The following is a 112,982-nucleotide window of genomic DNA, read 5'->3' as shown; positions in this document are numbered from 1 at the left end:
GCACCTGCGCGAGCTGTTCGCGGAGGACCCGGGGCGCGCGGAGCGGATGACGCTGACCGCCGGCGACCTGTTCCTCGACTACGCCAAGCAGCGCGCCACCGGCGAGACCCTCGACCTGCTCGTGGCGCTGGCCGAGCGGGCCGGGCTGCGCGAGCGGATCGACGCCATGTTCTCCGGCGAGCACATCAACGTCAGCGAGGACCGCGCCGTCCTCCACGTGGCGCTGCGCATGCCCGCCGGCGCCGAGCTGACCGTCGACGGGCAGGACGTGGTCGGCGACGTCCACGCCGTGCTCGACAAGATGAGCGGCTTCGCCGAGCGGGTCCGCTCCCAGGAGTGGCGCGGCGCGACCGGGCAGCCCATCACCACCGTCGTCAACATCGGCATCGGCGGCTCCGACCTCGGCCCCGCCATGGCCTACGAGGCGCTGCGCGACTACGCCGACGCCGGCATCGAGGCCCGCTTCGTCTCCAACATCGACCCGGCCGACATCACCGGCAACCTCGCCGGCCTCGACCCGGCCACCACCCTGTTCGTGGTCAGCTCCAAGACGTTCACCACGCTGGAGACGCTCACCAACGCCAAGGTCGCCCGCCAGTGGCTGGTCGGCGCGCTCGGCGAGGAGGCCGTGGCCAAGCACTTCGTGGCGGTCTCCACCAACGCCGCGAAGGTCGCCGAGTTCGGCATCGACACCGACAACATGTTCGGCTTCTGGGACTGGGTCGGCGGCCGCTACTCCTACGACGGCGCCATCGGCCTGTCCCTGATGGTCGCCATCGGGCCGGAGCGCTTCCGCGAGATGCTGGCCGGCTTCCACACGATCGACGAGCACTTCCGCACCGCGCCGTTCCACGCCAACATGCCGGTCCTGCTCGGCCTGCTCGGGGTGTGGTACACCGACTTCTTCGGCGCCGAGACCCGCGCCGTCCTGCCGTACAGCCAGCGCCTGCACCGCTTCCCCGCCTACCTCCAGCAGCTCACCATGGAGTCCAACGGCAAGTCCGTGCGCGCCGACGGCGAGCCGGTCTCCACCGACACCGGCGAGATCTTCTGGGGCGAGCCGGGCACCAACGGCCAGCACGCCTTCTACCAGCTCCTCCACCAGGGCACGCGGCTCGTCCCGGCCGACTTCATCGGGTTCGCCGAGCCGTTCGAGGACCGCGAGGGCATGCACGACCTGCTCTCGGCCAACCTGTTCGCGCAGACCTCCGCGCTGGCGTTCGGCAAGACCGCCGAGGAGATCGCCGGCGAGGGCACCGCGGCCGGGATCGTGCCGCACAAGGTGATGCCCGGCAACCGGCCCACCTCCACCATCCTCGCGCCGAAGCTCACCCCGTCCACGCTGGGGCAGCTCGTCGCCCTGTACGAGCACATCGTGTTCGTCGAGGGCACCGTCTGGGGGGTCGACTCCTTCGACCAGTGGGGCGTCGAGCTGGGCAAGAAGATGGCGCTCGACCTCGCGCCCGCCCTCACCGGGGAGGAGCCGCCCACCGGCCTGCCCGACCCGTCCACCGCGCAGCTCGTCCGCCGCTACCGCGAGCTGAGGGGCCGCCGCGCCTGACGGATTGACGGGGCGGGCCGGGTGACCGGAGGATCCTTTTCATGCCTGTCATCCCGGTTCCCGGGCGCGACCACACCTGGGCCGCCCTCACCCCCGCCACCGCCTACGTCTTCGGCGTCGAGAGCGGCGACGACACCCGCGTCGTCCAGCACTACTGGGGGCCGAGGCTGCCCGGCGCCGCGTTGGGAGAGGTCGCCGACGAGGTCCCGGCGTGGATCGCCACCGGCTTCCTCGACCCCGCCGACGCCGCCGAGCTGCTGCCCGTCGACGGGGGGCGCCGCTGGGGCGTGCCGTCGCTGCAGGCGGTCTACCCGGGTGGCGTCCGCTCCGTCGAGCTGGCCTTCGACCGGGCCGTCCAGCACGGCCCGGACGAGCTGGAGCTGGTGCTGCGCGACCAGGTCTACGGGCTGTGCGTCGGCCTGCGCGTGCGCGTCCACGACGACACCGACGTGATCGAGCGCTGGACCGAGGTGGCCAACGACTCCGGCGAGCCCGTCCACCTCCAGCGGCTCGACTCCGGGGCGTGGGCGGTGCCCGAGCAGGCCGGGTTCGGCTATGCGGGTGTGGCCGGCGGCTGGGCCCGCGAGACCCAGCTCCACCGGGGCGAGCTGCCGCCCGGCGAGACCACGTTCACCAGCAGGACCGGCACGACCTCGCACAAGGCCAACCCGTGGATCATGATCGGTGACGCGTCCGAGACGGGCGGCGAGGTGTGGAGCGTCGCGCTGGCGTGGAGCGGCTCGTGGCGGCTCACCGCGCAGCGCCGCCCCGAGGGCGACCTCGCCGTCACCGCCGGGTTCGGCCACGAGGGCCTCACCTGGCCGCTCGCGCCGGGCGGCTCCCTGCGCACGCCGTCCGTGCTCGGCCTGCACACCACCGGCGGGTACGGCGCCGCCAGCCGCGCCTGGCACGCCTACGCGCGCGGGCACGTCCTGCCCACTCCTGCCGAGGAGCGGCCCGTCCTGTACAACTCGTGGGAGGCCACCGGCTTCGACGTCAGCGAGGACGGCCAGCTCGCCCTCGCCCGCCGGGCCGCCGAGCTGGGCGTCGAGTTGTTCGTCGTGGACGACGGCTGGTTCGGCACGCGCACCGACGACACGCGCGGCCTCGGCGACTGGTGGCCGAACCCGGACCGCTTCCCGCAGGGCCTGGGCAAGCTGTTCGACGGGGTGCGCGAGCTGGGCATGCAGGCCGGGCTCTGGGTGGAGCCCGAGATGGTCAACCCCGACAGCGACCTCTACCGCGAGCACCCCGGCTGGACGCTGCACTACCCGGGCCGCCGCCGCGACACCATGCGCCACCAGCTCGTCCTCAACTTCGCCCGCGACGACGTGCGCGCCTGGGCGCTCGGCTGGCTGGACGGGCTCGTCGCCGAGTACGGCCTGGCCTACCTCAAGTGGGACATGAACCGCAGCTTCAGCCAGGCCGGCTGGGCCGAGGGCGGCGACCTGCTGTGGATCGAGCACACCCGCGGCGTCTACGCCGTCATGGACGAGCTGCGCGCCCGCCACCCCGGCCTGCGGATCGAGTCGTGCTCGGGCGGCGGCGGCCGGGCCGACTTCGGCATCCTGCGGCGCACCGACCAGGTGTGGACCTCCGACAACACCGACGCCCGCCACCGCCAGACCATCCAGGAGGGCTTCTCCTACCTGTACCCGGCGAGCGCCATGTCGTGCTGGGTCACCGACAGCCCCAACCCGATCACCGGGCGGGAGGTGCCGCTGCGCTACCGCTTCCACGTCGCCATGGCCGGCACGCTCGGCATCGGCGGCGACCTGGCCAGGTGGAGCGAGCAGGAGCTGGCCGAGGCGCGGGAGCTCGTCGCCGCCTACAAGGCCGTGCGCCCCGTCGTGCAGCACGGCGAGCTGCACCGGCTGACGGGGTCGCCGGGCACCACCGCGTCGGCCGTGCAGTACACGCTGGGGGAGCGGGTGGTGGTGTTCGCCTACAACCCGTACACGCTGGACGAGCGGCCGCCCCGGCGGCTGCGCCTGGCCGGGCTCGACCCCGAGGCGCTCTACGAGGACGAGGCGGGGGTGCGCCGGCACGGGGCCGCGCTCATGCACCACGGCCTGGTCGTGCCGTCCTGGTCACTGTCTGGGACCGACTATCGCAGCGAGATGCTGGTGCTGCGGCGCGTAGAGGGCAGATCATGACGAGATGGACATCATGCAGCTGATCGAGAAGTCCCGCGACGCGGCGAACGTGAAGCGGGTCTTCGGTGAGCCCCTGCGCCAGGGCGACGTCACCGTGGTCCCGGTCGTCCGCGTCTTCGGGGGAGGCGGTGGCGGCAGCGGCAGCCGCCGGGGAGGGGAAGGGAAGGACGGGGAGGAGGGCAGCGGCGGCGGCTACGGCTACGCCGCCACGCCCGCGGGCGCCTTCGTAATCAAGGACGGGGACGTGCGCTGGCAGCCCGCGGTGGACGTCAACCGCATCGTGCTCGGCGGCCAGATCGTCGTCGTCGTTCTCCTGCTCACCCTCCGCTCCATCCTCAGGAAGCGCCGCCGCCGCTAGACGCGCACCGCTCCCCGCGCCCGTCGCGGAGGGCGCCCGTCGCGGAGGGCGTGCGGGAGGAGCGGTGAATCTCAGGCGGGGAGCAGGCCGTGGACGTCCGCCAGGAGCTCCAGGGAGCGGAGCCACGCCTTCCGGTCGGGCGCCGCGGAGACGACGATCAGCTCGTCCGCCTGGGCGAGCCGGGCGAAGCCGGCGAGGTACTCCTCCACCTCCGCGGGGTTCCCGACGGCCGAGTACGTGGTCATCTGCGCGATCTGCCGGCCGGCGGGGGACAGGAGGATGCTGTCGGCCTCCTCCGGCGTCAGGGTGCGGCCGGGGGTGAGGAACCGGCTGACCCTCATGCGCTTGGCCGCCAGGAACTGCTCCTGCGCCTCCTCGGTGGTGTCGGCCGCGATGACGTTGACGCCGGCGATGACGTACGGCTGCGCCAGCTGCGCGGACGGCTTGAACTCGCGCCGGTAGACGGCGACGGCCTCCTCCAGCGCGGTGGGCGCGAAGTGGGAGGCGAAGGCGTACGGGAGGCCCAGCGCGGCGGCGAGCGTGGCCCCGAACAGCGAGGAGCCGAGGATGTACAGCGGCACGTCGGTGCCCTTCCCGGGCGTCGCGTCCACGCCCGGGATGCGGGACTGGCCCGTCAGGTAGCCCTGGAGCTCCAGGACGTCCTCCGGGAAGGCGTCGGCGGACATCGGGGTGCGGCGCAGGGCCCGCATGGTCTGCTGGTCGCTGCCGGGCGCCCGGCCGAGGCCGAGATCGATGCGCCCGGGATGCAGGGTCTCCAGGGTCCCGTACTGCTCGGCGATGGTCAGCGGGGCGTGGTTGGGCAGCATGACACCGCCCGCTCCGAGGCGGATCGTCCGGGTGTGCGCGGCCACGTGGGCGATGAGGACGCTGGTCGCCGAGGACGCGATGGAGGGCATGTTGTGGTGCTCCGCGTACCAGATCCGCCGATAGCCCCACTCCTCGGCGTGCCGGGCCAGGTCCACACTGGCGTTCAGGCTGTCGCGCGCCGTCTCCCCGTCGCCGATGTAGGCGAGATCGAGGATCGAGAGTGGAAGAGCCATGGGGGTCAAGCCTTTCGTCGCGGGCGACCAGTGGTATGCGGGCCGGCGGTCCGGTTCCTCGCACGCTGTGCAACCACGGCGGGCGCGTGCTTATTTCGCGGAGGTCGCGTACGGCCGCGGCCGGCGGCGGGCTGCGGAAGTCCCATGCCCTCACGGGTCCCTTTGTGGCAGCATGGCCGGCGGGCCGGCGATCATGCCGACTCGCTGTAACGGCCGCTGTCACGGCCGGTCTCGAAAGGGTTTGAACGGATGCGCAAGACGATGAAGGCTCTCGGTCTGGCTGCACTGCTGGGTGCCGGGACGATCGTCATCAACCCCGCCCCCGCCCTGGCCGCGGGCTACACCCCGGAGGCGGCCTGCGCCAAGCAGTCCGGGTACGGCGGCTGGACCCACGTCTCGGACAACAAGCGGACGCTGAAGAACGGCAACTCCGTCTGGGGCTACGTCTACCTGATGTGGAACCACAGCCACCTGACCAACTGCGTCACGGTGATCAAGACGGCCTACGCCGGCACCCCCACCTACACCCAGGCCATCCTCAAGCTCCAGGGCGGCGGCGCCTACCGCGACCCCGGCACCCTGACCGCGAAGAAGTACAAGTACTTCGCGGCCGCCATCGGGTACGGCAAGAAGCAGTGCGTCGACTTCGAGGGCTACACCACCGACACCCGCAGGGACTACGGGATCGCCTCGGCCAAGCGCGGACGCTTCGCCAACTGCGGCTGACCGGCGAGGGCGCCGCTAAGCGACCGTGACCCCCAGCAGGTGGCCCAGGCCGAAGGTCACGGCCGCGGCGCCGACGCCCAGGGCGAGCTGGCGCAGGCCGCCCAGCCACCACGGCCGGGCCGTCATGCGCGCCACCGCCGCGCCGAACCCGAACAGCGCCAGCACGCTCAGCACCACCGCCACCGTCAGCCCCGACGCCCCGAACAGGAACGGCGCCAGCGGCACCAGCGCCCCCACGGCGAACGCCCCGAACGACGACGCGGCGGCCAGCCGCGGCGAGGGCAGGTCGTCGGGGTCCACGCCCAGCTCCTCGCGCACGTGGACGCGCAGCGCCTGCTCCGGGTCGGCCGACAGCCCCGCCGCGACCTTGCGTGCCAGCTCGGGGTCCAGCCCGCGCGCCCGGTAGAGGGCGGCCAGCTCGGCCTGCTCGCCCTCCGGGTTGCGGGCCAGCTCGCGGCGCTCCACGGCGATCTCGGCGCGCATCAGCTCGGTCTGCGACTTCACGGACGTGTACTCGCCGGCGGCCATCGAGCACGCGCCCGCCACCAGCCCGGCGAACCCGGCCAGCACCGCCCCGCGGCCCGCGCCCGCGGCGCCGACCACACCGGCGATCAACGCGAAGTTGGAGACGAGTCCGTCCATGGCGCCGAACACGGCCGGCCGCAGCCACCCGCCGGTCACGTCACGGTGGGTGTGGTGCTGTTCGGGGGAGTACGGCTGCGCGAGCTCCACGGTCATGAAAAAGCCTCCAAATGCCTATATCTCCCTGAAATTTAGGCATAGTTTCGGAGGAGTCGCAACGAAGGCGAGGCTTGCCTGACCTGCGGCGTTACCGGGAGAGCGGGAGGCGACTCGAACGCCTGATCGGGCCTGGTCCGGGGTAAGGGCGCGTCCGTGGACGTGCTCACGGGAGTGACCGTGAAGGGGGGCGCAGCGATCCCTGTGCTCGTGCGCCCGCCTTCGCGGATTCGGCCTCCGGACCTCAGGGGCCGGTGCGCAGGAACGGCCGTGCCCGGTCCGCGGCAGCTCGTCCCGTGCCCGGTCCGGCGGCGTGCCGGGGCGCGGGCAGGGCGACGCCGTGGATGAGCGCCGAGCAGTCGGCGATCGCCCCCGTCAGCAGCTCCCGCAGCAGCGCGTCCGGGTCGGGGATGCACGCCTGCACGATCCCCACCACCGAAAGCTGCACCGCGTTGGGCGCGGCGTAGCGGCGGAAGCCCTTCTCCGTGATGCGCGCCGCCCGGCTGAAGTTCCTCGCCTGCTCGGCCGCGCGCGGCACCTGGGCCATCGCCCATTCGCTGCGCTCGCCCATCCGGCCCGACGGGACCCCGTCGAGGCGGCACAGCATCTCCTCGGCCGCCAGCACGGACACCGCCAGCGCCAGTTGCCGTTCGGCGGCGGCCACCGGCAGCGCCGTCGTCGCGCACCTGATCGCGATCCGGGCGTCGACCCGCAGGTCGTCGCTGGCCAGGCCGATGATGGACGGGACGAGCCCGATGAGCTCACCCCGCTTGTCGTCGCTCGTGTTGTCGTTGACCAGGCGGGCGAGCGCGGCCAGCAGCGGGTGCGTGCAGGCCGGGTGGTCGCTCCACCGCTCGCCGGCGAGATAGGACGCCAGCTCCATGAAGCAGGCACCGCGCTTCGGGTTGCGATGTCTCCCTCGGGACAGGACCGGCATGAGATCAAGGTGATTGTCCACGGGTGCTCCAACTCGACGGATCGCCGTCTTTCCAGTCTGCGCCGCAGATCGCGTGAGCGCCAGTGATGGCATGTTCCCGTCGTACGCACCCGGAACCCCGAGGCCGCCGTTCGCGACCACTGGCCGGTATGTCTTTTCGCGCCCGGCGCCGGTGGACGGCTTCTCGCCGCCGTCCGGCTCGGGCGGGCATGTTCTGCGGGTGGGCCGCCGGGTAGGTAGCTGGTCGGAGACATCGAGACAGGGGGCGCCGGGTCATCGGCGAGGCGTGAACGGTCCGCGGCGGCGTCCTCGCCACCAGGAGAACCCAAGGCCGACAGCACGATCACAGAGATCGAAAAGGAGAGCGCCCGGGGACGGGCCCGTGCTACGTTGCCGACACTTCTCGACTTGAGCACCGGGCGGCGGCCGGGGTTGCCACAGCCGCGCGGGGCTCCTCATCCGGATGGGGGCACCGACGGTGAGGTGGGCGCTGCTGCTCGCTGCCGCGACGACGCTGTGGTTGGCACAGCCCGCCGCGGCCGAGGTCGCCGAGGTCATGGACACGGCGCGGACGCCGCAGACGGCGGCGCTCTCCACGGGTCCGGCGGGGACGGCCGGGGAGGGGCGGGTCGTGTTCGTCGGCGTGCCCGGCCTGCACTGGGACGACCTCGACCCGGCCCGCACGCCCAACCTTTGGCGGCTGGCCGGTCAGAGCGCGCTCGGCTCGGTGTCGGTCAAGACCGTCGGCACCGTCGCCTGCCCGTACGACGGCTGGCTGACCGTGTCGTCCGGCGTCCGCTCCGCGGTCGGCCACGGCTGCGGGCTGCCGCCCGAGCCCCAGGTCAGCGGCGAGGGCGCGGTCGTGCCCGGGTTCCGGGAGCTGCGCGGCCTGCGCGACGGCGCGTACGCGGGCACGCTCGGCCAGGCCGTGCACGCCGCCGGCCAGTGCACGGCGGCGGTCGGCGGGGGAGCGGCGCTCGCCCTGGCCGACCTGGAGGGCAAGGTGGACGTGTACGCGCCCGAGCCCGCCGCGCTGGCCGACTGGTCCCGCTGCCGGGTGACGGCCGTGGACGTGGACGAGCTGATCACCCCGTACCTCTCCGGCGGCAGGCTGCCCGCCGAGCCCGAGGCGCTCACCCCGGCACGGCGCGAGGAGGCGGTGCGCGCCGCCGACGCGAAGGTCGGCGAGGCGCTCGCCAAGGTGCCCGCCGGCAGCGACGTGGTCCTGGCCGGCATCGGCGACCACGGCACCGTGCCGCACCTGCGCGTCGCGATGTGGAAGGGCGCCGGTGCCGAGCCGGGGGCGCTGCTCGGCACCACCTCGACCAGGCGCGAGGACATCGTCATCCTGCCCGACATCACGCCCACCGTGCTGGCCGCCGCCGGCATCGAGGCGCCGCCGACCGTCGTCGGCGTCCCATGGCGGCCCGGCAGCGTGCTGCCGCTCGGCGAGGCCGCCGCCCACCTGCGCGAGGCCGACCTGACCGGCACCACGGTGCGCTCCACGACCGGACTGTTCTTCACCGGGTTCGCCGTCGTTCAGGTGTCGTTCTACGTCGTCGCCTACCTGCTGCTGACGCGCCGCAGGCGGCCCTACGCGGTGGGCGTCGCGGCCCTCGCCGTCGCCTCGATCCCCGTCTCCACGTACCTGGTGAACCTGCTGCCGTGGGTGCGGGCCGGGGTGCCGGCCGCGGCGCTCGTCGGCGGGGTGCTGGGCTTGGCCGCCGTGATCGTGGCGGCGGCCCTGGCCGGCCCGTGGCGGCGTCATCCCCTCGGGCCGCCCGCCGTGGTCGCCGGCGTCACCGCCGCCGCCCTGGTCGGCGACCTGCTGAGCGGTACGACCCTGCAGTTCAACAGCCTCATGGGCTACACCGCCGTGGTGGGCGGCCGCTACTACGGGCTGGCCAACATCCCGTTCGCGCTGCTGGCCACCGCCGTGCTCATGGTGACCGCCGTCGCCGCCGACCACCTGGTGCGCGTCGGGCGCAGGAGGGTGGCGGTGACGCTGGTCTCCACGCTCGGCCTGATCGCGATGCTGCTGGCCGGCTGGCCCGGTGTGGGCAGCGACTTCGGCGGCGTGATCGCGTTCGTGCCCGGGATCGCGGTGACGGCGATGCTGGTGGCCGGCAAGCGGGTGTCGGTGGTCAAGCTGGCCGGGTTCTGCGTGCTGGGCGGCGTGGCGGTGTCGATCATCGCGATCCTGGACCACACGCGGCCCGTCGCGGCGCAGACGCACCTCGGCCGGTTCGTCGGCCAGGTGATCGACGGGACGTTCCTGCCCATGATCGGCCGCAAGCTCGGCGCGATGCTCAACACCATGCTGTCGCCCAACCTCATGCCGATCGTGATCGTCGGGCTGGCGTTCCTGGTGTTCGCGCTGCTGCGGCCGGCCAAGGTGAGCGCGGGCCTGGTGCCGCAGGCGTTCGCCCGGGCCCCGATGCTGCGGGCCGGCCTGGTGGGCGCGCTGGTCAGCGGCGTGGTGGGCATGCTCGTCAACGACTCCGGCACGGCGGTGCTGTCCATGGCCGTGTCCTTGGCCGTGCCGCTGGTCCTGTACGCGGGGCTGCGCTCGCCGGAGGCCGCCGAGCCGGCGGACGCGGCGGCGGCGGAGGACGCGGAGGACGTGGAGCGCCGCGGGGCGGCCCCCACCCCGGCCTGAGCGCCCGCCCCCTCGCTCCTGAAGTTTTCTTTTAGTTCATTGCCAAGTCTTGAAAGTTATAGCCACGAGCGATTGAGTTCGGTCGTGCAGACCCTCCGTTACGTGGCCGCCGCCGCGTCCGTGCTCCTCTTAGGTGTCGCGGTCCCGGCGCAGGCCGACCCCCAAGCTCCCGCCGAGGACGCGCTCAAGGCGTCGTCCTACACCCCCGCCTCCACGCTGCTCGCCGACGCCGCGGCCACCTCCACCACCGCCACCCAGCGGCTGGAGACCGACAAGCGGACCAGGCCCGTAGCCCCCGGCGTCTCGCTCACCTCGTTCGACCGCTACGACGCGCTCGGCTGGCTGCGCGGCGACGCCCTCACCGCCGACCTGGGCAGCGCCAAGGCCGACTACGTGTACTCCGGCGAGGTCACCAAGACCGAGCCGCTGTCCGGCCCGGCCGGGCGGGCCCGTGCCGTCGCCGCCGTCAACGGCGACTTCTTCGACATCAACGCCTCCGGCGCCGCCCAGGGCGTCGGCGTCCAGGACGGCACCCTGATCCAGTCGCCCGTGGCCGGCCACGAGAACGCGGTCGCCATCACCGGCGACGGCGTCGGCCGCGTCCTCAAGGCGTACTTCGAGGGCACCGCCACTCCCTCGGGCGGCGCGCCGATCGGTCTCACCCAGTTCAATCAGGTCATCCAGAAGGACGGCGTCGGCCTGTTCACGCCGCTGTGGGGCTCGTACACGCGGGCCCGCGCCGTCGAGGGCGCCTCCGCCGTCACCGAGGTCGTGCTGGTGGACGGGGTCGTCACCGAGGTACGTCAGGCGGCCGGCACCGGCGCCATCCCGGCGGGCACCACCGTCCTGCTCGGCCGGGACGCCGGCGCCGCCGCGCTGGCCGCGCTCAAGTCCGGCGACCACGTGGACGTCGCGTACCGGCCCAAGGCGTCCGACGGCAGCACGCTCAAGGCCGCGGTCGGCGGCAACTACGTGCTGGTCAAGGACGGCGTCGTGCAGACCTCGTCCGACCCGGCCGCCCACCCGCGCACCGCGGTCGGCTTCTCCGCCGACGGCCGCAAGATGTACCTGCTGACCGTGGACGGCCGCCAGGCCGACAGCCGCGGCGTCACCCTGAACGAGCTGGCCGCCATGATGGCCGAGCTGGGCGCCGCCAACGCCCTCAACATGGACGGCGGCGGCTCCTCCACGCTGCTGGCCCGCGAGCCCGGCCAGGCCGCCGTCCAGGTCGAGAACAGCCCGTCCGACGGCGGCGAGCGGCACGTGCCCAACGGCCTGGCCCTGTTCGCGCCCGAGGGCAGCGGCAAGCTGAAGGGCTTCTGGCTGGAGACCGCCGGCGACCCGTCGCGCGTGCCCGGCACCGGCCCCGTCGCGGGCGGCCGGCCCGACCGCGTCTTCCCCGGCCTCACCAGGCGGCTGAGCGCCGCCGGCTACGACGAGACGTACGGCCCGGCAGCCGGCACCCCGTCGTGGCGCTCCGAGCCGGCCGTCCATGGCGTCGTCCGCGACGGCAGATTTCACGCGCTCGTGCCCGGCCAGACCACCGTCACCGCCTCCCGCGGCGCCGCCAAGGGCACGCTGGAGCTGACCGTGCTCCAGCCGCTCCAGCGGCTCGGCCTCACCACCGACCGCGTCGGCCTGCCCGGCGCCTCGGGCAGCGCCTCGTTCGGCGTCGTCGGCTACGACCGCAACGGCAACTCCGCGCCCATCGAGCCCGCCGACCTGTCCCTGTCGTACGACAAGGACCTGTTCGAGGTGACCCCGTCCGACCAGGGCTACTTCACGGTCAAGGCCAGGAAGGAGACCGGCTCCGGGCTCATCACCGCCAAGGTGGGCCAGGTCAGCGCCGCCGTGCCCGTCACCGTCGGCTTCGAGGACAAGCCGGTCGCCGGGTTCGACGACGCCGCGTCCTGGACGTTCGCCGCTGCCCGCGCCACCGGCTCGCTGTCGGCCGCGACCGGGCAGAGCGGGGGCGGCCTCAAGCTGTCCTACGACTTCACCCAGTCCACCGCCACCCGCGCCGCGTACGCCAGCCCGCCGCAGCAGATCGTGGTGCCGGGGCAGCCGCAGGGGTTCGGGATGTGGATCAACTCCACCGGCAAGGGGGAGTGGCCCAGCCTGGAGTTCTACGACGCGCTCGGCCAGTCGCAGATCCTGCGCGGGCCGTACATGACGTGGACCGGCTGGAAGTACGTCGAGTTCGCCGTGCCGGCGGGCGTCAACTACCCGCTGCGCCTGCGGCGCTTCTACGTGGCCGAGACGCGCGCCGACACGAAGTACACCAACGAGATCCTCATCGACGGGCTCGTCGCCAAGGTGCCGCCGTCCGTGTCGGCCCCGGCCGCCGCCAAGGTCGCCGACCCGGTGGTCCGGCCGGACGTGGCGGCGATGCCGTGGCGGTTCGCGGTCATGTCGGACGCGCAGTTCGTCGCCCGCGACCCCGACAGCGACATCGTCCGCAACGCCCGCCGCACGCTGCGCGAGATCAAGGCGGCCGAGCCCGACTTCCTGATCATCAACGGCGACCTCGTGGACGAGGCGTCGCCGGAGGACTTCGCGCTGGCCAAGCGGATCCTGGACGAGGAGCTGCGCGGCACCGTGCCGTACCACTACGTGCCGGGCAACCACGAGGTCATGGGCGGCAAGATCGACAACTTCGAGGCCGTGTTCGGCGACACGTACGGGACGTTCGACCACAAGGGCACCCGGTTCGTCACGCTCGACACCTCGCGCCTCAACCTGCGCGGCGGCGGCTTCGAGCAGGTGGCGCTGCTGCGTTCGCAGCTCGACGCCGCGGCCCGCGACGCCTCGGTCGGGTCGGTGGCGGTGCTGTTCCACGTGCCGCCGCGCGACCCCACGCCCGGCAAGGGCAGCCAGCTCGGCGACCGCAAGGAGGCCGCGCTGGTCGAGCAGTGGCTCGCCGACTTCCAGCGGACCACCGGCAAGGGCGCCGCCTACATCGGCGCGCACGTCGGCACCTTCCACGCCTCGCGGGTGGACGCGGTGCCGTACTTCATCAACGGCAACTCCGGCAAGAACCCCGCCACCGCCGCCGATGACGGCGGGTTCACCGGCTGGTCGCTGTGGGGCGTGGACCCGGTGACGCCGAAGGAGGCCGAGCAGGTCAAGCGGAACTGGTTCGTGGACGCGCCGGCCTGGATCGGCACGCAGGTGCGGCCGCACACGGACGAGCTCACGCTCACGGCGCCCGCCACGCTCGCCCCCGGCGGCACCGGCCGGGTCACGGCGGAGGTCAAGCAGGGGACACGGGCCGTGCCGGCCTCCTACCCGGTGTCGGCCGCCTGGTCGGGCTCGCCCAACCTGCACCTCGGCCCCGCCCGGACGGCCAAGCCGTGGCACGTGGCGGTCCTCGACCCGGAGACGGGCACGCTGACGGCGCGGCGCGCGGGACAGGTGACGGTCGCGGTCACGGTCAGCGGCGTCACCCGCCAGGCCACGGTCGCGATCTCCGCCAAGGCAGCCGCCTGACGCCCCGAGGGCGCTCGCCTCATCCGGCGGGCGCCCTCGCGGGGCTCACCGGTCCCGGACGGGGTCACGGTCCGCCCTCGTCGGAGGAGTCGCCGGCGTCTCTGCGGTCGCGGCGCTCGTTCCGGGCGGTGATGACGTTCTCTATCGTGAGGACGGCGATCACCACGAGCAGGACGCCGATCGGAATCAGCATGGCGGTATCGAATTCCGTCAGCATCGCCGCACCTCCCCCCGAGCCGAGGCGTGCAGGACTTACCTACCCGCAGGGTCGCGGCGAACCAGGACATGAACCAGGACGCGGGCGACGCGCCGGTGGCGACCCGATCCGTGCGCAGTGATGGGCGTCCCGTGGCGATAGCGTGACGCGCGGCCGGGCAGGCAGGGAGCGGCCATGACGGTCATCGGTCCACGCGATGAAGGGATGGCGATCATGTCTGTTGCGCTTCTTCGTGGAGGCACGCGGCGCCCGGCGGCGGGACTCGTCGTCGCCGCGGTGACGCTGGCGGCGTACGGGGGGACGATCGGGGCGGCGGCGCCCCAGGCCCAGGCCCAGGCCCGGGCGAGCACGTCCGTCGTGGTGACGGAGACGGAGTTCCACCTGGCGCTCTCGACGGCCCACTTGCAGCCCGGCGCCCACACGTTCAGGATCCGCAACGCCGGCCACGTCCCGCACGGTCTGTCGATCAAGGGGCCTCATGTCGCCGCGACGTCCGCGATCATTCCGCCCGGCGGCCGGACGTCGCTGTCGGTCACGCTGCGCAAGGGGACGTACCACCTGTGGTGCCCGGTCGACGCGCATCGCGCGCACGGCATGGCGACAACGATCAAGGTCAGGTAGCGCCCGCGGCCCAGGAGGACCGCCCGGTGGCATGGGGCGGGTGAACGGCGGGTACGGCGGGAGCGGAGCGGTGCCGAACCAGCGGAGGAGCGCCGATGGCCGCCGACCTCGCCGAGATCATCGACGACCTGCCCCTGGTGGACCACCACGTCCACGGCGCCACCGCGCACGACCTGTCCCGCCGCGCGTTCGAGGAGCTGATCACCGAGTCGGACCGGCCGGTGCCGGGCTGGATGACCTCCTTCGACTCGCAGCTCGGACACGCCATCCTCCGGCACTGCGCCCCCGTGCTGGGCCTCGACCCGCACCCTTCGCCCGAGGAGTACCTGGCGCGCCGGGCCCGGCTGGGCGCCGGTGAGGTCAACCGGCGGCTCCTCGGCGCCGCGGGCGTCGGCCACTACCTGCTGGAGACGGGCTACCGGGGCGAGGAGATCCTGGGGCCGGCCGGCATGGCCGAGGTCACCGGCGTGCCCGTGGACGAGGTGGTGCGGCTGGAGCAGGTCGCCGAGCGGGTGGCCGCGTCCGGCTGCGGGGCGGGCGCGTTCGCGCGGCGGTTCGCCGAGGCCCTGGGGGAGCGGTCCCGTACGGCGCGCGGCCTGAAGACCGTCGTGGCCTACCGTCACGGCCTGGAGTTCGACCCGTCCCCGCCCTCTGCGGCCGAGGTCACCGAGGCGGCCGGCCGCTGGCTGGCTGAGGCGGAGGCGAGCGGCGCGGGGGAGACGAGGTGGAGGGTCACGGATCCCGTGCTGCTGCGGCACCTCATCTGGACGGGCCTGGAACGCGGTCTGCCGCTCCAGTTCCACACCGGCTTCGGCGATCCCGACGTGGACCTGCGCCGGGCGGACCCGCTGCTGCTGCGCGGGCTCATCGAGCGGGCCGAGCCGACCGGGGTCCCGCTGATGCTCCTCCACTGCTACCCGTACCACCGCAACGCCGGCCATCTCGCCCACGCCTACCCGAACGTCCACCTCGACGTGGGGCTGGGCGTCACCTACACCGGCGCCCGCGCCGCCGCGCTGGTGGCGGAGAGCCTGGAGGTGGCGCCGTTCGCCAAGCTGCTGTTCTCCTCCGACGCCTGGGGGCCGGCCGAGCTGCACCACCTGGGCGCGACGCTGTGGCGGCGCGCGACGGCGCGGGTGCTGGGCGGGTTCGTGGCGGAGGGGGAGTGGTCGGCCGGCCAGGCGGCGCGGGTGGCGTCCCTGGTGGGCGCCGAGAACGCCGCCCGCGTGTACGGCCTGTCCGGCGCCGCCGCCGCGTCGCGAGCGCGCTCCGCCCGGCGTGAGGGCGGCAGGCTCATGGGTTGAGCAGGCGTATCGGCTCACCGGCGAGGAAGGCGTGGATGTCCTCGACCGCCTCCCGGTAGTACGTCCGGTAGTTGCCTGTGGTGACGTAGCCGAGGTGCGGTGTGGCGAGCACGTCGGGCAGGGTGCGCAGCGGGTGGTCGCCCGGCAGCGGCTCGGTGTCGAAGACGTCCAGCCCGGCGCCGGCGATGGAGCCGGCGCGGAGGGCCTCGATGAGGGCTTCCTGGTCGACGATGGCCGCGCGCGAGGTGTTGACCAGGTAGGCCGTCGGGCGCATCAGGCCCAGCTCGTGGCGGCCCACCAGGCCGCGGGTGCGTTCGCCGAGCACCAGGTGGACCGAGACGATGTCGGACCCCGCCATCAGCGCGTCCTTGGAGGCCGCGAGCCGCACACCGAGAGGGTCGGTCCGTTCCGCGGTGAGGTTCTGGCTCCACGCGACCACGTTCATGCCGAACGCCTGCCCCACCCGGGCGACCTGGCGGCCGATCTTGCCCAGGCCGAGCAGCCCGAGGGTGCTCCCGTGCAGGTCCAGCCCGACGCTCCGCTGCCAGGGGCCGTTCTCGCGCAGCGACGTCGCCTCCGGGACCAGCCGGCGCGCCAGGCCGAGGATCAGGGCCCAGGTGAGCTCGGCGGGCGGGGTGGGGCTGCTGGCCGTGCCGCACACCGTGACGCCGTGGGCGGAGGCGGCCTCCAGGTCGACGGCCGCGTTGCGCATGCCCGAGGTGATCAGCAGACGCAGCGCGGGCAACCGGGCGAACAGCGAGGCGGGAAAGGGCGTCCGCTCCCGCATGATCATCACGATCTCGCAGTCCTCGGCGGCCCGGACCAGGTCGTCGTGGTCGGTGATGTGCTCGCGCAGGCTCCGCGCCTCCACGGCCGACCAGTCGGCCATGGTGAGGGCGACACCCTGGTAGTCATCGAGAATCAGGCAACGCATCATGTCCGTGGACGTTACCGGGGCTCTCGCGGGCGGCCCTGACGGGGCCGGTGCGCGGTGGGGGCGTGAGCGCCGCGGCGGGCGAAGGGGTCAGAGTGCTTCGGCGATCAGCTCGGCGAGGTGGGTGGCCCGGCGGCCGGTGCCCTGGGCGATCTGGGTGCGGCAGCTGAAGCCGTCCGCCAGCACCGCCGTGTCCGGCGCGGCGGCCCGTACGGCCGGCAGCAGCACCTGCTCGCCCGCCGCCACCGACACCTCGTAGTGGCCCCGCTCGAAGCCGAAGTTGCCGGCCAGCCCGCAGCACCCGGACCTCAGCACGGTGTTGTCCACGCCCATGCGCCGCAGCAGCTCCGCGTCGGCGTCGAAGCCGCTGGTCGCGTGCTGGTGGCAGTGGGTCTGGCTGATCGAACGGCCGCCGGCCCCGGGCGGCTCCCACCCGGAGCGGACCAGCAGCTCGGCCAGGCCCACGACGGCCCCGGTGAGCAGGCGGGCCCGCTCGTCCCCGTGGAGCAGCTCCGGCAGGTCCGTCCTCAGCGCCGCGGTGCAGCTCGGCTCCAGCCCGACCACCGGCACACCTTCCTCCAGCGCCGGCCCGAGCGCGTCCAGGGCCCGGCGGCCGAGGCGGCGGGCCGTGCCGAGCTGGCCGGTCGTGAACCAGGTCAGCCCGCAGCACTGCGTGCCCGGCGGCACGCGGACCTCGTACCCGGCGCTCTCCAGCACCCGCACGCCGGCGCGCAGCACCGACGGGCTGAAGTGGTTGTCGAAGGAGTCCACCCAGAGCATGACCGGCCCACGCGTCGCCTCGCCGGCGGGGGACGGCCGCCGCCGGAACCACGACAGGAACGTCTCGCCGGCGAAGCGGGGCAGCTCCCGCTCGCGCGCGACCCCGCCGAGCCGCTTGATCAGCGGGGACAGAGGCGAGGACAGCACGGCGTTGACCAGGCGCGGCATCCGCGAGGCGGGCCGGGCCAGCAGCGGCAGCCAGCCCATCGAGTAGTGCGAGACGGGCCGCGGCCGGTGGCGGTAGTGGTGGTGCAGGAACTCGGACTTGTAGGTGGCCACGTCCACGCCGACCGGGCAGTCCACGCTGCACCCCTTGCACGACAGGCACAGGTCGAGCGCGTCGAGCACCTCCGGCGAGCGCCACCCCGTGGTGATCACCTGGCCCTGCGTCATCTCGTACAGCAGGCGGGCGCGGCCGCGCGTGGAGTCCTTCTCGTCCAGGGTGACGCGGTAGCTGGGGCACATCACCTCGCCCCGCTGATCGGCGGTGCGGCACTTGCCGACGCCGACGCAGCGGCGGGCCGCCCTGGCCAGGTCGCCGCCGTCGGAGCCGAGCGGCAGCACGGTGGCCAGCGGGACCGAGGGCCGGCGCGGGTCCACCCGCAGGTCGCCGTCCACGGGCCGGGCCCGGACGATCATGCCGGGGTTGAGGCCGCCGCCCGGGTCCCACAGGTCCTTGAACCGCTCGAACAGCGCCATGACCTCCGGCCCGTACATGAGCGGCAGCAGCTCGGAGCGGGCCTGGCCGTCCCCGTGCTCGCCGGACAGCGAGCCGCCGTGCTCGGCCACCAGGCGCGCCGCGTCCGTGAGGAAGGACCGGAACCGGGCCACGCCGGCCTCGGTGCCGAAGTCGAAGTCGATGCGCACGTGCAGGCAGCCCTCGCCGAAGTGGCCGTACACCGCGCCGCGCAGCCCGTACCGGTCCATGAGGGCGGTGAAGCCGCGCAGGTACGAGCCGAGCCGCGCGGGCGGCACCGCGGCGTCCTCCCAGCCGGGCCACGCCTCCGACCCGTCGGGCAGCCGGGTCGCCAGGCCGGCCCCGTCCTCCCGGATCCGCCACAGCCGCCGCGCCCGCCCGGGGTCGGTGACGGTCAGCGCGCCGGTGGAACCGGCCGACCGCCCGGCCGCCTCGCACAGCGCCCGCGCCCGCTCCGGCAGCTCGGCCGGGTCGCCGCCCAGCTCCGCGAACAGCCACGCCTGGCCCGCGGGCAGCGCCTCGATCTCGGCCCGGGTCGCCGGCCGGGTCACGATGCCGGTCAGCGCCCGGTCCAGCCCCTCCAGGGCCAGCGGCCGGTGCTCCAGCAGCGCGGGGACCGCGTCCGCCGCCTCACCCGCGCCGGCGAACCCGAGGACGACCAGGGCCCGCGCCGGCGGCGGCGCGACCAGGCGCACGGTCGCCGACAGGATCACCGCGCACGTGCCCTCGCTGCCGGCCAGCGCTCTGGCCAGGTGGAACCCGTGCTCGGGCAGCAGGTGCTCCAGCGCGTAGCCCGACACCTGCCGGGGGAAGCGGCCGAGCCCGGTCCGCAGCGTGGCCAGGCTGCTGCGGGCCAGCTCCGCCAGCGCGCCGACCAGCCGGCCGCGCTCGCCGCCCTCCGCGACGGCCGCCCGGACCTCCTGCTCCGTCATCGCGCCGACCGTCATCACGGTCCCGGAGTAGGTGAGGACCTCCAGCGCCACCAGGTTGTCGGCGGTACGCCCCCAGGCCAGCGAGTGCGAGCCGCAGGCGTTGTTGCCGATCATGCCGCCGAGCGTGCAGCGGCTGTGCGTGGACGGGTCCGCGCCGAACACCAGTCCGTGCGCGGCGGCGGCCTTCTGGAGGTCGTCCAGGACGGTTCCCGGCTCGACGGTCGCCGTGCGCGCCTCGGGGTCCACCGCGAGGACGCGGTTGAGGTACCGGGAGAAGTCGAGGACCACGCCCGAGCCGACGGCCTGCCCGGAGGTGCTGGTGCCGGCGCCGCGCGACGTGATCGGCACGCCCAGGCGGCGGCACACCGCCACCGCCTCGACGACGTGCCGCCGCTCGCGGGGGAACACCACGGCCATCGGGACCCGCCGGTAGTTGGAGGCGTCGGCGGCGTACTGGGCGCGCCGCCCCGCGTCGGCCGCCACCTCGCCGCACCCCGCCGCGCGCAGCGCCGCCACGAGCCGCGCGAGCTCACCGGCGGCCCCGGTGCCGCCCTGCGCGGTCGTCCGGGTGCCGGCGGGCGTGCCCAACGTGTGCTCCCTGTTCGTCCGCATTCCTCCGTCTCAGCTTGCGGGGCTGCCCGGCCGAAACCAAGCCCCCGCGGACCGGCGGATCCCCGCTCAAGCCCAAGCAACGCTTACGCTGCGTTCCCCGCAGGCCGTCAATCCGGAGGGGCGCCGCATCCGTGACGCCGAACTCATCGCTGACGAAACAGGCTGGAACCTCTAGGCTCAGGCGGCGATGGATCTCGCACACTTCACTCCTGGCTCGGGCCGCCTGGCGCCCCGGGCGGCTCTGCGTTCCGACGCCCCCTCCCTCGACCTCAACGGCACGTGGCGCTTCCGCCTGTCGCCGACGGCCGCCGTGCCGGAGGACTTCGCCGACCCCGGCCACGACGACTCCGCGTGGGACGAGCTGCCCGTGCCGTCGCACTGGCCGCTGCACGGCCACGGCGCCCCTGCCTACACCAACGTCTCCTACCCGTTCCCGATCGACCCGCCCCACGTTCCGACCGAGAACCCCACCGGTGACTACCGGCGCGCCTTCGACCTGCCCGAGGGGTGGAGCGGCGGGCGGCTCCGGTTCGAGGGCGTCGAGTCGTACGCCCGGGTCTGGCTCAACGGCCACGAGCTGGGCTTCACCACCGGCAGCCGGCTGGCCGCCGAGTTCGACGCCGGCCCGTACCTGCGGCCGGGCCGCAACGTGCTGGCCGTCCGCGTCCACCAGTGGTCGGCCGCCAGCTACCTGGAGGACCAGGACATGTGGTGGCTTCCCGGCATCTTCCGGGACGTCACGCTCACCCGGTCCACCGCCGACGTGTTCGTCCGAGCCTCGTACGAGGACGGCCGGGGAACGCTGAGCTTCGACGGCCCCGGCCTGCTCAGCGTGCCCGAGCTGGGCGTCGACGGCCTGGAGCCCGGCACCCCGGTCACCCTGGACGTGGAGCCGTGGACCGCCGAGACGCCGCGCCTCTACGACGCCGCCGTGGCCTGCCCCGGGGAGACCGTGCGGCTGCGCGTGGGATTCCGGACGATCTCCATCGAGGACGGCGTCCTGCTCGCGAACGGCCGGCCGCTGCTGCTCAAGGGCGTGAACCGGCACGAGTTCCACCCCGAGCACGGGCGCGCCGTGCCGTACGAGACCATGCGGCAGGACGTCCTGCTGATGAAGCGGCACAACGTCAACGCCGTGCGCACCAGCCACTACCCGCCGCACCCCGACTTCCTCGACCTGTGCGACGAGCTGGGCCTGTGGGTCGTGGACGAGTGCGACCTGGAGACCCACGGCTTCGGCCAGGTCGGCTGGCGCGCCAACCCCACCGACGACCCGCGCTGGGCCGAGGCGTACCTCGACCGCATGCGCCGCACGGTCGAGCGCGACAAGAACCACCCGAGCGTCATCATGTGGTCGCTCGGCAACGAGGCGGGCGTCGGCCGCAACCTCGCCGTCATGGCCGACTGGACGCGCGAGCGCGACCCGTCCCGGCCGATCCACTACGAGGGTGACTGGTCGTGCGCGAACGCCGACGTGTACTCCCGGATGTACGCGGGCCACGCCGAGGTCGAGGCCATCGGGCGCGGCACCGAGGATCCGCTGCCCGACCCCGAGCTCGACGCGCGGCGGCGGCGCATGCCGTTCATGCAGTGCGAGTACGCCCACGCCATGGGGCTCGGGCCCGGCGGCCTGGCCGAGTACCAGGAGCTGTTCGAGCGGTACCCGCGGCTGGCCGGCGGGTTCGTCTGGGAGTGGATCGACCACGGGCTCGCCCACCCGGAGCTGGAGTACGCCTACGGCGGCGACTACGGCGAGCCGGTCCACGACGGCAACTTCGTCATCGACGGGCTGGTCTTCCCCGACCGCACGCCGTCGCCCGGGCTGCTGGACCTCAAGAAGGTCTTCGAGCCGGTCCGCTTCGCGTTCGGCGACGGGATCGTCCGGGTGAGCGGTGGGTACGGCTTCCGCGACCTGTCGCACCTGGACTTCCACGCCACGGTGGAGGCGGACGGTGAGCCGCTGACGCGGTTCACGCTCGACGTCCCCGCCGGGGGCGGCGAGGTCAAGCTGCCCGACCTGCCGGAGGGGGAAGGGGAGCGGTGGCTGACCGTGCGCGCCGTGCTGGCCGCCGACGAGCCGTGGGCCGAGGCCGGGCACGAGGTCGCGTGGGGGCAGACCCGCCTGGCCCCTGCCGGGAACGGCGCCGAGGTCCCGGCACCTCGGTCGGGCGCGAGCGTCTCCCCGGTCACGGCCGCCGGGGAGATCGCCGTCGGAGGAGGGCGGTTCGACGCCGGCAGCGGGCGGCTCGTCCGGCTGTTCGGGCTGGACGTCGACGGGCCCCGCCTGGAGCTGTGGCGGGCGCCCACCGACAACGACCGGTACGGCGGCCTCGCCGCGGCGTGGCGGGAGAGCGGCCTGCACCGGCTCACCCACCGCGTGGACGAGGTGGCTGTGCCGGAGCAGGATGGGCTCGTCGTACGCACCCGGGTGGCGCCCGCCGCCACCGACGCCGGCATGCGCGTCACCTACCGGTGGGCCGCCGCGGGCGACGGCCTCACGCTCACCGTCGAGGTCGAACCCGAAGCCGAGTGGCCCGGCCCGATCCCGAGGCTCGGCGTCGTCATGGCGCTCCCCGGCGACCTCGGGGACGTCACCTGGTTCGGTCGGGGTCCGGGCGAGGCGTACCCCGACACCGGGATGGCGGCCAGGGTCGGCCGCTGGTCCGCCACCGTCGAGGAGCTGCAGACCCCGTACGTCCGCCCCCAGGAGAACGGTCACCGGGCGGAGGTCCGCTGGGCCACGCTGACCGGCTCCGGCGGTCGCGGCGTGCGGGTGGCGGGAGATCCCGTGTTCGGGCTCACGGCCCGGCGGTGGAGCACGGCCGACCTCGAACGCGCCCGCCACCGGCCCGACCTCGTGCCGGGCGACCGGGTCCACGTCAACCTGGACCTCGCCCAGCACGGCATCGGCACGGCGAGCTGCGGCCCCGGCACGCTGCCCGCCTACGAGCTGCGCCCGGAGCCGGCCGCCTTGCGGCTGCGCTTCGACCCGGCCTGAGCCGCGCACGACCCCGGCCCCGGCGGGCTCCCGCCCGCCCGGGGTCCGGGCAGCCCGGAGCGCCGGATCAGGGGCGGCCGGATCAGGGGCGCTTGGTGCGGAACTTGTCGAGGAACCGCCGCGCCTTGTCCTGGTTGCGCGGATCGTTCGCCATCCGCTTGGCCTTCTCGATCGTCTGCTGTCCCTGAGGGCTGCGCAGGTACGCGCGCAGCTTGTCCATGAGCGTCGCCATGCGCCTCCCCTACCCACGACGAACGCCCGGAAGCGACCGCGTCCCCGCTTCCGGGCGTTCCCTGTGCCGGGCCGGTGCCTCAGTCGGGGACGGCGAGGACCGTGCCCGCGCCGACGGTCAGGCCGCCCTCACGGATCGCGAAGCCGAGCCCCGGCTCGACCGCGACGGCCTTGCCCAGCTCGACCCGCGCCTCCACGCTCTGGCCGGGCTCGGCCGGCCCGTCCAGCGCCAGCTCGCCGGGCACGTCCGTGGTCCGCAGGTAGAACTGCGGCCGGTACCCCGGCGCGACCGGCCGCCGCCGGCCCCCCTCCTCGGCCGTGAGGAGGTAGAGCCGGGCCGTGAACGACCGGTGCGCCCGCTGGCTGCCGGGCGCGGCCAGGACCATGCCGCGCCGCACCTGCTCGCGGCGGACCCCGCGCAGCAGGACGGCGGCGTTGTCCCCGGCCTCGCCCCGCTCCATCGTCCGGCCGAACGTCTCCACCCCGGTCACCACCGCGGTGAGGCCGTCGCCGAGACCGACCACCTCCACCGTGTCGCCCACGGTGACGGTGCCCCGCTCGATGGCGCCGGTGACGACCGTGCCCCGCCCGGTGACCGTGAGCACGTTCTCGACCGGCATGAGGAACGGCGCGTCCACGTAGCGGACCGGCACGGGCACGTGCTCGTCCACGGCCCGCAGCAGCGCCTCGATGGACGCCGTCCACTCGGGGGCGCCCTCAAGCGCCCGCAGCCCGGACACCCGCACCATCGGGACGTCCCGGTAGCCGTGGCCCTCCAGGAGCTCCTGCAGCTCCAGCTCGACGAGCTCGGTCAGCTCCGGGTCGGCCCCGTCGGCCTTGTTGACGGCGACGACGAGGTGCTCGACGCCGACGCGCCGGGCGAGCAGCACGTGCTCCCGCGTCTGCGGCATGATGCCGTCCTGCGCCGACACGACGAGGATGGCGCCGTCGAGCTGCGCCGCACCCGTGATCATGTTCTTCACGTAGTCGGCGTGGCCCGGCATGTCGACGTGGGCGTAGTGCCGGTTGGCGGTCTCGTACTCGACGTGCGAGATGTTGATCGTGATGCCCCTGGAGTGCTCCTCCGGGGTGCGGTCGATTCGCTCGAACGGCGTGTACGTGGCCTGCCCGCGCTCGGCCAGCACCTTCGTGATGGCGGCGGTCAGCGTGGTCTTGCCGTGGTCGACGTGTCCCATCGTGCCGATGTTGAGGTGCGGCTTGTTCCGCACGTAGGCCTGCTTGGCCATGATGCCTTCCTTGGAGCCTGGAGTCCCGGTGGTGACCCGTGGGGCCGTCGACCTCCCCCCGCCGGGTCACTCGGACGCACGGGAAGAGGTCAGCGCTCCAGGCCGTCGCGGACACGCCGCGAAGCGCCCGCGGTGGCGGGCGTCGCGAAGGTGGCGTGCCGGAACATGATGACCATGGTGCCGAGCCTCAGCGCCGCCCGGCAACGGATTATTCCGGGGCCTCCGGGCGGCCTACAGCGGGATCCACTCCGTGGACGTGGTGACCTCGTCGAGGATCGACGGGATCGGGTCCACGCCGAGCCCGGGGCCGGTGGGCACGTCCAGGTGGCCGTCGCTCAGCTCGAACGGCTCGGTGACGTCCGTGGCGTAGTACCGGCGCGAGGCCGACGTGTCGCCCGGCAGCGTGAAGCCGGGCAGCGCCGCCAGCGCCACGTTCGCGGCCCGGCCGATGCCGGTCTCCAGCATGCCGCCGCACCACACCGCGACGCCGTGCGCCCGGCACAGGTCGTGGACGCGCCGGGCCTCCAGGTAGCCGCCCAGCCGGCCCGGCTTGATGTTCACGATCGAGCAGGCGCCCAGCTCGATCGCGGCGGCGGCGTGCTCGGCCGACTCGATCGACTCGTCCAGGCAGATCGGCGTGCGCAGCCGCCGCGCCAGGCGGGCGTGCTGCACGAGGTCGTCGTTGGCCAGCGGCTGCTCGATCAGCAGCAGGTCGAACGCGTCGAGCTGGGCCAGGCGGGGGGCGTCCACCAGTGTGTACGCGGCGTTCGCGTCGACCTGGAGCAGCAGGTCGTCGCCGAAGCGCTCGCGCACCGCCCGGACCGGCTCCACGTCCCAGCCGGGCTCGATCTTCAGCTTGATCCGCGCGTACCCCTCGCCGAGGTAGCCCTCGACGGCGTCCAGCAGGCGCGGGACGGAGTCCATGATGCCGACCGACACGCCGCAGGGCACCCGGTCGCGGGCCGCGCCGAGGAAGCGGCCGAACGACTCGCCGGAGGCGCGCAGCTGCGCGTCCAGCACGGCCGTCTCCAGGGCGGCCTTGGCCATGCGGTGCCCCTTGACCGGCTCCAGGGCGCGGCCCACGGCGTGGACGTCCAGCGACGGCGGCAGGGCGGGCAGCAGGAAGCGGCGGATCACCTCGGCCGCGCCGTCCACGTACTCGGAGGAGTAGAGCGGCTCCGACATCGCCACGCACTCGCCCCACCCCTCGGCGTCCGGCGTGACGACCCTGACCAGCAGCACGTCACGGGCCGTCTCGGTGCCGAACGACGTGCGGAACGGCGCCACCAGCGGCATCGCGATCCGCCGCAGCTCAACTCCTGTGATCTTCACACTGACTCCCTGCGCGATGGTCGGAGCGCCCGCCGGACGGGGCGCTCTGTCCTACGGTAGGCGTTGCGCTTCGGGAGGCGTGGGCAGGCTAGCGGGCATGGGCGGGTTCGCCCGCGCAGGGGGCGATGCGGACCCGGCACGGCGCCTCCTGGCTGAGCCGGACCGACTCCAGCAGGACCGTCACCACGGGCGTCGGATAGCGGCCCGAGCGGAAGCGGGCGGCCAGGCAGGCCAGCACCGCGTCCGCCTTCACCTCGCCGTCCAGCGCCGCGCCGCCGTCGCGGCGGATCTCCATCACGCACGGCGCCCGCTGCGCGGCCAGGGCGAGGCCCGCGACCGTGGCGCCGGCCAGCGCCCCCACGTCCTCGGCCGTCCAGCCGTAGTGCCACATGCCGGCCGCCACCACGACCGCGGCCGGGTCGCCCGGCTCGGTGACCACCACGTCCACGCCCTCGCACAGCGCCCGCGCGATGGCCTCCGGCCCGCGGGCCACCCGGCTGCCGGTCCGCAGCCCCGGCAGGCGCGGGACGACGCCGCCCGCCTCGAAGATCAGCTTGACGCCGGTGCGAAGCCGGCCCGGCCGGCCGTCGCGCCACCCGCAGATGACCATGTCCGCCGAGCCGTGCACGCCCGAGACGCCGATCCGCAGCATGACCTGATCATTACCCTGTGCGATCGATGATTACACTCCGTGAGACGGTCGTGGATCTCCCTTGACCTGCGGATTTGATGTCCGATATGGCGTTGGGCACCCGCTTCGTCGCGGAGAGTGTGTGAAATGTCCTGTCTGGGGTAGCGCGATTGCGTTGGATCCTCGAAGGAGGAAACCCGTGAACATCAACATCGGCCAAGGCCTGACGGACGTCTTCCGGCAGATCGCCACGTTCGTACCGAGGCTGGTCGCCTTCATCGTCATACTCGTCATCGGCTGGCTGATCGCCAAGCTGCTGGCGAAGGTCGCCGACAAGATCCTGGAGCGGGTGGGCTTCGACCGCGCGGTGGAGCGCAGCGGCATGGGGCGAGTGATGGAGCGCAGCCGCTACGACGCCAGCACTCTGGTCGGGAAGATCATCTACTACGCGATCATCCTGGTCACCCTGCAGATCGCCTTCAGCGTGTTCGGGCCCAATCCGATCTCCGCGCTGCTGACCGGGGTGGTGGCCTGGCTGCCCAAGGCGATCGTGGCGATCATCATCGTGGTGGTCGCCGGCGCCATCGCCGCCGCCGTCCGAGATCTCGTGAACGGCATGCTGGGCGGACTCTCGTACGGGCGGTGGATCGCGACGGCCGCCTCCGTGTTCATCTGGGCGCTGGGCATCATCGCCGCCCTGAACCAGATCGGCGTTGCCACCACGGTCACCACACCGGTGCTGATCACCGTGCTCGCGACCGTGGGCGCCATCATCGCGATCGGGATCGGCGGCGGCATGGTGCGGCCGATGCAGCAGCGGTGGGATCGCTGGCTCGACCGCATGGAGAGCCAGGCGCCGCAGGCCCGGGCGCAGGCCGAGGCGTACCAGCGGGGGCGCCAGGACGCCCAGCAGATGGCTCCCGGGCGAGAGGCCGCGAGGACGCCGGAGACCGCCGGCGCACCGGCGCGCTCGGAGCAGGCGGGCGAGATGGGCGCGCGTCCTTCCGCCCAGCCCATGCCGCCCGGTCAGCCCATGGAGCCGGGCCGGCCGGCGGAGCCGGGCCAGACCGGTCAGACCGGGATGGGGCCGGGTCAGGCCGGACGGAGCGGCATGGAGCCCGGCGCCGCGGACCGTCCCGGCACGATGGGCCGGCCCGCCGAGCCGGGACGGCCGAGTGAGGACCGTCCGTGGACGGAGGGGGGCCCGAGGGGCGGCATGGGGCCCGACCCCGGCCGCGACGCCTGATCGCCGGCTCTGGAGGCCCGGACGCGTGCACCCGTGACGCGCCCGGGCCCCTGCCTGCCGGCTCCGGGCCACGGCGGGAGCGCCGCAGGGGGAGGGGCGGGCCGGACCGCGCCGGGGGAGGCGCGAACGCGCCGGGTGAGGCGGGCGAGGGTCGCCGGGAAGGTCAGGCGGGGGACTCGTCGGCCAGCAGGTCCAGCTCGCGGGCGAGCCAGCAGATGGCGGTCAGCCGCAGGGCGACCGCGTCCAGCTCCTCGCGGACGGTCCAGCCCCGGTTCCGCAGCTCGTCGGCGAAGCCCAGGAGGTAGTCGCCGAGCGTCTCCCGGTCGAGCTCGATCGTGTCCCGGAGCGCCGCCGCGTGCTGGTCCACCGCGGCCACGAGGCCGGGCTCGCCCGTCATCCGTTGCAGCTGGGCGTGCCCCAGGGTGTCCATCAGCCACCGCAGAGGGGAAGTCGCCCATCCCTTCTCAAACAACACGCAAACAACCTTAAGGAGGATTTATCCGGCATGGTTGCATAAAAAGGTACAGGGTGGGTTAACGGGCCGCCTCAGCGGTCCAGCACCCACAGGGTCACCGGGACCATGCCCGGATGCAGCGGCGACGCCCCGCCAGGCCCGCACACCACCACGTCCGCCACCCGTGCCCCGAACAGCTCCGGCACGTAGATCGCCGGCTCCACGCACAGCGTCATCCCGGCCTCCAGCGGCGTGTCGTCGCCCGCCCGCAGCCACGGCCCCTCCCGGTGGCCCCGGCCGACCCCCCTCCCGGCCTGCGGGGCGGCGAACCGGCCGTAGCCGCTGCCGTCGATCACCTCGCGCACCGCGGCCGCCACTTGCGAGGCCGGGACGCCGGGCCGTACCGACCGCTGCGCGGCGGCGTGCGCGGCGAGCACCACCGAGTGCATCGCCTCGAAGTCCTCCGGCGGCTCGGCGACGGCGAAGACCCGCGCCACCTCGGCGCAGTGCCCCTCCCACCGCCCGCACAGCGACACCAGCAGCGCGTCGCCCGGATTGATCACCCGCTCGCCGGGCCGGTGCGCCGGCCGGGCGGTGTGCTCGCCCGCCGCGACGCGCACCGAGAGGATCTCCTCGCACCCGGACTCCAGCAGCAGCGCCGCCAGCCGACGCGCCATCGCCCGCTCCGTCGCCCCGAACCAGGCCAGCTCCCGCACCCCCGCCAGCACCGCATCGGCCGCCAGGGCCGCCCGCGCCACCGCGCCGACCTCGTCCGGCTCCTTGCGCAGCCGCAGCGGCGCCAGCACGGCCGTCGCCGGCACCAGCTCCGCCTCCAGCGACAGCCCGAACAGCTCACGGACCCGCATCTCCGGGTCCACCCCCACCCGCCGCGCCCCGGCCGGGACGATCAGGCCCGGGTCGTCCGTCTCCTCACACGCCGCGGGCGTGACCACGAGGAAGCCCTGGCCCGTACCCCCCAGGAACCGGAAGTCCGGCGACGGGCGCAGCACCAGCGCGTCCACGCCCGCCTCCGCCATGGCGGCGCGCACGGCCCCCAGCCGACCGCCGCCGACCCCGGTCCCGTCCCCGGCCGGGCCCCCGGTCCGGCCGCCGGTCACGCGGGCTCGTGCAGCCAGCAGGCCACCGGCCCTGGCTCGGGCTCCTTCTCCCGGCACACGTCCATCGCGAACGGGCAGCGCGGGTGGAACCGGCAGCCCGACGGCGGCGCCGCCGGGTCCGGCACGTCGCCGGGCAGCTCCTCCGGCAGCACCCCCATCCCGTCCGGCTTGGGGATCGCCCGCAGCAGGGCCTGCGTGTACGGGTGGCGGGGGTTGTCCCACACCTCGGCCGTGTCGCCGACCTCGACGATCCGGCCCAGGTACATGACGGCGATCCGGTCGGCGATCAGCCGCACCACCGACAGGTCGTGGCTGATGAACAGCAGCCCCGCGCCCGAGTCCACCGCCAGGTCCCGCATCAGGGTGGCCACCTGCGCCTGGGCGGAGGCGTCCAGCGCGGAGATCGGCTCGTCGCCGATCAGCATCCGCGGCCGGGCCGCCAGCGCCCGCGCGATCGCGATGCGCTGCCGCTGGCCGCCCGAGAACTCGTGCGGATGCCGCCCGGCGAACTCCCGCGGCAGCCCCACCCGTTCCAGCAGGTCGGCCGGGTCGGTCCCGTGGTCGCGCGCCGTGCGCAGGCCGTCGGCGATCTGGTCGCCGACGCGCCGCCGCGGGTTCAGCGACGCGTACGGGTCCTGGAACACCATCTGGACGCCCGTCAGCGTACGGCGGCGCAGCCCGAGCGGCGTGACCGGCTGCCCCTCGAACGTGATGGACCCCTCGGTGACCGGGTTCAGCCCGCAGACCGCGCGGGCCAGCGTCGACTTGCCGCATCCCGACTCGCCGACCAGCCCGACGACCTCGCCGGGCCGCACGGTCAGGCTCGCCCCCGCCACGGCCCGGACCACCGGCCGGCCGGGGGAGCGATGCTCGACCACCAGGTCCGTGATCTCCAGCGTCATGCGATCTCCAGCGTCATGCGGTCTCCCCGGGGAGCGAGTCCAGCAGCGATCGGGTGTACGCGTGCGACGGCTCCCGCAGGACCTGGCCGCGCGGCCCGGTCTCGACGACGAGCCCGTCCTTCATCACGCTGACCTCGTCGGCGATCGCCGACATGACACCCAGGTCGTGGGTGACCAGCAGCACCGCCAGCCCCAGCTCGTCGCACAGGCCGCGCAGCAGCCGCAGCACGCCGGCCTGCACGGTCACGTCGAGCGCGGTCGTCGGCTCGTCGGCGATGAGCACCCGGGGCGAGCAGGCCAGCGCGATGGCGATCGCGATGCGCTGCCGCATGCCGCCCGAGAACTGGTGCGGGAAACGCCCGTACGCCTCCTCGGCGCCCGGGATGCGGACCTTGCCGAGCAGCTCCACCGCCCTGGCCCGCGCCTCCTTCCTGCCGAGCTGGAGGTGGTGGCGCATGTGCTCGGTGAGCTGCCTGCCCACCGACAGCATCGGGTGCAGGCTCGTGGCCGGGTCCTGGAAGACCATCGCCACCTCGCCGCCGCGCACCTTGTTGAGCTCGCGCGGCGGCAGCGTCAGCAGGTCACGGTCGCCGAGCGCGATGCGCCCGGTGGCCCGCGCGCCGTGCGGCAGCAGCCCCAGCACCGCCAGGCCGGTCATGGTCTTGCCGGACCCGCTCTCCCCGGCCAGGCCGTGCACCCGGCCCTCCTGGAGCGACAGGTCCACGCCGCGCAGGATCTCCCTGCCGCCGATGGTGACCTTCAGGTCCGTGATGTCCAGCGTCGTCCCGCCGGCTTTGTCGGGGGTCACAGCGCACGCTCCTTGATGGCACGGGCCGTACGCGGGTCGAGGGCGTCGCGCAGGGTGTCGCCGAGGAAGTTGAACGCGAGCACCACCGTCAGGATCGCCAGGCCCGGGAACGTCGCGACCCACCAGCTGTCGAACACCTCGACCCCGCCCGCCACCATGGCGCCCCACTCGGGCGACGGCGGCTTGGCGCCCAGGCCGAGGAACGACAGGCCCGACAGCAGCAGCAGCGCGGTGCCGATGTCCAGCGTCGCCAGCACCAGGACCGGGCCGGTGACGTTCGGCAGCACGTCCACGCGCAGCGAGCGCCAGGCGGAGAAGCCCAGCAGCCGCCCGCTCAGCACGAACTCCCGCTCCCGCACCCCGAGCACCAGGCCGCGGGTGACGCGGGCGTAGGCGGGCCAGGCGACGACCAGCACGGCCAGCACCGCGTTGACCAGGCTCGCGCCCAGCGCCGCGGCCACCACCATGGCCAGGATGACCGTCGGGAAGGCGAACACCAGGTCCGCCACCCGCATGATCGTCTCGTCGGCCCACCGGCCGAAGTAGCCGGCGCAGGCGCCGAGCAGGCCGCCGATCAGCACCGACAGCGTCACCAGGAGGAGCGTCAGCGGGATCGACACCCGCGCGCCGTACATGACGCGGCTGAGGATGTCGCGGCCGAGCTGGTCGGTGCCGAACCAGTGCCCGGGGCCGGGCGGGGCCAGGCGCGGCAGCTCCTGCGCGAGCGGGTCGTGCGGCGCCAGGACCGGCGCCGCGAGCGCGACAACCAGCCAGACCACCGCGACCAGGGCGCCCACGACGGCCAGCGGCTGCCGCCACGCCTCGGGCAGCCGCCCGAGCAGGCCCCTGCGGGCCAGGGGATCGCGTTTCACTGGAGCCTCACACGCGGGTCGATGACGCCGTACAGCACGTCCACGATCAGGTTGATGACGAGGTAGACCACGCCCACGACCAGGCCGACGCCCATGACGGCGGGCAGGTCGAGGGTGGTGGCGCTCTTGTAGGCGTACTGTCCGACGCCCGGCCAGGCGAAGATCGCCTCGACCAGCACGGTGCCGGACAGCAGGCTGCCGAACGCCAGGCCCGCCACCGTGATGATCGGCACCAGCGCCGAGCGCAGCACGTAGCGGAACAGGATCACCCGGCCGGGCAGCCCCTTGGCGCGGGCCGCCCGCACGTAGTCCTGCCCGAGCACCTCCAGCACCGCCGAGCGGGTGAACCGGGTCAGCAGGCCGATCGTGTAGAGCGCCAGCACGAGCGCCGGGGTGATCAGGTGGCCGACGGCCGAGGTGAACACGTCCCACCGGCCGGCGATCAGCGCGTCCACCGTCTGCAGCCCGGTGACCCCGGGGGCCTCGCCGATCGCCGGGTCCACCCGGCCGCTGCCCGGCGTGATCTGCAGCCGGTAGAAGAACACGTAGAACGCCACCAGCGCCAGCCAGAACGTCGGCACCGAGATGCCGACCAGGCTCAGCACCCGCAGGACATGGTCCGGCAGCCGGTCGCGGCGCAGCGCGGCGACCACGCCGAACGCCACGCCGAGCACCAGCGAGACGACGATCGCCGCCCCCGCCAGCTCCAGCGTCGCCGGGACGAACTGCGCCAGGTCCTCGGCGACCGGCCGGTGGCTCTGCTGGCTGACGCCGAAGTCGCCCTGGACCAGACCACCGAGGTGCATCACGTACTGCTCCCACAGCGGCTTGTCCAGGCCGTGCTCGGCGCGCCACTGCGCCACGATGGCCGGGTCGCCGAGCGCCCGCTGGCCGAGGTTGGCGGCCACCGGGTCGCCCGGCACCAGGTTCGTCAGCACGAACGTCACCAGCGTGATGCCCAGGGCCAGCAGCACGGCGGTCAGGATCCGCCGGACCAGGAAGCGGGCGAGCGGATGCCCGCCGCGCCCCCGCCGCACCCGGGGCGCGGCGTCCGCGGTCTCCTTGACGGACGTCATGGCTGACACGTCACGAGCCTCACTTACCGGTCAGGTCGGCGACGTCGACGGTCCACACCGGGTGGTACTCCAGGCCGGCGACGGACGCGGCCGTCACGATGTTCTGGCTCGGCTGGATCAGCGGGACGAACGGGCCCGTGGCGTTGAGCTGCGTCTGCATCTCGGCGTACGCCTGCTTGCGCGCGTCCTCGCCGACCGCCGCAGCGGCCTTGTCACCGGCCGTCGAGACCGTCCTGTCGGCCCCGGCCTTCCACCCGGCCCGCAGGCCGACCGTCTTGCCGGGCAGGAACGCCAGGTAGTCGCTCGGGTCGGGGTAGTCCGGGCCCCAGTACCACAGGCCCATCTCCTCCTTGCCGTTGCGGTAGTTGTCCAGGGCCGTGGTGACCGGCGCCGGCTGGAGGTCCACGGTGATGCCGACCTCCTTGAGGTTGGCCTGGATCCGCTCGGCCAGCGGCTGGAACGACAGTCCGTTCACGGTCAGCTCGCTCGGGTACTCCAGCTTGACCGTCGGGTTGCCCACCCCGCTGGCCGCCAGCGCCGCCTTGGCGCCCTCGACGTCCCGCTTGGCCGCCTGGTCGGCGCCGAGCGCGCCGAGCAGCTGCGACGGGATCACGCCCGGCGCCTGCGTGGCGCCCTCGCCGGCCAGCTCCAGCAGGCCCGCGTAGTCGACGCCCTTGCGCACCGCCTCGACGAACTTGGGGTTCGGCGTGGTCCGGCTCACCCCGGAGTCCTGGTTGACGAGCAGGAAGATGACGTTGGCCGAGGCGGTCTTCTTCACCTGGAGGTTCGCCGGCATGCCGGTCACCTGGTCGCCCGACAGGTTGAGCGCCACCTGGCTGTCGCCGCGCTGCACGTTGAGCTTCTGCGTGGCGGCCTCGACGTTGCGGATGACGACCTTGTCGTAGAACGGCTTGGGGCCGTAGTACTTGCCGTTCGCCTTGAGCACCACCTGGCTGCTCACGTTGAACGACTCGATCTCGTACGGGCCCGACCCCGCGGAGGAGCCGTTCAGGTACTGCTCCGCCTTGTCCTGGGCGTCGGCGGTGGCGCCGTGCGCCTTGGCGAGCTTGCTGTTGAGGATGCCGAGCGCCGGGTTCGGCAGGATGTACGGCAGCGCCGGGTTGGCCTGCTTGGAGGTGAGCGTGACGGTGGAGTCGTCGGTCTTGGCCACCTCGACGCCGTCGAGCAGGAACGAGGGGGTGCCCTTCAGGTCGCGCACCCGGGTCAGCGAGAAGACCACGTCGTCGGCCGTGACGGGCGAGCCGTCGGCGAACGTGGCGCCCTTCTTCAGCGTGAGCGTCAGGACCTTGCCGTCCGCGGACAGCTTGTAGGAGTCGGCCAGCGCCGGGACCGGCTTGGTCACGTCGGAGCCGTCGAAGGTGAGCAGCGTCTCGTACGCGGCCTTGCCGACGATCAGGCCGGTCGGCTCGTAGGTGCGCCCGGGGTCGGCGGTCTTGAGGTCGAACGACGTGTCGATGACCAGGGTCCTGCCGCCGCCGGCCTGCGCGGTGGGGCCGCCGCCGCTCTTACCGGAGCCGCCGCTGCCGCAGGCGGCGAGAGCGAGTGCACCGGCGAGCAGTACGGCCGCCGTCTGCGAGCGGGTCGCCATAGGGTCCTCCAGGTGGACGATCAGTTGGACGATCAGTCGAAAGGTGTCCAGGATTGTCTGGCAGAACGTCCAGGAGCCGTGTGGTCGCCAAGACGTATATAAATAGGCAAGGGGTAGCAATGAGTGATATTTCCAGGAATGGCGGCGGCGCTGGCGGCCCGTCTGGACGGATCGGCATCGGTCTCGAACTGGACTCCGTCCACATGAAGATCCTCGAGGTCCTGCGCGAGAACGGCAGGATCTCGGTGTCGGCGCTGGCCGAGCGGGTCGGCATCTCCCGCGCCAACGCCTACACGCGCTTCGAGGCGCTGCGCGCGGACGGCGCCATCAAGCGCTTCACCGCCGAGATCGACCACGTCCGCACCGGCCTGGGCATCACCGCCCTCATCTTCGTCACCGTGCGGCAGCAGATGTGGAAGCAGTTCCGGGCCGAGCTGGCCCGCATGCCCGAGGTCGAGTACTGCGCGATCACCACCGGGCAGCACGACGCGATGATCCAGGTGCGGGTGGCCGACGTGGCCGAGGTCCACACCATGGTGACGGACCGGCTGGCCAACATCCCGGCCGTCAAGGCGACCGAGACGGTGTTCATCCTGGACGAGGTGCTCAGGCGGCCGTACGTGCTGCCGAGCGACCGCGACGCGCGCACCGCGCGGCCCGCCCGCCGGGCCCCTCAGGAGGCTCCGGGGGACGTGCCGCTCGGCAAGATGCGCTTCGTCGGCGCGGCGGAGGGCCGGGCGGCCCTCCGCAAGGACACCTGACCGGCCCTCCCCGGACGTCGCGGGAGGGACCTGTCGGGAGGCGGACCGCTCAGGAGGCGGACGGCACCTCGGTGCACACGCTCACGTGCCGCGTGTCGTCCCCCTCGAACTGGAACTCCTCGACCAGGCGCAGGCGCCCGTCCTCCTCGCGCTCCACGCGGCTGACACTCTGCCCGGAGGCCCTGCCGCCGGCCTTGAGGGCGTGCACGTACGTGATGGTCACGACGTCGCCCTCGCGGCTGCCGACGAAGCGCCCCAGCGTGACGGTGTCGCCGTCGTAGTCGCCCCACACCACCCCGTCGGACTCCCGGTAGCGGAACGCGGTGGGCTGCTCGGGGTCCACCGCGCTGGCGGTCGAGCTCACCATGACGAACGAGCGGTCGTTAAGAAGGTTCTCCACCCGCCGCATGATCCTGGTCTTCTCCTGACAAGGAGAACGCGGCTGGACGAATGGCACAGTCAGAACGGCGTCGTGGTCGATCCGTCCAGCCGCCCGCCCCGGAGGGGTGCGGCGGGCGTCGATCCGGCCGCCGGACGGCCCGCCGCCTCCCGCGCCCTGCTTTCCGGTTATCACGACTTCACCTTTGAATGCGGACTGTGATAGTCAAGTGACATTCCGTATCCGGCAGGGCGACAGGAGATCGTTATGGTGGCGTACGCGCTCGCGATCGCGGCGGCGGTGGGCGTGGTGGCGCTCACCGCGCTCGCGTACAGGATGACCGGCCGCGGCGAGGACGACCGGCAGCCCGACGGGCCGTCGGCCGGCCACGCGGGCTCGATGCTGTCGGCGCTGTTCCTGCTGGTGTTCGCGATCGCCATCATCGTGCCCTGGACCACGGCCGACGCCGCCCGGCAGAACACCCAGGCCGAGAGCCAGGCCGCCGTCGACGCCTACTGGGCCGCCTCCGGCCTGCCCGGCACCGCGCCCGGCCTCGTCCGCGGCGCGCTGCGCGACTACGTCACGTTCGTGGTCGGCGACGAGTGGCCCGCCATGGAGCAGGGGCGCATGCACCCGGTCGGCACCGAGCGGCTCGACGCGCTGCGCGCCCGGGTCGCCGCCATCGTGACGGACGACGACGACGCCAAGGACGCCAGGGCCACCGTGCTCGACCACGTGGCCGACCTGGCCGCCGCCCGCTCCCAGCGCGCCGCCGACGCCGCCTCCACGCCGCCGCCCGGGCTGCTCTTCCTGACGATCCTCACGGGGATCGTGGTCATCGTCTTCCCGTTCCTGGCGGGTGCCCGGCCGCGCGGCGTCGCTCTCGCCCCGCTCGTGGCGATGGCGGCGCTGCTGGGCTTCGGGACATACCTGACGTGGGACATCGCGCACGTGTTCGCGGGGCCGCTGGCGGTGGGGCCGGACGCGTTCAAGGCGGCGCTGCAGGAGTTCGCGCGCATCGGCGGAGGCGTGTGACCGTGGGCGCCCGGCGCACGCCGCTCCTCCTGGCCGGCGTCCTGCTGGCCTTGTACGTGGGCGCCCCGGCCACGGCCGCCCCCCTGCCCGAGCCCGCCTCCGAGACGGCCGGCGCGCCTCTCGCCGCGGCCCCCGGACCGGGCACCGGCGTGCCGTCCACCGACCGGCCACCGGCCGGCACGGCGGCCGCCACCTCCGGATCGCCGGCCGGTGGCGACCACCTGACCGGCATGCCGGGGCACGCCCTGGCGCCGCTCTCCGCCCGCGCCCGCGAGGCGACCGGCGGCAACGACGGGGCCGGCGGCAACGAGCGGGTCGGCGGCACCGAGGGGAGGGGCCTGAGCGCGGCACGGTCATCGGGGGGCACCCGAGGATCTGCCGATCACGTGGCCGGAGCCCGCCGATCCGGGAGCGGAGGCCGGCCGGCCGCCGTGCGGGCGGACCTGCGCCTGGCGGCCGACCCTCTGGAGGACGAGCTGGACGACCCGGGCAGCGACCACGGAGGCGGCGTGCTGGACCTCCTGGGCGGCGACCACGGAGGCGGCGGGCTCGCCGTGTGCGCCGACCTGCCGGTGGCCGTCGTGCACATCGGCTCCTGCGGCCCGCCCCCGGGACCGGTCTGCGTGGACGTGCCGCCGGTGGTCAGCGTCGAGATCGGATCGTGCCGCCGGCCCCGGGCGGCGCCCGCTCCCACGGTCAGACCGACACCCACCCTCACGCCGCCACCGGCCCCGACCCGCACCCCCACGCCCCGGGCCACGCCGACCCGCCGGCCCACTCCCACCCGGACCCCGGTCCCGGTCCGTAGCTCACCGATACGCAGCTCGGCCCCGGTCCGCGCCCCGGCACGCCACACGGTACGAACCGAGGCACCGGTGCCTTCCCCCACCACGTCCCCGAAGCCGGAGCCGACGCCCACCCGGGCGGCGTTCCACCCATCCCGCAAGCAGGCCGCCCCGGCCCGCGAACGCCGCAGCCCGCTGGGCTCGGTGCTGATCATGGTGGTGGTGACCACCTTGATCGCCTCCACCACGGCAGTCGCCTTCGCCACGCGCTAGTGCCCCGGCTCGGCCGCCCTCCGCAGATAGGCGGCTCGACTGGGGTGGGAGGTTGCACGGGCACGCAGTTTCAAGGTCGTTTAGTTGTCCACGCTCCGTGCAGGCCAGGATCCGGTGGAGTTTCTGGCATGTCCTTGGGCCGTCACCGGACGAACGGCTTGACCTTCACGTATGGGTCAAACCCTACCGTCGTCGGCATGGACGAACCTTCGGAAAGCACAATGTTCTCCGGCACCTCCCGCACCGGACTGGAGGTCAGGCTTGTCGCACGCCCGGCAGGTCTGCCCGCTCCTGGCGACTTCGAGATCGCCGAGGTCGCCGTCCCTGATCCCGTGGTGGGTCAGGTAGTGGTCCGCAATCTGTTCATGTCGCTCGAGCCCGGCATGCTCATGTTGATCGCGGGGGTCTCTGGTCTGCCGATGCCCCGCTATGAGGTCGGCGAGGTGATGTACGGAGCCGCCATCGGTGAAGTGGTGGCCTCTGCCGACCCGTCGCTCGGCGCAGGCGACCTGGTGATGCATCGGTTCGGCTGGCGCGAGTACGCCGTGGCGCGGGCCGGGCTGTTTCGCCGCGTTGACCGCAACGCCTACTCGACTCCTTCTATCTACCTTGGCTCCGGGCTGGTCGCGTATGTCGGGCTCACGGATGCCGCGGAGCTACGGCCCGGCGACACCGTCTTCGTCTCCAGCGCGGCTGGAGCGACTGGAAACATGGCCGGTCAGATCGCCCGGCTCAAGGGGGCGTCCCGGGTGATCGGCAGCGCCGGATCACTCGAGAAGGTCGCCCGTCTGACCGGCAGACTCGGGTTCGACGCGGCCTTCGACTATCACGACGGCCCGATCGTGGACAGGCTGCGCGAGGCCGCCCCCGAAGGCATCGACGTCTACTTCGACAACGTGGGCGGCGAACAGTTGCAGGCCGCGATCGAGGTCATGAACCCGCATGGTCGCATCGCGCTGTGCGGAGCCCTCAACCAGCAGGGCAAGAGCCGTCCTGACGATGGGCGGGGCGACCTGCTCAGCGTGATCGGCAAGCGTCTCACCATGCGCGGTTTCACCATGAGCGATCATCCTGACCGTGCTCCGGAGTTCGACACGCAGTTCCGTACCTGGTTGAGCGAAGGCGCGATCGTCTACGACGAGACGGTGATCGACGGGCTCGCGAACGCGCCGCAGGCCCTCCTCGGTCTCGTGGAGGGCGCATACACCGGGAAGACGGTGGTCCGGCTCGGGACTTGACCTTGATGTGTACGTGAAGTCGTGCGGTTGGACTCGGAGGTGCCTGTGATGCTCATCGGTGAACTGGCCGCGGAGGCCGGGACCACGACTCGTGCCCTGCGCTACTACGAGGAGCAGGGCCTGCTGGAGTCCGGCCGTACGACCGCGGGGTATCGCGTGTACGAGCCCAGTGCAACCCTCCGCGTCCGCAACATTCGTGAGCTGCTGGCCTGCGGGTTCACCGTCGAAGATGTGAAGTCGTTCCTGGACTACCTCGACGCTGAGTTGCCCGAGGTGTTCTGCTACGCGCCGCCGTGCGCCGGCAGCAACGCCGTCGCCGCGCAGCGGGTGGCTGAGCTGGAGGAGCGCATCGCCACTCTCACTCGGCTGCGCGACAGCCTTGTCCACCGCATGCCCTGGCTGGCGGCGCCTGGCGACACCGCAGACGAGCGGGTCACCTAATTATGAGGTGCCGCGGACCTTCTGGCTGGGCGAGCGCACCATCCACGGCAAGACGGCCGGATCTGCTGCCTATACGAAGAACATCCGTGCCTGCCATCCCCGCTTGGCTTATCGAGCCGTTGTGGGTCCAGTTCTCCGCCCTGCTCCCCTCACGGCCCGAGTTCGACCCCGCGCACACACTCGGCGTGCACCGCCGCCGCATCAAGGATCGGATCGTGTTCGACAAGCTCATCCAGGTGCTCCGGTTCGGCTGCTCCTATCTGGCCATCGCCGACACCACCTGTTCGGCCACCACGATCCGCAACCGCCGCGACGAATGGATCAAGCTGGCGATCTTCGCGCGGTGACCGGCCGCTCGTAGCGAGCAGGGAAGGTCAGCCCGCTGTCCGCGGAGTAGCGCACCCGCGGGGCCTGCGCGCTAAGCCGTGCGAGAGCGGCCCAGATCTTGGTGGCCTCGGCGCGTAGTGCTCCCCAGGGCATGACCTGGGGGGTCGCTTCGCTCCCACGTGGGGCGGGTATGAAGTTATGCGGTGCGGCTATGCCGGAATCGCCCGAATACGACACGCCGTCCCCAGGCATGACTGGCAGAGCTGGGGGCCCGTTGATGCTCTGGCTTCTAGCTGCTGATCCGGCTCTCCCTGGCTGTCTCGCGGGCAGCGAGAGGTCAACCGCGCCCACGCCTGCATTCGCGCCATCGGCGAACGCGCCGTCGCGACCTTGAAGAGCTGGAAGGTGCTGACCAAGCTGCGCTGCTGCCCGCATCGAGCGACCGCACTCGTGCAGGCGATCCTCGTCCTGCAGCTCATCGAAGAGGGCCGCTACTCAGGATGAAAAGGGCTCAGTGATTAACCGTGCTGGCGCGCTCATCCCTCGCCAGGCAGCGTGGATGCTGTAACTCAATGCGCTTGACTGCTACTTTCAGTAACTGCGCGCGTTGATCCTTTGGCCCGGGCCGTTCCGATTCTCCTAGAGAAGGGGCATCCCTGTGACGTCCGTCACCGGCCGCATGGCCATGCTCGCCGCAGCTGCGGCCACCTCGACTCTCACCTTGCTGACAGTCACGCCCGCCGCGCATGCCGAGCCGCAGACCAACCGCGAGTTCATCAATCGGATGGACGGCAGCCGCCTGGCCGCCCTCGGCGACAGCGTCGCCGAGGGAGCCGAGGCGATCTCCCTACGTCACCCGGGCTGGAATTACCGCACCGCCAAGTGGACCTACGAGGTCAAGGCGGACGGCCACTACGTGATCAAGAACGAAGCGGCCAACAAGTGCCTGCAACCCGCCATCGCCGGCCCCGTGGCAGGCACCAAGGTCGTGATCCGTACCTGCAACGGCTCGCAGTTGCAGGACTGGTCACGTCGTCCGGAGGAGTCCGACATCGGTCAGCCCACCGGGTGGGGCGCCTTCCGCCCCCGGGTCAACACCGCTGTCGCGCTGACCCTGGACACCTATCAGGGGTCAGGAAGCTGGGATACTCTCTACCTCAACCGGGACCAGAACTCCTCCGACCGGCTGTGGCGCTTCCTCCGGGAAGGTCACACCTGGTAAAGCAGCTGCCGAGCTGAAACGAGCCGGGGAGCATGAGACTCACCAGAGGGCTTCCCGGCTCGCAAAGCTGCCTCGATGACCCCCCAAAGTTCCTCCGCCGGCCTAGCCCCAACGCTCTGACCAGGGACTCAGCGCCTCACTGCCCCCTTCTCTCGTACTTGGTCTGCCCCCGAGATGGAGAACATCCGGCATTGAAGCGCGCGAAAAGGTAGCGGGCGACCGACAACCGTTGACGCATACCCCGAAAGCAGAGGATGCGCGGGCTGTCGCGGCGGGCCGCGCCCACGCCGGCCCTGTCATTGCCCGCTACAGGCGGAGCGATCTGCTGCGCCGGGATCCGGGACGGGTGAGCTCTACATGGCCCTTGCCAGTTTGTTCAGATGCTGCGGACCGGGCCTGGTGGTCCGTCCCAGATCGCGCCATCCGGCATCCGACCTCTCTGGGCACCGGTGAGGCCTTCAGCGAAAATGCCGGCGTCCAGGAGAATTAGGGCCGCGCGCTGTCCACATCGGGCCAGCCGCAACCGTCCCACCGAACTCGACGCGTCTCAGTCTCTCGATGGTCAGGAACGAGGCGTGACTGTATCCCATGGATCGCCATGGAGTTCAGCGACAGCCAACGGATCTGCTCTCCAGGCAAGAACCTAGCAAAGCAGTCAATTGGTTGCCGCATCCTGTTCCGGATCTCGCTGACCTCCTGTTCGACGACATGAACGGGCGTGCGGCGTCAATCAGCAGGGGCGGCCGGTTGTGGACATGCGGGCGCATTGACGCGGTCCGCGCGAGGGGAAACGCTGAGGTTCTCGGAGACACGGCAAAGGGGGCTTTTATCGCGGGCTCAGCATCCCCTACTCAAGGCGCCATTAGGACGGCGCACCATAACCGAAGAATGCCGTTGATCATCAGCACGAAGACGGCGACGACGTAACCGGCGTAGCGAAGGGGCGACACCGAATGCCGCAATTAGACGAGAGCGTCATGATAAAGAGCCTCGGCTCGACATACTGGCGCAGCATTCAATACCAGCAACAAACATACTGGTGTTGGAACGCGACCACGATCAGCGTCGCGAACTTCTACGCCAACGCGCAGGTTTGGACCCAGTGCAGCTTCGCCGCCGCAGTCCTCAACAGGGACGACTCCCGGTTCGCCGCCCAGCGACCGTTCCGCTGCTGCCCGGGCGAGGAGTTACGCGGGGACTGCAACCAGGGCTGGTGGCCGGATGCTGGGCCGCTGCAGCAAGCGGGGATTCAGGTCCCGGTCGCCGAAGGTGACAGGCATCGCGTCGACCAGACATGGATGGGCGGCGGGTGGGTGGGGATCAGAAGGTTCACGGAGCTGACGAAGAACGAGGTCAAGGCGGAGATAGACGCCGGACGGCCGATCATCATGAACATCGGCTGGGGTGGCGGCCTGTCCGGCCACGTCGTCAACATCTGGGGGTACAGCTACCGCCCGGAGACCGGCGAACTGGTGCACGTATGGGTGCATGACCCGTGGGAGGACACGCGGGGCGTATACGAGGGCATGGAGGACACTCCCATCATGTGGATCGCATGGGAGACGCTCTTCGGCGGTTACCCGGGCGGCCCGAACGGCACCTGGAACAGGACCTTCAAGACTCGGCGCAACTAGCCTCAGGGAGCTTCGCAATGCCGTTGAACACGCCTGAACCGCCGGGACGGATTCGCGACGAAACGCGCTCCCATCTCGGCCAAATCGCCAGAGCCAGCGGAGACGGCCCGAAACTGCTGGGCGAGATCGCCCCAGATGACGTGGAGGTGTCCACCCCACATCGGGTGTTCGCACTTCTCGTGCGAGACATCGAGGCCGGCGGCGGCCTGGAAGCGGCGCAGCCGGTGGGCTGGCGATTCCTGCTGGAGTCCGGCGGCAAGGTGCTCGCCGGCGCCGAAATCTCCGAAACGCCGGAACGCACCTTCCCGCCGACGTTCTACAGAGGCTCGTCCGTTGGAGCCACCGTGACCGCGGTCAAAGCCGCACGAGCCCTGCCGCAGCTCCAACTGGCCGGGTTCGACCTTCGACTGCTGCGGATCCCCGAGCTCTACCAGATGGCCCTGTGGTTGCACTCACCCAACACCGACCTGCTCATACCGCTGGCACCCTCCCCGATCGGGCGCGAGGGCCAGGTCACACCTCCACCGGTGTTCTTCCGAGAACTCACCACCCGTGCCCAGGACTACAGAGCCCACCAGCCCCCTATCTGGAAGCCGGCCTGATGCCATCCGCTCGCCCTTCCTGGGCGTGATCGCGAAAGACCGCCGGTCGGCGTGAGCTGCTCGGTGGAACGGGGGCGACTTCATTGTCGCCCCCGCTGGATCGCCTGGATGAGCCCGCTTCCCTCACCGCGCTGCGCGCCGACATCGATGCCCGCATGCCCATCGTGGACCTCCCGAAGCCCTGCTTGAGGTGCACTCCTGGACCGGCTGCCTGGACCCCTTCGCGCACGTGTCGGGAGACGTGCCCTCCCGCAGACAGGACATGATCACCTCGGTCGCCGCCGTGCTGGTCGGCCAGGCGATGAACGTCGGCATGCGGCCGATGGCCGCCGAAGGTGAACCCGCCCTCGCCCTGGACCGGCTGTATTGGGTGGAACAGAACTACCTGCGCGCCGCCCTCATCGCCGCCAACGCCGCCCTGGTGGACCATCACTCCGGCCTGGGATTGGCGAAGGCCTGGGGCGGCGGCGAGCTCGCCTCCGCCGACGGGCGGTTCGTGGTCCCGGTCAAAACCATCAACGCCGGAATCAATACCAAGTACTTCGGAAAGGGAAGGGAGCCAAGGGCGTCACTTCACCTCCGATCGTCGCGGTTGGGCCATGGGGGGCTGCGCGAGCAAAGTGATCGGTTGGCGGTCAAGTGGTAATGCTTCGATCGCTCGGGTAACGGTGTGTAGGGCGTGGCCCTACTTTGCGTTCATGCCGGTGGATTTCCTGAGCGATGGCGAGGCCGCCCGGTACGGGCGCTTTGCCGGTGCGCCAGGACGTGCGAAGCTGGAGAAGCTGTTCTTCCTGGACAACTCTTCCTGGACAACGCGGACAAGGCTCTGATCAGGAAGAAAAGGGGTCCGCACAACCAGCTCGGCTTCGCCGTCCAGCTGACCAGCGTGCGCTACATCGGCCGGTTCCTGGCAGATCCGCTCGACGGGGTGCCAACCGAGGTGATCGGCTATCTGGCCGAGCAGTTGGGGATCGCGGACGCGTCGTGTCTGAAGCTCTATGCGCAGCGGGAACCGACGCATCGCGAGCATGCCGGGCAGATCCAGACGAAGCTGGGCACGGCGTGGGCCGCTGCCGCAGTAGATCCGGCCTTCTTGACGACGTACGGTCCGCCCGGCCACGCGAACCTCGTACTGCATCTGATCGGTCGACTCGGGGGAGCGCGACCCGGCTCACGCGCCGCCACGTGCTCCCGCGTCAGCGCCGGGAGGTGCGGAGGTGGATGCGTTCGCCCTGCTTGCCGAAGAGGCTGAGCACTTCGACGCTGCCGCGTCCGGCGGCGCCGAACCAGTGCGGGATCTGGCAGTCGAACTCGGCCGCTTCGCCGGCTCCCATGACGAAGTCGTGATCGCCCAGTCTCACGCGGAGCCGGCCGCGCAGCACGTAGAGCCATTCGTAGCCCGCGTGGGTCCGCAGGTGGGGCTGTTCGTCGTGCGCTGGAATGGTCATCTTGTACGCCCGTGGCTCTCCCTGCTGGCGCGACAACGGGATCAGCACCCGGCCGTCCTTTCTGGTGGGCTGCTGTGGCACGCGCGGGTCGAGTATCCGGGGTGCGGCGACGATCTCGTCGAGAGGGATGCCCAGCACCGCGGTGATCGGCAGCAGCAGCTCGAGGCTCGGCCTGCGCTGAGCTGACTCCAGCCGGGACAGCGTGCTGGTCGAGATGCCGGTGGCTCGCGCGAGGTCGGCCAGGTTGATGCCCTTCTTCTCGCGGGCGCGGCGCAGTCGAGGGCGATCTGCTCTATCACGGCACTGACGCTCGGGTGGTCGTCCATGGGGGCAGTCAACCCATGTGTCCCGGAATCAGCAAAGAATTTTGCTGTTTCCGAGCTACTCTGCCGATCCTTTCGGCGGAGGTGATTCGCATGCAAACAATAACGGAGTCAACGAGCGGATCGATGTCAGAGGTGCTGGGGGGCGCGGGCTCGGCCGCCGCTGCCGATATGACCGGCCGGCTGCTCGAACGGGAGCTGTCCGCCGCCGTCTCGCCTCATGGGCTCGGCGTCGCGGGGGTGAGGTGATGGCCGGCACCACCGTGGAGACGTCCCGGAAGGCTGCCGCCGGCAGGTTGCCCGCAGGGGTGTACCTGCTCGGATTCAGCCTGTTCGCGATGGGGAGTGCGGAGTTCCTGTTGGCCGGCGTACTGCCGGCGGTGGCCGCCGATCTTGACGTCACGCTCGCATCGGCCGGGTTCCTGATCACCGCGTTCGCGCTGGGTGTCGTGGTCGGCGGGCCGCCCTTCGCCGTGCTGAGCCTGCGGTGGCCTCGCCGTACCGCGCTGGTGGCGACCCAGGGCCTCTTCGCGGCCGGCATCGTCGCCGGGCTGCTGGGGGACTACCAGGTCCTGCTGCTGACGAGGGCTGTTTCGGGCATCGCCTACGCGGGCTTCTTCGCTGTCGCCGCGGTGACCGCGATCAGCCTGGTGCCGCCGGACCGGAACGCCCGCGCCTCCGGAGTCGTGGTCAGCGGGCTCAGCGTGGCCATGGTCGTCGGCGGTCCCGCGGGCACGCTGCTCAGCCACTTCGTCCAATGGCGCGGTGCGGCTTCTGGGCTGTCGTGGCCCTGACGGTCGCCGGGATCGTGGGGTGCCACCTCGGGCTCCCCGCCGCCGGCTCAGGCGCTGACCGGCCCACCCGGCCGAGTGTCGCGCGGGAGCTCGCCACGATGCGGAAACCGGCGCTCTGGGGCATCTACGCGATCACGATCCTGACCACCGCCGCGTACATGATCACGTTCAACTACCTGGCAGCCATGCTCGCCGCCATCACCGCCGTCCCCGGCGTCCGGATCCCGGCGATCCTCGCGCTCTTCGGGGTCGGCGCCTTCGTCGGTCTGTCCGTCGGCGGCCGCGTGTCCGATCAGCGCCCTCACCTCGCGCTGCTCGCCGGAGCATCGGCGATCGTGATCCTGCCGGCGGTGATGGTGGTGGCGATCCAGCAGGTCTGGGCGGTGGTGCCCACGGTGTTCCTGATGGGCGTGGCCGCGTTCGTGCTGAACCCCGCCGTCCACGGACGCGTCTTCGCCATCGCGGCCGACGCGCCGACCCTGGCGGGTGCCACCATGTCGGCATTCCAGCTGGGCATCAGCATCACCCCCGTCCTGGCGGCCGCCGCACTCACGCGAGGGGCGGCTCTCACCTCGGTCTGCCTGATCGGGGCCGCCCTCGCCGCGGCCGCTGTGCCGCTCGTTCTCCTGGACCGAGCACGACTGGTCGCTGGACCCGACGCGTGGAGGAACCGGCAGGGTGAACGGCTGGGTCTGCTGAACCGCATGCGCATTCGCCTGATGAGACATCCTATGTCTCACCAGGCACCAGTTTCGCGGTGAGGCAGCATGGGCAACGAACCCGCCGTACGTGCGAAGGCCCTGGCTCACGCTCGGCCGATCCCGGCGAAGACAGATCCCACCTTTGCATCCTGAAAGCGCTACATCAGGGACCTTCTCGTGTCCAAGTCGCCTTACATCGGATGTCTATCAGCCAACCATCGACATCGGATTAGGAAAGTTTACTAAAAGATGGAGCGTTCCAAGATCTGAAATCTGTTGACGGTCGTGACTATTTGTGGGAACACCATGAAAAGCTCCCATCTTTGCCCCACGATCACCCCCTCAGCAGGAGCGCCCCATGATCTTACGAAGGCCCCGGAGACGCGCCGCCGTCGCCCTGCTCGCCCTCCTCGCCGGACTCCTCGCCGCGCCGCCGCCCACGGCCGAGGCGACCGCGGCGGCCGAGGCGGCCGAGGCGACCGCAGCGACCGCGGCGACCGCGGCCGCCTCCCGGTACGAGGCCGAGAGCGCCACCGTCTCCCAGGGGGCCGTCGAGTCCAACCACACCGGCTACTCCGGCGCCGGCTTCGTCAACGGCGACAACGTCGCGGGCTCCTTCACCGAGTGGACCGTCAACGCCCCCGCCGCCGGCACCGCCACCCTGTCCTTCCGCTACGCCAACGGCACCGCCGCCGACCGGCCCAGCGACATCGCCGTCAACGGCACCGTCGTGGCCGCCGGCCGGGTGTTCGCCGCGACCGCGAACTGGGACACCTGGGCCACCGCCACGCTCACCGTCCCGCTGGTCGCCGGGCCCAACAAGGTCCGGGCCACCGCTTCCACCGCCGGCGGCAACCCGAACTGGGACTACCTCGACGTCGAACCACCGGCCGGCGCCTTCACCGACTACCAGGCCGAGAGCGCCACCATCGCGCAGGGCGTCGTCGAGTCGAACCACGCCGGCTACACCGGCTCCGGCTTCGTCAACTACGACAACGTGACCGGCTCGTACGTCGAGTTCGCCGTCAGCGCCGCCGCCGCCGGCCCGCAGACCCTGGCCTTCCGGTTCGCCAACGGCACCAGCACCGACCGTCCGATGAGCGTCACCGTCAACGGCGTCCAGGTGACCGCGAGCCGGTCCTTCCCCGTCACCGGCGCCTGGACGACGTGGCAGGAGATCAGCGTCACCGCCACCCTCGACGCCGGCGCCAACACCGTCCGCGCCACCGCCACCACCGCCGGCGGCGGGCCGAACCTCGACCGGCTGCGCGTGAGCGGCTCCGCCGACACCGTGAAGCCGACGCCGCCCGGCCGCCCGGTGTGCGGCGACATCACGGACGACAGCCTCCGGCTCGACTGGCCGGCCTCGACCGACGACATCGGCGTGGTCGCCTACGACATCTTCCACCAGGGCACGCAGATCGCCACCACGACCGCCCCGCCGTACACGCTGACCGGCCTGAACCCCGACTTCGCCTACCAGCTCTCCGTCTTCGCCCGCGACGCGTCGGGGAACGTGTCGGCGAGCAGCCCCGAGGCGAACTGCCGGACGCTGCCCGCCCCGGCCGACGACCCGCCGTCACAGCCCGGCCGCCCCACGGTGTCCGGGGTCCAGCCCACCTCCGCCACCGTCGCCTGGGCCGCCTCCACCGACGACGGTGGCGTGCGCGCCTACCTCGTACGCGACCAGGGCGGCACCGTCCTGCAGACCGTCACCGGCACCCCGCCGGTCACCACCGCGACGGTCCCGCTGGAGTGCGGCCACACGTACCAGCTCGACGTCGTCGCCCGCGACACCGCCGGACAGCTCTCCACCCCGAGCGCCGCGTCCGCGAGCTTCACCACCGGCGCGTGCGGCAGCGTCCCGCAGCCGCCCACCACGGTGGCGAGCGGCTGGGACGTGCCGTGGGACGTCTCCTGGGCTCCGGACGGCTCGTTCGCCCTCGTCACCGAACGCGACACCTTCCGCGTGTACAAGGTGACCGCCGCCGGCGCCAAGACGCAGGTCGGCACCGTCCCCAACGTCCAGACCACGGACGGCGAGGGCGGCCTCATGGGCGTGGCCATGTCGAAGACCTGGAACGGCGCCTCCGACCAGGACGTGTTCTTCATGCACACCGCCGCCGAAGGCAACCGCGTGGCGAGGATGACCTTCAACGGCACCGCGCTCAGCGGCTACACCTCGATCCTGCAGGGCATCGACAAGAACAGGTACCACAACGGCGGCCGGATCAGGTTCGGCCCCGACGGTTACCTGTACGTCACGACCGGCGACGCCCAGCAGTCCGGCAACGCCCCGGACCTCGCCTCGCTCAACGGCAAGATCCTGCGCATCACCAGGACCGGCGCCGCCGCGCCCGGCAACCCGTTCGGCACGCGCGTCTACAGCTACGGCCACCGCAACCCGCAGGGCCTGGCCTGGGACTCCGCCGGCCGGCTGTGGTCCTCGGAGCTGGGCAACTCCTCGCGCGACGAGCTGAACCTGATCCAGCCGGGCAAGAACTACGGCTGGCCCACCTGCGAGGGGACGTGCGGCACCTCCGGCATGACCAACCCCAAGTACACCTGGAGCGTCTCCGAGGCCTCGCCCAGCGGCATCGCCATCGTCAACGACACGGTGTTCATGGCGGCCCTGCGCGGCCAGCGGCTGTGGCGCATCGTGCTGAACGGCGAGAACGTCTCCACGGTCAACTCGTACTTCAACGGCACGTACGGCCGGTTGCGCGTGGTGGAGAAGGTGCCGAACGCGAGCGCCATCTGGTTCGGCTCCACCAACTCCGACAACAACGGCAGCGGCGCGGCGGACGTGATCCGCAGGACGGACATCCGCTGACCGCCGCGGAACCACCCCCTGAAAGAACCCCTGAGAATCTCCGAGACATCAACCCGAGGCAGGACAGATGGACATCTCACGACGCCGGTTCGGCGCGTTCCTCGGCGCCGCCGCCCTCACCCCCGCCCTCTCCGCCGTCCCGGCCCGCGCGGCCGGGGCCGCCCGCGCCGCCGGCCTGCTCCCGTCCGGGATGCGCTGGCAGCTCCTGTGGTCACCGTCGGCGTCCTCGGACGGCATGAACGCGTGGGAGACCGTCGAGGACGACCGCGCCGACTCGCACCCGGCGGGTCAGCCGCACATCCGCCCCGACGGGAACGACTACCGCTTCACCATGCACCTGGCCGACCGCGACACCAGCACCGACAGGCAGCGCCAGGAGGTCACCGGCAACCGCACCAGCGGCGGCTACCTGAAGTGGAAGTCCGGGGAGCTGTGGCGGGTCACCTACTCGATGTACATCCCGAGCACCCTCAAGGCGACCACCACCTTCACCCACATCTTCCAGACCAAGATGCCGGGCACGGGCACCGGCCCGATCACCGTCACCTCGCTGCGCCGGGTGAACGGCGCGCAGACCATCGAGCACAAGGTGTTCGAGCCGGACATCCTGGTCGGCAGAACCGACCTGACGCCGCTCCAGAACACGTGGATCGACATCGACTACGAGCTCAGGATCGGCGACGGCGGCGCCGGCGGGGTGCGCTGGGTGGTCCGCAAGGGCGGCGCCACGGTGGTGGACGCGGTCAAGACCGGCGTCGACACGTTCCTCGGCGACCGGGTCCGCCCGAAGTGGGGCATCTACCGCTCGCTGGGCGACACCTCCGGCTCGCTCCAGGACTGCCACCTGCTGCTGACGAACCTGCGCGCGTACAAGGCCGTCACATGAACCTCCCCGGACCCGACGGGTCGAGGGCGCGGCGCGTCACGGGACCGGCCGTCGACCCGGCTCCCGGCCCATCGTCAACCCCCGTCCTCCTGAGGAGCCGCCCATGAGCCGATCCCGCCGCATGGCGTTACCCGCCGTGCTCGCCCTCCTGCTCACCTTCCTGGTCGCGGGAACCGCCCGGGCCGAGCTGACCCATCCGCGCCAGGCGTTCCTGCGCTCCGCCGTCGGCGGCCTGTTCCTGCACTGGGGCATGCGCACCGCACCGCAGCACACGAGCTGCTCCGCCTGGGAGTCGGCCGTCACCGGCGGAGGCTGGAAGCCCGACTACTGGGTCAACGAGGCCAGGAAGCTGCACACCCAGTACATCGTGCTGGCCACCTTCCACTCCCGGCTCGGCTACGCCCGGCCGTACCCCTCCGGCATCCCCGGCTCCTGCCGGACGAGCAGGAACTTCCTCGGGGAGCTGATCGACGCCGCCGACGCGCGCGGGCTGAAGGTCATCCACTACATGACCGACGACCCGCAGTGGTGGAACGAGGGCCTGTCCGCCGGCCAGTCGTGGCTGGACTCGGCGGCCTACTCCGCCTACAAGGGGCACACCGTCGACCTGCACACCCGCGACGGGTTCGGCGAGTACAGCTACGACCTGTTCGTCGAGCAGATGGCCCGCTACCCCAAGCTGGCCGGCTTCTGGATCGACAACGACAACGCCTACTGGGAGCGCAACGGCCTGTACGAGCGGATCCGCCGCGACCGTCCCGACATGACGCTGTCCAACAACAACGAGGACACGCCGATCATGGACATGATCAGCAACGAGCAGAAGACGGGCATGACGCCGGACTACGACTACCCGCAGGCGGTCTACACGGCGCTGCCCCGGCTCACCGAGGCCGACTTCAAGCTGCCCACCGCGGGCCCCTGGTGGTACGGCGGGTCGGACCAGGCAGTCGACCAGCGGCTGACGCTCGGCCGGCTGATCACGAACGTGGGCTCGTCCGTCAAGGCCCTCATGGCGGAGACGCCGATGAAGGCCGGCCGCATGCCGCCCGCGCAGGAGGCGTTCAACACCTTCGCCGACGGCTACCTCGGCGCCATCTGGGAGTCGATCGGCGGCACCGAGGGCGGCGGCTACCTCAACGGCGGCCTCGATCCCGGCTTCTGGAACTCGGGCGCGCACGGCGTCACCACCGTCAGCCGCGCCGACCCGAACCTGCACTACGTCCACGTGCTCACCCGCCCGTCCGGGAGCACGCTGTCGCTGCGCGACAACGGCTACCGCATCGCCTCCGTCACGAACCTGCGCACCGGCGCCGCCGTCTCCTTCACCCAGTCCAACGGCTCGCTGAAGCTCAGCGGCGTCTCCTCGTGGGACCAGTACGACACGGTGTTCAAGGTGGTCTCGAACGGACGGGAGGGGATCCTCTCGGGCGTCACCCTGTCCGCGTCCGCCTCCGCGAGCGGCCACCCGGCCTCCCACGCCGGCGACCGCGACTACCTCACCTACTGGGACGCCGGCTCCGCCGAGCCGGTGTCGCTCCGCTTCGACCTCGGCAGCGCCAAGCCGATCCGCTACATCGGCCTCAACCAGCGCGAGGACTCCACCACCTACCCGGCCGCCAACTCGGCCCGGATCAACTCCTACCGGGTGTACGTCAGCTCCGACGGCTCCACCTGGGGCAGCGCGATCAAGACCGGCACGCTGCCGAACCAGCGCGGCGTGCAGTTCATCGACGTGCCCGCCACCACGGCCCGGTACGTGCGGCTGGAGAAGGTCAGCACCCACGCCGCCGCCCGCCTGCGGGTGGACGAGGCGTGGATCGGCGGCTCCTACGCCCGGCCCGCTCTCGCGTAGGCTCCCGGCCATGCGGGCACTGGCTGGTGTGGACGTCGGGACGACGCACGTCAAGGTCGCCTTCCACGACGACACCGGCCGGTGCCTGGCCGAGGACCGGCGGCCCACCCCGCGCGACCTCCCCGGCCTGGTGGCGGCCGTGGCCGGGGGCCTGCGCCGGTGCGCCGAGCGCACCGGACGCCCGCCCGAGGCCATCGGCGTCACCGGCATGGCCGAGACCGGCGTGCCGCTCGACGCCGGTGGCCGCCCCCTCACCCCGCTCATCTGGTGGACCGACCCCCGAGGCGCCGAGGAGGCCGCCGAGCTGGCCCGTGACGAGGTGGCGCTGTTCGCCGTCACCGGGCACCGCGCCACCGCCAAGACGCCGCTGGCCAAGTGGCTGTGGTTGCGCCGCCACGAGCCGGCCGTACTGGACGGCATGCGCTGGTGGGCCGGCGCGCCCGACGCCGTCGCCCACGCGCTCACCGGCGCGCTGCGCACCCACGAGACGCTCGCCGCCCGCACCCTCGCCTACGACCCGGCGAAGGGCGCGTACGACGCCGGCCTGCTCGCGCTCGCCGGCCTCGGCCCCGACCGGCTGCCGCCGCCGGCGCACGCCGTGGAGCCGGTCGGCGGCGCGGTGGCCGGTCTCGACGGGGTGGCGGCCGGGACGCCGGTGGTGATCGCCGGCCACGACCACGCGGTGGGCTGCTGGGCCGCCGGCGTCCGCCGTCCGGGCGACGCGGGCGACTCCCTGGGCACGGCCGAGGCCGTCATGGTCCCGGCCGCCGCCCCGCCGGGCCCCCGGGCGGCCCTGGACCTCGGGATCACGGCGGACCCGTCCCTCGACGGCCGGCACGTCATGCTGGTCGGCGGCCTGTCCAGCAGCGGCGCGCTGCTCGACTGGCTCCTCGCCCTCCTCCTGCCCTCCTCCTCCGCCGCCGACCGGTACGCCGCGCTGCCCGGCCTGCTGGAGGACGTGGCTCTGCCCACGGGCGTCATCGCCGAGCCGTACCTGCGGGGGCGCGCCGCGCCGGCCCCCGACCCCGGCCGGCGCGTGACGCTGTCGGGGCTCGACGCCGGCCACGGGCCCGGCGACCTGCTGGCCGCCGCGATCGAGGGCACCTGCCTGCACACCCGCTGGACGCTGGCCGAGCTCACCGCGCTGGCGGGGACGGAGGTCCGGCGGCTGGCCGTGTTCGGCGGGCAGGTCAGGGTCCCGCTGTGGATGCGGGTCAAGGCGGCGGTGTCCGCCCCGCCGGTGGAGGTGGTGCCGGCGGGCGACGCGGTGTGCGCGGGCGCCGCCCTCATCGCCGGGCACGCCGGCGGCTCCCTCGACGACGTCCCGGTCCTGCCCCGCGAGGCCCTGCCCCGCGACCCGGCCCTCGCCACCGCCTACGACGCCGCGTACGAACGCTTCCTCGCCTCGGCGACCGCCCCACGTCCCCCGTACGGACGGGAAGCACGGTGACGGCGCCCCGTCCCACCACGCCCCGATCCGGTGAGAGGGGAGCCGCCGTGCGGATCGCGCTGCCGAACACCGTGCCCTCGCTCGGCGCGCCGCGTCCCTGAGCACGGGGGAAGAGCCGGCGGGAGCGCGTGGTTGCAAGGGGCGTGGAGGAGATCGACGTCGTGGTCATCGGCGCAGGGCAGGCGGGACTGTCCAGCGCGTACTTCCTGCGCCGCTTCCGCCTGGACCCCCTGGTCCTGGACGCCGCCGAAGGGCCCGGCGGGGCGTGGCGGCACCGGTCGCCGACGCTGACCATGGACAAGGTCCACGGCGTCTTCGACCTGCCCGGCAGCAGGCGCGACCGGACGGCCGGCGGCGACCGCCCGGCCGCCGCCGTGGTGCCCGCCTACTACGACTCCTACGAGCGCGGTCTCGGCCTGCGCGTGCTCCGCCCGGTCGCGGTGAGCGCCGTCACGCGCGGTCCGGGCGAGCGGCTGACCGTCGCCTCCGGCGCGGGGGAGTGGGCCGCGCGTGCCGTCGTCAACGCCACCGGCACCTGGACCCGTCCCCACTGGCCGTACTATCCGGGCGCCCGCGACTTCCGGGGCAGGCAGCTCCACTACGCCGGCTACCGGGGGCCCGAGGAGTTCCGGGGCCTGCGGGTGGTCGTGGTGGGCGGCGGCAGCTCCGCCGCGCACGTCCTGTCCGAGCTGGCCGGCGTCGCGGCGAGCACGCTGTGGGTGACCCGCCGCCCGCCGCTGTTCCGGGACGACGACTTCGGCGAGGACGCCCGCCGCGAGGCGGTCGCCCAGGTCGAGCAGCGGGTACGTGCGGGGCTGCCGCCGCAGAGCGTCGTCGGCGTGACCGGCCTCGGCTACTCCACGGTCGTCCGCGAGGCGATGGAGAAGGGCGCGCTGGAACGGCTGCCGATGTTCGCCCGGCTCACCCCGCACGGCGTCGCGTGGGCCGACGGCACCGAGGAGGACGCCGACGCCGTCGTCTGGGCCACCGGGTTCCGCTCGGCCCTGAACCACCTGGCGCCGCTCCGGCTGCGCGAGCCGGGAGGCGGGATCGCCGTGGACGGCACCCAGGTGGTGGCCGAGCCCAGGCTCCAGCTCGTCGGCTACGGCCCGTCGGCCAGCACGATCGGCGCGAACCGCGCGGGCCGCACGGCCGCCTCCAACGTGCGCCGCCTCCTCACAGCCGCCACCCGGGCCGCGTGAGGCAGCACTCGGCGGTTCGCGCAAGGGGAAATACCCATCATGTCGAGGTTACGGGTGCGGCAGGCTCGTGCCTCGACACGCGGCGTCACTGAGAGGTAACGTCCCGACATCAGGATCTTTATCGCGTAAAAGGATCGGATATCGGGTCGGGAGGTGCGCCGCCATCGTGACGGAACGCGACGTGACGGGGCCGAACCACGTCAAGGGTCCACGCAAGCCGAAAGGCCGATGCGGCTCGACCGGCGCACGCGACCTGACGGGACCAGTCTTGACGGGGCAGGACGGAGAGGCGTCCCCACGCCCGTCCGGCCACCACGACGCCCCCGCGCCACCGGCCCCCATGCCCCGGCGGCCGCGCGACCCGTTCCAGGCCGCGCTGAGTCCCACGGCCAGGCGGGCGGTCGCGGGCGGGCTCCTGCTCGCCACCGTGGCCGCCCTCGCGGCGGCCCTCGCCATCTGGAACGGCCGCCCCGCCGACGGAGCCCTCTACGCCCCCGCGCAAGCCGCCGCCGAGGGAGCCGCTGTCTCACCCGCCGCACACCCGGCCGTGTCAGCCGTCGCGCGAGCCGCCGCCGGGCGAGCCGCCGTCTCATCCGTCGCGCACCCGGCCGTGTCAGCCGTCACGAACGCGGCGATTCCCGGCGGAGTGGTGTGATCCCCTAATATCTACCCTCGGTAAGAGGGCGTTCGCCGGACCGTCACGGATTTCGGCCGGCTCCGCCCTGCGGCACGGCCGAAGGAGAAGCGTGGCGGTTGCGTCCCCCGCCGATCGGCGGCGCAGCCCGCTCGGAACCCTCCACCTCCCCTTGGCGCTGGTCCTGACTCTGGCGGGGACCATGACGGGCCAGCCGGCGCAGGCCGAGCCGGCCTCACGGTCCGCACCCGCGCAGCCCCTCGCCCGCCCGGCGCAGGCCGCGCCGAAACCCACGGTCAAGCAGCTCAAGAAGGAGCTCGCCGCGCTGCAGAAGGACTCCGACCGGCTCATCACCGACTACTACAACGGCCGCATCGCCCACGAGAAGGCCGAGAAGGCGGAGAAGGCCGCCAAGGCGCGGCTCGCCGCGGCCCAGGAGGTGTTCGACCGGGAGTCGTCGGAGCTGCGCGCGATGGCCGTCGCCCAGTACACCGGCGCCGTGCCCAGCGAGCAGGAGCTGATCTCCAGCGTGGACCCGGGCGCGCTGCTGGGCCGGCTCGCGCTCACCCGCCACCTCGCCGACCGGCAGCACGCCAGGTTGACCGGTTTCGCCCGGGTCAGGGACGAGCACGCCGCCGCCGAGGCCGAGGCCGCCGCCCGCACCGCCGAGCTGGCCGACCAGATCGAGGACCTGGCCGGGAGCAAGGAGAAGGCGCAGAAGCAGATCGACAGGATCAAGGACAAGATCGACCAGCTCTACCAGGCGCCGGGGGTGCGCCGCTCGGACGGCACCTGGGTGCCGCAGCTCCCCGAGGGGCCCGACCACATCACGCCCCGGATGCGCCTGGTCAAGGCCCTCGTCCAGGAGCGCTTCGACGTGCCGTTCGGGATCGGCTGCTACCGGACCATCCAGGACGGCGGCGAGCACCCGCTCGGGCGGGCGTGCGACTTCATGCTGAGCCGCGGCGGCGCCATGCCGACGGCCGCCGAGGTGGCGCGCGGCAACGAGATCGCCGCCTGGGCGATCAAGAACTCCCAGCGGCTGGGGATCATGTACATCATCTACCGGCAGCGCATCTGGCACGCCCGGAGGGGAACCTGGCGGATGATGTCCGACCGCGGCGGCGCCACCGCCAACCACTACGACCACCCGCACATCTCGGTCTACTAGCCCGGCGAGGCCATGGACGTGATCTTCTCCCACGTCCGGAGGTGAGCTCAACGGCTGCGGCCCCGGGGCCGCAGCCGCGTGCCGGGCAGGACGGGCGCGGGCAGCGGATCGCCGTCGAACCCCTCCACCGTCCCGAACCCCTCGCCCTCCATCCACTCCTTGCGGAACGCGACGATCTCGTCGTGGTCGCGCCCCACGAAGTTCCACCACATCACGATCTCCTCGGCGAACGGCTCGCCGCCGATCACCAGGACCCGCCCGTCCCCGCGCAGGGTCAGGCTCGTACGGCCCGGCGGCACGTACAGCAGCGGCCCCCGTTCCAGCGGCTCCACCTCGCCGTCGAGCAGCAGCAGCCCGTGCTCGAACCCCCGGTCGAGCGGCAGCTCGGCCGTCCCCGACACGGTGACCTCCGCCCCGGTCAGCGGCGTGAGGGCCGTCGCCGGCGACCTCTCCCCGGCGAACGACCCCATGACGACCGTCGCGCCGAAGCCCGGCCCGGACACCCGCGGCAGCTCCGCGTGGTGCTCGAACCCCGGCTCCATGCCCCGGGCCTCGCCGGGCAGCGCCACCCACAGCTGCACCCCGTGCAGCAGCTCCTCGCCCGACTCCTCCGAGTGGGAGATGCCGTGCCCGGCGGTCATCAGGTTGAGCTGCCCCGGGCGTACCACCTGGAGGCTGCCCACGCTGTCACGGTGCAGCACCTCGCCCGACAGCAGCCAGCTCACGGTCTGCAGGCCGGTGTGCGGGTGCGGCGGCACGCGCATCGTGGCCACCTCGGGCCCGTAGGCGTCGACGAAGCACCACGCGCCGATCATCCGGCGGTGCACGCCGGGCAGGGTCCTGCTCACGCGCATCGCGCGTGGCCCGCCCAGCGGCACCTCCCTCCCGGTGAGCAGCTCGGTCGCGCCGCCGTCCGCCGCGCCGCACCGGACCATCCCGCCGGGGTCCCGCTCCAGGTTGCTCATGCAGTGACTGTACGGCGGGATCTCCGGTCATCTGGCCCCGGCCTCCGAGGTCAGGCCGTCAGGCCAGGGTCTCCCACCAGCCGTCCACGGCCGGGGCGGCGTCGGGGTCCACGGCCTCGCCGGGTCGGGGCACCGCGATCGACACGTCGCGCGCCTTGGCCTCCCGCCACAGCCGCTCCACCGGCTCCGCCCACGGGTGCAGCGCCAGCGTGAACGTCGCCCAGTGGACCGGCAGCAGCACCCGGCCGCCGAGGTCGAGGTGGGCGTTGACCGCCTCCTCGGGGTTCATGTGGATGTCCGGCCAGGCGGGGCTGTAGGCGCCGATCGGCATGAGGGTCAGGTCGAACGGCCCGTGCGCCGACCCGATGCCGCGGTAACCCTCGAAGTAGCCGGAGTCGCCCGCGTAGAAGACCCGGCGGGTCGGCCCGGCCACCACCCACGAGCCCCAGAGCGTGTCGTTGCGGGCGAGCGTGCGCCCGGAGAAGTGGCGGGCGGCCGTCGCGACGAAGCGCAGCCCCGCCACCTCGGCCTCCTCCTCCCAGTCGAGCTCGATGATCCGGTACGCGGGCACGCCCCAGCGCTCCAGGTGCGCGCCGATGCCCAGCGGCACCAGGAACGGCGCCTTCTGCGTGGCCGTCAGCGTGCGGACCGTCGCCATGTCGAGGTGGTCGTAGTGGTCGTGCGAGATCGCGATGGCGTCCACCAGCGGCAGGCTCGCGAGCGGCACCGGCACCGGGTGGTGCCGCTTGGGCCCGACGAGCTGCGAGGGGGAGGGGCGCCGGCTCCACACGGGGTCGAACAGCACCCGCCGCCCCTCGATCTCCACCAGCGTGGAGGCGTGGCCGTACCAGATCGCGCGCACGCCGTCCGGCGGCGCCTCGCCCGCGGGCGGGACGCGCAGCGGCACGGGCCCGGCCGGCCGGCGCTGGTCGCGGTCCTTGGCCAGCTCGCCCAGCATGTTCGCCGGCGGGGTGTTCAGCACCTCCGTACCCTCGGGCATGGTGTTGACGAACGCGCCGTCCCTGAACTGCGGCGAGCGCCTGATCCGCTCGGCCCGCCCGGGCCCCGAGTTCAGGGGCCGCACGCCCAGTTCCGCGGGTACGTCGCGCAGGGCCCACCCCGCCGCGGCAAGGGCCGCCCCGCCCATGAGGATCCGTCGTGCCGTCCGCAGTGCCGCCATCCGTTCACTCTCCCCTGGAAGTATGTTCCGTCCTGCTCAACCGAGCGGGGCGCCCGTGGTGTTCCCGATTTCGACGATATATCGCGATAGATTCATGCTGCCTTGATCGTTCCGCCGTCGATGACGTAGCCGGCGCCGTTGACGCTCGCGGCGCGCGGCGAGCCCGGGCACGTCACCAGGGCGGCGACCGCCACCGGTTGGACGAACCTACCGGTCGCCGTCCCGCTGCCCGGCGGCACCCCCGCGAGCGGTTGCTCGTGCCCCAGGCGCGGCGAGGCCGCGAGAGCCGCGCCGCACCCCTGTGGATCTTCGCATATCAACGTGGGCGATAGGGCGACAGGTCCAGCGGCGGGCGCTCGCCCAGCGCGAGGTCCGCGGCGAGGCGTCCCGCGAACGGGCCCGCCGTCAGCCCGTACGCGCTCAACCCCGTGGCCACCACCACCCGCTCGCCGGCGCGGCACACGAGCGGCTGCCCGCCCGCGTGCACCGGGCGCAGCCCCACCCGCACGTCCGCCATGGTGGCGCCGGCCAGCCCGGGCGCGAGCCGGAGCCCGGCGCGCAGCACCTCGTCCAGCCCGCCCATCGTGACGCGCGGCGCGAACCCCACGTCCTCGACCGTCGCCCCCACGACCACCCGCGAACCCGGAAACCCCAGCAGGTAGGGGCCGTTGTGGGGGAGCACGATCGGCCACCCGGCCGTGTCGGCGCCGTCGAGGGTCGCGTGCACGATCTGCCCCCGCCTCGGGAACACCGGCACCTCCACCCCGAGCGGCCCGCACACCACCCCGGTCCACGCCCCCGCCGCCACGACCACCACATCAGCCGCAACCCTCTCCCCACCGGCGGCCTCCCCACCGGCGGTCTGCCCACCGGCGGTCTGCCCACCGGCGGTCTGCCCAGCAGCGGCCTCCCCACCGGCGGTCTCCCCACCGGCGGCCTCCCCAGCAGCGGCCTCCCGACCACGGGTCTCAGAGCCAGCAGCCGGGCGATCGCCGGAGCCGGACGCGGTGCCATCACCGGAGAGGGGCGCGGGGCGATCGGCGGAGAGGGGCGCGGCCTGCCGCCACGACCCACCGCCGTCCGTCTCCACCCGCCCCGGCGTGCCCGTCCCCGAGCCCCCGAACGCGCCACCCTCCCCGGGCCGCCCTTCCCGGAGACGGTCCGCCGGGAGGCCCGCGACGTCATGGGACGACGCCGCAGCCCCCGGGGCCACCAGCACCTCGCCCTCCGCCGTCAGCGTGGCCGTGCCGGTGCGGACCTCGGCCCCCTGCCGGACCGCCGCGCGCAGCAACGCGTCCCGTACGGCACGGCCGTCGACGCGGGCCGCGCCCGGCACGTGCAGCGCGCTCAACCCGGCCGCCAGCGGCGGGAACAGCCGCGACGGGTCCGGCACCACGGTCACCTCGCCCATCTCGGGCGCACCGGCCCGGCGGCGTTCCAGCAGCGCCCGTACCGGCTCCAGCTCCGCCGGATCCTCGGCGACCAGCAGCGCCCCCACCCGCTCGTACCCGGTGTCCTCGCCCAGCGCCTCCACCAGCTCGGGGTAGTGCCGCGCGCCCTCGCGGGCCAGGGCGTACCAGGCGTCGTCGCCGGGATGGTCCACCCACGGGCACACGATCCCCGCGCCGGCCGCCGTGGCCTGCCCCTCCAGCGCCGCGTCCACCACGATGACGTCCGCTCCGCGACGGCTCAGGTGGTAGGCCGCGCTCGCCCCGACGATCCCGCTTCCGATCACTACGACCCGCATGCCGCCATGATTCCAGCCCGACCCGGACCACCACCCGGCGACCGCCCCGGACAAGGACGCGAACGGCCCACCCAGGCGACCGGAACCCTCCGCCGCAGGTCCGCCGGGATGGACGAGCCGACACAGGGCGACAACCCCGCTGACGACAGGGTCTTCGCCCCCAAGGGCCGGTGATCATAGGACGATGGCGTAGAGAGGGTGATGTGGTGTTCGAGGGCGTAAAGGACGTGCCGTGGAAGCGGCTCGGGTTCGGTGGCACGGGTTCGGTGCCCGGCCTGTTGCGTGAGATCGCGGCGGCGCCGTCGGGCGGTCGCGCGGAGTCGCCGGTGCGGCGGCTCTGGCACGGGCTCCTCCCCACCTTCGAGCCCCGCGAGGTCGTCGGCGCGGCCCCCTGCCTCGTGCCGTACCTGGTGGAGGCGGCCGGGGTCGCGAGGCAGCCGCACCGGGAGCTGGTCCTGAACCTCATGACGGACATCGCGCTCAGCGCCCCCCACCGTGACCCGTTCCGGGACCCCCGTGCCGGGCCCGAGCCCGATCACGCGGCACTGGCGCGTGCGGCCATGGTCGAGTGCGCCGGCGCGCTGGTGCTGTCGCTGGACGACGTCGCGCCGAAGGTCGTGGTGGCGGCGGCGCGGCTGCTGGCCTGCCTGCCTGAGGCCGCGCCGAGCAGCGTCCCGGCCTTACGGGCGCGAGCCGAGAAGGGCGCGCGGCGGGCGGGCGACACCGGAGCGGTGGCCTGCGTGCTCGCCGTGGCATGGCTGGCGGCGGCCGAGCACGCGGACTGGTTCGCGGGGCTGCTCGCCGCCGGCGTCGCGCAGCCTGACGTACGCGCGGCCGCGGCCGCGGGGCGGGCCCTGGCCGCACCCGAAGCGGCACCGCCGAGCGAAGCGGTGATCAGGCTGCTGGCCGACGCGGAGGCCGACCCGAGGAGGGTCGTCCACCGCATCCCCTGGCACGGCGATGGCATGACGCCCCTCGGGTCGGCTCTCCTGCGTGCCGAGCGCTGGCATCACGCCCTGGCCCGGGAGCTGCTGGGCCGCCCGGAGCAGCGGGAGACAGACCATGCCCTCCTCGCCGCCCGCCAGACGATCGGCGCCTGGCGGGCGTCCCCGGCGGAGCTGCTGCCGATGCTCGCCGACACCGTGCGGGACCTCATCGCGGACGCGCCTGCGCGACCACGCAGGCGCGAACGCGGCCGGCGGGACTCGCTCGTGTACGCGGTCCGGGTGATCTCCGAGTCCGGGCAGGCCGCCGCGGCGCAGGCCGACCTGCTGGCCGGGATGCTGACCGGCGACCCCGCCGAGCCGTGGCCGGAGGTGGCCGCTCCCGCTGTGGAGGGCCTCGCCAGGCTCGGTGACGGCCGCTGCGTGCCCTGGCTCGTCGCGGCCCTCCTCGACGAGTACGGCCACGTCAAGCATCTCGACGTCTCCGACATGATCCCCGCCATGGTGGCGCACGCGCCCGCGCTGACACCGGCCCTGCGAACCCTGCTCGGCCCTTCGTCACCCTCAGGTGGTGGCGGCATGCAGGGTGTGGACTGCATGGACGCGCTGGTCTCGTGGGGGGAGGTCGCGGCGCCGGTGGTGCCGGCGATCGCCGCCCGGGTCACCGGCGTGCGTCTTTCCGTCGCGTTGCCGCTGTTCGGGGCGGTCGGACCGGCGGCCGCCGAGGTCCTGCCGCGGGTGCTGGCCCTGCTCGACGACGAGGAGTCCCGGCACGTGGCGGCCTGGGCGGCATGGCGGATCACCGGCGAGCCGGGACAGGCGGGACAGGCGGCGACCCTGCTCACCGAGCGCCTCGCCCGCCTCGGACCTCATGCGGCGGACGACATCGCGCCGCTGCTCGAACAGCTCGGCCCCGCCGCCGGGATCGCGGTCCCCGTCCTGCGCGAGCAGCTCCACGACGCCGAGTGCGGCGGACAGGCCGACCAGGTGGCGCCGGCGCGGGCGCTGTGGGCGATCACCGGCGAGAGCGACGGGCTGGTCGCGCCGCTGCTGAACGCCATCACCGTCAGGCCCCTGCCCGCCGCGGGCCACCGAGGGCCGGCCTCCGGGCTGCGCGCGGTCGAGGCCCTGGGCATGATGGGCCCCGCGGCCGAGCACGCCGTACCGTACCTGGAGCTCATCGCGAACGGCCGGGCCCGCGTGACGTCCTGGGACGTCTGGGCCGACGAGCGGTACCAGCACGCCGCCCGTCGTGCGCTGGCCCTCATCCAGGAGTGACACCGCTCGTGAGCGGATCGCACCCCGCGGCCTCCGCCGACGTCGATGCGGACGTCCTCGGGCGCGGCGGGCGCGGTCTCGGCTAGGGCTCCGGCTGGGGTTTCTCCAGATGCTCCACGCAGCGCGAGAGCAGGGCGACCAGCAGCTCCCGCTCCTCATCGCTGAAGGCGGCGGCGAGTCCCCGTTCGACGCGTACGGCGCCGGAGTCGGCGGCGGTCATCACCCGCTCGCCCTTCGGGGTGAGGCGGGTCTCCAGGATGTTCTTGTGCCACTCGTGCGGTGTCCGCTCGATGAGTCCCTGCTCCTGGAGGTTCTTGAGCACGGTGTTCATCGTCGGAGGCGTCACGCCGCACGCCCGGGCCAGCGCCGCGGCCGAGATGCCGGGGTTCTCCTCAAGGTGGAGCAGCGCGGCGTACTGGGGCACGGTCAGGCCGGCGGGCCTGAGTACGGCGTTCTTGGCCGCGTTGAGCGCTTGCTCCGCGCGCTTGAGATGGAATCCCAGACGCTCGGGCGCGGGCATTGACGTCATCTCCGCATGTTAACGACCCTGTCGGATAGGCGTTGACGAACATTAGAGCTCTAACTATCGTATGTAAGCGTTCAAATAAGCGAACACCTTATGGGGTCTCATGTCCTTCCTCCGTTCCGCCGGCGTCGCGGGCACCGCCCTGGCCGTCCTGCTCACCGGTGGCGTCACCGCCGCCCAGGCCCATGCCACCGCGCTGGCCGCTCCCGTCGCGCCGACCGCCGCCGCCCCTGTCGAGATCTCCACCGCCTTCGAGCTGCCCGGCGACCGGGTCTACCCCGAGGGCGTCACCGCCGACCCGCGCACCGGTGACCTGTACGCCGCATCGTTCACCGACGGGACCGTGTTCAGGATGACGCGCGGAGACCGGGTCGCCGAGACGTTCCTGCCGGCCGGCGCGGACGGCCGGCACACCGCCAACGGGCTGGAGGCCGACCGGGCCGGCCGGCTGTGGGTCACCGACTCCACCAGCGGCGTCGCCGTCTACGACATGCGCACCCGCGCGCTGCTCGCCCGGTTCGAGGTCGCGGGGGAGGAGCCGCGATTCGTCAACGACGTCGCCGTCGGGCCGGACGGCAGCGCCTACCTCACCGACAGCGTGCGGGCCGTCGTCTACCGGGTGACCCCGCGCCAGCTCGCCCGGGCGCGCGGCGGTCGGGCGCCGCTCACGCCGTACGCGGACCTGAGCGACCTGCCCGGACCCGTCGCCTCCGGGACGTACACGTTGAACGGGATCGTCGTCGACCCCGCCGGCCGCTACCTGCTGACCGCCGACATGACCGGCGGCGGCCTCTACCGCATCGACCTGGCCGGCAGAGCCACGGGAGCCACCCGCGCCGTCCGGAAGGTCGCGCTGGAGGGAGGCGACATGGTCCACGCCGACGGGCTCGAACTGCGGAGCGGAACCCTGTGGGTGGTGCACAACACCGTCAACGCCATCAGCCGGTGGCGCGTCGCCCGCGACGGCTCGGCCGCACGGGTCGAGAAGCGGGTGACCGACGAGGCCCTCCAGCTCCCCACGACGCTGGCCTGGCACCCGGACGGTCTCTACGTCGTCCGTTCGCAGTTCGACAAGGGCGGCCCGTTGGGGGACGGCACGCCGACCCTGCCCTTCACCGTCGCCCTGGTACGAGGGCTCTAGGAGCGACCCGCGAAGGGGGTCCGTGCCTGGTGGCCCGCATGAGACCACCTGGCGCGGACGCGCCCCGGGAAACGGGTGGACACGTCCGGCGCGGCGTCACTAGGGTGTGGCCTCATGTCCAGCCCCGAGGCGTCAAGACGCTAGCCGCCGGTCGTCCGGTGGCCTCTTCCCACGTTGCCCGGCACCCCTCCCGCCCGATGCGGCCCGAGGGTTCCTCCGCCGTGGCCGCCGTGGTCGCCGTCGCCACCGGATCGCCGTAGCGCGGGCCGCGTCCGCCTCGAACCACGACATCACCCGACCGCCGTCTCGGCACGCCCGGGCACCCCTGTGCCCGGGCGTGCCGAGCTGACGGCGCTCGTCGAACGCGGCCGGCCCGCCTCCGCTCACCTGACGAATCGATCACGAGACATCGTTGCGGAGTTTCGCCGTGCCTTTCGCCCTTTACCTGCTCGGACTGGCGGTGTTCGCCATGGGCACGTCCGAGTTCATGCTGTCCGGCCTCGTCCCGGACATCGCGTCCGACATGAACGTGTCCGTCCCGGCCGCCGGAGCGCTCACCTCGGCGTTCGCCGCCGGGATGATCGTCGGCGCGCCCCTGATGGCCGTCCTCAGCCTGCGCTGGCCGCGCCGCCGCGCGCTGCTGGTGTTCCTGCTCTCGTTCCTGCTCCTCCACGTGCTCGGCGCGGTCACCACCGGCTTCGAGGTGCTGCTGGTGACCCGGTTCGCGGCGGCCGTGGCCAACGCCGGGTTCCTCGCGGTGGCCGTGGCGACCGCCGCCGCCCTGGCGCCGCCGGCCGCCAAGGGCCGCGCCACGTCCATCCTCCTCGGTGGGGTCACCCTGGCCTGCGTCGCCGGGGTTCCCGCCGGGGCGCTGCTGGGGCAGTTGTGGGGGTGGCGGTCGGCGTTCTGGGCCGTCGCCCTGCTGTCGGCGCCCGCCGTCGTCGCCGTCCTGCGCTCCGTCCCGGCCGCTGCGGCCCGTACGGAGACGGTCGTGGCCGGGGCGGGCGGCAGCCCTGCCGGAGGCGGCCGGCCCGCCGCGGCGCGCCGTGAGGCGCGGGCGCTGCGCGACCCGCGGCTCCTGGTGCTCCTCCTGCTGGCCGCGCTGGTCAACGGCGCCACGTTCTGCACGTTCACGTACCTCGCCCCGCTGGCCACCACCGTCAGCGGGATCGCGCCCGCGTGGATGCCCGTTCTGCTGGTGCTGTTCGGGCTCGGCTCGTTCGCCGGTGTCACCGTCAGCGGGCGGCTGGCCGACAGCCGTCCCCGGCTCCTCATGACGGCCGGCGGGGCGGCGCTGGTCGTGGGGTGGGCGGTGTTCGCGACGGCCGCCGGCCGGCCGGCGGCCGTGCCGGTGCTGGTGTTCACGCAGGGAGCCCTGTCGTTCGCGGTCGGCTCCACCCTGGTGTCCCAGGTCCTGTACGCGGCCCCGGGAGCGCCGACGCTGGCCGGGAGCTTCGCCACGGCGGCCTTCAACGTGGGCGCCGCCGCCGGCCCCTGGCTCGGCGGGGTCACGATCGGCGCGGGGCTGGGCTACCGCTCGCCGCTCTGGGTGAGCGCGGCGCTGGTGGCTCTCGCGCTCGCCGTCGCCGCGACGGCTCACGCGCTGGAACGCGTCAGGGCCGGACGCGTCCCGGCGCCCAGGACGGGGGTGGCGGAAGAGAGGTGATCCGCGCCGCCCGCGTCACGGCTCCAGCAGGTGCCCGCGCAGCGCCTCCACCAGGTCGCCTCCGACCCCCAGGCGCTCCGCGGCGTACCCCTCGACGGAGCCGTGCGCGGCGGCCAGGTCCGCCAGGAAGAACCTCATGATGTCACCCGGCGCCCGCCCGTACCCGGGCCAGACCAAGGTCCGGTCCGGGTGCGCGGCGCGCCAGTCCGCGATCAGCCGCGCCGAGGCCAGCTCCGTGAGGGCGAAGTCGGCGACGATGGTCTCCTCGTCCACCCCGGCCAGCGCCAGCACGAGGGCGGCGAGCAGCCCGGTGCGGTCCTTGCCGGACGCGCAGTGGAACACCAGGGGCGCGTTGTCGTCCGCGGCGATGATCTCCAGCGCCCGCCGCAGCTCCGCCGCGCCGTCGTAGGCCACCTCGGCGTACCGGTCGGCCAGGAAGCGGGCCGGGTCGACGTCCGGGCCGAGCGCCGCCTGGTCGTACGGGCGGTGCTCGACGCTGAGGTTGTGGTAGGCGAGCCCGTCGAGACGCCGGACCCGCCCCTTGGCCGCGATCTCCCACGGGTAGCGCAGGTCGATCACCGTGCGGACACCCAGCTCCACGAACCGGTCCCAGTCGGCGCCCCGGAGCTTGGCCAGCGAGTCCGCCCGGTACAGCCGGCCCCAGCGCAGCACGCGACCGTCCCGGGTGCGGTAGCCGCCCAGATCCCGGAAGTTGTGCACCCGCTCGAACGCGACGTGCCGCGTCATCGTCCCGCGGACCAGCCGTACAGCTTCATCAGGCGGGCCGCCACCCGGGTGAAGCGGTCGACGTCGAGCACCGCGCCCTCACGCCTGATGTCGTCCTCGTCCAGCACGAACACCCGGTCCAGCCGCGCGTGCGACACCCTGCCGTCACGGCCCCAGGCGCCGACCTCCACCCAGTCGGGCCCGTCGTCGCCCTTGCTGGACAGCATGACGCCGAGCAGCCTCCGCCCGGTACGGCCGACGACCAGCAGCGGACGGTCCTTGCCCCGCGCCGGGTCCTCCTCGTACGGCACCCACGCCCAGACGATCTCGCCGGGGTCGGCCAGGCCGTCCAGGTCGGGGGAGTAGGCCAGCGTGGCGGCCTGGGCCGTCGAGTGGATCTCACGCACCGCGCCGCGGAGGGGTCGCGGGTCTTCACCTTGATCGTGCACGTGGGCATCCTAGGCTCTCCACGGATCGCCCGCGCGCGGCGGCGTCAGGAGGCGGCGCAGGGCGGCGGGGGTGTGGCCGGCGTGGTGGCGTACCGTGCGGGTCAGGTGGGCCTGGTCGGCGAAGCCCAGATCGGCCGCCAGCCGCGCCAGGCTCTCCTCCCCGGCCTCCAGCCGGTCGAGCGCCCGTCCGACGCGCACCCGGTTGCGGTAGCAGGTGAGGGAGACGCCCAGCTCGCGGGTGAACGCCCGGCTGAGCCGGTACGGCGAGACGGCGAGGAACTCGGCCAGCGACAGCAGCCCGGCCGCCGCCTCATGGCCGGAGGCGATGGCCTCGCGCGCCGCCTCCACGACCGCGCCCGCCGGCGGTCCGGGCCGGGACCCGGCGCCCCGGGGTGCGGGCGGGGGAGGGGCCGTGCGGCTGACGGCGGTGGCCACCAGCGGCAGCAGGGCCTCGGTCAGCTCGTACGCGGGGTCGCCGCTCCGCGTGGCCGCCAGGAGGCGTCGGTGGGCCAGGTCGAGGCGGGTGTCCACGTACACGGTCGGGCGGGCCGGCCGGCCACGCTCACCCGTGAGGACCCGCCACAGGCGAGGGGAGAGGCGCAGCGAGGTGCACACGTCGCCGCCCGCCGGGTGCGCGAAGCGCTCCTCCTCGCCGGGCAGCGCCAGGTAGGCCATCGTCGGGTCCGCCAGCGCGCCCCGGCCGTCGGCCATCCGCCGGAACCGGCCCCGCCGCACCAGCACCAGCAGGTACGCGGACCCCACCTCGGCCGGCGACCACCCGCGATGGTCGTCGACGCAGGTCACCGCGTCGACCGTGAACCCCGGCCCGCCCCCGAGCCGCACACCTGTACGCACCCCCGGCACGCTACGCCCCGGGTACGACAATCCCGGCGGCGTGGCCGGGGTGCAAGGATGTTCAAGACCGTGGCGTCCGCGACCGGCAGGCTGGGCCGCATGACGACTCTTTCCACGATCATTTTCGACTGCGCCGACCCGGCCGCGCTCGCCGCCTTCTACGCCAAGGCCACCGGCTGGCGGCTCGGCCAGGGCGACGCCGACTACGCCACCGTCGAGGGCGGCCCCGTCACGCTGGCCTTCCAGCGGGTGGACGGCTACGGCGGCGGCCCCGGCTGGCCGGGCGGCGACAAGCACCTCCACCTGGACTTCCAGGTGCCGGACGTCGGCGTCGCCCGTGGGGAGCTGGTCGCCCTGGGCGCGTCCGTGCCGGACTTCCAGCCGGGCGAGGACGAGTGGACGGTGTTCACCGACCCCGAGGGCCACCCCTTCTGCGTCTCGGCGGCCTGACCGCCCCGAGGGCGAAGACCCGGCGGAGGCGCCGGAACAGCACAGCGACGGGCCGGGTCCCGCCAGACCCGGCCCGCCCGGCCTCGAGCCCCCGGACGCGGCGCGTCCGGCACCCGAGGTCGAGCCGTACGGTTACGCCGGACGCTCGGCGCGGTCGCCCGACCAGTCCGTGTGGAAGGCGCCCTCCTGGTCCACCCGCAGGTACGTGTGCGCGCCGAAGAAGTCGCGCAGCCCCTGCACCAGCGCCGCCGGCAGCCGGTCGCGGCGCAGCCCGTCGTAGTAGGCCAGCGCCGAGGAGAAGCCCGGCGTCGGCACGCCGATCTGGACGGCCGTGGTGACCACCCGCCGCCAGGCGTCCTGCGCCACGTTGAGCGCCGCCGCGAACGTCGGGTCCGCGAGCAGCGTCGGCAGCGACGGGTCGGCGTCGTAGGCCGAGCGGATCCGGTCGAGGAACTTGGCCCGGATGATGCACCCGCCCCGCCAGATGGTGGCCATCGCGCCCAGGTCGAGGTCCCAGCCGTACTCCTTGGAGGCGGCGGCCATCTGGTCGAAGCCCTGCGCGTACGCGACGATCTTGGACGCGTACAGGGCCTGCCGCACGTCCTCGATCAGCTCGCGCCCGCCGACGCCCGACAGCTTCGGCCCCTCCAGGCCCGCGGCGGCGGCGCGCTGCTCGGGGTGGCCCGACAGGGCGCGGGCGAAGACCGCCTCGGCGATGCCGGTGACCGGCACGCCCAGGTCGAGGGCGCTCTGCACGGTCCAGCGGCCCGTGCCCTTCTGCTCGGCCTGGTCGACCACCACGTCCACGAACGGCTTGCCGGTGGCCGCGTCGACCTGCTCCAGCACCTCGGCGGTGATCTCGATGAGGTACGAGTCCAGCTCGCCCCGGTTCCACTCACGGAACACCTCGGCCAGCTCGGCCGGGGTCGCGCCGAGCGCCTGCCGCAGCAGGTCGTACGACTCGGCGATGAGCTGCATGTCGGAGTACTCGATGCCGTTGTGCACCATCTTGACGAAGTGCCCGGCGCCGTCGGGGCCCACGTGCACCGCGCACGGCACGCCGTCGACCTTGGCCGAGATGTCCTGCAGGATCGGCCCGAGCGCCTCCCACGACTCCGTGGAGCCGCCCGGCATGATGCTCGGCCCGTTGAGCGCGCCCTCCTCGCCGCCGGAGATGCCGGTGCCGACGAAGTGGATGCCCTTCTCACGCAGCGCGGCCTCGCGCCGCCGGGTGTCGGCGAAGTGCGCGTTGCCGCCGTCGACGATCATGTCGCCGGGCTCCATCAGCTCCGCGAGCTGGTCGATCACCGCGTCGGTGCCCGCACCGGCCTTCACCATGATGATCGCCCGCCGGGGCCGCTTCAGGGAGGCCACGAAGCCGGAGAGCTCCTCGGCGGGGACGAACGTGCCCTCGCCGCCGAACTCCTTGACCAGTTGCTGCGTGCGGCTCGTGGAACGGTTGTGCACGGCCACCGCGTAGCCGTGCCTGGCCAGGTTGCGGGCCAGGTTGCGTCCCATGGTCGCCAGACCGGTGACGCCGATGTCTGCCAAGTCCATTTTCAGCTCCTCTATCGGGGATACGCACGGTCAAGCCTCGTCAGTTCGACCGGATATTCCCCGCCACGCCGATCGCTCCGGGCCGCACCCGCTCAGTCGGTGCCGCGCACGCCGAGCTCGTCCAGCCTGTCCAGCATGTCCGCCGGATCGGCGTACACCCGGAAGGCTCCCGTGCGCTCAAGCTCGTCCCTGCCGTACCCGCCGGACAGGAGCCCGATCCCGAGTGCGCCCGCCCTTCGGGCGGCGAGCAGGTCCCAGACGCTGTCTCCCACCACCATCGCATGCGCCGGATCGACGTCGAGCAGCGCCGCACCGGCCAGGAACAGGTCAGGGTCCGGCTTGGCGCGGCGTACCAGGTCGCGGGTGACCATCGGCGTGTCCTCCGGCAGGCCCAGCATGCCGAGCGCCGACCGCGCCGTACGGGCGTAGCCGCTGGTGGCGATCGCCCACGGCACGCCGCGCGAGGACAGCTCCGCCAGCAGCTCGGCGGCGCCGGGCAGCGGGCGGACGGAGCGGAGCTGCTCGGTGTAGGCGTCGGCGTGGGTGTTCTGCAGCTCGTCGATCTGCTCCTGGGTGAGCTTCAGCCCCGTCTCCCGCAGCAGCGCGCTGACGAACAGCCCGCCGCTCATCCCGATGCGCCGGTGGATCCGCCACACCGACAGGTCGATGCCCATCCCGGACAGCGCCTGCCGCCAGGCGATCACGTGCTGGTACACGCTGTCGATCAGGGTGCCGTCGAGGTCGAACAGGAACGCCGGGGTGGGGGCCTGCGGGAAGTCACTCATGCTTCCATGACACCATGAGCGGATGAGGATCATCATCGCGGGCGGTCACGGGAAGATCGCGCTCCGGCTCGGGCGGCTGCTCGGGAGCGCCGCCATCGGCCTGGTGCGCAACCCCGCGCACGTGGCCGACGTCGAGGCCACCGGGGCGCGGGCCGTGGTCTGTGATCTGGAGAGCGCCGGGGCCGAGGAGCTGGCGGCGATCCTCGACGGCGCCGACGCGGCGGTCTTCGCCGCCGGGGCCGGGCCGGGCAGCGGCGTGGCCCGCAAGGACACCGTCGACCGGGCCGCGTCCGTGCTGCTCGCCGATGCGGCGGAGCGGGCGGGGGTGCGCCGGTTCCTGCAGGTCTCCTCGATGGGCGCGGGCAGGCCGCCCGCGCCGGGAAGCGACGAGGTCTGGACGGCGTACATCACGGCCAAGACCGCGGCCGAGGAGGACCTGCGCCGCCGCGGGCTCGACTGGACGATCGTCCGGCCGGGCGGGCTCACCGACGAGCCGGGCACGGGCCGGGTACGGCTCGCGCCGGAGGTGCCGCGCGGCACGGTGCCCCGCGACGACGTGGCCGCCGTGCTCGCCGAGCTGCTGCGCGAGCGGGCCGCGATCGGCCGGGTCCTGGAGCTGGTCTCCGGCGACACGCCGATCCCGGAGGCGATCGCCTCGGTGCGCTGAGCCGCTCCCCGCGCCGAGCCGCGGGTCCGGGGCCGTCAGGGTTTTGCCGTTCGGCGGCTCGGGGTTGGCTTTGGCTTGCGGCGTCCCCGGTTAAGGGTTCCCTCAGTGCGCGAGAAGGGACCCGTAATGTCGGATATGTCGCTCTTCGGGGGAGACCCGTTCAAGCGGTTCGAGGAACTCACCGGACGGATGTTCGGCGACGCGTGGCCCCCCGCCCGGCCCAGTGTGCAGCGCGTCGACATCGGCAGGCTGCTCAGCGAGCCGGCCCGGCAGGTCCTCGCCGACGCCATGGAGACCGCCGGGCGGCGCGGCGCCGAGGACCTCGGCGTGCTCGACCTGCTCGACGCCCTGACCCGGGCCGAGCGGACCAGCGCCCTGCTCCAGGCGGCCGGCGTCAACGTGGAGCGCCTGCGCGAACGCGCCGAGGCCGCCGCCACGCCCGGCGAGCCCGCCGGCGAGCCGCCCGCGACGCTGTCCCCGGGCCTCAAACGCACCCTCCTCGACGCCCAGCGCATCGCCCGCGCCCTCGCCTCCTCCTACATCGGCCCCGAGCACCTCCTGCTCGCCCTCGCCGCCAACCCCGGCTCCAGCGCCGCCCGGCTGCTCCAGGAGGAGGGCGTCTCCGTCCAGGAGCTCCAGCGCGCCATGGCGTACGGCGACGAGCCACGCCGGCCCGACCGGGCCCCCGCGAGCGACACGCCGTCGCTCGACCAGTTCGGCAGGGACCTGACCGAGGAGGCCCGCCAGGGCCGCATCGACCCGGTCGTCGGCCGCGAGGACGAGATCGAGCAGGCCCTGGAGGTGCTGTCGCGCCGGACCAAGAACAACCCGGCGCTCATCGGCGAGCCCGGCGTCGGCAAGACCGCCCTCGTCGAGGGCATCGCGCAGCGCATCGTGAACGGCGACGTGCCCGACCCGCTGAAGGACCGCCGCGTCGTCGCGCTCGACCTGACCGGCATGGTGGCCGGGACGAAGTACCGGGGCGAGTTCGAGGAGCGCGTCAAGAAGGTCGTGGACGAGGTGCGCGCCCAGGCCGACCGGACGATCGTGTTCATCGACGAGATGCACACGCTCGTCGGCGCCGGCTCGGCCGAGGGCGGCATGGACGCCGCCAACATCCTCAAGCCCGCCCTCGCGCGCGGCGAGCTGCACGTCATCGCCGCCACCACGATCGACGAGTACCGCAAGAACGTCGAGAAGGACGCCGCCCTCGAACGCCGCTTCCAGCCGATCCTCGTCCCCGAGCCGACCGTCGAGGAGACGATCGAGATCCTGCGTGGCCTGCGCGACGCCTACGAGGCCCACCACCAGGCGCGCATCACCGACGAGGCGCTGCACGCCGCCGCCATCCTGTCCGACCGGTACATCCCCGACCGGTTCCTGCCGGACAAGGCCATCGACCTCATGGACCAGGCCGCCGCCCGGGTACGGCTGCGCGCCCGTACTCCCGGCACCGACGTGCGGGACCTGGAGGAGCGCCTCGACGCGCTGCGCCGCGACAAGGACCAGGCCGTGGCCGCCGAGGACTTCGACCGGGCCAAGGAGCTGTCGTCGGAGATGGGCAAGCTGCGCCCCGAGCTGGAGCGCGCCCGGCAGGTACGCGACGAGGCGCCGCAGGTCATGGCCGAGGACGTCGCCGAGATCGTCTCCCGCCGGACCGGAATCCCGGTGCGCCAGCTCACCGAGCAGGAGCGCGAACGGCTGATGCGGCTGGAGGAGCACCTGCACCTGCGGGTCGTCGGCCAGGACGAGGCGGTCGTCGCGATCGCCGAGGCGGTCCGGCGCTCCCGCGCCGGGCTGTCCGACCCGCACCGGCCGATCGGCAGCTTCCTGTTCCTCGGGCCGACCGGCGTCGGCAAGACCGAGCTGGCCCGCGCGCTGGCGGCGGCCCTGTTCGGCGGCGAGGATCACATGGTCCGGCTGGACATGAGCGAGTACCAGGAGCGCCACACGGTCTCCCGGCTCGTCGGCGCCCCTCCCGGCTACGTCGGCTACGAGGAGGCCGGGCAGCTCACCGAGGCCGTCCGCCGCCGCCCGCACGGGGTGCTCCTGCTCGACGAGATCGAGAAGGCCCACCCCGACGTGACCAACATCCTGCTGCAGATGCTCGACGACGGCCGCCTGACCGACGGGCAGGGCCGCACCGTCGACTTCACCAACACGATCGTCATCATGACCAGCAACATCGGCGCCCAGCTCATCCTCGACTCGGGCGACGACCCCGCCCTGATCGGCTCCGCTCTGGAGGAGCGCCTCATGGACCTGCTGCGGCACTCCATGCGGCCCGAGCTGCTCAACCGCATCGACGAGACGATCATCTTCAAGCGGCTGGACCGCGAGGAGCTCCGGCAGATCGTCGAGCTGCTGCTGGAGCGCACCCGGCAGCGGCTGCGCGGCCAGGACATCGACCTTCAGGTCTCCACGGCGGCCGTGGACTGGCTGGCCGAGCGCGGCCACCAGCCCGAGTTCGGCGCCCGGCCGCTGCGCCGCACCATCCAGCGCGAGCTGGACAACCGGCTGTCGGCGATGCTGCTGACGGGCGAGGTCGCCGAGGGCGGCCGGGTAATGGTGGACGTGGAGAACGACCGGTTGTCCCTGCGCGCCCACAACCCGGAGCCGGTCGGCGCCTGACCGCGCCCTCCCGGGGTGGAGCGGGTGGAGCGGGTGGTCAGCGCCTGCGGGCCAGCGTGACGCCGTCGCGCACCGGCAGCATCACCGACTCCACCCGCTCGTCCCGGGCGATCAGCTCGTTCACCTGCCGGATCGCCACCTGGCTCGCCTCCTGGAACGCCGGGTCGAACACGCGGCCGCCCTGGAAGACGTTGTCGAGCACGATCAGCCCGCCCGGGCGCAGCCGGGAGACGATCTCCTCGTAGTAGGCCGGGTAGCTCGGCTTGTCGGCGTCGATGAACGCGAAGTCGTAGACCGGCTCGGCGGGCAGCGCGCGCAGCGTGTCGAGCGCCGGCCCGATCCGCAGCTCGACGCGGTCCGCCACGCCCGCGCGCTCCCAGTACTCGCGGGCGATGGACGTCCACTCCTCGCTCACGTCGCAGGCGAGCAGGTGGCCGTCCTCGGGCAGGGCGCGGGCGACGCAGAGGGAGGAGTAGCCGGTGAACACCCCGACCTCGATCGCCCGGCGAGCCCCCGTCATGCGGACGAGCAGGGACAGGAACGCGCCCTCGTCATGCGAGATCTGCATGCCGGCGGCGCCGCCGGTGGCCTCGCGGGTCCGCGCCACCAGCTCCCGGAGCAGCTCGTCCGGCTGGGTGCAGTGCGTGAGCAGGTAGTCGCCGGCGACGGGGGAGAGGATCTCCAGCTCGTCGCCCGCGACCGGCTCCGTCCACTCGGTGCGCAGCTCCTCCTGCGTGGCGAAGCGCAGCAGGTGCCGCGTGACGACGTCCTGGACCCCGGCCAGCGCCTCCGCGTCCGCCGCGGTCGCGATCATCTCCAGGGCGCCCCCGGCCGGCGCCAGCACGCACTCCCCGTGCGAGAGGGCGATGGTCGCCCGGCCGTCGGTGGACAGGGTCGTGGTGGCCTTGCGCCCGAGGTGGGAGACGAGCTGCTTGATGTAGCGCTCCGGGCGGTCGGTGGGGACGTACGCCGTCGAGATGGGCATCAGGCTCCTTCGGTCAGAGGCGGCTCCCCTGGCAACCTACCCCCGGGGGTCGGGGCTGAGCACCACCCCGGGCTCGGGCCCGGTGCCGGTCTCCTCCTCGGTGCCGGTCTCGCCCTCGCTGCCGGGCCCGGCCGTGCCGCCCCCGGGCAGGTCCGCGATCTGGGTGTCGTCGATGACCCCGTCGTCGTCCGCGGGCTCCTGGTCGTCGTCCGGGGCCTGCTCGCGGACCGGCGCGCAGGAGGAGCCGCAGCCGCCGAAGCGGGCCGTGTCCACCGGCGTGAACGGCGTCGCCGGCGTCCCCTTCAGGGCCGCCATCATGGTGTCCTTCCAGATCGGGCCGGGCACGGAGGCGCCCTGGATCGAGCCGAAGTACTGGCCGCCGATGGTGATCCCGGTCAGCTTGTACCGCTGCGAGCCGCGCGGGTCGCCGATGCTCACCGCGCCCGCGAGGTCCGGCGTGAACCCGGCGAACCACGCGCTGGCGTACCCGTCGGTGGTGCCCGTCTTGCCGGCCGCGGGCCGGCCGATGCCGCCGACGCCGCGCATCGTGCCCTGGGTGAACACGCCGGACAGCACGTTCGCCGCCGCGTCGGCCACGCCCGCGTCCAGCGCCTGCCGGCACTGCGGCGCGTACGAGGTGGACCGGCCGGTGGCGACGTCGGTGACCTTGGTGATGGCCAGCGGCGCGCAGTACTTGCCCCGGGCGGCGATGCCCGCGTAGGCGGACGCCACCGTCACCGGGTCCATCTCGTTGATGCCGAGCGTGAACGTCTCGACCTCGTGCAGGTCCTTGCCGTCGGCCCGCCGGATGCCCAGCGACTTGGCCGTCTGCACGGTCTCGCACAGGCCGACCCGCTGCTCCAGCGCCACGAAGAACGTGTTGACGGACCCCCACGTGCCGGTGGCCAGCGTCTTGAACCCGCCCGTGCCCTCGTCGTTGGTCACCGGCCACGACGGGATGCCCATGGAGTTGCCCTTGCAGTCCTTGAAGGAGGACGCGGAGGGCGCGGAGTAGGACCCGCCGACGCTGATGCCGTCGCCGATCTTCATGCCCTGCTTGAGCGCCGTGAGGAGCGTGAACGTCTTGAACGTCGAGCCCGCCTGGAACCCGATCAGCCCGCCGTGCCGCACGTCGGCCACCGGGTTGTACGAGATCTCGTTCTTCTTGGCGTCGCTGCCGAACGGCCTGCTGGCCGCCATGGCCCTGATCATGCCGGTGCCGGGCTGGACCAGCGCCTCCGAGGCCAGCGCCCGGTCGGAGGCGTGCACGTACTTCTTGACGGCCTTGTCCGCGGCGGCCTGCGCCTTGGGGTCGAGGCTGGTGGTGATCCGCAGGCCGCCCCGGCGGAACGCCTCCTCGCGGGCGCGCTGCGTCTTGCCGAACGCCTTGTTGGTCAGCAGCTCGTACCGGACGTACTCGCAGAAGTACGGATACGAGCTGGCCTGGCAGCCGTTGGGCTGGCGGATGCCCTTGTAACCGAGCTTGGCCGTCTTGGCCTCCGCCGCCTGCTCGGGCGTGATCACGCCGAGCTCCGCCATCCGGCCGAGCACCGTGTTGCGCCGCTCCAGCAGCAGCTTGCGCGCCTTCGCACCGGTGGCCGGGTCGGTGAGGTTCGGGTTCTGGACGGCGCCGGCCAGGGTCGCCGCCTGCGACAGGTTCAGCCGGGCCGCGGACACGCCGAAGAAGCGCCGGGCCGCCGCCTCCACGCCGTTCGCGCCCGCCCCGAAGTAGGCGATGTTGAGGTACTTGGCCAGGATCTCGTCCTTGGTGTACTTCTCCTCCACGCCCATGGCGTAGCGCAGCTCGTTGAGCTTGCGGGCGTAGCTGGCCTCCAGCGCCTTCTCCTTGCCCTCCTCGGTGTCGGCCGAGTTGAGCAGCACCTGCTTGACGTACTGCTGGGTGATGCTGGAGCCGCCCTGGCTCACGCCGCCGGAGCTGAGGTTCTTGGCCAGGGCACGCACGGTGCCCTCGATGTCGATCGCGCCGTGCTGGTAGAAGCGGTCGTCCTCGATGGCGACGATCGCCTTGCGCATGATCTCGGAGATCTGGTCCAGCCGCACCACCTTGCGGTCCTGGGCGAAGAACTGGGCGATCCGGCCGCCCTTGGCGTCGTACACCGTGGACGCCTGCGGCAGCGGCGGCTCCTCCAGCTCCATCGGCCGCAGGCCGAGCTCCTCGGCCGCCGAGACCACCACCGCGCCGGAGCCGCCCACGGCGGGCAGCGCGATGGCCGCGACCAGGACGCCTGCGGCCACCGCCGCACCGGTCAGGCGGACGAGGCCTGTCAGCCGGGCATGGCTCCGCGTGGTGTTCTCTTGGGGCATGGCGGTCATCCGACCACAACCGGCTCCGCCTGTCCAAGACTGCGCCACCGGCCGCGTCATACGGAACCTGATATCAACGCAGCTCGTGGGCCGCGATCTTCGGTGGTTGCGGCGGTTCTGGTAGGTATGGCGGATGCGCATCAAGCCGTGGGCCGCCGTGGCGGCGGCCGTCCCCCTCGCCGCGGGCTGCGTGTCGGCCCCGCCCGCCGCCGCCTCCGCCGTCCCCTCCGTGTCCGCCGCTCTTGCGGTGTCCCGTACGTCGGTGGTGCCGCCCGTGGTGCCGGCCGGGACCACCGCCGCCTGGGTGGTGTTCGACCGGAAGGCCGGCGGCACGGGGCGGATCGTGGCCACCAGGAACGCCCACCGGGCGTTCCGCTCGGCCTCGGTGGTGAAGATCCTGCTCGCCATCGACTACCTGGAGTCCCGCAGGACCGTCGCGCCGGCCGACGCCCGCCTGCTCAAGATCATGCTGCGCTCCAGCGACGACGACGCCGCCTCGACGCTGTGGGACCGGGCCGGCAAGGGCGCCGTCATCACGCGGCAGGCGCGCCGCCTCGGGCTGTCCGACACGGCTCCGCCGCCCGCCTCCAAGCCCGGCTTCTGGGGCTACACCTCGCTCAGCGCGTACGACGTGGTCCGCGTCTACCGTTACCTGCTCGACCGGGCCGCGCCGCGGGTCCGCGACACGATCCTCGGTCACCTGCGGGCCGCCACGCCGTGCGGCAGCGACGGCTTCGACCAGTACTTCGGCATCCCGCGTGCCGTGCCCCGGCCGTGGGCGGTCAAGCAGGGCTGGTCGGGCTTCGGGTCGGTGCCGCCCGTACGCTGCGCCGCCTCGTCAGCACCCCCGGCGACCCACGCCCCGTCGGCCTCGGCCGTGACCCTGGGCGGGCCGGACTCGGCCGCGGCGCAGGGGGCGCCGGCCTCGGTCCCGGCCGCGGCGCTGGGGGCCCCGGCCGTGGCGCGGGACGCTTCGACCTCAGCCGGGCCGCTGCGCGCCCGCGGCTCCGGGGTGCCGGACCTGGGACGGCCGGTCCTGCACACGACCGGCCTGGCGGGCAAGGACGACAGGTACGTGCTCGCGGTCCTGACGGCGCACCCGGCGGGCGGCACGTGGAGCTCCTCGGTGCGCCGCGTCACGCGCCTGACCGCGGACCTGTACCGCGGCCTGCGCTGAAGCCCTCCCCGCGGGCGGCCGTACGGGGGAGCGCGCGGGGTCAGCGGACACCGGCCGCGTACGCGGCGTAGACCTTCTTCGGCACGACCATCCGCCACGCCTCGACGACCAGCTCGCGCATCTCGTCGAGGTCGATGGCCGCCATCCGGACGAGCACCCAGTGATATCGCAGGTCGCGCTCGTCCGGCATCATGAACGTGTCCGGCTCGGCGGCCACCAGCGCCTCTCGCTCCTCCTTGGGGAACGCGAAACCCATCACGGTCTCGTCACGCGAGAACGCGACGTAGACGATCGACCCCACCCGGAACTTCACCCGATCCCTGATGAGGTGCTCCGACGACCGGGGCAGGGTGGACGCGAGCCGCCGTACATCCTCGACCGTCACCATGCCGCCCACCCTAGCGACCCCCACCGACGATCCACCCGTCGATCCACCCGTCGATCCACCCGTCGATCCACCCGTCAATACAGCCGTCGATCCACCCGCCCCGACGCCGGCGGACCGCCGCGACGGCCGGACAGGACCGGAGGGGGCGGCCGGGGTGCCGCCATCCCGCCGAAATCTCGTATGACGAGACGAATCTTCTCTCATCATGAGACAGCCGCTACGGTTGTCGCGTCGGGCCGGTCATGGGGCCGGACGGGGACGAAGGAGTTCTGATGGACGCCGTATACACGCACGGCCACCACGAGTCCGTGCTGCGCTCGCACCGGTGGCGCACCGCCGAGAACTCGGCGGCGTACCTGCTGCCGTGGCTGAAGCCGCACATGACGGTGCTCGACGTGGGCAGCGGGCCGGGAACCATCACCGCCGACCTGGCGTCCAGGGTGGGGCACGTGACCGCGTCCGAGGTGACCCCCGAGGCGCTGGAGATCACCAAGGCGGAGCTGGCCGCCCGCGGCGTCGCCAACGCCGGCTTCGCCGTGACCGACGTGCACGCGCTGGACTTCCCGGACGACACGTTCTGCGTCGTCCACGCCCACCAGGTGCTCCAGCACGTGGGCGACCCGGTGCAGGCGCTGCGCGAGATGCGGCGCGTGGCCAAGCCCACCGGGTTCGTGGCGGCGCGCGACAGTGACTACGCGGCCTTCACCTGGTACCCCCGGGTGCCGGCGCTCGACGACTGGATGGCCCTCTACCAGCGGGTCGCGCGGGGCAACGGCGGCGAGCCGGACGCCGGGCGGCGGCTGCTGTCGTGGGCGCGGGCGGCCGGGTTCGAGGACGTGACGGCCACCTCGTCCACCTGGTGCTTCGCCACGCCGGAGGACCGCGCGTGGTGGGGCGGCATGTGGGCGGAGCGCATCCTCAGCTCCGCCATGGCCGACCAGGCCCTGGCCACCGGCGCCGCCACCCGCGACGACCTGCATCGCATGTCCGACGGGTGGCGCGAGTGGGCGGCGGCCGAGGACGGCTGGCTGTCCGTCCTGCACGGCGAGATCCTCTGCCGCGCCTGACCCACCGCCACCCCCGACTCGCCGCAGCCCCACTGATTCGAGCGCCGGGCGGGGGCGGCGGTTCGGGGGCGAGCTTCCAGATTTCGGAACGATGGTCTAACATCCGGAATATGTCCGACGTGGTGACCGGCCTCGCCGACGCGGCGAGCGACGCCGAGCCCCGGCTCGTCGGGGCCGATCGCGTGCTGGCGGTGCTGGCCGAGCTGGCCCGGCATCCCGACGGGATCGCCCTGGAGGAGATGGCGCGCGCCGTGGCCAGCCCCAAGCCGACCGTCCACCGTGCCCTGGCCTCGCTGCGCCGCGCCGGGTTCGCGTCCAGGAACAGCCACGGCCACTACGTGCTCGGCGACGAGTTCCTGCGGATGGCCTTCGAGCACCACGAGGCCCGGCCGGACCACGTCAGGATCATCCCGGTCCTCCAGGCGCTGTGCGAGCGCTACGGCGAGACGGCGCACTACGCCGTGCTGGACGGCGCCTCGGTCGTCTACCGTTCCAAGCTCGACCCGCCCGCCGGCGCGGTGCGGCTGACCTCGGTCGTGGGGGGCCGCAACCCGGCGCACTGCACCGCCGTCGGCAAGATGCTGCTCGCCGACGCCCTACGCGACGAGGACGCGGTACGCGGCTGGGTCGCCGGCCGGCGGCTGGAACGGCCCACCGAGCGCTCGATCGGCACGGTCGGAGAGCTGCACGCCGAGCTGGTCCGCATCCGCGAGCGGGGCTACGCCGTGGACGACCAGGAGAACGAGCCCGGCGTCAACTGCGTCGCGGTCCCGGCCTACCTGACCTCGCCCACGGTGCCCAGCGGCGCCGTCAGCGTCAGCGGCCTGGCCTACCGCACGCCGCTGCGGCGGCTCGTCGACGACCTGCCCGCCATCCAGGCCATCGTCACCGGCCGGCGGACCACATGACGCCCATCCCGGCGCACCGAACGACGCCCACCCCGGCGCCCGTCCCGGTCCACCGCGCGGCGCCCGGCCAGGCGCGCCGCGTGACGCCGTCGTCCCGATCCTGAACCCACGGAGAGATCACCTTGTACCTCATGCGCATCGGCGCGCCCGGCGCCGAGAAGCCCGTCGTCCGCGTGGACGACGCCCGCTACGTCGACGTCTCCGACCTCACGCCCGACTTCGACGAGAAGTTCTTCGGCGCGGGCGGCACCGCCCTGCTGGCCGGGCCGGTGGCCGAGCGGATCGCCGCGGGTCACACCCGTGAGTTCGCCGGCGAGCGCGTGGGCCCGCCCATCGCCCGCCCGCACCAGATCCTCTGCATCGGCCTCAACTACAGCGACCACGGCGCCGAGACCGGCCAGGCCGTGCCGGACGAGCCGATCCTGTTCACCAAGTCGCCCAACACGCTCGTCGGCCCGTACGACGACGTGCGCATCCCGCGCGGGTCCACCAAGCCCGACTGGGAGGTCGAGCTGGGCATCGTGATCGGCAGGCGCACCTCGTACCTGGACTCGGTGGAGGAGGCCGCGGCCGCCATCGCCGGGTACTGCGTCGTCAACGACGTCAGCGAGCGGGCCTTCCAGATGGAGCGCGGCGGCCAGTGGTCCAAGGGCAAGTCCGCCGAGACCTTCAACCCGGCCGGCCCCTGGCTCGTCACCCCGGACGAGATCGCCGACGTCAGGAACCTCGGCATGTGGCTGGACGTCAACGGGGTCCGGCGGCAGACCGGCACCACCAAGACGATGATCTTCGATCCGTACGTCATCGTCCATCACCTGAGCCAGTTCATGGTGCTGGAGCCCGGCGACCTCATCAACACCGGCACCCCGCCGGGCGTCGGCATGGGCCTCAGGCCGCAGGTCTGGCTGCGGCCGGGCGACGTGATGGAGCTGGGCGTCGACGGACTCGGCAGCCAGCGCCAGAACGTCGTGGGCCCGAGATAGGACCCCGGTCGACACGGCGACGAGAACCACCCCTGGAAATGAGCACCACTGTGACCGACCCTGAACCGCGGCGGCTGCGCGCCCCCGACCCCGCCGTCCTGGCGGCCGTGGAGAACGCCGTGCCGGCGATCACCCGGTCACGGGCGAGCGACCGGCTGGGCATGGCCCACGACGCCTCCCACTACCTGCTCACCCCGCAGGCCGTCCTGGTGCCCGAGAACGCGGGGCAGGTGGCGGCGCTGATGCGCACGGGCCTGCCCCTGACGTTCCGCTCCGGCGGCACCAGCCTCAGCGGGCAGGGGGTCAGCGAGCACCTGCTGGTCGACACCCGGCGGCACTTCCGCGACATCGAGGTGCTCGACGGCGGCGCCCGCGTGCGGGTGCAGCCGGGCGCCGTGCTGCGCCAGGTCAACGCCCGGCTCGCCCCGTACGGCCGCAAGCTGGGCCCCGACCCGGCCAGCGAGTCGGCGTGCACGATCGGCGGCGTCGTCGCCAACAACTCCAGCGGCATGACCTGCGGCACGCACGCCAACACGTACCAGACCCTGGAGTCGATGGTGCTGGTGCTGCCCAGCGGCACCGTCGTCGACACCGCCGCCCCCGACGCCGACGCCCGGCTGCGGGCGCTCGAACCCGAGCTGGCCGAGGGCCTGGAACGGCTGCGCGACCGCGTCCGCGGCGACGCCGGCTCGGTGCGCCGCATCACCGGGCAGTTCTCGTTGAAGAACACCATGGGGTACGGGCTCAACAGCTTCCTCGACCACACCTCGCCCGCGCAGATCCTCGCCCACCTGGTCATCGGCAGCGAGGGCACGCTCGCCTTCGTCGCCGAAGCGGTCCTGCGCACCGTCCCGGCGCACCGCCAGGCCGCCACCGGCCTGCTCATCCTGCCCACGCTGCGCGCCGCGACGGCGGCGCTGCCGCGGCTCGTCGCCGCCGGCCCCGCCGCCGTCGAGCTGCTGGACGCCGAGTCCCTGCGGGTGGCGCAGACCGACCCGCGGGCCGACGACGTCCTGCGCGCGCTGACCGTGGACCGGCACGCGGCGCTGCTCGTGGAGTGGCAGGAGTCGGACGCCGACCTGCTGGCCGAGCACGAGCGCGCGGCCGGGCAGGCGTTCGCCGAGCTGGAGCTCGCCGCCCCGGCGCGGCTGAGCAGGGACACCGGCGGCCGCGCCGCGCTGTGGCACATCCGCAAGGGGCTGTACGCCTCCGTCGCCGGGGCCCGCCCCAGCGGCACGACGGCCCTGCTGGAGGACGTCGCCGTCCCCGTGCCGGCCTTGGCCGACCTCTGCGACGACCTGACCGAGCTGTTCGCCAAGCACCGCTACGAGCGCAGCGTCATCTTCGGCCACGCCAAGGACGGCAACCTGCACTTCATGCTCAACGAGCGCTTCGGCGCGGACCTGGAGCGCTACGCCGACTTCACCGAGGACATGGTCGCCGCCGTCCTCGACCGCGGCGGCACGCTCAAGGCCGAGCACGGCACCGGCCGCGTCATGGCGCCGTTCGTCCGCCGCCAGTACGGCGACGAGCTGTACGACGTGATGCGCGAGGTCAAACGGCTCTGCGACCCCGGCGGCACGCTCAACCCCGGCGTCGTCCTCACCGACGACCCACGGGCCCACCTGCGCGACCTCAAGGCCGTCGTCACCGTCGAGCCCGAGGTCGACCGGTGCGTCGAGTGCGGCTACTGCGAGCCCGTCTGCCCCAGCCGCGACCTCACCACCACCCCGCGCCAGCGCATCGTGCTGCGCCGCGAGCTCGCCGCCGCCCACGCCCGCGGGGACCACGCCCTCGCGCGGGAGCTGGAGGAGGAGTACGGCTACGACGCCGTCGACACCTGTGCCGTGGACGGCATGTGCGCCACGGCCTGCCCCGTCCTCATCAACACCGGAGACCTCACCAAGCGGCTGCGCGGGGAGCGGCACGGCCGCGTCGCGCAGGCGGGCTGGAAGGCCGCCGCCGACCACTGGGGCGCCGTGACGCGCACCCTCGACCTGGCGATGGACGTGGCCGGGGCCGCGCCGGCCGGGCTCGTCGAGGGCACCGCGCGGGCCGCCCGCGCGGTCGCCGGGGCCGACGCCGTCCCCCAGTGGAGCCGCGACCTGCCCAAGGGCGGAACCCGGCGCAGGGCCGCGCCCGCCGCCGGCGCCGACGCGGTCTACGTGCCGTCCTGCCTGAACACCCTGTTCGCCCCGGCGGACGGCGGGCCGGGCGTCATGGCCGCGCTGCTCAGGCTCGCCGAGCGGGCGGGCGTGCGGCTGCACGTGCCCACGGACATAGCGAGCCTGTGCTGCGGCACGCCGTGGTCGTCCAAGGGCTTCACCCGAGGCCACGACGTGATGGCCCGCCGCGTCCGCGACTCGCTCGCGGCGGCCACCGGCGGGGGAGACATCCCGGTCGTCAGCGACGCCGCCTCCTGCACCGAGGGCTTCGAACGGCTCGCCGCCACGGCCTCGCCCGCCGTCCAGGTGCTCGACGCGGTGACGTTCGTGGCGGACCATGTGCTGCCGGGCCTGCCCGAGGGCCGCCGCCTGGCCTCGCTCGCCCTGCACCCCACCTGCTCCTCGACCCGGCTCGGCCTCGACGCGGCCATCCGCCGTGTCGCCGAGGCGGTCGCCGAGCAGGTCGTCGTCCCCGACGGCTGGCAGTGCTGCGCCTTCGCCGGCGACCGCGGCCTGCTCCACCCGGAGCTGACCGCCTCCGCCACCCGGGCCGAGGCCGCCTCGGTGACGAGCGGCGACTTCACCGCCCACGCCTCCGTCAACCGCACCTGCGAGCTGGGCCTGACCCGCGCCACCGGGAAGCCCTACCAGCACCTCATCGAGCTTCTCGACCAGGTCACGTCATGACGCAGCCGCCCGGTCACATCCCGAGGGTGCGGGCGCGCTGCCACCGGGGGTCGCGGTAGAGGACCACGTCGGTGCCGGCCAGCAGCTCGTCGGGGGCCGACAGCATGGTGATCTCGCCGTCGGCCTGGAGGGCCAGCAGCAGGTCGCGCACCCTCGGCCCCACCGGGAGGCGGCCCGCCTGGACGCCCAGCCCGGCGCGGACCGCGTCGGCGACCTCCGACAGGTGGAACGGCCCGTCGAAGCCCGCCACGACGTCCCGGACGACGCTCATCGTGATGAGCTGCTCGGCCTCGGTGTGGGCGAGCTGCCAGATGACCTGCTCGCGCCGCCGGCCGGTGGCGGCGCACGACGTGCAGCCCCGGGTCAGGCCCGGCGCGAACCCCGGTGCCACCTGCTCCTCCGCGGACCCCAGGCAGACGGTGCACTGCCCGGTCTCGGCGGCGTGCACCTCGGCGCTCATGCGGGTGGGCAGCTGCTCGCCGCAGTCGCAGACGTGGGCCTCACCCAGGATGGCGGCGGCGGGGGGAGTGATCGTGTGCTTCGTCATCGCCGCCGACTCTACCCGCGGCCCGCCCCGGTCCGCGCCCGCCGTACGACGCCTAGCCGCGGACGGAGGCCAGGCCGTGCAGGCGGCGCAGGGCCTTGCGGGCGGCGGCGGAGACGCGCTCGTCCGGGTGGTGGTCGATGAAGACCCGGAGCACCTGGGCCGTCCACGGATGGTCGCCCAGCGCGAACAGCGCGAGGGTCGCGGCCTGCTCCTCCGCGTCCATCCCCATCGCGATCGAGGCGATCACCTCGTCCGTCTCGCCGCCGAACTCCAGCAGCGTCGCCGCCATGTCCACCAGCGCCCACGCGATCTCCTCCGGCGGCGAGGGACGCTCGTCGCGGCCGAGCCGCGCGGCGATCACCGCGCCGAGCCGCGGCGTCTCCATCAGCCGGTCCAGCACCCGCCTGCCCTCGTCGCCGAAGTCCGTGGCCAGCAGCTCCACCCCGACGGCCCGGCTCAGCGGGCTGGCCGTGGCGAGCGCGGCGCCCACCTCCTCGGCCGCCTCGCCCCGGTCCTTGCCGGCCAGCCAGCCGGTGAGCTCCTCCAGCCGCTCCGGCTCCGGGTACGAGCGCAGGCCCAGCAGCAGCGCGGCGGCGTCCCGCGCCGCGAACGCTCCCATGACGGGAATGTCCTGCCCGGACGCCTCGCTGATCAGGCCCCTCGCCGCCCAGGACCCCAGGGGACTGAGCACGTACGGCTCCGCGTCGGCCGGGCCGCTCTCCGCCCTGCGTCCCCGCCTGCCGGTCACGGCGGGCTGCCCATCCTGTCCGGGCCGCCGGACCAGCCCCAGCGCGCCCAGGACGCCGGGCGGGCCGGCCAGCCGCTCGCGCCGCATGAACATGCGGGCCAGCACCAGGAACACCTGCTCCTCCCGGGTGACGACGTCCCGGCACACCTCGGCCCACGTCTGGAGCACCCGCCGATCGTCCCCCTCCCGCAGTACCCCGGCCACCCGGGCCCCGGCAGCCTCGTCGAGCAGCTTCCCGGTCTCCGGGTCCCCGGCGGGAAGCGGCTCGTCGCCGGTACCGGTCCCGTCCGCCGGCTCCGCCGCGCGCAGCAGCGCCGCCGCCAGCGGAGTCGTCCGTACGGCCGCGGCCAGCTCGGTCTCGGAGGGCAGCCGGACCGGCGGCTGGAGGGGCAGCGTGTCGTCGTCGTTGGTGGCCACGGCACTCATCCTGACGGACCCGTGGCCCGCTGCGGCCACCGCCCCGCATCCGAACCGCCGGACGGATGACGCCGTCCCTGCCGGAAAGCGGCAGAGCGCCCGTCCGGCGCCGTCGTCGTACTGTCGGACCGGCTCGCGAGGACCGGCTCGCGAGGACCGTCGTCCGCTGCCTCGACCCGGTCAGGGCCTCACGGCGACAGGCGGGCGCGCGCCTCCTCCACCTGGCGCAGCACGGCCCGGGCGCCGCTCTCCTCGGCGAGCGCGGCCGCCTCGCCGGCCAGCGCCGCGGCGTCCCCGAGCCGGCCCTCGTCCACGGCGACATGGACCAGGCCGACGAGGTTCGCGGCGACGCCGGCCAGGAACCCCGCCTCCCGGCGCAGCCGCGTCGACTCCTCCAGCCGCTCCCGCGCCACGCCCAGGCGGCCCGCGACATGCGCGGCGATGCCCAGGTGACGTGCCGCGTAGGACGCGGTCAGCCCGTCACCGGCGGCCACGGCCAGCTCGTACGAGCGCTCCAGCAGCGGCACCGCCGCGTCGTGGTCGCCCCGTACGACCTGGTGGTACGTCCCGAGCCAGAACACCGCCTCGGCCTCGCCGCGCGCGTCGCCGAGCGAGCGGCGCAGCTCGGCGGCCCGCCGGAACAGCGGCAGCTCGTCAGGGTCCTCCTCACGGTCCCGCAGGTACCGCGCGTGCGCGATCCGGCCGCGCGCCAGCGCGAGGTCCGCCTCGACCGCGTCGAGCTCCCGGTCCGCCTCGGCGAGGGCGCCGGCGTCGTCCCGGAAGACGGCGTCCTCGTAGAGCTCCCTCGCCCGCTCGATCCGGCTCTCCGCACCCATGACGCCGCCTTCCCTGCCATCGAACCCGCCATCGAACCTGCCGGACCCGGATTCGCGCCGGGGCCATGGTAGATCCTCGCGCGGGCGGGTAGGCGGCGACCGTGAGCAGGGACGGATCAGAAGAGGCGACACTCGCGGCGCTGGCCGCGAACGTCGGGATAGCGGTGTCCAAGTTCGTGGCGTTCTTCTTCACGGGCTCGTCGGCGATGCTGGCGGAGGGCATCCACTCCACCGCGGACTCCGGCAACCAGTTGCTGCTGATGCTGGGCCGCAGGCAGTCGGCGCACAAGCCCAGCCGGGCGCACCCGTTCGGCTACGGGGCCGTTCGTTACTTCTACGGCTTCCTGGTGTCCGTGGTGCTGTTCTTCGGCGGTGGCCTGTTCGCCCTGTACGAGGGGTACGAGAAGATCATCCACCCGCATCCGCTGGAGAGCTGGCCCTGGGCCATCGGCGTCCTGCTGGTGGCGATCGTCATGGAGGGGCTGTCCCTGCGCACGGCCGTACGGCACTCCAACGAGGTGCGCGCCGGGCGGTCGTGGGCCCGGTTCGTCAAGGAGGCCAAGGCCCCCGAGCTGCCCGTGGTGCTGCTGGAGGACACCGCGGCGCTGGCCGGGCTGGCGTTCGCGCTCGCCGGCGTGACGCTGTCGCTCGTCACCGGCAACACCGCGTTCGACGGCATGGGGTCGGTGGCGATCGGCCTGCTCCTGGTCATCGTGTCGTTCACGCTGGCGCGGGAGACCAAGAGCATGATCATCGGTGAGGCCGCCTCGCCCGCGGTGCTGGGCGCGATCGAGGACGTCCTGCACAGCGACCCCTCGATCCGGTCGTTCACCGAGCTGCGGACGCTGCACCTCGGGCCCGACGACGTGCTCGTCGCCGCCCGCGTGATCATGCCCGCCGAGCAGGGCGTGAATGAGGCGTCGCGGGCCCTGGCCGACACCGAGCGGCGCATCCGCGACCGGGTCCCGCTCGCCACCACGATCTACCTGCAGCCGGCGGCCCCCTCCTGACCGCCGGCGCCCCGGCCGGGGGGTTGCGCCGGGCGTCCGCGCGCTGATCTGATCGAAGGGTGAGCGCTTACGACGCCGTCTACCGGCGCAGCATCGACGACCCCGAGGGCTTCTGGGCGGAGGCCGCCGCGGGCGTCGACTGGGACGTGCCGCCCGCGACCGTCTTCCGCGACGGCCGGTGGTTCCCCGACGGGCGGCTCAACACCTGCTTCAACGCCGTGGACCGGCACGTCCTGGCCGGCCACGGCGACCGCACGGCGCTGATCCACGACAGCCCCGTCACCGGCGCCGTGCGCGCCTACACCTACGCCGAGCTGCTCGACGAGGTGGCGCGGACCGCCGGGATGCTGCGCGACCTCGGCGTCGGCGCCGGCGACACCGTGGTCGTCTACATGCCGATGGTGCCCGAGGCCGTGATCGCGATGCTGGCCTGCGCGCGGCTCGGCGCCGTCCACTCCGTGGTGTTCGGCGGGTTCGCCGCCGCTGAGCTGGCCGTCCGCATCGACCACGCCCGCCCGGTCGTGGTGCTGTCGGCCTCGTGCGGCATCGAGCCGTCCCGCGTGGTCGCGTACAAGCCGCTGCTGGACGCCGCGCTGGAGCGGGCGGAGCACCGGCCGGCCCACTGCGTGATCCTGCGGCGTCCCCAGGAGCCCGCCACCCTGACCGAGGGACGCGACCTCGACTGGGCCGCCACCGTGCGCGACGCCGAGCCCGCCGGCTGCGTGAGCGTCGCCGCGACCGACCCGCTGTACGTCCTCTACACCTCCGGCACCACCGGCGCCCCCAAGGGCGTCGTGCGCGACAACGGCGGTCATGCCGTCGCGCTGCACTGGAGCATGGGCAACGTGTTCGGCGCCGCGCCCGGCGAGGTGTTCTGGGCCGCCTCCGACGTCGGCTGGGTCGTCGGGCACTCCTACATCGTGTACGCGCCGCTGCTGGCGGGCTGCACGACCGTGCTGTACGAGGGCAAGCCGGTCGGCACGCCCGACCCGGGCGCGTTCTGGCGGGTGGTGGCCACGCACGGGGTGCGGACCCTGTTCACCGCGCCGACCGCGATCCGGGCGATCAAGAAGGAAGACCCCACCGGGGATTTCGCCAAAAAATGGGATCTGTCGAGTCTGCGGTATCTCTTCCTGGCCGGAGAGCGGCTCGACCCGAACACCTACCACTGGGCCTCCGGCCTGCTGGGCGTCCCCGTCATCGACCACTGGTGGCAGACCGAGACCGGCTGGCCCATCGCGGCCAACTGCGCGGGCCTCGGCCTGCTGCCCGTCAAGCCGGGCTCGCCGACCAAGCCCGTCCCCGGCTACGACGTGCGCATCCTCGACCCCGCCGGCGAGGAGTGCCCGCCCGGCGTGGAGGGCGCGGTCACCCTCCGCCTGCCCCTGCCGCCCGGCACGCTGCCGACCCTCTACCACGACGACGCCCGCTTCGCCGAGTCGTACCTGTCCCGCTACCCCGGCCACTACCTGACCGGCGACGGCGGCTACGTCGACGAGGACGGCTACCTGTTCGTCATGGGGCGCATCGACGACGTCATCAACGTCGCCGGCCACCGCCTGTCGACCGGGCAGATGGAGGAGGTCATCGCCTCCCACCCGGACGTGGCCGAGTGCGCGGTGATCGGCGTGGCCGACGACCTCAAGGGGGAGCTGCCGGTCGGGTTCGTGGTGCTCAAGGCGGGCGCGGACCGTGACCCGGCCGACGTCGAGCGAGAGGTCGCCGCCCTGGTGCGCGAGCGCATCGGCCCGGTCGCCGCCTTCCGCAGGACCGTGGTGGTCGGCCGCCTGCCCAAGACCCGCTCCGGCAAGATCCTGCGGGGCACCATGCGCGACATCGCGGCCGGGCGCCCCTACCGCGCGCCCTCCACGATCGAGGACCCGGCCGCGCTGGACGAGATCTCCGGCGCCCTCTGACCGGGCCCCCGGAAGGAACCGTCAGGGCTCCGACGGCAGCTCGACCGTGATGGTCAGGCCGCCCTCGTCGCGCGGCCGGGCCACCACCGTGCCCCGGTGCGCCTCCGAGATCACCCGCACGATCGACAGCCCCAGGCCGCTGCCCCGGTCCGAGCGCAGCCGGTCGCCGTGCAGCCGCCGGAACGGCTCGAAGATCGTCTCGATCTCGTACGACGGCACCTGCAGGCCCGTGTTGGCCACCACCAGCTCGACCCGCTCGGCCCGCTGCCGCGTCGTCACCCACACCTCGCCCTTGGGGTGGTTGTGCCGGATGGCGTTCTCCACGAGGTTCTGCACCAGCCGCTCCACCAGCACCGCCTCGCCCGTGGTCGGCGCGCTGTCGAGCAGCCGGTGGATCGTCACCTCGCGCTCGGCCGCCTCGTCGGCCGCCAGGTCCAGCACGTGCTCGGCCACGTCCGTCAGGTCGAACGGCCGCCGGTCCAGCACCGCCTGCTCGCCCTCGGCCAGTGCCAGCAGCCCGTCGATGAGCCGCTCGTGGCGGGCGTTGACGAGCAGCAGCGACTCGCCGAGCCGCTTGACGTCGTCGGTGGCGTCGGGGCGGCGCACCGCCACGTCCACCAGCGTCCGGTTGATGGTCAGCGGGGTGCGCAGCTCGTGGGAGGCGTTGGCGACGAAGCGCCGCTGGCCGTCGAAGGAGCGGGCCAGCCGGCCGAGCATGGTGTCGTAGGTGTCGGTCAGCTCCTTCAGCTCGTCGTGCGGGCCCTCGTACGCGATGCGCTCGGTCAGGTCGTGGTTCTGCGCGACCCGGCGCGCGTTCTCGGTGACCGCGGTCAACGGCCGCAGCACCCAGCCGGCGGCCCGCCAGCCACCGGCGAACGCGGCGCCCGCGGCGGCGAGCGCGGCCAGCGCGCCGATCGTGCGCACGTTGGCCAGGGTGTCGCGCTCGTAGACGGAGCGGACCTGCATGACCCGGTCACGGGCCACCTCGTAGTAGTCGTCGAACCGGTAGAACCCCCGGCCGCCCTGCACGTTGATGTACCTGGGCGTGATCAGGCCGTTGCGGTACTCCAGGCTCTGCCGCACGGTCAGGTAGACGCCCGTCACCACGAGCGCGGACAGCAGGGCCGTGACCCCGGCGCAGGCCAGGGCGAAACGCAGGCGCATGCTCATGGGATGCGGTACCCCGCTCCCGGCACGGTCTCGATGACCTGGGGCTCGCCCAGCTTCTTGCGCAGCTTCATCATCGTCGTGCGGACGGTGTTGGTGAACGGGTCGATGTTCTCGTCCCACACCTTCTCCAGCAGCTCCTCGGCGGAGACGACGGCACCCCCGGCGCGCAGCAGCTCGGCCAGCACCCCGAACTCCTTGCGCGCCAGCGGCACGTACCTGCCCCCGCGGAACACCTGCCGGTGCGCCCAGTCCAGCCGCACGCCGGCCCGCTCCAGCATCGGCGGGTCGGCCTTCCTGGCGCGGCGGCCGAGCGCGTGCACCCGCGCCACCAGCTCCTCGAACGCGAACGGCTTGGGCAGGTAGTCGTCGGCGCCCAGCGACAGCCCGGCCACGCGCGAGCGCACGTCGCCCGCGGCGGTGAGCATGAGCACCCGCACCAGCCAGCCCCCCTGGACCACGCGCGAGCACACGTCGTCGCCGTGCACCAGCGGCAGGTCCCGGTCGAGGATGAGCACGTCGTAGTCGTGCACGCCCAGCCGCTCCAGCGCGGCGTCACCGTCGTAGGCGACGTCCACCGCCAGCGCCTCCCCGCGTAACCCCTCCGCGATCGAGTCGGCGAGCATCCGCTCGTCCTCGGCGATCAGAACACGCACCTGTTGCCCCCATGTGACGCGAAAACCCCGGAAGTATCGCCCAACGGGCGTAACGCGGGCATAACCGAATTCGGTGATCCTCACGTTAGCGCCCGCCCGCTGGACTGCCTTCCCTATGGCCGGATCCGCCCGGTCCGTCCACGGGGAGGACATCCATGGCGACCGCGTTGGCGGCGTCCCTTCGCTCGCGCGTGCCCGGAGCGCCCGTCAGCGGGCGGCGCCAGGGACATCTCCTCTTCTGCCTCGCCCTCATCCCGGCCGCCGCGCTCCGGGTGCTCGTCATGCTGGGCTACGACACCGCGCAGCTGTACTGGTACGACTCGTTCACCTACCTGGACACGGCCGTGCACATGCGCCCGCCGGGCGCCTTCCATCCGGCCGGGTACTCGTGGTTCCTGTGGCTGCTGCGGCCCTTCCACAGCGTGGAGCTGATCGCCGGCGTGCAGCACGCGATGGGTCTCGGCGTGGGCGTGATGATCTACGCGCTGCTGCGCCGCCGGTCGGTGCCCGGGTGGGGCGCCACCCTGGCCGCCGCTCCGGTGCTGTTCGACCCGTCGTTCCTGCGGCTGGAGCACGCGATCCTGTCCGACCTGCAGGTGATCTTCCTGCTGGTGGCGGCGCTGCTCGTGGTGATGTGGCGCGAGGAGGTCTCCACGCGCGCCGCCGCCCTCGCCGGCCTGCTCATCGCCCTGGCCGGCCTCACCCGCACGGCCGCGGCCCCGCTGCTCGGCGTCGTCGTCCTCCACCTCCTCCTCCGGCGGGCGGGCTGGAGGCGGGTCGCCGCGGCGGCCGTCGCCGGGACCCTGCCGCTGGTCGCGTACGCCGGCTGGTACGCCCAGCACCACGGCAGGTTCGCGCTCAGCGGCTCCGACGGCGTCGCGCTGTGGGCCCGTACGATGACGTTCGCCGACTGCTCGCTGATCCAGCCGCCGCCGGAGGAAGCCGTGCTCTGCCCGAACGGCACCGTGGCCGACGCCGCCTCCGAGTACGTGTGGGCCCCCGGCGCGTCGCTGAACCGGCTGCCCGGCGACCGGTTCTCCCACAACGACCTGGCCCGCTCCTTCGCGCTGCGCGCCATCGCCGCCCAGCCGCTCGACTACCTGCGGGAGGTGGCCCGCGACACGGCGCTCGCCTTCACCTGGGAGCCCGTGCGCCATCCCCGGCGGATGAACCCGACGACGTCCTTCCCGCGCGGCTCCTGGCCGCTGCCGGAGCGGCAGCCGCTGGTCGGTCAGGTCCGCCGGGAGTACGACACGGACATCCACGGCATGAGCTCCGTCGAGCCGTACGCCTCCGTCCTGGCCGCCTACCGCTATCCGTGGTTCCTGCACGGCACGGTCTTCGGCGTCGTCCTGGTGGCGGGCGGCCTCGGGGCGGCCGGCCTGGGGGAGGGCCGCCTCAGGCGGACCGCTCCCGGTGCGGCCGGTCGGGAAGAGGCGGAGCGCCGCCCGGCGGTCCTGCCCTGGGCGTTCGCGGTGTTCCTGCTGGTCGCCCCGGTGGCCGCGCTCGACTTCGACCACCGCTACGTGCTGCCCGCCGTCCCGGTGGCCTGCGTCGCCGCCGCGCTGGCGGTGACCCGGACGGCCCGGACCCTCCGGACCCTCAGGACTCTCCGGAAGAGGCGGAGGCGGCGGCTCAGCGGGGGCCGGTGAGGCGGACGTCGCCCTTGGCGGACAGCACGAACACCTGCCAGTTGTAGTACGCGTAGAAGCTGCGCGGGTCGCGCCGCATCTGCCGGGCGTGCGCGAGGACCGCGTCCACGTAGTTGCCGGAGTGGTTGTAGGCGAACAGCGCGCGCCGGTAGTCGCCCGGAGCGCCCGACGCCTTCAGGTAGTTGGCCGCGCCGAGCACCGCGTCGCGCGCGTCGTGCACGTCGCCGCCCAGCCCGTACTGCCCCCACGTGGCCGGCATGAACTGCATCGGCCCCTGGGCCCCGGCCGAGCTGGACGAGGTGACCCGGCCGAACTTCGTCTCCACGAGCATGACCGCCGCCAGCACCTCCCACTCGACGCCGAACCGCTTCTCGGCCCGCGTCATGTAGCCGCGCAGCCGCTCGGCGGGCAGCGGCTCGGTCAGGCGCATCTGCTTGCGGCGGGCGGCGCTGATGGGGCGGGCCAGCGACAGGAGGCTGCCGACGGCCTTGGCGTTGTCGCGCGCCTCGGCGGCCAGCCGCGCCGGCAGCCGCTCGGCCGTGCGCCGGGCCAGCGCGGCGTCGCGGGCCAGCACCCGGTAGACGCGCTGCTGGTGCAGGGAGAGCAGCACGACGTCCTGGGGCGGGCGCTCCTGGCCGGAGCGGGTCCAGCGGTCGATCGCGGCGTACAGGGCGGTGCTGGTCTTCTCCAGGGCGGCGGCCAGCTCGGCCGGGTCGGTGGGGATGCTCGCGTCGGGTGCGGGCACGTCGGCGCCCGCCGCGGCGGGCGGGTCGTCCCCCCGCTCCCGGCCGGTGCCCGGCGCCGCCGGCTCGGGGGTGGCGCCCGGGGGAGCCTGCCGGGTGGCGCTCTGGGCCGGCGGACGGGGCGCCGCCGCCCCGTCCGCCACGCCGGCGCAACCGGCGAGGACGACGACGAGAGGTGCCGCGATCATGACGTGGGCGGATCTCATAACGTCCTACGGTAGCGCCCGGATGATCGCCGCGGCGTGACGCGACGCCGGGCGGGATGAGCACGGGGGGTTCGCTTGGACTGTCCTTCGCGAGGCTGACATTCGGGCGGAATGTTCCGTAGTATCCGGACATCACGAGCGTTGGGGGCGCCAGGGTGCCAAGGCTGAGCGTGGGTGTGGTCGTCGAGCCGGGAGTACCCCCGGAGATCGCCGGAATGCTGCGCGCCAACGCCCCCCTGCTGACCCGCATCAGGTCGGGCTGGGTTCCGCCCGTCTCCGCGCCCGCTCCGCGCCGCCGCAGCCCCTCCAGCGTGGCGCTGCTCGCCGCCACGCCCGTGGTGCTCGGGCTGATGGCCTGGCTGCTGGACACCCCGGCCGCGCCCGCCGGTTTCGTGCTGCTCGGCGCGTTCATGCTGGTCGTCCTCATCAAGACCACGACCATGGGCGAGCTGCCGGAGTACGACCGGCCGTACGAGCGCGGCGTGTACGAGCAGGCGCGCCTGCACCACGGCCGGTTCCTGCTGCCCGTCGACTTCGACGAGGAGGCCCGCGCGGTGCTGGCCCGCGCCCAGCAGGCCATCGGCGGCGTGCTGCGCTCCCACGTCAACGCCGAGGGGCTGCTCGACGGCGCGCGCAACGGGGTGCTGCTGCCCGAGCAGGAGTGGGAGATCGCCCGGCTGCTCGCCAAGCTGTCGGCGCTGCGCTCCGAGCACCGGGAGCTGCTGGGCCGGGGCGTCGCCCCCGAGGTCGCGGCCGTGGTGGAGCCGCTGGAGCGGGCGCTCGCCACCAGCGAGGCGGCGGTGGTCGCGCGCGTCGAGGCGCTGGAACGCTACGCCCGTCACGTCGCCGACGCCGAGCGCGCCTACCACGCGCGCGAGCAGATCGAGGAGCTGCGGGCGCGCCTGCCGCGCTACGAGGAGCTGCTGGCCGAGTCGGGCGCCGACGCGTTGTCCGTCCCGGAGATCGAGCGTCTCGCCCAGGACGCCGATCAGCTCGAAAGCGTCTTACGCCGCAGCGTCAGCTCCGCCCACGAGGCCTTCCGCTACCTGGAAGGCTGACCCGACCCCCGCACCCCGACCCCGCACCCCGGCCCCCGGACCCGGACCCGTGGTGAGACCCGCACCCCAGGGACACGGCCTGTCAGGCCGGCGGCGTCAGGCGTGCCAGTGGGCCGTCTCCAGCAGCACGTCGCACAGCGCGTCCGCCGCGTCCACGCGGCCCAGCTTGCGCGACGCCTCGGCCATGCCCGCGCGCAGCTCGGGGTCGGCCAGCAGCGGCATGAGCTCCGCCAGCAGCATGTCGGCCGTCGGGTGCGGCTCCAGCAGTGCCCGCGCCGCGCCGGCCGACATCAGGTAGCCGGCGTTCTTGCGCTGCTCGTCGCCGCCCGTCGGGATGAGCGGGACCAGGACCGACGGCTTGCCGATGGCCGTCAGCTCCGACACCGTCCCGGCGCCGCTGCGCGAGATCACCACGTCGGCCGCGGCGAACAGGTCGGCCAGCTCCGAGCCCACGTACGGCACCGGGTGGTAGCGCTCGGCCAGCTCCGGCGGCAGCTCGACGGCCCGCATCTCCTCGATCCAGGCCGGCCCGCACTGGTGCACCACCTGCGCGTGCGGCAGCAGCCGGGGCAGGATCTCGGCGAGCAGCGTGTTGATCTGCCTGCTGCCCTGCGCGCCGCCCGTCACGTAGATCAGCGGCACCTCGAACGTCAGCCCGAACAGGTCGTACGCGGCGGCCCGCTTGCCCTGCAGCAGCTCCGGCCGGATCGGGTTGCCGGTCACCACGGCCCTGCCTCGCGCGGAGGCCGGCAGGTACTCCAGCGACGACTCGTGCGACAGCGCGATCCGCGTCGCCAGCCGGGCCAGGATCCGGTTGGCCAGGCCCACGACCGTGGTCTGCTCGTGCATGACCAGCGGCCGGCGGATCAGCTTGGCCGCCACGCCGATCGGCACCGCCACGTACCCGCCGGTCGAGAGCACCACGTCGGGCAGGTAGCGGGCCGCGTGCCCGATCGCCTGGGCCACGCCGACCGGGATGCGGAACACGTCGGCGATGTTCGTGCCGAGCTCACGCAGGTTGGGCCGGCGGCGCAGCTTTCCCGTGGTGATCGCCTTGAACGGGATGCCGTGCTCGGCGGTGATCCTGGCTTCCAGCCCGTTGGCGGTGCCCACCCAGAGCACGTCGTGCGGCACCTGGCGGCGCTGCACGGCCGTCAGGGTCGTCAGGGCGGGATAGGTGTGACCTCCGGTGCCGCCGCCGGTGATCAACAGTCGCAGGGTTCGTGACATGCGATCAGCGTATGGCCGTCCGGGCGGAACCCGTACTTTCACCCCCGCGTCCGCGCGGGGGCGGCGTCGCTCCGCGCGCCGCAGGCCGGTAGCGTCATGCACATGCGACTCGGCGTGCTGGACATCGGCTCGAACACCGTCCATTTACTCGTCGTCGACGCCCACCGAGGCGCCCGGCCCATCCCCGCCTACTCCCACAAGGAGGAGCTGCGCCTGACCGAGCACCTCGACGAGCGCAACGAGCTGTCGGCCGAGGGCATCGAGCTGCTCGGCGCGTTCGTGGAGGAGGCCCTGCAACTGGCGGAGGACAAGGGCGTCGAGGACTTCGTGGCGTTCGCGACGTCGGCGGTGCGCGAGGCCGCGAACGGCGAGCAGGTGCTGGCCCGCATCGACGAGCGCTGCGGGGTGGACATCGAGGTGCTGTCCGGCCGCGACGAGGCCCGGCTGACGTTCCTGGCGGTGCGGCGCTGGTTCGGCTGGTCGTCGGGGCGGCTGCTGGCCTTCGACATCGGCGGCGGCTCGCTGGAGATCGCCGCGGGCGTGGACGAGGAGCCGGACGTGGCCGTGTCGCTGCCGCTGGGCGCCGGCCGGCTGACGCGTGACTGGTTCACCGCCGACCCGCCGCCGCCGGAGGAGGTGCGCGCGCTGCGCCGGCACGTCCGCGCGGAGATCGCCCGCACGGTCCGCGACGTGGTCCGGCACGGCGAGTCCACCTGCGCGGTGGCGACCTCCAAGACCTTCAAGCAGCTCGCCAGGGTGGCGGGGACGGCCCCGTCCAGCGAGGGGCCCTACGTCTCGCGCTCGCTGTCGCGTCAGGATCTGGCCCACTGGGCGGGCAAGCTGACGACCATGGACACGGCCTCGCGGGCCGCGCTGCCGGGCGTGTCGCCGGGCCGCGCCGCTCAGCTGGCCGCCGGGGCGCTGGTCGCCGACGCGGCGATGGACCTGTTCGAGGTCGAGCGCCTGGAGGTCTGCCCGTGGGCGCTGCGCGAGGGGGTCATCCTGCGCCGCCTGGACCATCTCCCCAGCCGCCGGGAGCTCCCGCCCTCCTGACCTGCGGCGTTCCCGAGGCCGGACGAGAGGGAGCAGGACGTCGTCGCTTCGCGGAAAGCCCGATCTATCCGGAACCGAAGGCTTAGAGCCCATTCAGCGGGGAAAGTTTGGCCGAATGTTGGCACTACTCGGCGCGATCGCCTCTCTGGCGATCACCTGCTCCCTCGTGTTCCTGGCGGTCCTGCTCATCTCGGTCGTGGTCCTGGTGACCCTCGGCCTCATGGCCGGGCTGACGGCCAGACGGTGGCCTGCGCCGGCCACCGGAGCGTCATAGCGAGTTGTCCGTGCCCCGCACGGCCTGGTGGGCGTGGTGGGCGGCGAGTCCCGAGTCGGGCATGAACGGCCGGGCCGCCGCCCCTGGCGCGAAGCGCAGCCGCTTCTCCAGGCACACCACGGCGCCCTTCTCGCGCCGGTTGGTGAAGCGGACGTCGTCGGCGAGCGCCCGCATGATCTGCAGGCCACGGCCGCTCTCGGCGCTGTCGGACGCCTGGCTCACCTTGCGGGGGTCGAACCCGCCGCCGGTGTCGATGACCTTGATCGTGCACAGGTCGTCGTGGACTCCTGCGCTCACCGTGTAGTCGTCGCTGGGCCCGGCGTGCCTGATCACGTTGGAGCACGCCTCGCTGAGCATGAGCTCGATGTCGTCGCGGATCTGCGGCTCCACGCCCAGAGTCTTGAGGCTGGCCTCGAGAATCTGTCTGATCAGGGGGACGCTCGCCGCATCCCTGGGCAAACGGAGCGCGATGGTTGCCTCCACTGTCTACCTCCCCGTCTGGATGCGTGCCTGGAGACCTGCCCGCGATCGTGGACCCCAATCGTCCCTATGGCTTCAGGAGATCCTTCCTATGGCTCCAGGAGCCTGAGCGCGACCTCCAGGGACGCCGCGTTGATCTCCTCCTCCGACACCGACTCCTCCTGGGGCATCCACTTGCCCGCGTGCAGCGCGAACAGCGCCATGGAGTGGGCGATCCGCACCGCCAGCGGGTCGTCCGGGTCGCTCAGCTCGTTGACCAGCTCCAGCATCGTGTCGCGCAGGCGCAGCAGCTTCGGGTGGTCGCGCAGCGCCGTCTGGTTGCGCTCCATGAAGCGGGCGACCTCCAGGTAGCGGGGCTTGCGCAGCGCCTCGGCGTAGCGCGTCACGATCTCGCGCCGCGCCTCCAGTGTCCTCGGCTGGCTCCTGGCCCACGCCAGGACCTCCTCGACCTCGGCCACGCGCAGGTCGGCCAGGCTGGCGACGATGTCGTCCTTGGTCTTGAAGTGGTAGTAGAGCGCCGCCTTGGTCACGCCGAGCTCCTCGGCGATCTCGCGCAGGGAGGTCGCCTCGTAGCCCTGCTCCGTGAACAGCCTGAGAGCGATCTCCTGGATACGCGTCCGGGTGTCTTCCCGCAAAGTGCACCTATTTCGACTTGACGACCGGCAAGTAAGTATCTACCTTAATGCAGGCTTGCCGGTCGGCAAGTAAGGAAGATCTTTTACTCCGGGGGTGTGCTTATGGAAGAAGCAGGAGGGCGCCGCCGAGAGGTCATGGTGGTCCTGCCGGGACTGATGCTGGCGATGATCCTCGCCATGCTCGACAACATGATCGTCGGTACGGCGATGCCCCGGATCGTGGGTGAGCTGGGCGGACTCCAGCACCTCTCCTGGGTCGTCACAGCGTATGTGCTCGGCACCACCGTCTCCACTCCCATCTGGGGGAAGATCGGCGACCTTTACGGACGCAAGACCATCTTCCTCGTCTCCATCGTCATCTTCATGATCGGGTCGGCCCTGTGCGGCATGGCCGGCTCGTCCGTCCTCGGCGGCCCCGACGGGGGCATGGCGGAGCTGATCGCGTTCCGAGCGCTGCAGGGCCTCGGCGCGGGCGGTCTCATGGTCAACGTCATGGCCATCATCGGCGACCTGGTGCCGCCCCGCGAGCGCGGCCAGTACCAGGGCATCATGGCCGGCGCCATGTCGCTCGCCATGATCGCCGGCCCGCTCGTCGGCGGCTTCATCACCGACCACCTCGACTGGCGCTGGGCCTTCTACGTCAACCTGCCCGTCGGCGCGATCGCGCTCGCCGTGCTGGCCGTCAAGCTCCACCTGCCCAAGCACCGCAACAAGGTGCGCATCGACTGGATCGGCGCGATCCTGCTGTCCATCAGCATCACCGCCATGGTCCTCGTCACGACCTGGGGCGGCAACGAGTACGACTGGGGCTCCTGGCAGATCCTCGGCCTCATCGGCGTCGCCGTCGTCACGCTCGCCATCTTTATCCCGGTCGAGCGCGCCGTCGCCGAGCCGATCATGCCGTTGCAGCTGTTCCGCAACCGCAACTTCACGCTGATCTCGGGCATCGGCTTCCTGCTCGGCTTCGCCATGTTCGGCGCCATCAACTTCCTGCCGCTGTTCCAGCAGATGGTCCAGGGCGCCACGGCCACCAACTCCGGCCTGCTCCTGCTGCCCATGATGGCCGCGGCCATGGTGGTGTCGCTGTTCGTCGGCCGGGCCATCACCGCCACCGGCAGGTACAAGATCTACCCGCTGATCGGCGGCGTCGGCATGGCGCTCGGCATGTGGCTGCTGTCCACCATGGACATGGACACGCCGGGCTGGCAGACCGGCGTCTACATCGCCGTGCTCGGCGTCGGCATGGGCTTCCTCATGCAGACCACCATGCTCATCGCGCAGAACAGCGTCGAGCAGAAGGACCTCGGCGTCTCCAGCAGCGCCACCACGTTCTTCCGCTCGATCGGCGGCTCGTTCGGCGTCTCCCTGTTCGGCGCCGTCTTCAACAACGGCTTCCAGGACGAGCTGACGGACAAGTTCGGCGCCCAGGCCGCCGAGAAGATCGCCAAGGGCGGCGGCCGGATGGACCCGGCCGCGCTGTCCCAGATGCAGCCGCAGATGCGGACCGGCCTGATCGAGGCGCTGGCCGGCTCCATCTCCAACGTGTTCTGGTGGGCCATCCTGTTCGCCGTCGTCGTGCCCGTGCTGGCGGCGTTCGTCAAGGAGATCCCGCTGCGCGGCGGCCCGGCCACCCCGGCGGAGCAGCCCGAGCCCGCCGTCGGCTGACCGCCGTCGTCCGGGAGCGGCCCGCCGGGCCGCTCCCGGACGCGTGGGCGGGCTCACGCGGGCGGCAGGCTGAAGATCCGGTCCAGCGCCGTCATCCGCAGCACATTGCGCAGGTACGGCGTCACGGCCACCACCCGCAGCACGGCGTCGGCCCGCTCGGCCTGGTGGTAGAGGCGGATGAGCGCCGCCAGGCCGGAGGAGTCGATGAAGGAGACCCCCGACAGGTCGACCTCCAGGCGGCGGAAGTCATCGGCCAGGGGCAGTGCCGCCAGCTCCGAGACGGTGCCGTAGTCTAGATCGCCACTGAGCGCGAGCCGCACCGTCATCGGGTCGGGTGTGGCGACCTCGATGCGCAACGGCTTCTTGTCCAGCACCCGTCCAGCTTATCGACGGAGGGAAAATGGGAGGCGAGAGCCCCGCCCGTTTCGGCACAATCCCCCCCATGGATTCCATCAGGCGCCCCCGGCCGGAGGACGCTTCCGCCATCCACGAGCTCCTGACGGCCGCCGACACGGCGGTCATCGGCCACGCCGACTGGACCCTCGACGACGTCAAGGCGGACCTCGCCGCGCCCGGCGCCGACCTCGACCGTGACGGCTGGCTGCGCCACGACGCCGAGGGCCGCCTGGTGGCCTGGGCCTGGGCGTACGCCAAGGGCCGCAGCGACCTCGTCGAGGTCGACGTCATCGTCCGCCCCGGCCGGGAGGAGGTGGCGGGGCCCCTGTGGGGCACCGTGCTCGACCGGGCCCGGGAGCTGGCCAAGGAGCGCGGCCACGACGGCGTCACGGTCGACGCCGGCATCCACCGGGCCGACGAGGTCAAGCGCGCCCTCGCCGAGCGCCACGGCCTGCGGCCCGCGACCAGCTTCCACCGGCTGCGCATCGACCACGCGGGGCCGCTCGACCCGCCCGCGCCCCCGGCCGGCCTCACCCTGCACAGCGGGGAGAGCGAGGAGGCGCGCCGCGAGGCGCACCTGGTCCACCAGGGGGCCTTCTCCGAGCACTTCGGCTTCGTCAAGGTCGACTACGACACCTGGTACTCCCGTCGCGCCGCGCACCGCGCCACCGACTGGAGCCAGCTCACGGTCGCCCGGCTCGACGGCCGCCCCGCCGCGACCGTGATCGGCAACGACCAGTTCCTGTCCGACGAGGGCTGCGGCTACGTCGCGCTGCTCGCCGTGCTCCCGGAGTTCCGGGGGAGGGGCCTCGGGCGCTTCCTGCTGAGGCACGCGTTCGCCGCCGACGCCGCCCGTGGCCGCCGGGGCACGATCCTGCACGTCGACTCCAACAACACCACGCCCGCCCTCGACCTCTACCTGTCGGCGGGCATGCGCACGGTCATGGTCATCGACGTCTGGCGCGCCCGCCTCTGACCCGCCTCCCCACGCGGGGACCCGGGGACTCGGGGACCCCCGCGGGACAGCGGGACTCGGGACCCGCGAGGATCAGCGGGACTCGGGGGAGGAGCCGTCAGACGCGGTGGGCCGCCAGATGGTCCAGGACCGACTGGTTGGCCTCCCAGCCGTCCGGGAACTTCACCGGCACCCCGAGCTGCACCGGCTCGGCCGACGGGTGCGCGTCCAGCAGCTCCGCGATGCCCGCCCGCGCCACCACCACGCACGCGTGCCGGTGCCGCGACGCCAGCACGCACAGCCGCCCCGACTCCAGGTGGAACGCCGTCGCGTCGCGCCGCCCCGACAGCGGGTGCAGCACGATCGTCACGTCGTACTCCCGGCCCTGCAGCCGGTTGGCCGTGTCCACGGTGATCTCCGGCGGCACCCCGGCGGCCCTGATCGCCGCCACCTGGTCCCGGTGCGCCGCCCCGACCGCGATCCGCTCGGCCGTCACGGGTCGCTCGCCCTGCTCCGAGCCCGCCACCGCGCCCCGCTGGAGCAGCCGGGCCGCCAGCAGCGCCACGGCCTCCACCGCCTCGCCGTCGGTGCGGACGGTGTGCCGGTTCGGCAGCTCGAGCAGCGCCCACCCCGACCGCGCCGCCTCCTCCAGCGCCCGGTCGTGCACGGTTCCCATGCCGCCCGTGGACAGCTCCAGCCGCCGCTCGTGCGGCTCCGTGCCCGCCCGGAACCCGGTGAACGGGTAGAACGCCCGCGACACCACCGGCGCGGCCGAGGCCGGCAGCCGCCACGACACCGGCAGCCGGTGGACCGGCAGGTCCGAGTTGTGCCGCAGCAGCACCGACACGGCGCTCTGCAGCGGGTCCCACGACAGCCCCGACCAGCGGTCGCCGTCCACGATCGAGAACGGGTCGAGCTGTCCCGGGTCGCCCACGAACAGCGCCCGCTCGAACAGCCCCGCGATGCGCAGCAGCTTGTCCGAGCGCATCTGGTACGCCTCGTCCACGATCGCCCACGGCCACGTCCGGCCGGAGATCCACGCCCACTTGTCGGCGGTCGCGATCACGATGTCGGGGTCGCCGAGGTCCTGCACACGGGTGCCCACCGTGACGCCGGGCAGCTCCAGCAGCCGCAGCGGCGGGACGTAGCCGCCCGCCGACAGCCGCCCGACGGTCAGGTCCGGGTGCCGCTCGCAGATGCGCGTCACCAGGTCGTCCACCTGCTCGTTGGTCTGGGCGACGATCATCAGCGGCTCGCCGGTCGCGGCGATATGAGCCGCCGCCCGTACGACGAGGGTGGACTTGCCCGCACCCGGCGGCGAGTCGACGACCACGCCGCGATGCCGCGGCAGGTCGGCGAGCACGGCCTGGATGACCTGCTCGGGACTCGGCTGGGGACCCGGCGCGGGACCCGGACCGGGCGCCTCCTGCCGGACGGGCGGGGTACTCGTCACGACCACTCCTCCAGGGCGTCCTCGTCGCTCGGCGTGTACTCCCGCGGCGGGCCGCCGTGCGTCCACGGGGTCGCCTCCGGCTCGGGCAGGGCAGGTGAGCCCTGGAAGTCGTCGGTCAGCGAGGTGTAGCAGACCCGCTCGCCCACCTCCGGCACGGACCCGGGCGCGGGCGTCTTCCCCCGCCCCATCCCCTTGGTGATCTTCACCGTGACCAGGCCGTCGCCGGCCGACACGAGCTGGGCGCCCTGGGTGCGGCGCTGCGGGGTGCCGAGCGCGGTGCCGGGCGCCAGACGTACGGGATCGTCGGTCTTGACCACCACGATCGGGCGCAGCTTGCGTGAGCGGCCCTCGCCCTCGGCATGCTCGGGGTCGGTCTCGACGACCTCGCCCGCGAACGCCTCGCCGGTCAGCCGGTGCTCGGCCATGACCAGCGGGTCGTCGTAGGCGCGCTGCACCTCGTAGGCGGCCTGGGCGCGCTCCATGCGGGCCAGGCGGGAGGCGGCGGCGACCGCGCCGTCGCGCCGGGCCTGCGGCGGCGCGCCCTCGGCGATCTGCGCGGCCATGCCGCTGAACGAGCCGCGGTCCTGCTCCCACCGCTGCGCCACGCTCGCCCCCTCCGGCAGGCCCCGCAGCAGGTCGATCGCCTGCCACATGAGCCGCCAGGTGGGTTCGAGCTGGGTGCGCAGCGCCTCGGTGATGCGCTCGGCCGAGCCGGCCTCGATGGCCGGGGCCAGCACCTCGGCGTCGAACCCCGGATCGGTCGCCGGTCCCGCGGGCGGCCACACGAGCGGGTCCTCGGCGTCGTCGCTCGGCCCGGTGGTGATCCACGCCATCAGCGCGGCCAGGTTGGCGTCCTCCAGACCGCTCTGCCCGCTCGCCCAGTGCCGCCCCAGCTCCTCGGTCGCGGCCGTCATCAGCGACGAGCCGGGGTAGGCGGCCCGCTCGCCGAAGTACGTCAGCCAGCGGCCGAGCAGCGGCACCCGCTCCGGCACCGGGTACGGCCCGTCGACCCGCCGGAACCGGGTGGAGCGGCCGAGCAGGCGGGTGAACCCGACGCCCGCCTGGTTCGGCACGACGAGCTGCGGCGCGTCGAGCACGCGCTCGTACGGGTCGGCGTTCTTGCGCTCCACCGTCTCGGTGCCGCCGAGGAAGCCCTCGATGTACGGCAGCAACTCGGCGGCCAGGTCGGCGGCCCAGGCGAAGCGCAGGTCGCGGTTGCGGGGCTGCGTCACCACGAGCAGGCGCGGCTCGTCGCGGCGGGTGCCGAGCATGGCGGCCAGCGGCGCGGCGGCCTCGCCGGACAGCTTGAGCGGGATGAACACCATGGGCCGCTCGGACAGGTGGCAGTGCCGCACGGTCGCGATGGGCTGCGCGACGCCCTCGTCGAGCGCCCGCAGCCGCGCGAGCGACGTCAGCAGGCTCACGCCGCCCACCTCCGCCGGGCCTCACGGACGGGGCTCACGCGAGGCACTCCCGGCGCAGGCGCTCGGCGTTGCGCAGCAGCCGGGCGATCTCCTCCTGCCCCTCGGCCGGGTCGCGGGTGCCGTCGGCCAGGCCCAGCGCCTCGCCGACGGAGGCCACCCCGCCCAGCTCGTCGCGCACCTGACGGCCCAGCAGGTCGCAGGCGCCCTCCTGCCGGGCCTCGTCGCGGCAGAAGAAGCACAGGTCGCACGTGGACAGGCAGTCGGGCGCGTACCGGGCGGTGGTGCGGCGCAGCGCGTCGGACAGCTCGGCCGCCGAGCGGGTGGGCAGCCCGTCCTCGCCCGGCACCAGGTCGAACGTCAGGTCCTCCGGCAGTCCCTCCACCAGCCGGTCGAGCCCCGTCATGCGGGAGAGCTGCCGCTCCAGCACGGCGAGCTGCCGGCGCACGTCGACGAGCGTGGCCACGGGCCGGTTGGCGAAGTTCTCGGGGCAGACGAGGACCACGTCGTGCGCCACGCGCCGAGGGTCGTGGCCGAGCTCGCCGAGCAGCCGGCGCAGCGCCAGCACGTACACGGCCGCCTGCCGCGCCGCCGCCGCCACCGCCGACGGGTCGGCCTGGCCGTCGATCACCGAGAACGACTTGATCTCCACGATGTGGAACCGGCCGCCGAGCTGGAACGCCACCACGTCCGGCTCCAGGAACGCGGTGTGCCCGGCGATCTCCAGGCCGAGCAGCGGATGGTCGTAGAGCGTGCCGGAGTCGTGGCCGTCGCGGGCCGCCCGGTCGAACAGCGCCCGCGTGTGGGCGTGGCGCAGGTGGGCTCCGACGTTCTCGACGTCGTGGTAGGCCACCTCGGCGACCGGCAGCTCCAGCAGCTCGCGCAGCATCCGCAGCAGCTCGGCGCACCCGTCGGCCTTCACCAGCGCCTCGAACGCGTTGCCCCGGGTGATCGCGAACGGCGACTGCCCGAACGGCGCCGGGAAGCCCAGGTGGCGAGCGGTGGCGTCCTTGTCGATGCCCGCGCCGTCCAGCAGCGCCCGCCGCGCGCAGCCGGGGTTGGCGGCGAGCGCGGCGATGGCGCGCGCGTCGTGCGGCTTCTGCGGCGTCGTGCCCCGCAGCGCGTCAAGCCGGTTCATCGGCTGCCCCTCATGTGCTCATCTGCCTGGTGCTCGTGTCGCTCTGTACTCATGTCGCTGTGTGCTCATGTCGCTGTGGCTGGTGTCGCTGGGTGCTCGTGTCGCTGTGTGCTCAGGTGGCCGCGCGGCCTGTCGCGGCCCGGGCGACGGTGCTCAGCGTAGCGGCGCCGAACAGTCGCGCCCGGTCACCGAGCTGGGCGGCCGCGCGTTTCGCCAGCTCGGCCCGGTCCCGCGTGTCGCGCCCGGCGTGTACGGCCAGCTCGGCCCGCGCCGCCTCGATCACCCGGAGCGGGTCGGGCGGGCCGAGGTCGTGGGCGGCGCCGCCCGGGATGTTGCGCGCCATCCGCGCGAGCAGCCGCTCCACCTGAGGATCCGGCTCCACCTCCGTGCCCGTCCCCGCGCCTGCCTCCGAGCCCGGGTCCGGGCACAGCCGCCGGGCCACGGCGACGGCGCAGGTCAGGAAGTGGACGCGGGGGCTGAGCGGGCCCACCATGCGCCGCTCCAGCGGCCACGCGCTCACCGCGAGCAGGCCGCGGGCGGGGGAGAGGCGGTCGGTCAGGGCGGCGCACAGGTAGTACGGGCGGCCGAACGGGGAGGAGGCGAACGAGCGCTCCTCGTCGCGGCGCAGGCTGGTGAGCTGGGCGCCGCGCAGGGAGCCGCCGAAGAACGCCTCGTTCACGGCCGCGATCAGCCGGGGCTGGGCCGGCACGCCGAGCAGGTCGAGCGCCTGGTGCGCCTGCTCCCGCACGGTGACGAGCCGCAACCCGCCCCCGCCGCTCCCGGAACCCCCGCCGCTCCTGGAACCACCGCGGCTCCTGGAACCCGTGACCTTCCCGGAATCAGCGACCTTCCCGGAACCAGCGATCTCTCTCGAAGCGTCGGCGGCGGGTGCCGGGTCGAGGTCGCCGGAGACCAGGGCGTCCCAGGTGCGCTCGGCGGCGCGCAGGTCGGCCCGGAGCGTCCGGGCGGCGGCCGGGTCGCGGGCGCGCATGGCCCGGCGCACCCCGGCGCGCAGCTCGTCGATCCGCCGTTCCAGATCGTCCAGCCGATCACCCATGATCGTCCAGCCGGTCACCCATGGCGCGAGCGTAACAGGAGTTCCAATATTTCCCAGTAATTTCCCGCTATAAGCGGAAATCTACGTCGTAAGGGCCCCGGCGGCCACCCAGGTCCGGTCCTCCGTCAGGAACCGCAGCATCCGCAGCCCCGCCTTCTCCAACGCCCGCGCCAGGTCCTCGTCCGACAGCCGCCACGACGAGGACGACTGCGTCCACACGCGCCCGTCCACCTCGTACCGCATGGTCGCGGTGAACCGCCCCGGCTCCGGCTGCTCCAGCGCGGCCAGCTCGACGGTGACGCCGTCCTCGGTCCTGCCCTGGCCCACCTCCCAGGCGTCCAGCCGCTCCGGCGGCATCCACTGGAGGAGCACGTGCCCGTCCGGCGCCACGTGGCGGGCGCACGCCTCCAGCAGCGCGCGCCGCCCTTCCGCGTCCGCGGTCTGCACGAGCTGCGAGGCCAGCACGACCGTGTCGAAGCGCCGCTCCAGCCGCAGCTCGCCGATGCGCGCCCGCACGGTGGTCGCGCCGCGCACGTGCGCGAGCATCTCCGCCGACTCGTCCACGGCCACGACCTCGAAGCCCAGCTCGACCAGCGGGTGGGTCATGCGGCCGGTGCCGCAGCCCAGCTCCAGGATCGTGCCGCCCGCCGGCGTCACGGCGGCGATGATCTCGGGCTCGCCGCGGGAGCGCTGCGTCGCGTAGAACTCCACGGGCGAGCCGTCGGGGGTGATGGGGCCCGACCCGGTGCCGCTGTTCGGTGCGATCGTCATGATGGCGACTCTAACCACCGCCAGAACCACCGCCAAGGGTACGGAGGCTTGCCGGAAACGGCCCCGCGCGCGACCCGGGAGCGCGACCATGGTGCGCGTGCCGCTACGTGGAGTGATCGGGATCGTGATCGGGACGGTGGCGGGGCTGGCCGCCCTGCCGGTGGTGTACTACCTGACCGAGGCGGGCGCCCGCGCGCTGCGGACCGCCTACACCTCCTTCGCGCCCGGGCCCGCCGGGCTCGGGCTGCTCGCGGCCGCGGCGGTCCTCGCCGCGCTGCTGCGCGGGCTGTCGCGGTCCGCCGCGCTGGCCTGCGGGGCGCCGCTGGCCGCCGTGGGCGTGCTCTTCGCGCTGCGGCTGGACCTCGCGGTGGAGCTGGCCGGGCGGCTGCCGCGCCTCCTGGCGCCCACCGGTGAGCCGCCGGGGGCGCTGGCGGGCGCGACGGGCCTGTACGCGCTGCTCGGCCTGGCGCTGGCCGCCTCGGCGGCCCTGCCGGTCCGGCCGTCCGGCCGTCTCGACAGCCTGAGACGTCTCAGTCGCCGAAGCGCGACAGCTTCCCGTGCCGGCGGGCGTAGCCGAGAGCCCACGCGTACAGAGCGAGGGTGAGCGCCAGGTAGACGACGTCGAGCGCGCCCGCCCAGGCCAGCCGGTCCCAGGGCACGGCTCCGCCGGCCAACACCGTGCGCATGCCCTCGAAGACGTGCGAGGCGGGCAGGAACCACGACACGGTCTGGAGCGGCGCGGGCAGCACCGACACCGGGTAGAAGATCCCGGCCAGCGGCTGCACCACGAACACCAGCGACCAGGCGATCACCTGCGCGTTCTCGCCGAAGCGCAGCACGGCGGCGATGCCGACCAGCCCCAGCGACCAGCCGAGGACGAGCAGCACCCCCATGAACGGCACCAGCCCCACGCCGATGGCCGTCACCCCGAACCCGTAGAGGGCGTAGGCCAGCCCGGCCATCACCGTGACCGCGACCGCCACCTTCCCGAGCGAGAACAGCACCAGCCCGGCCAGGTACTCGGCGCTGGACAGCGGGCTGACCTGCACGTTGAGCAGGTTGCGCGACCAGATGTCCTCCAGGAAGGCGATGGAGATCTCGTTGCTGCCCTTCTGCAGCACCTGCCAGAGCAGCACCGCGCCGAGGAGGAAGGTCACCACGAACGGCACCTGCTGGGTACGCAGGAACAGCGTGACGAACCCCCACAGCAGCAGCTCCACCGTCGGCCAGAAGAAGATCTCGAAGACGCGGACCGGGCTGCGGCGCAGCGCGGCGAAGTCGCGCAGCACGACGCCCAGGACGCGGCTGCGCCGGGCGGCGAGACCCAGCGGCGGCAGGCCCAGCGGAAGGGCAGGCGGAGGAGCCGGTGGGAGGGCGGGTCGTGGTGTCGTCATCCGCGGGCCACCTTCAGGAACACCTCTTCCAGGTCCTCGGCCCCGTAGCGGCCGGCCAGGTCGGCGGCGCTGCCGGAGGCCACGACGCGGCCCTCGGCCATGAAGTGGATCCGGTCGCACATCCGCTCGACCTCGCGCATGTTGTGGGAGGTGATGAGCATCGCGGCGCCGCTCTCGCGGGCCACGCCGGACAGCAGGCCGCGGATCCGGTCGCCGGCGTCGGGGTCGAGGTTGGCGGTCGGCTCGTCGAGCACGAGCAGGCGGGGCGCGTTGACCAGCGCCTTGGCGAGCTGGACGCGGGTGCGCTGCCCCGAGGACAGGTCCATCACCCGCCGCCGCCGCAGCGGGCCCAGCTCCAGCAGCTCGATCATCTCCGCGACCCGTCGCTTCGGGCGACGTACGGCGTAGAAGCGGGCGAAGACGTCGAGCACCTCCTGCACCAGCAGCGGGCCGGGCAGGTCCACGTAGCTGGCGGCGAAGTTGACCCGGCTCAGCGCCTCGATCCGGTGCCGGGCCAGCTCCATGCCGAACATCGTGATCGTCCCGGCGTCGGGCGTGATGAGCCCGAGCAGCATGTGCAGGGTCGTCGACTTGCCGGCGCCGTTGGGGCCGAGCAGCGCGGCCACCTCGCCCTCGGCCACGGTGATGCTCACGTCGTGGACGGCCGTGACCGGTCCGAACCTCTTCGCCAGGCGAGTCGCCTCCAGGATGGCCACCGTTCCAGCCTGCGGCCGGTGCTCGCCCGCCCGCAACGGGTTTTCGCCGGGTCCGCAGACGGCGGGGGCCCGCCTCCACGAGGGAGACGGGCCCGGGCCGGGTCGGAGAACGGGTCAGTGCGAGGCGGAGAGGTCGAGCTCCTTGACCCGCGGGTCGCCCTCGTCGGCGAAGTAGTCGCCGCGCGAGGTGGCGTCCTCGCCGTCGGCCACCTTGGCGGCCCGGAAGGCGAGCGTGGCCAGCACCGACACCACCAGGTTGACCGCGAGGGCGAGGAAGCCCGCGTACACGGTCATCGGGGTGTCGAGGCCGAGCTTCTCCAGCGCGAACGCGGACCCGCCGAAGTGCGCCTTGCCCTTGGCCGGGTTCGGGATGAGGTACAGCATCCACACGCCCGCCGCCAGGCCGGCCGCCCAGCCGGTGATGAGGCCGCCCCGGTGGAACCAGCGGGTGTAGAGGCCGAGCGCCACCGAGGGCAGCGTCTGCAGGATGATCACGCCGCCGATGAGCTGCAGGTCGATGGAGAACTGCGGGTCGAGCAGCAGGATGCACAGCACCGCGCCGACCTTGACGACCAGCGACACCAGCTTGGACACCTTGGCCTCCTGGGCGTCGGTGGCCTGCTTGTTGAGATACTCGCGGTAGATGTTGCGGGTGAAGAGGTTGGCCGCCGCGATCGACATGATCGCGGCCGGCACCAGCGCGCCGATGCCCACGGCCGCGTACGCGACGCCGGTGAACCAGTCGGGGAACATCTGGTCGAACAGCCGCGGGATGATCGTGTTGGTGTCGGTGCCGATCGGCTTGGTGCCCGCGGCGATGGCCATGAAGCCGAGCAGCGCGATGAGGCCCAGCAGGAAGCTGTAGGCGGGCAGGGCCGCCATGTTCCGCTTGATCACGCCCCGGTTCTTGGAGGCCAGCACGCCGGTGAGGCTGTGCGGGTAGAGGAACAGCGCCAGCGCCGAGCCGAAGGCGAGGGTGATGTACTGGAGCTGGTTGGCCGCGTTGAGCGTGATGCCGTCGGTCTTGACCGGGGTGGCGTCGAACTTGGCCTGGGCCGCGTCGAAGATGGACCCCCAGCCGCCGAGCTTGGCCGGGATGTAGATGACCGCGGCGAGGATCACGATGTAGATGAGCGTGTCCTTGACGAACGCGATCAGCGCCGGTGCCCGCAGGCCCGACTGGTAGGTGTACGCGGCCAGGATGGCGAACGCGATGATGATCGGCAGGTGGCCGGTGATGCCCATGGACTTGAGCACGGCCTCGATGCCGACGAGCTGCAGGGCGATGTACGGCATGGTCGCCACCAGCCCGGTCAGGGCGATGACCAGCGCGAGCGTGGGCGAGCCGAAGCGGGCCCGGACGAAGTCGGCCGGGGTGACGAACCCGTGGACGTGCGAGACCGACCACATCCGGGCCAGCACCAGGAACACCAGCGGGTAGACGACCACCGTGTACGGCAGCGCGTAGAAGCCGATGGCGCCGGCCCCGAACACCAGCGCCGGCACGGCCACGAACGTGTAGGCCGTGTAGAGGTCGCCGCCGACGAGGAACCAGGTGATCCAGGAGCCGAAGTTGCGCCCGCCCAGGCCCCACTCGTGCAGGCTCTCGATGTTCTGGGGCCGCCGCCAGCGGGCGGCCACGAAGCCCATGCCGCTCACGACGAGGAAGAGCACCGCGAAGACGACCAGCTCGGTCGTGTGCCCGCTCATCGCGTCATCCGGTAGACGATCGTGGTGCAGGCGACGCCGACGACGATGAAGGCGATCTGCAGCCAGTAGAAGACCGGGAAGCCCATGAGGCGCGGCTCGTCGGCGTTGAACAGGAACGTCATCAGGGGCAGCACGATGGGCAGGACGAGCAGCCAGTTCCAGGGGCTGCGGTCGCTGCTGGGCTGCCCGGGTTCCCGGGTTGTCACTCGACCCCTCCGTTAAGCCGTATCCGTGGGAACGGATGCATGAGCCGGTCGTCTGACCGGCTCATGACTTGGTGGTCAACGGAAGGAGATTAGCTTTACGGAGGTATTAAGCCCAATGTCGATGGGATTACGGTTTGGCCTAAATAGTGACCAAACATCCCGGAATGTGAGACGCCGGGCGGTTCACGTCGAGCCGGCGAGGTCCACTTCCTTGACCGCGGGGTCGCCCTCGTCGGCCGTGTAGTCGGCGGGCCGGGTCCCGTCGGGCCCGTCGGCGGCCTTGGCCGCGCGCGCGATCACCGTGCCCAGGACGGCCACGACCAGGTTGACCAGCAGCGCCAGGAAGCCCGCGTAGACGGTGATCTTCGTGTCGAGGCCGAGGTTCGCCAGCGGGAACGCCGAGCCGCCGAAGTGCGCGTGCTTGGTGGCCGGGTTGGCGATGCCGTAGAGCATCAGCAGCCCGCCGCCCATCCCGGCGACCCAGCCGGCGATGAGCCCGGCCCGGTGGAACCACCGCGTGAACAGGCCGAGCGCCACCGACGGCAGCGTCTGCAGGATCATCACGCCGCCGATGAGCTGCAGGTCGATCGAGAACTGCGGGTCGATGAGCAGGATGAACAGCACCGCCCCGACCTTCACCACCAGCGAGGTGACCTTGCTGACGCTCGCCTCCTGGGCGTCGGTCGGGTTGCGGTTGACGTACTCGCGGTAGATGTTGCGGGTGAACAGGTTGGCCGCCGCGATCGACATGATGGCCGCGGGCACCAGCGCGCCGATGCCGACCGCCGCGAACGCGACCCCGGTGAACCAGTCGGGGAACATCTTGTCGAACAGCTGCGGCACCACCGTGTTGACGTCGGTGCCGATCGGCTTGATGCCCGCGCTGATCGCCATGTAGCCGAGCAGCGCGATGAGCGCCA

General features: G+C 73.1%; 101 protein-coding genes and 3 pseudogenes (2 of these 104 only partly in view). 52 read left to right on the top strand and 52 right to left on the bottom strand.

The window, feature by feature from the left end:
• The 3 genes in view from pgi to ACIBG4_RS30535 are tightly spaced (at most 41 nt apart) and all read left to right on the top strand, a layout consistent with a single transcriptional unit that may run on beyond the window.
• On the top strand, positions 1-1,561 hold the 3' portion of the coding sequence (gene pgi / locus ACIBG4_RS30545; RefSeq protein ID WP_310710123.1) for a glucose-6-phosphate isomerase. The gene continues 71 nt to the left of window position 1, outside the view; 1,561 of the gene's 1,632 nt are visible here — the last part of the coding sequence; its start codon lies off the left edge, out of view; the stop codon is at positions 1,559-1,561.
• Between the two features lie 41 nt (positions 1,562-1,602).
• Entirely contained in the window at positions 1,603-3,717 is a 2,115-nt protein-coding gene (locus ACIBG4_RS30540) for an alpha-galactosidase (protein ID WP_397204750.1), read from the top strand.
• 4 nt (positions 3,718-3,721) lie between these two features.
• Positions 3,722-4,075: a spore germination protein GerW family protein gene (locus ACIBG4_RS30535; RefSeq protein WP_397204749.1), complete on the top strand. Its 354-nt coding sequence runs from the start codon at positions 3,722-3,724 to the stop codon at positions 4,073-4,075.
• 71 nt (positions 4,076-4,146) lie between these two features.
• Here ACIBG4_RS30535 and ACIBG4_RS30530 read toward each other — a convergent pair whose 3' ends face one another.
• Positions 4,147-5,136, bottom strand: a complete 990-nt coding sequence (locus tag ACIBG4_RS30530; RefSeq protein ID WP_397204748.1) for an LLM class flavin-dependent oxidoreductase — start codon at positions 5,134-5,136, stop codon at positions 4,147-4,149.
• A 249-nt stretch (positions 5,137-5,385) separates the two neighbouring features.
• On the opposite strand from ACIBG4_RS30530, the gene ACIBG4_RS30525 reads away from it, so the two are divergent.
• Complete coding sequence (locus tag ACIBG4_RS30525) at positions 5,386-5,862, top strand: hypothetical protein (protein ID WP_310710115.1); 477 nt, start codon at positions 5,386-5,388, stop codon at positions 5,860-5,862.
• 15 nt (positions 5,863-5,877) lie between these two features.
• Here ACIBG4_RS30525 and ACIBG4_RS30520 read toward each other — a convergent pair whose 3' ends face one another.
• Positions 5,878-6,600: a VIT1/CCC1 transporter family protein gene (locus tag ACIBG4_RS30520; RefSeq protein WP_310710113.1), complete on the bottom strand. Its 723-nt coding sequence runs from the start codon at positions 6,598-6,600 to the stop codon at positions 5,878-5,880.
• 244 nt (positions 6,601-6,844) lie between these two features.
• Positions 6,845-7,558 carry a hypothetical protein gene (locus ACIBG4_RS30515; RefSeq protein WP_397204747.1) on the bottom strand — a complete coding sequence of 238 codons (714 nt, stop codon included), beginning with the start codon at positions 7,556-7,558 and terminating at the stop codon, positions 6,845-6,847.
• A gap of 442 nt (positions 7,559-8,000) precedes the next feature.
• Between ACIBG4_RS30515 and ACIBG4_RS30510 the strand changes: the two genes are divergently transcribed.
• Together ACIBG4_RS30510 and ACIBG4_RS30505 are read left to right on the top strand one after the other, a co-directional pair.
• Positions 8,001-10,196, top strand: coding sequence for a hypothetical protein (locus ACIBG4_RS30510; protein WP_397204746.1), 2,196 nt, complete (start codon positions 8,001-8,003; stop codon positions 10,194-10,196).
• A gap of 84 nt (positions 10,197-10,280) precedes the next feature.
• A complete protein-coding gene (locus tag ACIBG4_RS30505) occupies positions 10,281-13,685 on the top strand; it encodes a phosphodiester glycosidase family protein (protein WP_397204745.1) in 3,405 nt (1,134 codons plus the stop codon).
• Between the two features lie 64 nt (positions 13,686-13,749).
• On the opposite strand, the gene ACIBG4_RS30500 is transcribed toward ACIBG4_RS30505, so the two are convergent.
• Positions 13,750-13,878 carry a hypothetical protein gene (locus ACIBG4_RS30500; RefSeq protein WP_397204744.1) on the bottom strand — a complete coding sequence of 43 codons (129 nt, stop codon included), beginning with the start codon at positions 13,876-13,878 and terminating at the stop codon, positions 13,750-13,752.
• Between the two features lie 237 nt (positions 13,879-14,115).
• Here ACIBG4_RS30500 and ACIBG4_RS30495 point away from each other — a divergent pair, with 237 nt between their 5' ends.
• The gene (locus ACIBG4_RS30495) at positions 14,116-14,523 is read left to right on the top strand and encodes a cupredoxin domain-containing protein (RefSeq protein ID WP_397204743.1); all 408 of its coding nucleotides are present in this window, start codon (positions 14,116-14,118) and stop codon (positions 14,521-14,523) included.
• 95 nt (positions 14,524-14,618) lie between these two features.
• On the top strand, positions 14,619-15,827 hold the full coding sequence (locus tag ACIBG4_RS30490) for an amidohydrolase family protein (protein WP_397204742.1): 1,209 nt from the start codon (positions 14,619-14,621) through the stop codon (positions 15,825-15,827).
• Here the strand turns inward: ACIBG4_RS30490 and ACIBG4_RS30485 are convergent.
• On the bottom strand, positions 15,817-16,764 hold the full coding sequence (locus ACIBG4_RS30485; RefSeq protein ID WP_397204741.1) for a D-2-hydroxyacid dehydrogenase family protein: 948 nt from the start codon (positions 16,762-16,764) through the stop codon (positions 15,817-15,819). The two genes, ACIBG4_RS30490 and ACIBG4_RS30485, sit on opposite strands and share 11 nt — an antisense overlap.
• 87 nt (positions 16,765-16,851) lie before the next feature.
• Positions 16,852-19,758, bottom strand: coding sequence for an FAD-binding and (Fe-S)-binding domain-containing protein (locus tag ACIBG4_RS30480; protein ID WP_397204740.1), 2,907 nt, complete (start codon positions 19,756-19,758; stop codon positions 16,852-16,854).
• A 211-nt stretch (positions 19,759-19,969) separates the two neighbouring features.
• Between ACIBG4_RS30480 and ACIBG4_RS30475 the strand changes: the two genes are divergently transcribed.
• The gene (locus ACIBG4_RS30475) at positions 19,970-22,780 is read left to right on the top strand and encodes a glycoside hydrolase family 2 TIM barrel-domain containing protein (protein WP_397204739.1); all 2,811 of its coding nucleotides are present in this window, start codon (positions 19,970-19,972) and stop codon (positions 22,778-22,780) included.
• An 82-nt stretch (positions 22,781-22,862) separates the two neighbouring features.
• On the opposite strand, the gene ACIBG4_RS30470 is transcribed toward ACIBG4_RS30475, so the two are convergent.
• The 4 genes from ACIBG4_RS30470 to ACIBG4_RS30455 all read right to left on the bottom strand — a co-directional run bounded on the left by ACIBG4_RS30470 (position 22,863) and on the right by ACIBG4_RS30455 (position 26,242).
• Positions 22,863-23,012: a hypothetical protein gene (locus ACIBG4_RS30470; RefSeq protein WP_355438879.1), complete on the bottom strand. Its 150-nt coding sequence runs from the start codon at positions 23,010-23,012 to the stop codon at positions 22,863-22,865.
• A 79-nt stretch (positions 23,013-23,091) separates the two neighbouring features.
• Positions 23,092-24,258 carry an elongation factor Tu gene (gene tuf / locus ACIBG4_RS30465; RefSeq protein ID WP_397204738.1) on the bottom strand — a complete coding sequence of 389 codons (1,167 nt, stop codon included), beginning with the start codon at positions 24,256-24,258 and terminating at the stop codon, positions 23,092-23,094.
• A 231-nt stretch (positions 24,259-24,489) separates the two neighbouring features.
• Entirely contained in the window at positions 24,490-25,590 is a 1,101-nt protein-coding gene (menC, locus tag ACIBG4_RS30460; protein WP_397204737.1) for an o-succinylbenzoate synthase, read from the bottom strand.
• 88 nt (positions 25,591-25,678) lie between these two features.
• On the bottom strand, positions 25,679-26,242 hold the full coding sequence (locus tag ACIBG4_RS30455; RefSeq protein ID WP_397204736.1) for an acyclic terpene utilization AtuA family protein: 564 nt from the start codon (positions 26,240-26,242) through the stop codon (positions 25,679-25,681).
• A 178-nt stretch (positions 26,243-26,420) separates the two neighbouring features.
• Here ACIBG4_RS30455 and ACIBG4_RS30450 point away from each other — a divergent pair, with 178 nt between their 5' ends.
• Positions 26,421-27,467 (top strand): hypothetical protein, encoded by a 1,047-nt coding sequence (locus ACIBG4_RS30450; RefSeq protein ID WP_397204735.1) that lies wholly within the window; start codon positions 26,421-26,423, stop codon positions 27,465-27,467.
• 163 nt (positions 27,468-27,630) lie between these two features.
• On the opposite strand, the gene ACIBG4_RS30445 is transcribed toward ACIBG4_RS30450, so the two are convergent.
• From ACIBG4_RS30445 to ACIBG4_RS30415, 7 genes are all read right to left on the bottom strand, one after another.
• Entirely contained in the window at positions 27,631-27,942 is a 312-nt protein-coding gene (locus ACIBG4_RS30445; RefSeq protein ID WP_397204734.1) for a DUF6401 family natural product biosynthesis protein, read from the bottom strand.
• A gap of 71 nt (positions 27,943-28,013) precedes the next feature.
• Complete coding sequence (locus ACIBG4_RS30440; protein ID WP_397204733.1) at positions 28,014-29,039, bottom strand: M24 family metallopeptidase; 1,026 nt, start codon at positions 29,037-29,039, stop codon at positions 28,014-28,016.
• On the bottom strand, positions 29,036-29,941 hold the full coding sequence (locus tag ACIBG4_RS30435; RefSeq protein WP_397204732.1) for an ABC transporter ATP-binding protein: 906 nt from the start codon (positions 29,939-29,941) through the stop codon (positions 29,036-29,038). Before ACIBG4_RS30435 ends, ACIBG4_RS30440 begins: the two co-directional genes overlap by 4 nt.
• A gap of 13 nt (positions 29,942-29,954) precedes the next feature.
• Complete coding sequence (locus ACIBG4_RS30430; RefSeq protein ID WP_355438865.1) at positions 29,955-30,749, bottom strand: ABC transporter ATP-binding protein; 795 nt, start codon at positions 30,747-30,749, stop codon at positions 29,955-29,957.
• Entirely contained in the window at positions 30,746-31,621 is an 876-nt protein-coding gene (locus tag ACIBG4_RS30425; protein WP_397204731.1) for an ABC transporter permease, read from the bottom strand. Before ACIBG4_RS30425 ends, ACIBG4_RS30430 begins: the two co-directional genes overlap by 4 nt.
• Complete coding sequence (locus ACIBG4_RS30420; RefSeq protein ID WP_397204730.1) at positions 31,618-32,697, bottom strand: ABC transporter permease; 1,080 nt, start codon at positions 32,695-32,697, stop codon at positions 31,618-31,620. Before ACIBG4_RS30420 ends, ACIBG4_RS30425 begins: the two co-directional genes overlap by 4 nt.
• A gap of 19 nt (positions 32,698-32,716) precedes the next feature.
• The gene (locus tag ACIBG4_RS30415; RefSeq protein WP_310710075.1) at positions 32,717-34,306 is read right to left on the bottom strand and encodes an ABC transporter substrate-binding protein; all 1,590 of its coding nucleotides are present in this window, start codon (positions 34,304-34,306) and stop codon (positions 32,717-32,719) included.
• A 119-nt stretch (positions 34,307-34,425) separates the two neighbouring features.
• On the opposite strand from ACIBG4_RS30415, the gene ACIBG4_RS30410 reads away from it, so the two are divergent.
• Positions 34,426-35,067, top strand: coding sequence for an Lrp/AsnC family transcriptional regulator (locus ACIBG4_RS30410; RefSeq protein WP_355438858.1), 642 nt, complete (start codon positions 34,426-34,428; stop codon positions 35,065-35,067).
• Positions 35,068-35,116: 49 nt separating this feature from the next.
• On the opposite strand, the gene ACIBG4_RS30405 is transcribed toward ACIBG4_RS30410, so the two are convergent.
• Positions 35,117-35,467, bottom strand: a complete 351-nt coding sequence (locus ACIBG4_RS30405; RefSeq protein ID WP_310710071.1) for a hypothetical protein — start codon at positions 35,465-35,467, stop codon at positions 35,117-35,119.
• Between the two features lie 246 nt (positions 35,468-35,713).
• Here ACIBG4_RS30405 and ACIBG4_RS30400 point away from each other — a divergent pair, with 246 nt between their 5' ends.
• The 11 genes and pseudogenes from ACIBG4_RS30400 (at position 35,714) to ACIBG4_RS30350 (ending at position 44,255) form a co-directional block, all read left to right on the top strand.
• The gene (locus ACIBG4_RS30400) at positions 35,714-36,481 is read left to right on the top strand and encodes a DUF4239 domain-containing protein (RefSeq protein ID WP_310710069.1); all 768 of its coding nucleotides are present in this window, start codon (positions 35,714-35,716) and stop codon (positions 36,479-36,481) included.
• Complete coding sequence (locus ACIBG4_RS30395) at positions 36,478-37,539, top strand: hypothetical protein (RefSeq protein ID WP_397204729.1); 1,062 nt, start codon at positions 36,478-36,480, stop codon at positions 37,537-37,539. The genes ACIBG4_RS30400 and ACIBG4_RS30395 overlap by 4 nt, the downstream gene beginning before the upstream one ends.
• Before the next feature lie 197 nt (positions 37,540-37,736).
• On the top strand, positions 37,737-38,777 hold the full coding sequence (locus tag ACIBG4_RS30390; protein ID WP_397204728.1) for an NADP-dependent oxidoreductase: 1,041 nt from the start codon (positions 37,737-37,739) through the stop codon (positions 38,775-38,777).
• Between the two features lie 48 nt (positions 38,778-38,825).
• Positions 38,826-39,218 (top strand): MerR family transcriptional regulator, encoded by a 393-nt coding sequence (locus tag ACIBG4_RS30385; protein WP_397204727.1) that lies wholly within the window; start codon positions 38,826-38,828, stop codon positions 39,216-39,218.
• Between the two features lie 86 nt (positions 39,219-39,304).
• Positions 39,305-39,556, top strand: a pseudogene (locus tag ACIBG4_RS30380) (transposase); the annotation flags it as partial.
• A 298-nt stretch (positions 39,557-39,854) separates the two neighbouring features.
• A pseudogene (locus ACIBG4_RS30375) lies at positions 39,855-40,049 on the top strand (transposase family protein); the annotation flags it as partial.
• A gap of 154 nt (positions 40,050-40,203) precedes the next feature.
• The gene (locus ACIBG4_RS30370) at positions 40,204-40,767 is read left to right on the top strand and encodes an RICIN domain-containing protein (RefSeq protein WP_397204726.1); all 564 of its coding nucleotides are present in this window, start codon (positions 40,204-40,206) and stop codon (positions 40,765-40,767) included.
• 977 nt (positions 40,768-41,744) lie between these two features.
• The gene (locus ACIBG4_RS30365) at positions 41,745-42,401 is read left to right on the top strand and encodes a C39 family peptidase (protein WP_397204725.1); all 657 of its coding nucleotides are present in this window, start codon (positions 41,745-41,747) and stop codon (positions 42,399-42,401) included.
• A 17-nt stretch (positions 42,402-42,418) separates the two neighbouring features.
• Complete coding sequence (locus ACIBG4_RS30360) at positions 42,419-43,003, top strand: hypothetical protein (protein ID WP_397204724.1); 585 nt, start codon at positions 42,419-42,421, stop codon at positions 43,001-43,003.
• A 190-nt stretch (positions 43,004-43,193) separates the two neighbouring features.
• Complete coding sequence (locus tag ACIBG4_RS30355) at positions 43,194-43,649, top strand: Tn3 family transposase (protein ID WP_397204723.1); 456 nt, start codon at positions 43,194-43,196, stop codon at positions 43,647-43,649.
• 33 nt (positions 43,650-43,682) lie between these two features.
• A complete protein-coding gene (locus ACIBG4_RS30350) occupies positions 43,683-44,255 on the top strand; it encodes a DUF4158 domain-containing protein (RefSeq protein ID WP_397204722.1) in 573 nt (190 codons plus the stop codon).
• On the opposite strand, the gene ACIBG4_RS30345 is transcribed toward ACIBG4_RS30350, so the two are convergent.
• Positions 44,200-44,589 (bottom strand): cupin domain-containing protein, encoded by a 390-nt coding sequence (locus tag ACIBG4_RS30345; RefSeq protein ID WP_397204721.1) that lies wholly within the window; start codon positions 44,587-44,589, stop codon positions 44,200-44,202. The genes ACIBG4_RS30350 and ACIBG4_RS30345 overlap by 56 nt on opposite strands.
• 30 nt (positions 44,590-44,619) lie before the next feature.
• Positions 44,620-44,694, bottom strand: a pseudogene (locus tag ACIBG4_RS30340) (helix-turn-helix domain-containing protein); the annotation flags it as partial.
• Between the two features lie 206 nt (positions 44,695-44,900).
• On the opposite strand from ACIBG4_RS30340, the gene ACIBG4_RS30335 reads away from it, so the two are divergent.
• The 10 genes from ACIBG4_RS30335 to ACIBG4_RS30290 all read left to right on the top strand — a co-directional run bounded on the left by ACIBG4_RS30335 (position 44,901) and on the right by ACIBG4_RS30290 (position 56,300).
• The gene (locus tag ACIBG4_RS30335) at positions 44,901-45,023 is read left to right on the top strand and encodes a hypothetical protein (protein ID WP_310710050.1); all 123 of its coding nucleotides are present in this window, start codon (positions 44,901-44,903) and stop codon (positions 45,021-45,023) included.
• Positions 45,023-45,568, top strand: coding sequence for an MFS transporter (locus tag ACIBG4_RS30330; RefSeq protein ID WP_397204720.1), 546 nt, complete (start codon positions 45,023-45,025; stop codon positions 45,566-45,568). Before ACIBG4_RS30335 ends, ACIBG4_RS30330 begins: the two co-directional genes overlap by 1 nt.
• The gene (locus tag ACIBG4_RS30325) at positions 45,559-46,329 is read left to right on the top strand and encodes a hypothetical protein (protein ID WP_397204719.1); all 771 of its coding nucleotides are present in this window, start codon (positions 45,559-45,561) and stop codon (positions 46,327-46,329) included. The genes ACIBG4_RS30330 and ACIBG4_RS30325 overlap by 10 nt, the downstream gene beginning before the upstream one ends.
• 298 nt (positions 46,330-46,627) lie before the next feature.
• Positions 46,628-49,102 carry a PQQ-dependent sugar dehydrogenase gene (locus ACIBG4_RS30320; RefSeq protein WP_397204718.1) on the top strand — a complete coding sequence of 825 codons (2,475 nt, stop codon included), beginning with the start codon at positions 46,628-46,630 and terminating at the stop codon, positions 49,100-49,102.
• Between the two features lie 67 nt (positions 49,103-49,169).
• A complete protein-coding gene (locus ACIBG4_RS30315) occupies positions 49,170-49,988 on the top strand; it encodes a hypothetical protein (protein WP_397204717.1) in 819 nt (272 codons plus the stop codon).
• A 103-nt stretch (positions 49,989-50,091) separates the two neighbouring features.
• Positions 50,092-51,843, top strand: coding sequence for a discoidin domain-containing protein (locus ACIBG4_RS30310; RefSeq protein ID WP_397204716.1), 1,752 nt, complete (start codon positions 50,092-50,094; stop codon positions 51,841-51,843).
• A gap of 10 nt (positions 51,844-51,853) precedes the next feature.
• Complete coding sequence (locus ACIBG4_RS30305) at positions 51,854-53,293, top strand: L-fuculokinase (RefSeq protein ID WP_397204715.1); 1,440 nt, start codon at positions 51,854-51,856, stop codon at positions 53,291-53,293.
• 128 nt (positions 53,294-53,421) lie between these two features.
• Positions 53,422-54,495, top strand: coding sequence for an NAD(P)-binding domain-containing protein (locus ACIBG4_RS30300; RefSeq protein ID WP_397204714.1), 1,074 nt, complete (start codon positions 53,422-53,424; stop codon positions 54,493-54,495).
• 268 nt (positions 54,496-54,763) lie between these two features.
• Entirely contained in the window at positions 54,764-55,150 is a 387-nt protein-coding gene (locus ACIBG4_RS30295; protein WP_397204713.1) for a hypothetical protein, read from the top strand.
• A 91-nt stretch (positions 55,151-55,241) separates the two neighbouring features.
• The gene (locus tag ACIBG4_RS30290; RefSeq protein ID WP_397204712.1) at positions 55,242-56,300 is read left to right on the top strand and encodes a coiled-coil domain-containing protein; all 1,059 of its coding nucleotides are present in this window, start codon (positions 55,242-55,244) and stop codon (positions 56,298-56,300) included.
• A 47-nt stretch (positions 56,301-56,347) separates the two neighbouring features.
• On the opposite strand, the gene ACIBG4_RS30285 is transcribed toward ACIBG4_RS30290, so the two are convergent.
• The 3 genes from ACIBG4_RS30285 to ACIBG4_RS30275 all read right to left on the bottom strand — a co-directional run bounded on the left by ACIBG4_RS30285 (position 56,348) and on the right by ACIBG4_RS30275 (position 60,192).
• A complete protein-coding gene (locus ACIBG4_RS30285; protein WP_397204711.1) occupies positions 56,348-57,265 on the bottom strand; it encodes a pirin family protein in 918 nt (305 codons plus the stop codon).
• A gap of 58 nt (positions 57,266-57,323) precedes the next feature.
• A complete protein-coding gene (locus ACIBG4_RS30280) occupies positions 57,324-58,445 on the bottom strand; it encodes an MBL fold metallo-hydrolase (protein ID WP_397204710.1) in 1,122 nt (373 codons plus the stop codon).
• A 316-nt stretch (positions 58,446-58,761) separates the two neighbouring features.
• Positions 58,762-60,192: an NAD(P)/FAD-dependent oxidoreductase gene (locus ACIBG4_RS30275; protein ID WP_397204709.1), complete on the bottom strand. Its 1,431-nt coding sequence runs from the start codon at positions 60,190-60,192 to the stop codon at positions 58,762-58,764.
• Positions 60,193-60,398: 206 nt separating this feature from the next.
• Between ACIBG4_RS30275 and ACIBG4_RS30270 the strand changes: the two genes are divergently transcribed.
• On the top strand, positions 60,399-62,414 hold the full coding sequence (locus ACIBG4_RS30270; RefSeq protein ID WP_397204708.1) for a hypothetical protein: 2,016 nt from the start codon (positions 60,399-60,401) through the stop codon (positions 62,412-62,414).
• 82 nt (positions 62,415-62,496) lie between these two features.
• Here the strand turns inward: ACIBG4_RS30270 and ACIBG4_RS30265 are convergent, their stop codons facing one another.
• Complete coding sequence (locus tag ACIBG4_RS30265; protein ID WP_355438828.1) at positions 62,497-62,943, bottom strand: MarR family transcriptional regulator; 447 nt, start codon at positions 62,941-62,943, stop codon at positions 62,497-62,499.
• Between the two features lie 100 nt (positions 62,944-63,043).
• Here ACIBG4_RS30265 and ACIBG4_RS30260 point away from each other — a divergent pair, with 100 nt between their 5' ends.
• Positions 63,044-64,081: an SMP-30/gluconolactonase/LRE family protein gene (locus ACIBG4_RS30260; RefSeq protein ID WP_397204707.1), complete on the top strand. Its 1,038-nt coding sequence runs from the start codon at positions 63,044-63,046 to the stop codon at positions 64,079-64,081.
• 427 nt (positions 64,082-64,508) lie between these two features.
• Complete coding sequence (locus ACIBG4_RS30255; RefSeq protein ID WP_397204706.1) at positions 64,509-65,747, top strand: Cmx/CmrA family chloramphenicol efflux MFS transporter; 1,239 nt, start codon at positions 64,509-64,511, stop codon at positions 65,745-65,747.
• A 15-nt stretch (positions 65,748-65,762) separates the two neighbouring features.
• On the opposite strand, the gene ACIBG4_RS30250 is transcribed toward ACIBG4_RS30255, so the two are convergent.
• The 3 genes from ACIBG4_RS30250 to ACIBG4_RS30240 are packed head-to-tail and all read right to left on the bottom strand — an operon-like array spanning position 65,763 to position 67,777.
• The gene (locus ACIBG4_RS30250) at positions 65,763-66,494 is read right to left on the bottom strand and encodes a tyrosine-protein phosphatase (protein ID WP_397204705.1); all 732 of its coding nucleotides are present in this window, start codon (positions 66,492-66,494) and stop codon (positions 65,763-65,765) included.
• Positions 66,491-66,922, bottom strand: a complete 432-nt coding sequence (locus ACIBG4_RS30245) for a type II toxin-antitoxin system PemK/MazF family toxin (protein WP_310710019.1) — start codon at positions 66,920-66,922, stop codon at positions 66,491-66,493. Before ACIBG4_RS30245 ends, ACIBG4_RS30250 begins: the two co-directional genes overlap by 4 nt.
• Before the next feature lie 9 nt (positions 66,923-66,931).
• Positions 66,932-67,777 (bottom strand): helix-turn-helix domain-containing protein, encoded by an 846-nt coding sequence (locus ACIBG4_RS30240; protein ID WP_397204704.1) that lies wholly within the window; start codon positions 67,775-67,777, stop codon positions 66,932-66,934.
• Positions 67,778-67,834: 57 nt separating this feature from the next.
• Between ACIBG4_RS30240 and ACIBG4_RS30235 the strand changes: the two genes are divergently transcribed.
• Positions 67,835-68,227 carry a VOC family protein gene (locus ACIBG4_RS30235; RefSeq protein WP_397204703.1) on the top strand — a complete coding sequence of 131 codons (393 nt, stop codon included), beginning with the start codon at positions 67,835-67,837 and terminating at the stop codon, positions 68,225-68,227.
• Positions 68,228-68,359: 132 nt separating this feature from the next.
• On the opposite strand, the gene gndA is transcribed toward ACIBG4_RS30235, so the two are convergent.
• Both gndA and ACIBG4_RS30225 read right to left on the bottom strand, forming a co-directional pair.
• Positions 68,360-69,784 carry an NADP-dependent phosphogluconate dehydrogenase gene (gene gndA / locus ACIBG4_RS30230; RefSeq protein ID WP_397204702.1) on the bottom strand — a complete coding sequence of 475 codons (1,425 nt, stop codon included), beginning with the start codon at positions 69,782-69,784 and terminating at the stop codon, positions 68,360-68,362.
• Positions 69,785-69,876: 92 nt separating this feature from the next.
• Positions 69,877-70,569, bottom strand: coding sequence for an HAD family hydrolase (locus ACIBG4_RS30225; protein ID WP_397204701.1), 693 nt, complete (start codon positions 70,567-70,569; stop codon positions 69,877-69,879).
• Between the two features lie 22 nt (positions 70,570-70,591).
• Here ACIBG4_RS30225 and ACIBG4_RS30220 point away from each other — a divergent pair, with 22 nt between their 5' ends.
• Positions 70,592-71,236, top strand: coding sequence for an SDR family oxidoreductase (locus ACIBG4_RS30220; protein ID WP_397204700.1), 645 nt, complete (start codon positions 70,592-70,594; stop codon positions 71,234-71,236).
• A gap of 126 nt (positions 71,237-71,362) precedes the next feature.
• Complete coding sequence (locus tag ACIBG4_RS30215) at positions 71,363-73,867, top strand: ATP-dependent Clp protease ATP-binding subunit (RefSeq protein WP_397204699.1); 2,505 nt, start codon at positions 71,363-71,365, stop codon at positions 73,865-73,867.
• Between the two features lie 37 nt (positions 73,868-73,904).
• On the opposite strand, the gene ACIBG4_RS30210 is transcribed toward ACIBG4_RS30215, so the two are convergent.
• Positions 73,905-74,852: a DUF2218 domain-containing protein gene (locus tag ACIBG4_RS30210; protein ID WP_397204698.1), complete on the bottom strand. Its 948-nt coding sequence runs from the start codon at positions 74,850-74,852 to the stop codon at positions 73,905-73,907.
• A gap of 36 nt (positions 74,853-74,888) precedes the next feature.
• The gene (locus ACIBG4_RS30205; protein WP_397204697.1) at positions 74,889-77,177 is read right to left on the bottom strand and encodes a transglycosylase domain-containing protein; all 2,289 of its coding nucleotides are present in this window, start codon (positions 77,175-77,177) and stop codon (positions 74,889-74,891) included.
• 133 nt (positions 77,178-77,310) lie between these two features.
• Between ACIBG4_RS30205 and ACIBG4_RS30200 the strand changes: the two genes are divergently transcribed.
• Positions 77,311-78,354 carry a hypothetical protein gene (locus ACIBG4_RS30200; protein ID WP_397204696.1) on the top strand — a complete coding sequence of 348 codons (1,044 nt, stop codon included), beginning with the start codon at positions 77,311-77,313 and terminating at the stop codon, positions 78,352-78,354.
• Between the two features lie 40 nt (positions 78,355-78,394).
• On the opposite strand, the gene ACIBG4_RS30195 is transcribed toward ACIBG4_RS30200, so the two are convergent.
• Positions 78,395-78,742: an MmcQ/YjbR family DNA-binding protein gene (locus ACIBG4_RS30195; RefSeq protein WP_397204695.1), complete on the bottom strand. Its 348-nt coding sequence runs from the start codon at positions 78,740-78,742 to the stop codon at positions 78,395-78,397.
• 272 nt (positions 78,743-79,014) lie between these two features.
• On the opposite strand from ACIBG4_RS30195, the gene ACIBG4_RS30190 reads away from it, so the two are divergent.
• The 4 genes from ACIBG4_RS30190 (at position 79,015) to ACIBG4_RS30175 (ending at position 84,552) form a co-directional block, all read left to right on the top strand.
• Positions 79,015-79,809, top strand: coding sequence for a class I SAM-dependent methyltransferase (locus tag ACIBG4_RS30190; RefSeq protein ID WP_397204694.1), 795 nt, complete (start codon positions 79,015-79,017; stop codon positions 79,807-79,809).
• A 110-nt stretch (positions 79,810-79,919) separates the two neighbouring features.
• Entirely contained in the window at positions 79,920-80,717 is a 798-nt protein-coding gene (locus ACIBG4_RS30185) for an IclR family transcriptional regulator (protein ID WP_397204693.1), read from the top strand.
• Positions 80,718-80,839: 122 nt separating this feature from the next.
• Positions 80,840-81,700, top strand: coding sequence for a fumarylacetoacetate hydrolase family protein (locus tag ACIBG4_RS30180; protein WP_397204692.1), 861 nt, complete (start codon positions 80,840-80,842; stop codon positions 81,698-81,700).
• Between the two features lie 50 nt (positions 81,701-81,750).
• Complete coding sequence (locus tag ACIBG4_RS30175) at positions 81,751-84,552, top strand: FAD-binding and (Fe-S)-binding domain-containing protein (protein WP_397204691.1); 2,802 nt, start codon at positions 81,751-81,753, stop codon at positions 84,550-84,552.
• Positions 84,553-84,565: 13 nt separating this feature from the next.
• On the opposite strand, the gene ACIBG4_RS30170 is transcribed toward ACIBG4_RS30175, so the two are convergent.
• The 3 genes from ACIBG4_RS30170 to ACIBG4_RS30160 all read right to left on the bottom strand — a co-directional run bounded on the left by ACIBG4_RS30170 (position 84,566) and on the right by ACIBG4_RS30160 (position 87,100).
• Positions 84,566-85,099, bottom strand: coding sequence for a hypothetical protein (locus tag ACIBG4_RS30170; protein ID WP_310709990.1), 534 nt, complete (start codon positions 85,097-85,099; stop codon positions 84,566-84,568).
• A gap of 52 nt (positions 85,100-85,151) precedes the next feature.
• Positions 85,152-86,264 carry a hypothetical protein gene (locus ACIBG4_RS30165; RefSeq protein ID WP_397204690.1) on the bottom strand — a complete coding sequence of 371 codons (1,113 nt, stop codon included), beginning with the start codon at positions 86,262-86,264 and terminating at the stop codon, positions 85,152-85,154.
• Positions 86,265-86,452: 188 nt separating this feature from the next.
• Positions 86,453-87,100 (bottom strand): hypothetical protein, encoded by a 648-nt coding sequence (locus ACIBG4_RS30160; protein WP_397204689.1) that lies wholly within the window; start codon positions 87,098-87,100, stop codon positions 86,453-86,455.
• Between the two features lie 101 nt (positions 87,101-87,201).
• On the opposite strand from ACIBG4_RS30160, the gene ACIBG4_RS30155 reads away from it, so the two are divergent.
• A complete protein-coding gene (locus ACIBG4_RS30155; RefSeq protein ID WP_310709985.1) occupies positions 87,202-88,110 on the top strand; it encodes a cation diffusion facilitator family transporter in 909 nt (302 codons plus the stop codon).
• Positions 88,111-88,169: 59 nt separating this feature from the next.
• A complete protein-coding gene (locus ACIBG4_RS30150) occupies positions 88,170-90,026 on the top strand; it encodes a propionyl-CoA synthetase (RefSeq protein WP_355438787.1) in 1,857 nt (618 codons plus the stop codon).
• Between the two features lie 21 nt (positions 90,027-90,047).
• Here the strand turns inward: ACIBG4_RS30150 and ACIBG4_RS30145 are convergent, their stop codons facing one another.
• Together ACIBG4_RS30145 and ACIBG4_RS30140 are read right to left on the bottom strand one after the other, a co-directional pair.
• Positions 90,048-91,196: a sensor histidine kinase gene (locus tag ACIBG4_RS30145; RefSeq protein ID WP_397204688.1), complete on the bottom strand. Its 1,149-nt coding sequence runs from the start codon at positions 91,194-91,196 to the stop codon at positions 90,048-90,050.
• Positions 91,193-91,849 (bottom strand): response regulator transcription factor, encoded by a 657-nt coding sequence (locus tag ACIBG4_RS30140; RefSeq protein WP_397204687.1) that lies wholly within the window; start codon positions 91,847-91,849, stop codon positions 91,193-91,195. The genes ACIBG4_RS30145 and ACIBG4_RS30140 overlap by 4 nt, the downstream gene beginning before the upstream one ends.
• A gap of 155 nt (positions 91,850-92,004) precedes the next feature.
• Between ACIBG4_RS30140 and ACIBG4_RS30135 the strand changes: the two genes are divergently transcribed.
• The gene (locus tag ACIBG4_RS30135; RefSeq protein WP_397204686.1) at positions 92,005-93,501 is read left to right on the top strand and encodes a hypothetical protein; all 1,497 of its coding nucleotides are present in this window, start codon (positions 92,005-92,007) and stop codon (positions 93,499-93,501) included.
• Here the strand turns inward: ACIBG4_RS30135 and ACIBG4_RS30130 are convergent.
• A complete protein-coding gene (locus tag ACIBG4_RS30130) occupies positions 93,485-94,450 on the bottom strand; it encodes a transglycosylase SLT domain-containing protein (RefSeq protein ID WP_397204685.1) in 966 nt (321 codons plus the stop codon). The two genes, ACIBG4_RS30135 and ACIBG4_RS30130, sit on opposite strands and share 17 nt — an antisense overlap.
• A 170-nt stretch (positions 94,451-94,620) precedes the next feature.
• On the opposite strand from ACIBG4_RS30130, the gene ACIBG4_RS30125 reads away from it, so the two are divergent.
• Positions 94,621-95,508 (top strand): hypothetical protein, encoded by an 888-nt coding sequence (locus ACIBG4_RS30125; protein WP_397204684.1) that lies wholly within the window; start codon positions 94,621-94,623, stop codon positions 95,506-95,508.
• Between the two features lie 96 nt (positions 95,509-95,604).
• Here the strand turns inward: ACIBG4_RS30125 and ACIBG4_RS30120 are convergent, their stop codons facing one another.
• Positions 95,605-96,738 carry a UDP-N-acetylglucosamine--N-acetylmuramyl-(pentapeptide) pyrophosphoryl-undecaprenol N-acetylglucosamine transferase gene (locus tag ACIBG4_RS30120; RefSeq protein ID WP_355452791.1) on the bottom strand — a complete coding sequence of 378 codons (1,134 nt, stop codon included), beginning with the start codon at positions 96,736-96,738 and terminating at the stop codon, positions 95,605-95,607.
• A 102-nt stretch (positions 96,739-96,840) separates the two neighbouring features.
• Between ACIBG4_RS30120 and ACIBG4_RS30115 the strand changes: the two genes are divergently transcribed.
• Positions 96,841-97,791, top strand: coding sequence for a Ppx/GppA phosphatase family protein (locus ACIBG4_RS30115; RefSeq protein WP_310709972.1), 951 nt, complete (start codon positions 96,841-96,843; stop codon positions 97,789-97,791).
• A gap of 115 nt (positions 97,792-97,906) precedes the next feature.
• Entirely contained in the window at positions 97,907-98,065 is a 159-nt protein-coding gene (locus ACIBG4_RS30110; protein WP_310709970.1) for a hypothetical protein, read from the top strand.
• Here ACIBG4_RS30110 and ACIBG4_RS30105 read toward each other — a convergent pair.
• Together ACIBG4_RS30105 and ACIBG4_RS30100 are read right to left on the bottom strand one after the other, a co-directional pair.
• A complete protein-coding gene (locus tag ACIBG4_RS30105; RefSeq protein WP_397204683.1) occupies positions 98,060-98,548 on the bottom strand; it encodes an ATP-binding protein in 489 nt (162 codons plus the stop codon). The genes ACIBG4_RS30110 and ACIBG4_RS30105 overlap by 6 nt on opposite strands.
• An 86-nt stretch (positions 98,549-98,634) precedes the next feature.
• Positions 98,635-99,180 (bottom strand): helix-turn-helix domain-containing protein, encoded by a 546-nt coding sequence (locus ACIBG4_RS30100; protein WP_310709966.1) that lies wholly within the window; start codon positions 99,178-99,180, stop codon positions 98,635-98,637.
• Positions 99,181-99,282: 102 nt separating this feature from the next.
• On the opposite strand from ACIBG4_RS30100, the gene ACIBG4_RS30095 reads away from it, so the two are divergent.
• Positions 99,283-100,845 carry an MDR family MFS transporter gene (locus ACIBG4_RS30095; RefSeq protein WP_397204682.1) on the top strand — a complete coding sequence of 521 codons (1,563 nt, stop codon included), beginning with the start codon at positions 99,283-99,285 and terminating at the stop codon, positions 100,843-100,845.
• Between the two features lie 53 nt (positions 100,846-100,898).
• Here the strand turns inward: ACIBG4_RS30095 and ACIBG4_RS30090 are convergent, their stop codons facing one another.
• Positions 100,899-101,219, bottom strand: a complete 321-nt coding sequence (locus ACIBG4_RS30090; protein ID WP_355452806.1) for an STAS domain-containing protein — start codon at positions 101,217-101,219, stop codon at positions 100,899-100,901.
• Between the two features lie 68 nt (positions 101,220-101,287).
• Here ACIBG4_RS30090 and ACIBG4_RS30085 point away from each other — a divergent pair, with 68 nt between their 5' ends.
• Positions 101,288-102,217 (top strand): GNAT family N-acetyltransferase, encoded by a 930-nt coding sequence (locus tag ACIBG4_RS30085; protein ID WP_397204681.1) that lies wholly within the window; start codon positions 101,288-101,290, stop codon positions 102,215-102,217.
• 97 nt (positions 102,218-102,314) lie between these two features.
• Here the strand turns inward: ACIBG4_RS30085 and ACIBG4_RS30080 are convergent, their stop codons facing one another.
• From ACIBG4_RS30080 to ACIBG4_RS30060, 5 genes are all read right to left on the bottom strand, one after another.
• Complete coding sequence (locus tag ACIBG4_RS30080; protein WP_397204680.1) at positions 102,315-103,649, bottom strand: AAA family ATPase; 1,335 nt, start codon at positions 103,647-103,649, stop codon at positions 102,315-102,317.
• Positions 103,646-105,073 carry a hypothetical protein gene (locus ACIBG4_RS30075; RefSeq protein ID WP_397204679.1) on the bottom strand — a complete coding sequence of 476 codons (1,428 nt, stop codon included), beginning with the start codon at positions 105,071-105,073 and terminating at the stop codon, positions 103,646-103,648. The genes ACIBG4_RS30080 and ACIBG4_RS30075 overlap by 4 nt, the downstream gene beginning before the upstream one ends.
• A 34-nt stretch (positions 105,074-105,107) precedes the next feature.
• Entirely contained in the window at positions 105,108-106,208 is a 1,101-nt protein-coding gene (locus ACIBG4_RS30070; protein ID WP_355452818.1) for a hypothetical protein, read from the bottom strand.
• Between the two features lie 112 nt (positions 106,209-106,320).
• Positions 106,321-107,283, bottom strand: coding sequence for a hypothetical protein (locus ACIBG4_RS30065; RefSeq protein WP_397204678.1), 963 nt, complete (start codon positions 107,281-107,283; stop codon positions 106,321-106,323).
• A 63-nt stretch (positions 107,284-107,346) separates the two neighbouring features.
• Positions 107,347-108,036, bottom strand: a complete 690-nt coding sequence (locus ACIBG4_RS30060) for a class I SAM-dependent methyltransferase (RefSeq protein ID WP_397204677.1) — start codon at positions 108,034-108,036, stop codon at positions 107,347-107,349.
• 97 nt (positions 108,037-108,133) lie between these two features.
• Between ACIBG4_RS30060 and ACIBG4_RS30055 the strand changes: the two genes are divergently transcribed.
• Positions 108,134-108,640 (top strand): hypothetical protein, encoded by a 507-nt coding sequence (locus tag ACIBG4_RS30055; protein WP_397204676.1) that lies wholly within the window; start codon positions 108,134-108,136, stop codon positions 108,638-108,640.
• Here ACIBG4_RS30055 and ACIBG4_RS30050 read toward each other — a convergent pair.
• The 5 genes from ACIBG4_RS30050 to mctP (ACIBG4_RS30030) all read right to left on the bottom strand — a co-directional run.
• A complete protein-coding gene (locus tag ACIBG4_RS30050) occupies positions 108,567-109,430 on the bottom strand; it encodes an ABC transporter permease (protein WP_397204675.1) in 864 nt (287 codons plus the stop codon). The genes ACIBG4_RS30055 and ACIBG4_RS30050 overlap by 74 nt on opposite strands.
• Entirely contained in the window at positions 109,427-110,146 is a 720-nt protein-coding gene (locus ACIBG4_RS30045) for an ABC transporter ATP-binding protein (protein ID WP_310709947.1), read from the bottom strand. The genes ACIBG4_RS30050 and ACIBG4_RS30045 overlap by 4 nt, the downstream gene beginning before the upstream one ends.
• A 114-nt stretch (positions 110,147-110,260) precedes the next feature.
• Positions 110,261-111,856: a monocarboxylate uptake permease MctP gene (gene mctP, locus ACIBG4_RS30040; RefSeq protein ID WP_310709945.1), complete on the bottom strand. Its 1,596-nt coding sequence runs from the start codon at positions 111,854-111,856 to the stop codon at positions 110,261-110,263.
• Positions 111,853-112,062 (bottom strand): DUF3311 domain-containing protein, encoded by a 210-nt coding sequence (locus ACIBG4_RS30035; RefSeq protein ID WP_397204674.1) that lies wholly within the window; start codon positions 112,060-112,062, stop codon positions 111,853-111,855. The genes mctP (ACIBG4_RS30040) and ACIBG4_RS30035 overlap by 4 nt, the downstream gene beginning before the upstream one ends.
• 183 nt (positions 112,063-112,245) lie before the next feature.
• Positions 112,246-112,982 carry the end of a monocarboxylate uptake permease MctP gene (gene mctP, locus ACIBG4_RS30030; protein ID WP_397204673.1) on the bottom strand. Its footprint extends 874 nt past the window's final position, so 737 of the gene's 1,611 nt are visible here — the last part of the coding sequence; its start codon lies beyond the right edge, outside the window; it ends in the stop codon at positions 112,246-112,248.

Source organism: Nonomuraea sp. NPDC050383 (assembly GCF_044459125.1).
Taxonomy (GTDB): Bacteria; Actinomycetota; Actinomycetes; order Streptosporangiales; family Streptosporangiaceae; genus Nonomuraea.
This window is presented reverse-complemented; position numbering and strand designations above follow the sequence as displayed.

What these genes read in the sequence shown, in the direction of transcription:
- ACIBG4_RS30540 (WP_397204750.1), top strand. Translation starts at nt 1,603, where the DNA reads ATGCCTGTCATCCCGGTTCCCGGGCGCGACCACACCTGGGCCGCCCTC.
- ACIBG4_RS30535 (WP_397204749.1), top strand. Translation starts at nt 3,722, where the DNA reads ATGGACATCATGCAGCTGATCGAGAAGTCCCGCGACGCGGCGAACGTG.
- ACIBG4_RS30530 (WP_397204748.1), bottom strand. Translation starts at nt 5,136, where the DNA reads ATGGCTCTTCCACTCTCGATCCTCGATCTCGCCTACATCGGCGACGGG.
- ACIBG4_RS30525 (WP_310710115.1), top strand. Translation starts at nt 5,386, where the DNA reads ATGCGCAAGACGATGAAGGCTCTCGGTCTGGCTGCACTGCTGGGTGCC.
- ACIBG4_RS30520 (WP_310710113.1), bottom strand. Translation starts at nt 6,600, where the DNA reads ATGACCGTGGAGCTCGCGCAGCCGTACTCCCCCGAACAGCACCACACC.
- ACIBG4_RS30510 (WP_397204746.1), top strand. Translation starts at nt 8,001, where the DNA reads ATGGGGGCACCGACGGTGAGGTGGGCGCTGCTGCTCGCTGCCGCGACG.
- ACIBG4_RS30500 (WP_397204744.1), bottom strand. Translation starts at nt 13,878, where the DNA reads ATGCTGATTCCGATCGGCGTCCTGCTCGTGGTGATCGCCGTCCTCACG.
- ACIBG4_RS30495 (WP_397204743.1), top strand. Translation starts at nt 14,116, where the DNA reads ATGTCTGTTGCGCTTCTTCGTGGAGGCACGCGGCGCCCGGCGGCGGGA.
- ACIBG4_RS30490 (WP_397204742.1), top strand. Translation starts at nt 14,619, where the DNA reads ATGGCCGCCGACCTCGCCGAGATCATCGACGACCTGCCCCTGGTGGAC.
- ACIBG4_RS30485 (WP_397204741.1), bottom strand. Translation starts at nt 16,764, where the DNA reads ATGATGCGTTGCCTGATTCTCGATGACTACCAGGGTGTCGCCCTCACC.
- ACIBG4_RS30475 (WP_397204739.1), top strand. Translation starts at nt 19,970, where the DNA reads ATGGATCTCGCACACTTCACTCCTGGCTCGGGCCGCCTGGCGCCCCGG.
- ACIBG4_RS30470 (WP_355438879.1), bottom strand. Translation starts at nt 23,012, where the DNA reads ATGGCGACGCTCATGGACAAGCTGCGCGCGTACCTGCGCAGCCCTCAG.
- tuf (WP_397204738.1), bottom strand. Translation starts at nt 24,258, where the DNA reads ATGGCCAAGCAGGCCTACGTGCGGAACAAGCCGCACCTCAACATCGGC.
- ACIBG4_RS30455 (WP_397204736.1), bottom strand. Translation starts at nt 26,242, where the DNA reads ATGCTGCGGATCGGCGTCTCGGGCGTGCACGGCTCGGCGGACATGGTC.
- ACIBG4_RS30435 (WP_397204732.1), bottom strand. Translation starts at nt 29,941, where the DNA reads ATGACGCTGGAGATCACGGACCTGGTGGTCGAGCATCGCTCCCCCGGC.
- ACIBG4_RS30420 (WP_397204730.1), bottom strand. Translation starts at nt 32,697, where the DNA reads ATGACGTCCGTCAAGGAGACCGCGGACGCCGCGCCCCGGGTGCGGCGG.
- ACIBG4_RS30415 (WP_310710075.1), bottom strand. Translation starts at nt 34,306, where the DNA reads ATGGCGACCCGCTCGCAGACGGCGGCCGTACTGCTCGCCGGTGCACTC.
- ACIBG4_RS30410 (WP_355438858.1), top strand. Translation starts at nt 34,426, where the DNA reads ATGAGTGATATTTCCAGGAATGGCGGCGGCGCTGGCGGCCCGTCTGGA.
- ACIBG4_RS30400 (WP_310710069.1), top strand. Translation starts at nt 35,714, where the DNA reads ATGGTGGCGTACGCGCTCGCGATCGCGGCGGCGGTGGGCGTGGTGGCG.
- ACIBG4_RS30390 (WP_397204728.1), top strand. Translation starts at nt 37,737, where the DNA reads ATGGACGAACCTTCGGAAAGCACAATGTTCTCCGGCACCTCCCGCACC.
- ACIBG4_RS30385 (WP_397204727.1), top strand. Translation starts at nt 38,826, where the DNA reads ATGCTCATCGGTGAACTGGCCGCGGAGGCCGGGACCACGACTCGTGCC.
- ACIBG4_RS30365 (WP_397204725.1), top strand. Translation starts at nt 41,745, where the DNA reads ATGATAAAGAGCCTCGGCTCGACATACTGGCGCAGCATTCAATACCAG.
- ACIBG4_RS30360 (WP_397204724.1), top strand. Translation starts at nt 42,419, where the DNA reads ATGCCGTTGAACACGCCTGAACCGCCGGGACGGATTCGCGACGAAACG.
- ACIBG4_RS30335 (WP_310710050.1), top strand. Translation starts at nt 44,901, where the DNA reads ATGTCAGAGGTGCTGGGGGGCGCGGGCTCGGCCGCCGCTGCCGATATG.
- ACIBG4_RS30330 (WP_397204720.1), top strand. Translation starts at nt 45,023, where the DNA reads ATGGCCGGCACCACCGTGGAGACGTCCCGGAAGGCTGCCGCCGGCAGG.
- ACIBG4_RS30320 (WP_397204718.1), top strand. Translation starts at nt 46,628, where the DNA reads ATGATCTTACGAAGGCCCCGGAGACGCGCCGCCGTCGCCCTGCTCGCC.
- ACIBG4_RS30315 (WP_397204717.1), top strand. Translation starts at nt 49,170, where the DNA reads ATGGACATCTCACGACGCCGGTTCGGCGCGTTCCTCGGCGCCGCCGCC.
- ACIBG4_RS30310 (WP_397204716.1), top strand. Translation starts at nt 50,092, where the DNA reads ATGAGCCGATCCCGCCGCATGGCGTTACCCGCCGTGCTCGCCCTCCTG.
- ACIBG4_RS30305 (WP_397204715.1), top strand. Translation starts at nt 51,854, where the DNA reads ATGCGGGCACTGGCTGGTGTGGACGTCGGGACGACGCACGTCAAGGTC.
- ACIBG4_RS30285 (WP_397204711.1), bottom strand. Translation starts at nt 57,265, where the DNA reads ATGAGCAACCTGGAGCGGGACCCCGGCGGGATGGTCCGGTGCGGCGCG.
- ACIBG4_RS30280 (WP_397204710.1), bottom strand. Translation starts at nt 58,445, where the DNA reads ATGGCGGCACTGCGGACGGCACGACGGATCCTCATGGGCGGGGCGGCC.
- ACIBG4_RS30275 (WP_397204709.1), bottom strand. Translation starts at nt 60,192, where the DNA reads ATGCGGGTCGTAGTGATCGGAAGCGGGATCGTCGGGGCGAGCGCGGCC.
- ACIBG4_RS30265 (WP_355438828.1), bottom strand. Translation starts at nt 62,943, where the DNA reads ATGACGTCAATGCCCGCGCCCGAGCGTCTGGGATTCCATCTCAAGCGC.
- ACIBG4_RS30260 (WP_397204707.1), top strand. Translation starts at nt 63,044, where the DNA reads ATGTCCTTCCTCCGTTCCGCCGGCGTCGCGGGCACCGCCCTGGCCGTC.
- ACIBG4_RS30250 (WP_397204705.1), bottom strand. Translation starts at nt 66,494, where the DNA reads ATGACGCGGCACGTCGCGTTCGAGCGGGTGCACAACTTCCGGGATCTG.
- ACIBG4_RS30235 (WP_397204703.1), top strand. Translation starts at nt 67,835, where the DNA reads ATGTTCAAGACCGTGGCGTCCGCGACCGGCAGGCTGGGCCGCATGACG.
- gndA (WP_397204702.1), bottom strand. Translation starts at nt 69,784, where the DNA reads ATGGACTTGGCAGACATCGGCGTCACCGGTCTGGCGACCATGGGACGC.
- ACIBG4_RS30225 (WP_397204701.1), bottom strand. Translation starts at nt 70,569, where the DNA reads ATGAGTGACTTCCCGCAGGCCCCCACCCCGGCGTTCCTGTTCGACCTC.
- ACIBG4_RS30220 (WP_397204700.1), top strand. Translation starts at nt 70,592, where the DNA reads ATGAGGATCATCATCGCGGGCGGTCACGGGAAGATCGCGCTCCGGCTC.
- ACIBG4_RS30215 (WP_397204699.1), top strand. Translation starts at nt 71,363, where the DNA reads ATGTCGGATATGTCGCTCTTCGGGGGAGACCCGTTCAAGCGGTTCGAG.
- ACIBG4_RS30210 (WP_397204698.1), bottom strand. Translation starts at nt 74,852, where the DNA reads ATGCCCATCTCGACGGCGTACGTCCCCACCGACCGCCCGGAGCGCTAC.
- ACIBG4_RS30205 (WP_397204697.1), bottom strand. Translation starts at nt 77,177, where the DNA reads ATGCCCCAAGAGAACACCACGCGGAGCCATGCCCGGCTGACAGGCCTC.
- ACIBG4_RS30200 (WP_397204696.1), top strand. Translation starts at nt 77,311, where the DNA reads ATGCGCATCAAGCCGTGGGCCGCCGTGGCGGCGGCCGTCCCCCTCGCC.
- ACIBG4_RS30195 (WP_397204695.1), bottom strand. Translation starts at nt 78,742, where the DNA reads ATGGTGACGGTCGAGGATGTACGGCGGCTCGCGTCCACCCTGCCCCGG.
- ACIBG4_RS30190 (WP_397204694.1), top strand. Translation starts at nt 79,015, where the DNA reads ATGGACGCCGTATACACGCACGGCCACCACGAGTCCGTGCTGCGCTCG.
- ACIBG4_RS30185 (WP_397204693.1), top strand. Translation starts at nt 79,920, where the DNA reads ATGTCCGACGTGGTGACCGGCCTCGCCGACGCGGCGAGCGACGCCGAG.
- ACIBG4_RS30170 (WP_310709990.1), bottom strand. Translation starts at nt 85,099, where the DNA reads ATGACGAAGCACACGATCACTCCCCCCGCCGCCGCCATCCTGGGTGAG.
- ACIBG4_RS30160 (WP_397204689.1), bottom strand. Translation starts at nt 87,100, where the DNA reads ATGGGTGCGGAGAGCCGGATCGAGCGGGCGAGGGAGCTCTACGAGGAC.
- ACIBG4_RS30145 (WP_397204688.1), bottom strand. Translation starts at nt 91,196, where the DNA reads ATGAGCATGCGCCTGCGTTTCGCCCTGGCCTGCGCCGGGGTCACGGCC.
- ACIBG4_RS30135 (WP_397204686.1), top strand. Translation starts at nt 92,005, where the DNA reads ATGGCGACCGCGTTGGCGGCGTCCCTTCGCTCGCGCGTGCCCGGAGCG.
- ACIBG4_RS30130 (WP_397204685.1), bottom strand. Translation starts at nt 94,450, where the DNA reads ATGAGATCCGCCCACGTCATGATCGCGGCACCTCTCGTCGTCGTCCTC.
- ACIBG4_RS30120 (WP_355452791.1), bottom strand. Translation starts at nt 96,738, where the DNA reads ATGTCACGAACCCTGCGACTGTTGATCACCGGCGGCGGCACCGGAGGT.
- ACIBG4_RS30115 (WP_310709972.1), top strand. Translation starts at nt 96,841, where the DNA reads ATGCGACTCGGCGTGCTGGACATCGGCTCGAACACCGTCCATTTACTC.
- ACIBG4_RS30110 (WP_310709970.1), top strand. Translation starts at nt 97,907, where the DNA reads ATGTTGGCACTACTCGGCGCGATCGCCTCTCTGGCGATCACCTGCTCC.
- ACIBG4_RS30095 (WP_397204682.1), top strand. Translation starts at nt 99,283, where the DNA reads ATGGAAGAAGCAGGAGGGCGCCGCCGAGAGGTCATGGTGGTCCTGCCG.
- ACIBG4_RS30085 (WP_397204681.1), top strand. Translation starts at nt 101,288, where the DNA reads ATGGATTCCATCAGGCGCCCCCGGCCGGAGGACGCTTCCGCCATCCAC.
- ACIBG4_RS30070 (WP_355452818.1), bottom strand. Translation starts at nt 106,208, where the DNA reads ATGAACCGGCTTGACGCGCTGCGGGGCACGACGCCGCAGAAGCCGCAC.
- ACIBG4_RS30060 (WP_397204677.1), bottom strand. Translation starts at nt 108,036, where the DNA reads ATGACGATCGCACCGAACAGCGGCACCGGGTCGGGCCCCATCACCCCC.
- ACIBG4_RS30050 (WP_397204675.1), bottom strand. Translation starts at nt 109,430, where the DNA reads ATGACGACACCACGACCCGCCCTCCCACCGGCTCCTCCGCCTGCCCTT.
- mctP (WP_310709945.1), bottom strand. Translation starts at nt 111,856, where the DNA reads ATGAGCGGGCACACGACCGAGCTGGTCGTCTTCGCGGTGCTCTTCCTC.